Here is a 115,007-nt window from a genome sequence, read left to right on the forward strand (position 1 = left end):
CGGCCCGGAGAAATCGGTATTTTTCGCCTTGCCCATTCTCACGGTAATCGAGCTGTTCAGCACCGAACAGGCTACGGTTTGCACGCTTCCGCTACCTATGCGGTAGTCCATGATATTGGTTTCACCCACCACCAGTGCCTGAGTGATGGAGCCAATAGTAATAGGGCCTGAGCCGGTAACCGGGGCAATTTTTACCAGCTGTAGCCGGTAGTTGCCCCAGGTTCCGCCGCACAGACGCCACCAGGTGCCGGACCAGGTACAGGAAGTGTTGGAGATCTGACGCGGCAAAGGCCCGGTGCCGTAGCGCCAGGTCGTTGATCCCGCCCCGCTGGTCACCACGCGAAACGCCAGACCCGGCACCCCGGACTGATAAAGTGTCTGACCGTTATAGTTCACCGGCATAAATCCCCCGTTGCCCAGCGCCCAGCGGGTGACAAATCCTGGACTGTCGCACTGAATAAAGCTGTCGCGACTGCCGAGACGGGTATCAATGGCCGTCGCCACCACGCTGCCAACGGGCGCATCCCGCTGCACCACAACATGCCCGAAATCGAGCGTAACCGAATCATTGGCGCTGAAGCGGCCGTCCATAAAGGTGCAGCTTGCCTGGACGCTTTTTTCCGCCCCAAGCAGCAATACGCCGCCCCAGATAACTTTGCTGAATAATGTTTTCATATTTGCGGCCTGGCTCTACTGATATGTCAGCGTAAAAGTGGCGTTAGCGTTGGCTATTCCCGGCGTAACGGCGGGCTGCGTCTGGTAATAGCGAGCCTTGAGTGGAATAGCATAAGTGCCGTCTGCCGCCGTAGTGGCAACCGCAATTCTGCTGTTCAGAGCAAGGGGCGCGTTGTTATACATAACCTGCACGCCAACGCCGCTGGCGGTTTTCCCCGCGCCAGCATTGTCGATATTAAGAATGCCCTTAGCCGCATCCGCCGCGCCCGCATTGCCCGGCGCAAGGGTCAGGTTAATTTTGGTGGAGGCATCGCAGTTTAGATCGATGGAGAAGTCTGCCTCGCCGCTGGTACTACCGGGGGTGCCGAAGTCGGTGTTTTTCGCTTTGCCCATCGTCACGCTGATATTGCTGTTGCTTACCGAGCAGGCAACCGTCTGAATTACACCGCTGCCGATGGTGTAATCAATAACATTGGTGTCGCCCACCACCAGCGCCTGAACAATCGACCCCGCTGTCATCGGCCCGGACCCCGTTACCGGGGAAATTTTGACCAGTTGAAGGCTCATCCCGCCCCATGTGCCGCCGCACAGACGCCACCAGTTCCCGCCCGTCAAACAAGATACGTTCGTAATCTGCCGCGGCAGCGGGCCGGTACCGTAGCGCCCGGCAGTAGAGCCCGCTCCTGATGTCACAATACGAAATGCCAGCCCCGGTACGCCTGACTGGTACAGAGTTTGTCCACCATAAGCTACCGGTGCAAATCCTGGCCCTACTGCCCATTGGGTGGTAAAGCCGCTGGCGTTGCATTGCAGAAAATTATTACGCCCGCCGAGCGTAGAGTCACCGAGCCTTGCTACGACCGTGCCCACCGGCGTATCCCGCTGGACGACTATCGTGCCCCAGTCCAGCGCAACCGAGTCGTTAGGCCCGAAGCGGCCGTCCATAAACGTGCAGGTTGCCAGCGCGCCTTTTGAGGCAACCAGCAGCAGCGCGCAGGCGAGCAGGCGCGGGCGAAATGCTTTTTTAATTAATCTGTTCATCGTTATCTCTTATACGAAGCCGCGCTTAGCGACACTGTGCGTCAAGGGAGGCAATAGCCGCTGTCGCCTCGTCATGATTAAGGCTGTAGCTGACCCGGCACCGGCTATCTGCTCCTTTGCCCCACTGCACCAGCAGCGTGCCTTTAGGCTGTAAACCGGCGAGATAGACCTGGCCGCCGTCGCCGACAATACCGCTACCGCCGCTGCGCTCGGCTTCATTGGCGACCGTTGCGCCAAACGGGACGGCTTTGCCGTTCGCGCGAATCAGGGTCATCAACACGCGCAGGCCGACCTGGGCGCGGTAATCGGCGCGCACCACGGCTCCGCGAGTGGGGACTACGCTGCGGTTGGTTTGCTCAAGATCGACGTTTTCTTTCAGGCTTTCAGTACTCAGCGTGACGTCGTTATGGCGGTACGGCATTAAGTTCGGCACCAGGGCGTAGCCGCGATAGTCGGTTTTCACGCCGGTCTGGTTATTCACCGCCACGCCGGAAGCCCCCGGCACTTTGACCAGGCCAAATGTTTCGCCAAGCTGCTGCCCGGCAGTGACTCCGTCCGCATGTGCCACAATTGAACCCTGCACGCCGTAGTTCAGGTTGCGCTGCCCGCTGGCGTAGCTGTAGCCGCCGTTAACTTCCCCGTAGGTGCCGCGATAGTTAAGGCTGGTGTAGCCTGAATTTTCGCGCTCGCGCGAGGCATAGCCCTGGGTCACGTTCCAGTTAAGGTTATTACCTTCCAATGCGGTGCCGTTCAGGCCGACGGTATTCACCGTGCCGCGGGACTTGCTGCTGCTAATGCCGTAGCTGGCGTAGCTGTTGCTCAGCCAGCGGCCAAGCGGCAGGCTGATATTCAGCGAGACAACCTGGTCGCGATCGTAGGTTTTGCCGTACTCCGTCGCCGCTCCGGCCTGGGAGGTATTGCGATTCAGGGCGTAGTTGAGGCTATAGCTGACGCCGTTCCAGCTGTTGTTGTAGCCCACGCTCCAGGAGGAGGTTTTGCGTGCGCCATTCCAGTAATCCTCGCTAATCGCACCGACGGATAAATAGCCGCGTTCGTCACCGAGATCCTGGCTCAGCGTCAGTTCCGCCCGGTTACGTTTTCTGTCGTTTCTCAGGGTGTAGGGATTATCACGATAGGTTTCCAGCACGTCCGACAGAGAAGCAAAGCCCTCGGTGGAGTAACGATAACCGGCAATGGCGACGTGGGTTCCCGTCTCGGCGAGGCTTTTACTGTAGCGCACGCGCCACGACTGCCCCTGGCTGGCTTCCTGCTCCTTCGGCTGGCCCCAGGATTGCGTTACGTCGGCGGAAATAGCGCCGATAACGCCGAGGTTCTGCCCGACGCCTGCGGCAAACGAGCGGTAATGCTCAGCCAGCTGCGCGCCGCCGTATATCGTCATGCCTTTGCCGACGCCATAAATTGCGGTGCCCTGCCCAAACATGGTTTTTTCAACGCTGCTGTCGTAGGTGCGATACTGGCCGCCGGTCAGGCTAAAACGCAGCCGCCCTTCGCGCTGCAATACCGGCAAGGAGGCAAAAGGCACCACCATGCTCTGCTCGCTACCGTCCGCTTCTTTTACCGTGACGTACAGGTCGCCGCTGCCCCCGGTCGGGAACATATCGGTAATTTCGAACGGGCCTGCCGGCACCGTGGTCTGGTAAATGACATACCCGTTCTGGCGAATGATAACCTGCGCGCTGTTGCTCCGTGCGATGCCGCGCACCACCGGGGCATAACCGCGCTGGCTTTCCGGCAGCATTTCGTCATCGGAAGCCAGCTGTGCGCCGCGAAACGGCACGCTGTCGAATACGTCCGACGGCACGAGGCTTTCGCCCAGCGTAAGCTGGCTTTTGAACGGCACGATACTGCGCTGGGCATAGCTGTAAACCGTGCTCCATTTATCATTTTCGCCGTTGCTGCGTGACCAGGTTGAGTAGTTGCGCAGGCGCCACGGGCCAAGGTTAATACCCGGCCTCAGGTTCAGATACTGGCTACCGCCCGAACCGCCGCGCTGGCCTTCCAGCTCGCTCATGCCGCTAAAGCTGTAGTTCAGCAGGGCAGCATTAATCCCCTCATCCCACTGCGAAGGCGGGACATAACCGCGAATGCGCGGGCTAACTGCCGCCTGAGGAATAGAAAGGTCAAGGCGCTGGGCGCTGAAAACGAACTCGGCGCTGCCTTCGGGAATGGCCGCAAGCGAAGCGCAGTTTTCACCCGCCACTTGCAGTTCTGGATATAAATCCACGCGCACGCCGTACTGCGCCAGATCGGCCACGGTCAGGCACGGCTGCAGACCCTTATCTGCGGTCTGGAAAAACGTTACCGCCTTGCTGTCTACCTGCTCGCCGTTGAGGTAGATGTCCACCGGGTAGCTGCCCGGAAGCTGGCCGCCGTTTTCAAACGCCGAGAGATCGGGTGCGGTGCCGCCTTCGCCAGTGTGCTGAAGCAGCGCGGGATTAAAGTAATCCTTTGCCTCAGCCGCAAGCGAAGACATGAGCAGTGCGATAGTGGTAGCCAGTAAGGTTGGCCGCGTTTTTCCGGAGCAAGCAAAAAAGGGCATAATTTTATTCCAGCGGATTCGATTCTTTAAAGAGAGGCTTTGTGGAGTGCGCCAACGGCGCCGTAGTCGCTGATGACTTTCCATTCAACCTGGCTGCCGCGCGCGTCTGCCGGCAGTTCAATACGGGCCGAGGAGCGTGGCGCAACGTAAGTGGCCTTGTCGAGCTGACGGCCGCCGATGCTGACCGACTGGAAATTGATGTAATAAGGCGTCGGGTTGGTTACGGACAGGGCCTGGCCCTGGCGCGCCCATTTAAGCTGGCCGCTGGCGTTTTCCGGCGTTTCGCCCTTCAGCGCCGCCGGGCGATAAATCAGCTTGATGCGGGTATTAATTGCCAGCTGTAAGGTGTTTTCAGCCGCCGAAGCATCGGTCGCCGGAATAGACTTTATGTTCAGCCAGAACAGCGTTTCACGATCCGCTGGCAAACCGGCACCGGCCTGCATGATACGCAGGGTGTTCTTTTGTTTGGCGTCGAGGCGGAACAGCGGCGGCGTGACGATAAAGCTGCGCTTATCGCTATTGCCCGCTTCGTTTTCCACCCACGACTGAATCAGGTACGGAGAGGCGTCCGGGTTGTCGATACCGATTGCCGCTTCTTTTTTCTCACCGTCGTAAATAACTCGCGTGCCGCCAACGACAACGCCAGCGTGAGCAATACCGCTTCCTGCGAGTAAGCCTGCTAACAGCAGAGAAGAGAGTTTTGTCTTCACAATAGAGACTCCAGAGAGAGGGAAAAAAAGCCGACCCGCAGGCCGGCTGGAGTAATTGCTTAGAGCAATCAGTTGTAAACCACGCTGAACGTTGCGGTGGCGTTGGCCGGACCTGCGGTCACGGTTGCCGCTTTAGCCACATAGGCCGCGTTGAATTTCAGCGTGTTGGTGCCTGTCTGAGCCAGTGCGATGCTCTGGGAAGGCGTGAACAGCGGCAGCACGGAGTTGTCCGCATTGCGGATCTGAATGCCTACGCCGGTAGCTGCGCCCGGATCCTGGGTCAGCGCCAGCGCGGAGTTGTCGCCCTGATATGCTGTACCGTCGAACTTCACGGTTGCGCTGGTGACGGTCGCCGGGCAGCTGGTCACGTCAATCTGGAAGGCCGTTGCGCCAGCGGTGTCGCCCTGCGCGGCAAACGCTTTATCGCTTACCTGACCCAGAGTAACGGTCTGGCTGGCGCTTGCCGGAGAGACGGTGCAGGCTGCATCGATGATTTTACCGTTAAACTGAATGGTGCCGTCGGCTGCGTTAGCCGTTGAAACTGCCGCACCGCTGATAACGGAAAGTAATGCCAGAGCGTGTAATTGCTTTTTCATAAAACATGATTCCTGTGAATAAATGAAGTTCAACGCCGGACACCGTATTAACCTTCCTGCATAACCGTATTGGTTTATGAAAGATGCGCATTCAAAACTTTTCTTTAAAGAAAAGGCAGTGAGTTACCGGTCATTCCTGTAGTTAATTAGCAAAGCGGGTCACGCTGCGAACATCAATTAACACCAAGTAAGTATAAAAGGTTAATCAATCATTATTCCGCGCTACATGAACCAGTCGCAAATCCTTTGCGGTAAGTTTGGTAAATATACGCTCCGATATATTCCCGCCTTGTGGAACTCACTATACGCCCACCAAATAATTAAACATTCAGAATGGCGTCAGAGCATTGTCATCAAAGTCATCAATTTCTGTCAGCCCAGGACTACAAACACACCTTGCTGAGCCGCAACAGCCCCGCACCCAGCGCGAATGGCGGGCAGCATAACAATCGACAAAGGATGACAAGAAAAGTATGCATTATTTTATCAGTTGATATAAACGGCCATTTTATGTCAGCCTTTATAAAGAAAACAAACTCGAGGAAGAATAATGGCGACCCTGTTGATAATAGACGACCATCCGATGGCGCGTCTGGCTATTCGCATGCTGCTGGAAAAAGACGGTCATCAAATCCTTGCCGAATCCGGCGACGGCTCGGAGGCATTTAAATTAATTCAAAAATTAAACCCCGAAATTGTCGTCGTGGATTTAGATATTCCCGGATTGAGCGGCGTGGAATTAATAGAAAAATTAAGAAACCACGACTTCTCCGGCCGGTTATTAGTGCTAACCGGGCGCGATGATGAGCATTATTTAAGCCGCTGCATGAACAGCGGCGCGGATGGTTTTGTCGGCAAGGGTAATAATCTGGACGAATTACAGGATGCGGTACGTGCCGTAGAGCGCGGCTATGGTTACTTTCCGCTACGCCGCCAGGCCAGCGCGAAAAACACCCGACCTGCGAGCGAAGTTGAGGCCGTAAAAAGACTGTCCAACCGCGAGCTACAGGTGCTTTGTTACCTGAGCCGGGGAGTAAAAATCATGGATATCTCCGACAAAATGCACATCAGTAACAAAACGGTCAGCACCTATAAAACCCGCATCATGACCAAGCTTCAGGTCAGCAGCACCCTCGAGCTGATTGATTTTGCCCGCCGCCACAGCCTGGATTAAACAGATGTTCAATTTTTTTCTCCTGCTGCTTAGCTTGTTAATCCTCCCTCCGGCGCAGGCCGAACGCTCCGCAGAACCGGAGCGCCTGCATATCCTGAGCCGTGAAAGCTACCAGCCCAAAGCCTTTACCCTCGACGACAAGGACTGGCGCTGGCTGGGGAACAAGCGCGAGCTGCACGTTGCGGTCTGGCAGCCCGAAATCCCACCGCTTTACCTGTATACGGGAAACAGTCGCTATGAGGGGATGATAGCCGACTACATCCACCTGATAGCGCAATACCTGGGTCTGCGCGTCAACGTGCAGATGTTTGCCGACCGCGAGGCGGCGCTAAGCGCGCTGGCGCAGCACAAAGTAGATATGGTGGCCGACCCTTCGGGTAAAGTGCTGCCTCAGCATTCAAAGTTTGCCACATCCGGCAACTTTATTAGCGACCACCCGGTACTGGTTCACAGAAAAAGCAGCAATGTCGCGCCCTTCCGCTACCGGCCGGGCATGCGGCTGGCGATTGCCCGCTGGTACGTGGACGACAGCTGGATAGAGCAAAATTTTCCCGGCGTGACCATCCGCCATTTTTCTACCGACGAACAGGCCATGGCCTCGGTTGCCTTTGAGGAAAATGATTTTTACATCGGCAACCTGGTGACCACCTCCTATTTGCTCGAGCGTAATTACTCGCATTTCCTCGCTTTTCAGCGGGTCTATCCCGAGCGGGAAACCGGCAGTCATTTTGTATTGCGTAGCGAAGATCTGCCGCTGATGCGGGCGGTGAATCGTGCCCTCGAGTCCATTCCACGCATTCAGCATCAGGTGATCCTCCAGCAGTGGAGCGAGCGGGCTAACCTCTGGCGCGTCAGCAAGCAGGTTGAATTTTCCGGGGCGGAAAAGAAATGGCTGGCGCGGCACCCGACGGTAAAAGTGTCGGTAAACGCTTTCTATGCGCCCTTTACCATGATCGATGCCAACGGCAATTTTTATGGCGTGACGGATGATATTTTACGGCTGATTCGGCTGCGCACCGGCCTGCATTTTGAGCCGGTTTCGGCGGATTCCGTCAGCGCGATGGAGCACCAGCTTACGGATAAAAAGGCGATGTTTATCGGCGCGGTCAGCCACAGCGAAGAGCGGAACCAGAACCTGCTGTTTTCTCGTGCTTATTTCACATCGCCATTCGTGATGGTTCAGGCAAAGGAAAAAAACTACGCCTCCCCGCTTCCGGCAGGCACCCGCGTTGCCATCGTCAGCAAAAACAGCCTGATCCCGGAACTGCAACAGCTTAATCCCGGTATTCGCCTTATCGAAACCGCCAATGCCAGCATTGCTATGCAAATGGTCGATGACGGCAAGGCCGATATTGCCATTCACTCGCTGTTTGGCGCCAGCTACATGATTGACCGCTACTTCCGCGACAGACTGAAGATTGGCGGGCGCGTTGGCGGCCAGACGGCGGGGATCTCTTTCGCCGTCTCCCGCGATCAGCCGGAGCTGCTCAGCATTCTGAATAAATCGCTGGAGAATATCTCCCCCGCCGACATCAATAGCATCATCAACAAATGGCAAACCCGACCGGACGTTCGGCTGGATACGTGGGAGTTGTATAAAACCCAGTTCTGGCTGGTGCTTAGCGTAGCGGGCATCTTGATCCTGACTTCGCTTATTTGGGTCTATTACCTGCATCGCGAAGTTCGGGCGCGCCTGCTGGCGCAGCAGAAATTGCAGGCTCAGCTGGAGTACAACGAAACCCTGACCCTGGCGCTCTCGGAAGAGCGCGAGCGTGCCGAGCAGGCAAACCGGGCGAAGAGCACTTTTCTGGCGACCATGAGCCATGAAATCCGCACCCCGGTCAGCGCGATTATTGGCCTGCTGGAGCTGGCGGTAAAAGCCAACGGCAAGCTGCCGGAGGAAGAAGATCCGATTCACGTAGCCTGGGAGTCTGCCCGCACCCTGATGGGGCTAATCGGCGATATTCTCGATATGGCGAGGATTGAGTCAGGCCGCCTGGAACTGGCACCGGAGTGGGTAAGAACTACCGACCTGCTGCCGCCGGTAGTGCGCGTGTTCGAAGGGCTGGCGCGGCAAAAAAGCCTGCGGCTGCGCTGCATTTTATCCCCGCCTCTGCCTTACCAGGTGTATATCGATCCGCTGCGTTTTCGCCAGGTGCTTTCGAACCTGGTAAGCAACGCGATTAAATTCACCGACCGGGGCTGCGTTAACGTTGATATCGCGGCGCTGGAGAGCGGCCCGGCAGACAGAGTGCTGCTGAAGATAAGCGTAGTAGATAGCGGGAGAGGCATCACCGCCGAGGAGCAGGAAAATATTTTCTCCCCGTGGGTGCAGGCTAAGAACGGGCGCGGGCAAAGCGGCTCCGGGCTTGGGCTGGCGATTTGCGCCCAGCTGGTGCAGATGATGGGCGGCAATATTTCGATGAAAAGCCTCCACGGACACGGAACCGAAGTCAGTTTTACCGTACCCGTGGCGCAAAGCCAACGGCGGCCTGAGCAGACGCAGTCCGAGAGTCACCAGCAGGCGGTGCGCCATTATCCGCTGAGTATTCTGGCGGTCGACGACCACCCTGCTAACCGGCTGCTGCTACGCAGCCAACTGGCTCACCTCGGCCACCGGGTCACCGAGGCTCGCGACGGCGAAGAGGCCTGGGCGCTGTGGCAGGAAAATGCCTTCGACGTGGTGATAACCGATTGCAGCATGCCGGGGATGGACGGCCCGGCGCTGACCCGGCTTATTCGCCAGCACCAGGCCGCGCCGGTGATTATTCTCGGACTGACGGCCAACGCCTGGCCGGAGGAGCGCACCCGCTGCATGTTGGCGGGTATGGATGACTGCCTGTTTAAGCCGCTCCAGCTCCCGCAGCTGGAGGCGATTCTCGCCGGCGTGATGAACAGCAAACAGGAAGCACAGGCGGAGCCGGTAAGCCTTGAAAAACTGGTCAACATCGAAAAACTTCAGGCCATGAGCAGCCACGACGGCGGCATGCTGAAAGAGCTGCTGAGCCTGACGCTGCAAAGCAACGAGGAGGATTTGACCCTTGCCGAAGATCTGCTGAACCTACAGGACTGGCCCGAGCTGGCCTCCTGCGTGCATCGCATTTCCGGGGCGGTACAAATATGCGGGGCGGAACGGGCCGAAGCCGCCTGCCGTAAACTGGAGCTGGCCTGCCGCGAAGCCGTGGTAGATGAAGTAGAAATCGAAGATTTATGGCTACAGTGCGCCTGCGCCGTGGGGCAATTTAACCAGGCGATAAACGCCTGGTTAGCAAAGGAGCAGGCTAGTCGATGACCTTCTCTAAATCGAGCAGCTCTTCCAGCGTCAGCATATTGCTTTGCGCCACGGCCAGAGCGTCGTCCAGCCCTTTGTTATAGAGAGCCGGAGCCATTTTCTTCACCAGTTCATCGAGGAAAAATTCGGCCTCAAACTGCCCGAGCTGGAGGTCGTGTTTGTCCTCCAGCCAGTCGGTAATAAAGTCCCGCAATTTGCGGTAGTCGTCGGCGGGAAGCTCAATCTTTTTCATTATGCCTCCACGTTTGGCACAACCAGCGGCTCGCCGATAGCGTAAAAGTGGCCGCCCGCGATGTAGTGCAGGCTGCGGAACGCCGGGTCGGCGGTTTCAAATGACCAGCGGCCATTCTGGAATACGCGGTCGTCCGCCCATGCGCTAATAATTTCGCCGATAAACAGGTCGTGCGCCTGGTGGTTATGCGGTTCAGGGATCAGTTTGCAGACCATCCAGGCGGTGCAGCCCGCCACCAGCGGCGCGCTGTGCCCTGGAGCATGAAACAGCTCAACGCCCGCCTGTTGCAGTTTGTCGGGCATCTCTTTCAGGCTGTGGGTGCCGAGAAAGTGGGTCATGTTCAGTTGGGCAGCACACGGCACCTGAATCACAAAGGTGCCGCTGCTTTCAATTAACGTGCGAGTGACGGTGCTTTTATCCAGCACCACCATCAGTTTTGAAGGGGTAAAATCCAGCGCACAGGCCCAGGCTGCGGTCATTACGTCGTCCACGCCATTGTGATGGGCGGAGACCAGAACGGTTGGGCCGTGGTTGATCAGGCGGTAAGACTTTTCTAACGGCACTTCAATGATATGTGGGTTCATATACTGCATCCGGTATTCATCTGATTGCCTTCAGTTTGCCTGAACATTTAGCGCATTACTTTTCCTTTTTGTGGCGCAAATTATGCGGCAGGCAAATCAGTACCAGACCGAAGAAAATCGCCGCCACGCCGATTAGCTTTTCAGGGCTGAACGCCTCATTCAGCCACGGCAGATTGATGGCGGAAACCCACACCAGAACGTAGCTGAGGCTAAGCAGCGGATAAGCTTTGCTGAGCGGAATACGCCGCAGCGCCAGATACCAGCAGCCCATCGAGAACGCATAAGCCGCCAGCCCGCACAACAACGCAAACAGCGCGTAGCCGCCGGAAAGTACCGCCCAGGCAAAGTCGAGACTTAAAGAAGCGGCGGGAAACTGAATCATTGCCCACTTCATGGCGAGCTGCGCCCCGCTCACCAGCAGTACGCTCATTAACGCCCAGATATAACCCATCAGGCGTGTCCTCCGAGAGCGATGATGCCGAGCATAATCAGCACCACGCCTATCCAGTGGTGCGTCGAAACTTTTTCTTTCCAGATCCAGCGCGCCGCCAGGGTGACAAAGATAAAGTTCAGGCTCAGCATCGGGTAAGCGATGCTGACTTCAACATGTTGCAGGACCAACAGCCAGACCAGCATCCCCAGCCCGAGCAGCACAATGCTCAGCCCGAGCCAGGTCAGCAGGTGCCGACGCCCTTCACCCTGCGCGGCCTGCTTCTGGCACAGCTGGCCGCCGCAGCTAAGCAGGCTGGCCAGAATAATCAGCGCGATATTCATGGCTGCTCATCGTACTCGAGCAACACGAAGCGGCCGCTGTTTGCACGGTGGTCAGGCGTTGGCAATTTGAGGTCGCTCAGGTCGCTATTGTTAGACAGCAGCAATAGCAGTGAAACTTTGCCCTCTTTGCGGTGCTCGGCCAGCCAGTCGTTGAAATCTTCGTAGCTGACAAAACGCCCTTTGCCTTCCGGGTAGTCAAGGCCGTAGCTTACCTCGCCGCGCTGCCCGTAAAGGTTGATGTCGCTGCGCTTCATCTCCCAGGCAATACCCGCCCCGATGCCGACGTTGTTGGTAAAGATATAGCGGCTGTCTTCCAGCTGGGCGTGCATCTGGTGAATAAACGCCTGAGGCTGTTTAGAATTAACCACTTTAGAGGGAATAACCGCGCCCACCAGCAGCGCCAGGCCCAGCGGACAAAGGGCCGCCCAGAACCAACGTTGTGAGCTGTTGTTAAGGGTAAACAGGCCTACCCCTCCCCAAACCGCGAACGCCAGACAGCCGAGCACCACTTTCAGGGTTTCGTTGGCGGCAAACACGGGGTGTTTAGCCAGGCCCCACGGCGCAAGCACGAAGCCGACGATAATCACGCAGATCAGGCCGAACAGCATGTTGATCCAGCCGTTGATACGCAGCACCTTCGACCCCGTACGAGCCAGCTGCACGGCGTGGCGAGCCATCAGGATAGCCAGCGGCGCAAAACACGGCAGGATATAGGTCGGCAGCTTGCCTTTGGCGATGCTGAAGAACAGCAGCGGCATAATCACCCAGCCCAGCAGGTAGAACGCCCCGCTCTGCTCGTTTCGTTCCTGCCAGCCGCGCTTTAAAGCACCCGGCAGCAATGCAAGCCACGGCAGGCTTCCGGCAATCAGGAACGGAATGTAATACCAGAACGGCGCTTTGTGCTGGGCGTCTTTCTCGGCGAAACGCTGAATATGCTCCACCCAGAAGAAGTAGTTCCAGAAGTCCGGCTCGGCTTTGGCGATCGCCAGCGCCCACGGCAGCGTGATAAGTATCGCGCTCAGTACCGCCAGCGGCCCGAACAGCAGCACTTCTTTCCAGCGTTTTTGCGCAATGACCCAAGGCAGCACGCCGATCACCGGCACCGCAAGCGCCAGAAAACCTTTGGTCATCACGCCCATGCCGCAGGCCATGCCAAGCAGCACATAACCGCCAATTCTGCCGCCGGTGGTTTTCGCCGTACTCGCCAGCCAGAAGCTGCACATAGCCGCCGTCAGCCACAGGGTTATCATCGGGTCGAGCACCGAATAGGTGCCGATGCCGTAAACCAGCAGGCAGGTAAGGAAAATCACGCCGGAGAGTACGGCAACGGTTTTGTCACGCCACAGGCGGAACGCCAGCCAGACGGTCAGCAACGCGCTCAGGGTAACCGAGAAGACCGAGCCAAAACGCACCCCAAAATTGTTATGACCGAAGATCAGCTGGCTAATGTTATTGATCCAGTAGCCCGCAACCGGCTTTTCGAAATAACGCAGGTCGAGAAAATGTGGGACGATCCAGTTACCGGAGAACAACATTTCGCGGCTGATTTCCGCGTAACGCGTCTCATCCGGCTGCCACAGAGCACGAAACTCCAGCGGCACCAGGTAAAGTAAGGCAAAACAGACCAGCAGGGTCATTCCATATTTTGCTGATTTCATCGGTTCAAGACTCTATAAGTTGTTGGCAACCCAGCCAGCCTTCCCGGCCTGGGATTGTCCCGCGCACAATTTTGCCTTTCGGCAGCGTGGATAAATCGTCCGGCAGCAGCTCGCTTAGCGGGCAGAACTGCACCCCTTCGGCGGCGGCCATCGCCAGCAATTCACTAAAGGATTCTCGCATCACCATGCCCTCAACTTCAGCATGAATGGTGTAAACCGGTGTACCGCTATCCTGATGAATTTTATCCAGAATATAGCGATTAAAGTTTTCTTTATTAACCTCAGTCCCGATAACCTCGTCCCAGGTCGGCAGCGTGACGGGGATTTGCACCGCCGCCTGCTTGCCGTTTGCCAGCACCGGAATAAACGGCGCGGTACCGCGGCAGTCGCTGTTGTACTGGAACGGGAAAGCGGATTTGGCCTGCACTACGCGCTGGTCGGCACGCCAGCCTGCGACAGCCGAGCAGCTTACCGGCTGGCCGATGATTTTCTGCAACGCTTCAAGCCCGAGGCGGATCTGCTGTTCGAGCTTTTCACGCTCCCAGACGCCCGCCCAGGCCTGCCAGGCATGGTGGTCCCAGGCGTGAAGGCCAACTTCATGGTGGTCAGCCGCTGCGGCAATCACCGCGGCATTACCGGCGCCGATATTGCGCCCCGGCCATGCGGTGCCCGCCAGCAGAATGTCCCAGCCGTAGAGCGATGCCGCATTGGAGCGCAGCATCTTCCACAGGAACTTAGGCTTGATCAGGCGCCACAGGTGGCGCCCCATGTTGTCTGGCCCAACGCTGAAGAAAAAAGTTGCCTGAGTCGAGTGTAAACTTAGCGTCTCCAGAAGGTTTGGCACCCCTTCTCGGGTGCCTCGCCAGGTGTCGACATCAATGCGCAGGCCGACTTTTCTCATGAAGCAGGGTCCGTGAGTTCAACGGTTTTCAGGAAGAAGTCCAGCGTTTCGTCGATGGTTTTCTCCATATGAACTTCCGGAGTCCAGCTCAGCAGGCGCTGCGCGTTGCGGATGCTCGGCTTACGGTGCTCAACGTCCTGGTAGCCTTTGCCGTAATAGGCGCTACTTTCCACTTCGCGGAAACCGGCAAACGGCGGGAACTGGCTACGCAGCGGGTGGCGTTCGAAGCTTTCCAGCAGCATTTCTGCCAGCTGTTTGATGCTTGCTTCGTTGTCCGGGTTACCGATGTTGATAATCTGGCCGTCACAGTTGCTGTTTTTGTTCTCGATGATGCGGAACAGCGCTTCAATGCCGTCGCCGATATCGGTGAAGCAGCGCTTCTGCTTGCCGCCGTCGATAAGCTTGATAGGCGAACCTTCAACCAGGTTAAGGATCAGCTGAGTGATGGCGCGGGAGCTGCCGATACGCGCGGCGTTCAGGTTGTCCAGGCGCGGCCCCATCCAGTTGAACGGACGGAACAGCGTGAAGCGCAGCCCTTCTTTCTCGCCGTATGCCCAGATTACGCGGTCCAGCAGCTGTTTGGACACCGAGTAAATCCAGCGCTGTTTGTTGATTGGGCCAACGATCAGCGGGGAGTTATCTTCGTCAAACGAGGCATCGGTACACATGCCGTACACTTCGGAAGTTGACGGGAAGATAATGCGTTTTTTGTATTTCACGCAGTCGCGGATGATTTTCAGGTTCTCTTCGAAGTCCAGTTCGAATACGCGCAGCGGGTTGCGGGTGTATTCGATAGGCGTTGCGATAGCAACCAGCGGCAGAACCACGTCGCATTTCTTAATGTGGTATTCGATCCACTCGGAGTGAATGCTGATATCCCCTTCCACAAAGTGGAAGCGCTCGTTGCCGATAAAGCGGGAGATAGCGTCGGAACCGATGTCGAGGCCGAAGATTTCGAAGTTGTCATCACGCAGCAGGCGCTCGGTCAGGTGGTTACCGATAAAGCCGTTCACGCCGAGGATCAGCACGCGGGTGCGGCGTTTAATCGCCGATACCGGTTTGCTGCTGAGGATAGCGCCGTTCACCAGGCCCAGGGACTGAGCCAGCTGGGAGCCCTGCATGTAAACGCCGTTTTCGGCCTGGCCGGTCACGATTTCCAGCGCGCCGGTGCCGCAGGCAATAACCAGCGGGCTAACGGAGAGCACGGTCCCTGCTTTAGCGCCGTTATTGCTGTCCAGCACGCGGCTTTTCCAGACGATAAACTTGCTGCCGCCCACGTAGCTGAACGCGCCCGGCCACGGCTCGGTTACCGCACGGACCAGGTTGTTGGCTTCGGCAGCGCTGCCTTCCCAGCTGATAGCGCCGTCTTTTGGAGAACGGCCACCAAAATAGGTTGCCTGGCTGTCGTCCTGTGCGGTCTGCGGGAAGTGGCCGGTTTTGATAATCGGCAGCGCGCTGGCCAGCAGGGATTTTGCAGTTTCGCAAAGCTTGTGGTGCAGGGTCAGAGCGGTATCTTCTGCGGCAATCGCCACGCGTTCCTGAGCAACAATGTCACCTGCGTCAGCGCGTTTTACCATGCGGTGCAGGGTAACGCCGGTTTCGGTTTCACCTTTCACCAGCACCCAGTTCAGCGGCGCGCGGCCACGGAATTTAGGCAGCAGGGAGCCGTGCAGGTTGAATGCGCCTACGGATGCGCTGTTGATGATCTCTTCGCTCAGCAGATTGCGATAGTAGAAAGAGAAAATCACTTCCGGCTGGGCTTCTTTGATACGGTCAACCCAAAGCGGGTGGTTAACGTCTTCCGGCGCAAAAACCGGGATACCGAATTCTGCCGCAGTGCGGGCAACGGAACCAAAGAAGTTATTCTCAGCCGCGTTATCCGGGTGAGTATAAATTGCCGCGATGTCATAGCCAGCTTCAACAAGGGCACGAACGCCCACACAGCCCATATCGTGATAGGCAAAAACAACTGCTTTCATTATTGATTTTCCTCTGAAGATAATGCGGTTTCACTGCTAACTACGCGTTGAATAAAGTAACGAGGGCGCGCGCGCACGTCGTTATAGATACGGCCGATGTACTCACCCAGCAGCCCCATACCGATAAACTGAGCGCCAATGAAGGTGAACAGTACGGCGAAGAGCATAAACACCCCATCCGCAGCCCACTGCGGGCCAAGGGCAAGACGCAGCACCACCAGCAGCACCGCGAGGCCGAAACCGGACAGCGCGATAATGCTGCCCACTACGCTCAGCAAACGCAGCGGCGTGGTGGTCAGGCAGGTGATCAGGTCATACATCAGGTTGATAAGGCGCATAAAGCTGTACTTCGAGTCACCGAACTGGCGCTCGTCGTGGTGCACCGGGATTTCTATCGCCCGGCGGGCAAAGGTGTTCGCCAGGATAGGGATAAAGGTGCTGCGCTCGTGGCAGTGCAGCATCGCGTCGATAATGTGGCGGCGGTAGGCGCGCAACATACAGCCGTAGTCGCCCATCGCTTTGCCGGTGGTGCGCTGGATCAGGTGGTTGATCATTTTAGATGCGCGCTTGCGAAACCAGCTGTCCTGGCGGTTCTGGCGCACGGTGCCGACAACGTCATAGCCTTCGTCGGCCTTCTCAACCAGGCGAGGGATCTCTTCCGGCGGGTTTTGCAGGTCGGCGTCCAGCGTGACGATAAGGTCGCCGGTAACGTGGCTAAAGCCCGCCATAATCGCCGAATGCTGGCCGTAGTTACGGTTCAACAGTACTGCCACAATGTGGCTGTCCGGCGCTTCTGCCGCGCGGGTCAGCATCGCGGCGGAGTCGTCGCTGCTGCCGTCATCGACCAGCAGAATTTCATAATCACGGTTGAGCTTCTGGCAAGCCTCCGAGGTACGACGCAGCAGTTCAGGCAGGCTGTCCTGTTCGTTGTAGACCGGGATTACGATGGATACTTTCTTGATTGGAGCCGGGGTCATCATCTTAAAGTCCTGCTATTTCACGTAATGCGGCGATCACTCGCGTGGTGTCGTCATCAGTCATGGTCGGGAACAGCGGGATCGAACAGATCCTGTCGCTGTTCCACTCGCTGTTCGGCAGTTGAAGCTGCGGGTAGCGTTCGCGGTAATATTTTTGCGTATGGGCAGCGCGGAAATGCAGGCCGGTGCCGATGCCGCGCTGTTTCAGGGCGTCCATCAGGCCGCTGCGGGAAATACCGCAGGCCGCTTCATCAACGCGGATAATAAACAGATGCCAGGCGTGGCGATGCTGCCACTCAGGCACGGAAAGCGGCAGGAACGGCGTGTCGGCCAGCTCTTTGAGATAGCGCTGGGCAATCTCATGACGACGGGCATTCAGCTCTTTCAGCTTGCCTAACTGCACCAGCGCGATGGCCGCGTTGATGTCCGCCAGGTTGTATTTATAGCCTGGAGAGATAACTTCCGCCTGTGGCGCACGGCCATGAGTCTGGCGGTCGAACGCATCCACGCCCAGCCCGTGGAACTTCAGGCTGCGGATACGGTTGGCAAATTCGTCGTTGTCGGTAACGATCAGGCCGCCTTCCGCGCAGGTCATGTTTTTAATCGCATGGAACGAGAATATAGCGGTGCCCTGAGAGCCGACGTGTTTGCCTTTATATTCGGTACCAGCCGCGTGAGCAGCATCTTCGATAACCGGAATGCCGTGGCGTTCGCCAATCGCGCGGATAGCGTCGATATCGGCAGGCGCGCCCGCGTAGTGAACCGGGACGATGGCTTTAGTACGCGGCGTAATAGCGGCTTCGATTGCTTCCGGGGTGACCATTAACGTGTCTCTGTCCACGTCAATCATCACCGGCTCTGCGCCGAGTAACACAATCATATTCAGCGTGGAAACCCACGTCAGAGAAGGAGTGATAACCTCATCGCCAGGCTGGAGCCCCAGAGCCATCAGGGTGACGTGCATCCCGCCGGTCGCGGAGCTGACCGCAATCGCATGCTTATTGCCGGTTAGCTCACAAAATGCCTGTTCAAGCGCCTGGTTCTTTGGCCCGGTGGTTATCCAGCCGGAAAGCAAGACCTCAGATACCGCTGCAATTTCCTCCGCGCCTAACGCCGGACGTGAAAAAGGCAGAAAATCACTCATTACGTGGATTCCTTATTAAATCGCTGAACGCCAAAAGCTGACGGGATAATGAAGCAGGCTGTTTAAATAAAAGCACAACATTAGAAGAGTACGCCCTGTTTAGCTAAACGGGTAATCAATAGAAAGAATTTAACAAAGAAATCTTAGAACAGTATTAAGAAAATGAGATATAACGAAAAATCGTGAAGTTGAGCCTTGCACGACGCAAAGCGTCTAAATCCGCCGTGGATTGCCCGAAATTTAAGTTCTATTGAGCTATTGTTTAATTGGGTAATAATTTAGCCCGTCACTAAATATATTTAAATTAATGCAGATTGATTAAAAAAAAACCGCTCACGGAGAGCGGTTTGAAATATTCAGGTAATGATTAACGTTTTGCCTTGCCCGGCAGCGTTTTCATTAACTCATCCGGGCTGATGGAGGCGACTACGCTTCCCGGCAGCGGCATTTTCAGAATGTGGTTTTTCATCTTGCCAATGACGTGCATTTCGCACGGACGGCAGTCAAATTTCAGGGTCAGCACTTCGTCACCGTGCACCAGCTGCATCGGGGTTGCCTTCCAGCTCTTGATGTTCCCCTTCGCCTGTTTTGGGCACAGGTTAAAGGCGAAGCGCAGGCAGTGTTTGGTTATCATCACCGGGACTTCGCCCTTCTCTTCGTGCGCCTCGTAGGCGGCGTCAATCAGCTGCACGCCATAGCGGTGATAGAACTCACGCGCCTTATGATTATAGACGTTTGCCAGGAAGCTGAGGTGGCTGTCCGGGTAGACCGGCGGCGGAACGCTAACCGGTTTGCGGCTGCCGCGCTTATAGCTTTGCAGACGCGCTTCGGTTAGCTGCTCGATAGCATCGCGGCGCAGCTGGTTGAGCTGGGCGTTCGGCACAAACAGCGCTTCGGCCAGCATAATGTTCACCGCGCGGGAAGAATACATGGTCTGCCCAAGTTTGGTGAGGCCGTCACGCAGGCTGTCGAAGGCTTTCTGCGGATTATTGGCAACGTCAAACTGGCCGTCGAGGGTTTGCGTAACGCTGACGCCCTCTTCGCTGGTTACCTTCATCACCAGCTGCTGCTGGTGACCGCTCAGTTCAATATCCACCGCCACGCGACGTTCGCTGGAGGTTTTCAGCAGCGCCTGCTGCCAGTTATGGTCAAGGTTGCGGTTGAGCGGATGATTTGCACGCAGCTTTTTCAGCATATCCGGCATTTCATTTGGCCAGATGCGGTACTGATTTTTACCGGTTTTTTCCACCGTATTGGCGCGGAAACCGACAATTTCACGCTTGATAAGCACGTTCAGGCCGTCGCCGTTGGTTAACGTGTCGGTGGTGTTAACGTCGAGGTGATCTTTGCTGACCTTAAGCACTTCGCCCACCGGCAGGCCCACGAACTTCGGCGAGTCGAACGCGCCGATGTCGATTTTACGCTCGTTAACAAAGTAATCGGTGCTGCCGCGGTGGAAAGTCTTGTCCGGCGACGGAATAAAGTAGTGGGAGGTCACGCCCGCAGAGGCGCGGGTCAGGTCGCTGCGCCCTTCCATCAGCTCGTCGAGCAGTTGGCGATAATAAGCGGTGATGTTTTTCACGTAGCTCATATCTTTGTAGCGGCCTTCAATCTTGAAGGAGCGCACGCCCGCGTCCACCAGCGCCGCAAGGTTGGCGCTCTGGTCGTTGTCTTTCATCGACAGCAGGTGTTTTTCGTAAGCCACCACGCGGCCCTGGTCATCTTTCAGGGTGTACGGCAGGCGGCAGGCCTGAGAACAGTCGCCGCGGTTCGCGCTGCGCCCCGTCTGGGCATGGGAAATATTACACTGCCCGGAATACGCCACGCACAGCGCACCGTGGATAAAGAATTCAATCGTCGCGTCAACATCCTGGTGGATAGCGGCAATTTGTTGCAGGTTCAGCTCGCGCGCCAGCACGATTTGCGAGAAGCCCGCATCGGAGAGAAACTTCGCTTTTTCCACGCTGCGAATGTCACACTGGGTACTGGCGTGCAGCTCAATCGGCGGCAAGTCCATTTCCAGCACGCCCATATCCTGAACGATAAGCGCATCAATACCGGCCTCGTAGAGGTCAATAATCATCGAGCGCGCAGGCTCCAGCTCGTCGTCATGCAGAATGGTGTTCAGAGTGACAAAGATCTTCGCCCCATAACGGTGGGCAAACGGCACCAGTTCAGCCAGGTCTTGCAGGCTGTTCCCCGCGTTGTGGCGTGCGCCAAAGCCAGGCCCGCCGATATAAACCGCATCCGCGCCATGAAGAATGGCTTCGCGGGCGATGGCGGTATCACGGGCAGGGCTGAGTAATTCAAGTTGATTCGCGTGCAGGCGCATAGTTTGTCGTGTTCTGTAATAGTCGAAAGGCGGGTATTGTAGTCACTTCCCCGGCGCAAGAACACTGTCTCCAGGCCATAAATATCATCTATGCGGGATCGGCGACGGTTCTGTTCACGCAATATCCCGCTGCTTATGTAGCTCCGGCACCCGTGAACGTCTCAGGGGAGTCACCGTCACTCCCCCGAGACCCCGGACTCCCGGCGAGATAAATCGCCGCAAGCGGTAAACCTCCGTTTTATCTCCCAGCCCTGGGTCGGCTGAGATGCGTTCCCGACGCTCACAGCCTCCGCCCGCTCCCGGCGTCCGGACCCTGGTCAGTCGGAGAGAAAACGGAGGCGATTTAAGCCGGAATAAGTGCCAAACTTTAATCCCACAGCCATTCTGAAAGTCAGTGTTGCTTTAAGTCTCGCAGCGATGCCCTTGTTCCCGGCTCTCATCGTCCCCGGCTTTGACCCAACTCAGTCGGGGTGGAGCTGCCGGGAGCAGCGAAAGAGAGCGATCGTCGGGAACGGATCGCGAACGACCCCGAATGTTTGGGTGATAGCCGGGGGTTTACCGCTTCAGCGGCGATGAGCTCGCCGGGCGCCGGGGGTTGTCAGGGGGAATGGCGGAATTTCCCCTGACACGTTCACCGTTCGCGGAACGTGCAGGGAAAACAGATTCCCGGTGAACGGAACATAACTGTGCTCACAGAGATTATCTCTTCTGCTTACAACCGTTTATGCCAATCCGGAGATGATTCCGCTCATGCAAAATAGTGCAAAAAAGAGACGTTACGCCGTCGTCGCCGGATAGTGAATCAGCGAATGGAAATGTGCCTCATCGGCAGCGGGATTGCGGTATGCATGAGGTCGGTCACCGTGAAATTTAACCCCTTCTCCCACGCGTAAAAGCCGCCATTCACCGTCGATTTTCATCTCCAGCTCGCCAGTAATTACCACCACATGCTCCACCACGCCGTGGTCGTGTGCGGAGGACTCGCTAAGCGCCCCCGGTGCAAGCCGGATAGAGAAATGATCGAAACGTAGCTGCGGGTCATAAGGGAAAATGGGCACCACCACCATATTCTGCTGCTGCGGATCAAATACCGGGCGAGCGGGCGCGGCTTCCGCCTCAAGAAATACCGAGAACGGCACGTTAAAGCCTGTGGCTATCTTCCAGAGCGTCGCCACCGTCGGGCTGGATTCATTGCGTTCGATCTGCCCGAGCATCGCTTTCGAAACGCCGGTTTTCCCGGCGGCAAGAGTCAGGCTCCAGCCCCGCGCCTGGCGCAGGCCTTTTAGGGTATTAGCCAGATGTAATGCTATATCCATATCGCTCTCCTTTGGCGACGTAGTATAGCGCCTTGTGCGCTATAGCGCACAATGTTATATTCGCCGGACGTTATAACGCACAAGCGAGAACATCATGCGTCTTTCCTTTCCTCCGCTACCCACCGTGCTGGCCGGGTTTGTTGCCGTGCTGGTCGGCTACGCCAGTTCGGCCGCTATTATCTGGCAGGCCGCCGACGCCGCAGGGGCTAATGCCCACCAGATAGCCGGCTGGCTGACGATGCTGGGGATTGCAATGGGCGTCAGTACCCTGGCGCTTACGCTCTGGTATCGCGTGCCGGTTCTAACAGCATGGTCAACGCCCGGCGCGGCGCTGCTGGCTACCAGCCTGCCCGGCACCAGCCTTAACGAAGCCGTTGGCGTATTTATTTTTGCGTCTTTGCTTATCCTGATTTGCGGCGCGACAGGGCTATTCGCACGGCTGATGCGCGTTATTCCTCCTACGCTTTCGGCGGCAATGCTGGCCGGGGTGCTGCTGCGCTTCGGGCTTGATGCCTTCACTTCGTTACAGGGTCACTTTTTGTTGAGCGGCAGTATGTTTCTGGCCTGGCTGCTGGCTAAGGTATTTGCACCGCGTTATGCCGTAGTGGCGGCAATGCTTGCCGGGCTGGCAATTTGCCTTGTCGGCGGCGAGATTAATGCCAACGCGGTTCCGGTTTCCGTGGTTATCCCCGAATTCACCGCGCCCGCGTTCAGCCTTACCAGCCTGCTGGGCATCGGCGTTCCTTTCTTCCTGGTGACGATGGCTTCGCAAAATGCACCCGGCGTGGCGACGCTAAAGGCGTCCGGCTACAATATCCCCGTTTCACCGTTGATGGTGGTTACCGCCGCAATCGCTCTGCTGCTTGCGCCGTTTGGCGTGTTTTCCGTGTGTATCGCGGCCATTACCGCAGCCATCTGCCAGAGCGGTGAAGCGCATCCTGATAAAGACAAACGCTGGATGGCCGCCGCGGCCGCCGGGGTGTTTTATCTGATTGCGGGGATCTTTGGCGGTTCGATTTCAGCGCTGCTCACCGCGCTGCCGCTGGCTTGGATCCATACTCTTGCCGGACTGGCGTTGTTGGGCACCATCGCCGGGAGTTTGCATCAGGCGCTAAGCCACGAGCGCGAAAGGGATGCGGCAATCGTGACGTTTCTGGTCACCGCATCCGGCGTGAACCTGCTGGGCGTGAGTTCGGCATTCTGGGGGCTGGTTGCCGGGGGAGTTTGTTATACGGCGTTTTCGCTATTTAAGCGCGCGTAGCTGTGAAGGCGTTGCGCCGAATACGCTCCTGAAGCGGTTGCTGAAATGGCTTGGCGAGCTGAACCCGCAGGCCATGGCGATATCCGTCAGCGGCAACTGTCCGTGGCGTACCAGCTGCTCCGCCCTCGCCATTCTGCGCTGCATCACGTACTGGTGCGGCGCAAGGCCGGTGGACTGCTTAAACATGCGGGCAAAGTGATATTCACTCAGGCCTGCGAGCTGAGCAAGTTCGCCCAGCGTCAGCGATTCACTAATATTCTGCTCGATATAGGCCTGAGCGTTGCGTAACGCCGCAGGTGCCAGCCCGCCGCGAACCGTCGGCAGCTTCCACTGTACGCTGCTGTAGTGCTGCACAAGATGCGTCAGCAAGAGCGTTGAAGCGGTGCTTAACGTCAGATGATTGGCTCGTTGCTGCCAGTCGCTGCTCAGCAGAAAATGGCGATACAGCTGGGTTATTCGCGGATCGTCGGCAAACGTTTTTTCATCGAGATTAATCCCCGCCGGACTGCGCTCCCAAATCTGTTCGGCAATATCCCGCAGGTGTGCGTCCGTACAGTAGAGATGGACAAACGAGAACTCATCCCTCACGTCCCAGGTTGACTCGCTGTCTTCCGGCATGATGCAGAAACGATCCGGTCCTCCGCCGTTGCGCCAGCCGGAGGCCGTTTTCTGATAGGTTTCATACCCCTCAGTCACGTACAGGCTGAGCGTGTGGTGATCGCTGCGCTGGGTAATACAGTCGTCGCCGTTCGACCAGGCCGCAAGCTGAATACCGGAGCCAAGCTGAACGCTACCGTTCAGGCGGGCTTTGTGCTTTTGCAGCGTTTCGAAGGCGTGATAAGGCACGGTCATAGGGGAATTTGGCTTCTGGAACATGCCTGTTAGTTTAGGGATTGTGCATCTTAGCCGCCAGCATCACGATGAAAAAAAACCGCAAGAATATGCAAGTCCCGCAGGTGGGTGAAAGCGCTTTTAAGAGCAGCGGTTGATACTCATCCCCTGCTCTGGACTAATGAGAAATTCAATGAACGCTTTGCTTTATATTCTGGTGGTGGTGATTTGGGGAACCACCTGGATTGCTATTTATATGCAACAGGGAGTGGTGTCCGTACCTGTTTCCATTTTCTGGCGCTTTGCCGTAGCGGCCGCGGTGATGCTGGTTACGTTGCTGGCGCTGGGCCGCCTGAAGCGTATAGCGCTTAAAGATCATCTGTTTTGCGTGTTGCAGGGCGCGTGCGTGTTTGGCTTTAACTTCTTCTGCTTTTATCACGCTGCGGCCTATATCAGTTCCGGCCTGGAGTCGGTCATCTTCTCGATGGCGGTGCTGTTTAACGCCTTCAACAATATGCTGTTCTTCCGCAAAAAGCCGTCACCACGCGTTCTGCCTGCGGCAGCTCTGGGGATAGCGGGGATTATTGCCCTGTTCTGGCATGATCTGGTCGCTACCCAGCTTGCGCCTTCGCTATTAATTGGCATTGGCCTTAGCGCGCTCGGCACCTTCGGGTTCTCGCTCGGCAATATGATTAGCGCCCGCCATCAGAGCCGTGGCCTGGAAACGCTCTCCACCAACACCTACGCAATGTTTTACGGCACCGCCATTATGGGGTTAGTAGCGCTGGCAAGCGGAGAGTCATTTATGCCCGACTTTAGCGTGCGCTATATCGGCTCGCTGCTCTACCTGGCGATTTTCGGCTCGGTTATCGCCTTTGGTGCCTATTTCACGCTGGTAGGCCGCATCGGCGCGAGCCAGGCGGCCTACAGCACGCTGCTGTTCCCGCTGGTGGCGCTTTCGCTATCGACGGTTTACGAAGGTTACGTCTGGCACGTTAACGCTGTGCTCGGCCTGGTGATGATTCTGGTGGGTAACCTGGTGATGTTTGCCAAACCCGAGCAGTGGCTGCCGTGGCGCAGAAAGCTGGCGTAATAAAAAAACCGCAGCCATGAGCTGCGGTTTTTGTCTGAATTAAAGCGATTATTTATTCGGAACGTCAAACATTGTGGCATCCGTTGCCAGGCCATCAACAACCTGTTTCAGCGTATCGACGGTCACTTTGGCATTCTCATTATTGAGCGTTTTGCCCTCGCCTTTACGCACCACTCTCAGCACCGGTTTATTGGTTGCGGCGTCAATCAGCTCGCCTTCAAAGTAAAGATTGGTGTCCATGGTACGGTGGCCGGTAGCCATCTGCGTGCCCGCTACGACCATGGCAACAGGGATAACCTCATAGAACTGTAGCCCTTCCTTGCTGCTATCCACGCCGGTAATGGCCCCGCGGAAAATCAGGCTATGCGGGCCAGGCGTGGTGACCAGCGGCTTACGTTGCTGCGCCGCGGCTTTTAGTTTGGTGTTGGTATAAGCCAGCAAACCGTCCAGCGTTTTTTGGCCTATTTGCGTCGTTGGTTTTGGAACCGGGTAATAAACTACCGGGTTATAAACCAGGCTGTCGTAATTCGCCGGTTTGAAATTCGGGTCAACCCAGCGCATAACCGTTTTCCCGGTCGCGGATTTGGTTTCCTGCAGGCCGGAATAATCTTTTAAAAACCCAGAGTATTTTTCCGGCGCGGTGGTTTTTGAAGCACACCCCGCCAACGCTAACAATCCTGCCAGACAAGCAACTTTAAAACACGTTGTGGTACGCATCGTTTGATCCCTGTTAGTTGGTATAAGCCTTTCAGGTATAGCAAAAAACGACATTCCTCGTGTGGGTAATGCTGCTTTGATTTTAAAACTCAGAGCCACCGCTCGCTTCCGGCCCGGCGGCTACGCCGTCGCACAGTAAATCAATAATCAGCAGCGAGCCGTAGCGACCGTCGCCGGGTGATAGCAGAATATCTTTGGCATGCGCGATCGCGTCCGGATCGCTGGTGACCATAATCACTTCCGCCCCCTGCTTTCTGGCCTGCTGTACCGCAGCCAGCAACGCCCCGTCCGGCACCGAACTGGCAAGGACGATCATCGCCTGGCCGCTATTTAACATTGAGGCGGTAAAGCTCATCAGCGCCGGGTCAGAGCAGACGCTCGCCGGCAATCCCTGGGTTAACAACCGGTATTGCAGCAGGCTGGCGAAAGGCGTGTCCGCCGCTCCGGCGCTAAAGATATGGATTGCGTTGGCGCGTTTAAGCAGCGCTATCGCCCGGGTAACCGCTGGCTCCTGGAGCGTTTCCAGCTGCTGGTTCAGCGTTTGTTGAATGCCGTTTAGCCGCTGCTGCCAGCGTGATGACAGCCCGCTACCCGGCAGTGCCGTACTGGCCTGAGCCAGCTTCATGCGCAGGTCGCGTATATCGTCGCAGCCCGACGCCCGCGCAAAACGGGTAATCGTTGCAGGGCTAACGCCTGCGGCCTGGGCCAGTTGATCGATGGTTGCCGATGCGGCGAAACCGGGATCGTCAAGTATCGCCTGGGCAACCCTGGACTCTTGCTGGCTGAACTCCGCAAGCCGCTGGCGGATGCGCATGATGATGTCACCATCGCTATCCCGCCCGATGGAATGAGAAAAACGTTCCAGCACGTCCTTTGCCACGCCGCCACGGTTGGCGAGATATTGCAGAGTTTCGTGATCCACCCAGGCCGCGTCGCCCAGAACCTGAGACGGTGCAGTCAGCGCCTGCTGCACGCGGCTGTCGTCACGCTGGTGGCGAACCTGGCCTAGGAAGTCATTCATGTCGCTACAGCCGATGGTGCGGGCAAACTGTTGTAGCGTCGCCTGGCTTACGCCTGCCCTGGCAGCCAGCTGTTCCATGCTGGCGTCCGGTAACTGGAAGAAGTTTTCCAGGAAAAAGCGGGCCAGGCGAGTTTCCTGGGGAGATGAGTCGGCTAACCCGTGGACCAGGTGATAAACAATATCCATCGCGGTATGGGTTCCTTGCGTCTGCGTCACGGGTTGATAAGTCATCATAGTGCTTTGAAATTATTTTTCAATTGCCGTGGCGCGGTTACCGCAAGGCTTTTCCCACTTATACAGCATTCTTCTTCAAAGTGCTTTGCTATTCAGGAAATCAATAATCCAACGCAGATCACGGTCATGAAAATAATTTTCATACATGCTGAATAAACGCGCTGTTGTTTGAAACAGGTTTTCATTTTTGAGAGGAAAGGTAATGAAAAAGATCATGTTGTGTTGCGCCGCGGGAATGTCCACCAGCATGCTGGTGCAAAAAATGCGCACAGAGGCGTCGAAGCGCGCCCTGGATGTGCAGATTGATGCCGTGTCGGTCGCCGAGATTGAAAGCCACCTCTCCAGCGCGGACGTGGTGCTGCTTGGCCCGCAGGTGCAGTTCGAACTGGCTCGCCTGACCGAGCTTTCTGCCCCCCTTGGTAAGCCAGTCGCGGTTATCGACATGATGGATTACGGCACCATGCGCGGCGACCGCGTGCTGGATAAAGCCATCACCTTAATGGCCTGACCGGCCCGGGAGAGAGAGATGAAAATTACCGTTGTGGGCGGGGGCAGCAGCTACACCCCGGAACTGATTGAAGGCCTGATCCTGCGCCACGCCGCCCTGCCGATGACGGAGCTGGCGCTGGTGGACGTGGAAGCCGGGCGCGAAAAAGTAGAGATTATCGCCGCCCTTGCCCGCCGCATGTTCGCTAATAAGGGGCTGGAGCAGGTAAAAGTTTCGGTTCACTTCGATCCGGATACCGCAATTTCCGGCTCCAGCTTTGTGCTGACCCAGCTGCGCGTTGGCCAGTTGCCCGCGCGCGCCGCAGACGAGCGCCTCGGATTAAGCCACGAGCTGCTGGGCCAGGAAACCACCGGCGTCGGCGGTTTTGCCAAAGCGCTGCGCACTATTCCGGTGATGCTGGATATCGCTAAACGCGTGGAGCGCCTTGCGCCTGATGCCTGGATAATCAATTTCACCAATCCGGCGGGTATCGTGACCGAGGCGGTGTCCCGCTATAGCAACGCGAAGATCGTTGGCCTGTGTAACGTGCCGGTGACCATGCACCACACCATCGCCGACATGCTGAAACTGCCTTATGACAAAGTGACGCTGCGCTTTGCCGGGCTCAATCACATGGTTTGGGTGCACGAAGTCATTGCCGATGGGCGGGACGCCACCGCCGAAGTCATCGAAATGCTGTGCGACGGCGAGCAGCTGTCGATGAACAACATCAAAGCCATTCCGTGGCCTCCGGCGCTGCTGCGCGCCCTGAAGGCTATTCCCTGCCCTTATCACCGCTATTTCTGGCAAACCCGCACCATGCTCAAAGACGAGTTGGCCGATGCTGCCAGCGGTAAAGGCACCCGTGCCGAGCAGGTAATGAAGGTTGAAGCCGAGCTGTTTGAACTTTACGCCAGCCCGCAGCTCGACAAAAAGCCGGAGCAACTTAGCCAGCGTGGCGGTTCATTTTATTCCGAGGTGGCGCTGGAGCTTATCGACGCTCTGTACAACAACCTCGGCAGGCAAATGGTGGTCAACACCGCCAATAACGGTGCGATTCAGGGCCTGCCGGACGATGCGGTTATCGAAACCAACTGCGTGATAGACGCTCTCGGCGCTCATCCGCTGGCGTTTGGCAAGCTGCCGCCGCTGATGAACGGCCTGACGCAGCAGGTAAAAGACTTTGAGCGGCTGACGATTGAAGCGGCCGTCCACGGCGATAAGCAACAGGCGCTGCTGGCGCTGATTGCCAACCCGCTGGTGGCGGACGTCAACATCGCACAGGCGCTGCTTGAAGAAGTGCTGGAAAGTAATAAGGCATGGCTGCCGCAGTTTAACTAGCGCCGCTGCCCGGCTGGCGCGCTATGCAGGCTCGCCGGGAAACCAGACCAATAACAATAATACCCGGCCCCGTGCCGGGACAGGGGTAACCGTGTCTACAAAAAAATCGTTCCTTGAAAAATATGTGCTGCCGGTGGCGCTGAAGATCGCCGGGCAAAAACATGTGCTCTCCGTCCGCGACGGGATAATCCTGAACATGCCGTTTATGCTTATCGGCTCGTTCTTCCTGATTTTTGCCTACCTGCCGGTGCCCGGTTACCCGCAGTTGATGAGCGACCTGTTCGGTGCCAGCTGGCAGAGCAAGCTGCTTTACCCGGTAAAAGCGACCTACGATATTATGGCGATAATCTCCAGCTTTGGCATCGCCTATCGCCTGGCCGAAAAATACCGCACCATCGATCCGCTGACTTCAGGCGCGGTGTCGCTGGTGGCCTTTATTATGACAATTCCGCAGAACATTATGTTTACGCCACCTTCCGGCGGGCCTGCTGAGTTCGTAAAAGGCGTGCTGCCGATGGGGCAAATTGGTAGTCAGGGGCTGTTCGTGGCGATTCTGGTTGCCCTGCTTTCCACCGAAATCTACCGCTTTATCAGCAACCGCAATCTGGTTATCCGCATGCCGGAAGGCGTGCCGCCTGCGGTGGCAAAATCGTTCCTCGCGCTGGTGCCGGGCTTCTGCGTGCTGGCGGTCGTGCTGGCGCTGCGTCTGCTGGTTGAAGCCACACCGTTCGGCGATATTAACACCATGATTACCGACCTGGTTGGCATCCCGATGAGCCACATCGGCGGCTCTCTGCCGGGCATGATCGTTTCGGTTATTCTGATTGGTATTCTGTGGACCCTGGGCCTGCACGGAGACACCATCGTACTGGTGTTTATCCGCCCGGTGTGGCTGACCAACATGTCAGAAAACCTGGCAGCCTTCCAGAACGGCCTGCCGATCCCGCACATCATTACCCAGCAGTTCTATGACCTGTGGATTGCCCCGGGCGGCACGGGCGCGCTGTTAGGCCTGGTTATCTTTATGCTTATCCGCAGCCGCAGCGTGCAAATGAAGCAACTTGGGAAAATCGCCGCACCCGGCAGCCTGTTTAACATCAGCGAGCCGATGGTATTTGGTATTCCGCTGGTGATGAACCCGTACCTGGTGGTGCCGTTTATCCTGACGCCGGTAGTGCTGGTCATCGTTTCTTACACCGCGATGGCAACCGGCCTGGTCGCGCCGCCAGCCGGTATCGCCCTGCCGTTTACCACGCCGATTATCGTCAGCGGCTATCTTGCAACAGGCGGCCACATTTCCGGCTCGATTCTGCAAATTGTGAATCTGGCGATTTCGCTGGTGATGTATTACCCGTTCTTCCGGGTATGGGATAACCTGAAATTCCGCGAAGAACAGCAGGCTAATCAGACGGCGGCGGCTACGCCGGTAGAGGCGGTTAGCGAGCGTAGTCCAGGCTAACCGGAATCAGGGGGAATGGCATAATTCCCCCTGACACGTTTACCGTTCTCTGAACGTGCAGGGGAAAAAGCAGCCTGCCTGAGTTACTTCTTCACATCCACCTGATAAAAAATATGCTTCCCGAAAGGATCAACCTCATACCCGGTTACTTCTTTGCGTACCGGCTCAAAGATGGTTGAGTGGGCAATCATCACCGCCGGCATTTGGTCGTGCATCATCTGCTGCGCTTCTTTGTAAAGTTCCACGCGCTTGTCATGATTACCTTCGGCGCGGGCTTCAATAATCAGCTTATCAAACGGCTGGTAGCACCACTTCGATGAGTTGGAGCCGCCGTTGGCCGCGGTACAGGTAAACAGCGGGCCGAAGAAGTTATCCGGATCGCCGGTTGCCGTGGTCCAGCCCATCAGCGCGGCCTGATGTTCACCGCTTTTCACACGCTTGAGGTATTCGCCCCATTCGTAGGTGACAATTTTCGCCGTAACGCCAATTTTCGCCCAGTCGGCCTGAATCATCTCCGCCATGCGTTTAGCGTTCGGGTTATACGGGCGCTGAACCGGCATCGCCCACAGATCGATGCTCATGCCGTTGGCAAAGCCAGCCTCTTTCAGCAACGCTTTAGCTTTCTCCGGATCGTAATCGTAGTCTTTCAGCTTATCGTCCGCGCTCCACACGCCCGGCGGCAGCAGATTTTTTGCTTCAATGCCGGTTCCGTGAAAGACAGCTTCGATGATCGCCGGTTTGTTGATGGCCAGCGCCAGCGCCTGGCGAACCTTCACGTTATCCAGCGGCGGCTTTTGCGTATTGAAGGCGAGAAAACCGGTGTTCAGCCCCGCTTTCTGCATCAGGTTAATGTCTTTATTTTCCTTCATACGCGGCAAGTCAGCCGGGTTCGGGAACGGCATCACCTGGCACTCGTTTTTCTCCAGCTTGGCATAGCGCACCGAGGCGTCCGGCGTGATGGAAAATACCAGTCGATCCAGCTTCGACTTGCCCTGCCAGTAGTCCGGGAAAGCGGTAAACAGAATGCGGGAATCTTTTTGGTACTGCTTCAGCTCAAATGGCCCAGTGCCGATAGGATCGGAGTCCACGCGCTCGGGCGTGCCCGCTTTCAGCATAGAGTCTGCATATTCGGCGGAAAGTATCGACGCGAAATACCAGCCCAGATCGGCAACAAACGGCGCTTCCGGGTGAGCGAGCGTGAAGCGAACCGTATTGTCATCCACTTTATCGATGGCGGTAATTAACTTGCCGAACTCCAGGCTTTCAAAGTTGGAGTAGTTGCCGTTGGAAACGTTGTGGTACGGGTGTTTTGGGTCCATCTGGCGCATAAACGAGAAAATGACGTCATCGGCGGTAAAGTCGCGCGTGGGCTTGAAGTATTTGTTGCTCTGGAACTTTACCCCTTTGCGCAGGTGGAAGGTGTAAACCTTGCCGTCTTCACTCACGTCCCAGCTTTCCGCCAGGCTTGGCTGTAACTCGGTGGTGCCGACTTTGAAGTCCACCAGGCGGTTATAAACCGGCACCGCGCTGGCATCCACGCTGGTGCCGGAAGTATAAAGCTGCGGGTTAAAGTTTTCCGGCGAGCCTTCCGAGCAGTAAACCAGCGTGCTGGCGGCAACGCCGGTGCTTAAAGAGAGCGCCGCCACGGCGAGCGCAAGCGTTGTAATCTTTGTTCTCATCGCTATCTTCCTGTGGTGTTTGTCCTGACCCTGAATGAATAAAGCTTGTGCAAATCGCCTTAATAAATAACATTAAATTTACATTGCCAACAAACAACATCGAACAATAAGGAAACACTATGCCTTCGCCGCTCAGCGCCCAGCTTACCCAACGTTTCTTCCGTTACCTGGCGGTCACCAGCCAGAGCGACCCGCGCACCGGCACGCTGCCCAGCACGCAGGGGCAGCATGAGATGGCTCAGTTGCTGGCAGAAGAGCTGAGTCAGCTCGGCCTGGACGATATTGTTATTGACCAGCACGCCACGGTAACCGCCGTGAAAAAAGGCAACGTGAAGGGCGCACCTCGCATCGGATTTATCACCCATATCGACACCGTTGACGTTGGCCTCTCCCCGGATATCCATCCACAAATCCTGCGTTTCAGCGGCGAAGACCTGTGCCTTAATGCCGAAGAAAACATCTGGCTGCGCACCGCCGAACACCCGGAAATCAACGCTTATCCAGGGGAAGACATTATCTTTAGCGACGGCACCAGCGTGCTGGGCGCGGACAATAAAGCGGCGGTAACGGTGGTGATGACCCTGCTGGAAAACCTGACGGCGGAGCATAAGCACGGCGATATCGTGGTAGCTTTTGTGCCGGATGAAGAGATTGGCCTGTGCGGCGCGAAGGCGCTGGACCTGGCGCGTTTTGACGTGGATTTCGCCTGGACTATTGACTGCTGTGAGCTGGGTGAAGTGGTTTATGAGAACTTCAACGCCGCGCACGCCGAGCTAAAATTTACCGGCGTGACCAGCCACCCGATGTCTTCCAAAGGCGTGCTGGTAAACCCTCTGCTAATGGCGACGGATTACATCAGCCACTTTGACCGCCAGCAGACGCCGGAGCATACCGAAGGCCGCGAGGGTTATATCTGGTTTAACGGAATTCAGGCTTCACAGAGCGAAGCGGTGCTGAAGGCCAATATTCGGGACTTCGACCAGGCAAACTTTGAGCGCCGCAAACAGCAGATTGGCGAAGTGGCACAGAAAATTGCTGCTCAATACCCAACCGCGCGAGTGGAATACAGCATCAGCGATACCTACAGCAACATCAGCAATGCTATTACCGAAGATCGCCGGGCGATTGATTTGATCTTTGCCGCCCTCGAAGAGCTGGATATTGAGCCGAAAGTTATCCCTATGCGCGGCGGCACGGACGGCGCGGCGCTGTCGGCCAAAGGGCTGTTAACCCCGAACTTCTTTACCGGGGCGCATAACTTCCATTCCCGGTTTGAATTTTTGCCGCTGAGGGCTTTTGAGGCTTCTTACAATGTGGCGCTGAAACTGTGCCTGCTGGCGGCGAAGTAGTTTTCCCCTCACCCTAACCCTCTCCCCATGTACGTTCCGGGGACATAGTAGACAGATGTTCGGGGACATAGTGAACACCTTTTAACATCTTTTACCCATGATGATCGACCGGTTCTTCAGGTCGATCATTCCCACTTTCGTGCTGTACCACCACACCTCATAACAACCGTCCTCACCGCTTTCCTTCAGCCCCACTCGCTCTCCCCTGAACGCTTTGCCCGCTTTCAGGCTGATACCTCTGATGCTCAGGCTTCCACTGATATCCACTTTTCTTACCGCCACGCCGTCATCGTACTCCGGCCCGGGAGCATCGCTTCTGTACTGTCTGGCCGAAGGCTGATAGCGCGAACCCGGGACCGCCATATTCAGTCCCTCATGCGGGCGTTCAAAGTTATAGACCTCCCGCCAGTGGTCAAATACCCGCTGGAGCTGGTCGCTGTCCGTGAACCATTTCCCCTGCAGAACCTCCGCCTTCAGACTGCGGTGAAAACGCTCGAGCTTGCCCTGCGTCTGGGGATGATAAGGCCGCGAGTGCCCCACCCGGATACCCTGACGCATCAGCCACAGCTCCAGCGCGGTCCAGGTCCCGGTGGTGTCTCCCCAGGGCGCCCCGTTATCCATGGTCATCCTCTCCGGCAGGCCATAGCGCTCAAACACCTTTGTCAGATGTGACTGCACGGTCTCACGCCGCTCGTTGTCGCAGTGCGTCAGGCAGAGTGAAAACCGGGAGTGGTCGTCCAGCAGCGTGAGGGGATGGCTGCGCCCACCGGCGAAGGGAAAGTGTCCCTTAAAATCCATCTGCCAGAGGGCGTTCGGCCTGCCGTGTTCGAAGCGACCGGCAGAGGGGATACCCGGCGGTACACCGGGTAGCAGGCCGTGACGGTGCATCAGGTTGTGCACGGTACTGACGGCAGGAAGGTGGTGCCCCTGCGCTTCCAGCCAGGCCTTAATCTTGCGGGCTCCCCAGCGGGGATGGGCCAGGTGTGCCTGCTGTAACAGGTCAGCCACCTGAGCGGCGGTGGCGTTGGGAGAATGATGGGGAGCCCGTGAGCGGTCAGCGAGGCCGGGAAGTCCGGCCTCGAGAAAGCGGCAAAGCCACTTATATCCGGTGGCGGGCGCGATGCCGAAGTGGCGACAGAGCGCCCGGATGTTAGCCCCGTCCTGCGAGGCAAAGTGAACAAACTCGTGACGTAATGACATGGTATCTCTCGCATCCCAGGGCATAAGCGACTCCGGAAGAGGGTTCTTATGCCGTAGTTGTAAGTGTCTACCATGTCCCCGAACAAGTGTTCACCATGTCTCCGGTATGTACACCCCAAAGGGGCGAGGGGATCAGAACAAGAGCGAGGGAACTCAATCCCTCTCCCGGAGGCGCGGAGATCGGAGCAAGAGGGATTGAGGATTAACCTTTATCCCTTCCGCGCCAGCATAGTGGCAAAACGCAGCTTAATACGGTTACCGTTCTCATCGGTCTTATGTAACTGACCCACGTCCTCGTTGTACTTAACCAGCTCCCAGCCTTCGTAGTAATTACGCAGCTCGCCCTCTTTAAATGCAAACGGGAAGCCGACGGTACAAGGGAAGTCTTCGGTATCCATTGCCGCCACAATCAGGTTGTATCCGCCCGGCTTCGTGCAGCGCTGCATATTGGCGATCAGCCCCGGAATAGTAGAGCGCTCAAGGAACATCATCACCACGGTGGAGAGAATAAAGTCGTACTCGCCGTCAAAGGTCAGCTCATTGAGATTCACTTCCGCGGTAACAATGTTGCTCAGCCCTTCCGTCTCGATAATCCGGTTCAGGTTGGCGATACTCATCGGGTTTTTATCCCACGCGGTGACGTCGAACCCCTTCTGGTTCAGATACAGGCTGTTGCGCCCGCCGCCGCAGCCAAGATCCAGCGCTTTACCGGGCGGTACGATAGTCGCGGCATTAACAACATCGGAGTGTGTTGCGGTTAAACCATATTTTTCGCTGTAGTAGCTTTCAGACTTCACGGTCATAACAGATCCTTTTTCTCAGGCAGTGCGGAGCGCAAAATCAGCTTTCCCTGCATCAGCAGGATAAAGGTGCGCGCCAGCAGCAGGCCGATAATCACATTGGTAAAAATAAAAAGCGGAATAGCGATGATGCGGAACAGGCCGTCGGTGCTGCCGTGGCTCAGGTGCAGCGCGGTCGTTGCCAGCGCCGAGATGCCGAACGAGAAGCTCCAGAAGGACGCATTGAACGGCTGAGCCATATACCAGGGCATTAACCGCAGCATAAAGAGCAGTTGCAGCAAGCCGTAGCCGAAAAGCATTTTGGCGAAGAAGTCGGTGACGCCGCCGTTAACCGCAAGATAAGCGCTACAGGCCACCAGGGCCGGAGCCAGCTGAATACCGAGAGAAGTCCGAACCGGCGCAGGTAGCTCACCCGCGCTGCGCATGCGGTGCAAAATTGCTGGCTCCAGGCTAAGCCAGGAAAAGACGCCCGCGCCAAGAAACATAATGCCGAGGTCGTGGTAACCCAGCGCCCCGCTTGCCATCGCGCTGATAAAGTTATTGGCAACCGTGGGTAAATAAAGCCCCGGCGTGGTGGCGTCCTGGGGGTGAGAGCCACGCCATAACCCGGCGGACTGCCAGGCCGCATAACAAAGCTGCACCGCGGCACCGAAGCCAAACAGCGCCACGGCAAGTGGGCGAAAATACGGCGTAATGCCGATCGCCACCAGCATAGTGGTAGCAGGAAACAGGCTGACAAAACTGCTCATCAACGGGTGATAGATTTCTGCCTTTATGCTCTGAGGATGACGCACCAGGCGGGTGATAAATGCGGCAGCAAGAAGCAGCCAGATAACGCTGGCGAGAGCTACCAGCGCTTCGCCGATGGCCGATGGCACCGGCAAGATGGTGGCGGCATAACGCCAGGCAAAGCCCATCCCGATAATACCCAGCACCATGCCGAAGTAACCTGCGGGCAGATTGATAAAGCTGGCGGAAGAAGATTTATTCATTCTGTTTATTTTTTAAAATGTATTTTAAATGCATTTTATTCGATCCCCCGGCAGAACGCTACGCCGGTGATTTTCCTGCTACGTTTATCATCAGGCAACGGCGAGAAACTGCGATGAAAAAATACCGTCTTACCGAGGACTCACGGCTTCATGATTATCAGCCTGGGGGGGGAAAACCAGCAAGTCCGGCTCTGGCAAATCGAGGCGCTTCGCGACTTTGCCGATGTGCGTGCCGGGCAAAGCGGCGGCTGGGTGGAAAGTGAGGGAAATCTCAGCCAGGCGGGCGACTGCTGGCTGGAAGAGGATGTCAAAATCTGGGGCGGCGCAAGCGTTGAGGATAATGCCTTTGTTACGGGCGAGTCAGAGATTTGCCAGGGAGCGAGAATTAGCGGCAACGCGCGGATTGAGCACTCGCAAATCAGCGGCGAGTGCCACATTTTCGACCACGCCCGCGTGCAAAACCGCTGCCAGATTATTGCCGTGCTCGGGCTAACGCAAGACCCTGAGCTACGGCTACAGATCTACGGCCATGCCACGCTCAGCGCCTCTCGCGTGGTGCATCAGGCACAAATTTATGGCCATGCACGGGTCAATAACGCGTTTATTGAGCACCGGGCAGAGGTTTATGACCGCGCCATAATTGAAGGCAACGAGGAAAATAACGTCTGGATCTGCGACTGCGCCAAAGTGTTCGGCAGCGCCAAAATAGTTGCCGGTTTCGGCGACAGCCAAATTCCCACCGTGCGCTACTCCTCGCAGGTTTATGATAATGCGGTTATCGAAGGTGACTGCGTGCTGAAGCATCGTGTGCGCGTTTTTGGCGATGCGACACTGACTGGCGGCCCTATCCAACTGGATGACAATGTGCGCATTTATGGTGAGGCCCGATTAACGGGCAATGTGCTGATTGAGAACAACGTGCAGATTTATGACCGCGCCGCCGTGGAAGGCTGCGGCGACGAGCTTATCCATATCCGCGGCATTAAGGATATCAACGGCGAGCAGCTTATTACCCGCTCGCCTTTTTACGGCGTGTTCTGATTAGTCGACGATGCGTCCGTAAATATTCTGGTCGTGGAACTCGCCGTTCAGATATTCGGCCTGCCTCAGGCAGCCTTCAAGGGTGAATCCATTGCGCGTGGCGACGCTATTGCTGGCAATATTCGTGACGATGCATTTAATCACAAAGCGCCGCACCGTTCCCTCTGCGGAATATTTACCGATAACCGCTTCCAGCGCCGCAGAAACAATACCTTTCCCCTGCATATCTTCACTTAACCAATAACCGATGTAGGCCGTTTTGTCGGTCGGCACTATCTGGTTAAACGAAAATACGCCTACCAGCTCATCGCGATAGAGGATCATAAACATCTTCGCGTAACCGCGATGATGCAGCATAAGGTTGCTCTGAACGGTTTTGCGCGTATCTTCAGTGGTTGTGACAAACTGCGGCCAGTTCATCGCCTTTTGCAGCCAGTTTTTGTTACGTTGGATCAGTGAAAATAGCGGCTCAACGTACTTATCGCTAACCGAATGCAGCGCTATTTGACCGTCTACCTCGATGATTTCATCCCGCCATTCTTCATTATTTTCCACACTCAGGCTCCGGCGTTATTAAACAGGTGACGCTTATCTTATGTCACTTTTCCCGGAAATTGCATCCGCTGCGACAGCCTCACCAAACGATGATGCATAAAAATTCACTATGGATAATTCATCAATCAATAAGTGTCTTGAATAACCGCCCTCCTGCCCGGCCTGACTTTTATCAAAATCTGGAAAACATCGCGCAAAGTGACTTCAGAAATTGACGTCAAAACCCTGTATGATATGATGACATCATAATTTGAAGTCACGGAAGGATTCATGGGATATGGCAAGGACTACCTCAGAAAAAAACATCATCAGACGCTGATTCAAATTTTTGCCCGCCCGGTACCTTCAGGCATTAAATGGCAGGATATTGAAATGCTGGTTCTGGCATCAGGCGGTGAAGTAAGCCAGGGCAGCGGCTCCCGGGTGCGCTTTCTGCTCAACGGCAGCATCGCGCATTTTCACCGACCCCATCCCTCACCTGATACCGACAAGGGTGCGATTAATAACATAAAAGAATGGTTTGAGAGCATTGGAGTAACGCCATGACCACAGCACAAGCACTGCCTAACATTATGATTATCAACGGCCAGCCAGCGCTAATCGCCTGGATACCCGAAATCAATCTGTTCCGTGGCAAATTTCTCGGGCTGACGGGCTATTGCGACTTTGTGGCTGACAGCGCGCCGGGGCTACAGCGGGAAGGCGAAAAGTCGCTGCAGCTGTATATCGAGGACTGCCGGGAAAGCGGCATTGAACCTTTTGAGAAAGAGGAAAAAGTGAAAACCTTTACGCTTCGCTACCCTGAATCATTAGGCGAGCGCCTCGCGCTGGCTGCGGCAGAACAGCGTATGTCTCTTAACAGCTACATTATTGACGCCCTGGCAAAACAGCTAAAAGCTCGTTAAAAAAAGCCCCGCTGCTTTTACACGGCGGGGCTGGATGATTAACGCATTTCGCGGTCGTCGACGTATTTACGCTTGTCCGGCGGCGGCGGGAAATACTGATAAAGCCAGGTTTCACTGATGGCCTTGCCCTGGCAACGCAGGAACATGCGCATCTCAACCGGGTCGGTGGAGTCGTTGGTCGGATACCAGTCAAACAGAATGCGGTAACCGTCAAACGGCTCGACGTAGAGGATCTCAACCTGCTTCGCTTCGCCGTTGGAGAGCGTAATGACCGGCTCAATGCCCTTCGGCGCGGCGGCTTTCAGGTCACTGCCAACAAAGTCGATGGCAAAGCGGCGCGACCATTTTTCCGGGAAGTGCTCGCCCGGCGCCCAGCCTTCCGGGAAGCTGCCCATGCCGGTGCGGGTGGCGTAAACGCGCGCCAGCGGCGTAGTAACCGGCGGCAGACCGCTCCAGTAGAGGCGGTATTTGAAATCGAACTCATCCCCGGCTTTCACCGGCTTTTCCGGCTGCCAGAAGCAGACGATGTTATCCAGCGTTTCACCGGTGGTCGGGATTTCCATCAGGCCAACGGTGCCTTTGCCCCACTTGTTGCGCGGCTCCACCCACAGGCTCGGGCGCTTGTTGTACCAGCCCATGATGTCCTGGTAGCTGGCAAAATCGTGATCCAGCTGCAGCAGGCCGAAGCCCTTCGGGTTCTCATCCATAAACGCGTTGAATTGCAGCTTTTGCGGGTTATTCAGCGGGCGGCAAATCCACTCGCCGTTACCGCGCCACATGGCCAGGCGGTCGGAGTCATGAATTTGCGGATGAATGGTGTCGCAGGTGCGGCGTTCATTGGTTCCGCAGGCGAACATGCTGGTCATCGGCGCGATGCCCAACTGCTTGATGTCTTTGCGGGCAAACAGGTGGTTATCCACATCCATCACTACGCGCTCGGACTCGCAGCTGATGGTGAACTTATACGCGCCGGTGACGCTCGGGCTGTCCAGGAGGGCATAAACCACGAAAGTAGTGTCGGAAGCTTTAGGCGTTTCGAACCAGAACGAGGTGAAGTCCGGGAACTCTTCCGGCGTATCGGTAAAGGTATCAACGGCCAGGCCACGCGCGGAAAGGCCATACTGATATGTGCTGTCCACGGCGCGGAAGTAGCTGGCGCCGAGGAATGAAACGACGTCACGGCGGGCAAGTTCTGGCGCTTTAAACACTTTTAAGCCGGCAAAACCGAGATCGGTCTGGCCTTCAAGCTGCCTGGTATCGACGCCCGCGTCGTTGTAGTTAAACAGCTCCGGGCGGAAGTGGATTTCGCGAGCCTGGTGGGTTGCGGAGTCCAGGGAAAACATTCTGACACGGCGGCGGAATCCCATACCAACGTGGAAGAACTGCACGTCGAGCTGGCGATTGTCGATATTGTTCCACAGGGAATGATCGGCATCGTACTGGATGCTGTTGTAGGCCTGAGGCGTCAGGTTGGCAAGGGTATTTGGCAGCGGTCGGGGTGCGCCGCCCCAGGGTTTCTTCGACAGGTCATGGGCCATTCCCTGTAATACCGCAAAGTCGAACGCGGTGGAGTGGCCGTCCGCAATGCCGGACTCGGCTGCAAAGGCGCTTCGGGAGAACAGCGTGGCAAGGGTCGGCGTGCCGCAGGCAGCGGCGAGAGCCATAGAGGCCTGGATAAAACGTCTGCGATTCATGCCTGAGAAATCGTCCTTATGTGTCGATGTGTTTCGTCCCGCCCGGCGGGCAGAACAGCGGCAAGAGACTGCTACCTGTACGACCGCACACTCTAGACAAAATTCACAATGAATCCAATGGGCGGCGAAGCTTTCCGGGGATTGAACGAAGGTTTTTTTTATGGAAACCAGATATAGCCGAAAATTTTGCAATTCTCCGGCAAGAAAAGGCGGCACGCGAGGAGATATCGCCCCGGAGCTGCACGCTTATCGGGGCGATATCTGACGGGGTTATTTCACGCTAACGTCGATACCGGGGAAGAATTTCTGCGCCAGCTTCGTTACGGTGCCGTCGGCTTTAACTTTGTCGATGGCCGCATCCAGTTCTTTTTTAGTGACAGCGTCACCTTTACGCAAACCAAAACCGATCCCGCTCCCGAGAATGGTGTCGTCGCTCACCGGCTTGCCGATAAAGCCAAAGCCTTTGCCCTGCGGCGTACTCAGGAACCCGGCCTGACCGGCGGCGGACATCACCAGCGAGGCGTCGATACGGCCATTCAGCAGGTCGGCCCAGGCCATATTCTGGTCTTTGTACGACACGACGCTAACGCCCTGCTTTTCCCAGTGCTCTTTCGCGTAGGTTTCCTGAATCGAGCCTTGCAGAACGCCGATAGTTTTGCCTTTCAGCCCCTCCGCCGTGGCTTGCAGGCCACTGCCTTCTTTGCCCACCAGCTGGGAAGGAATCCGGTAGATTGGCTGGGTAAAATCAATGCTTTTCTGGCGCTGGGCGGTAATGTTCATCGCCGAGTTGATGGCGTCGAATTTCTTCGCCGCAAGCCCCGGGATCAGTGCGTCAAACGAGGTTTCAACCCAGGTGCATTTGAGGCTGGCTGCCTGGCAAATCGCTTTCCCCAGTTCAATATCAAAGCCTTCCAGCTCGCCCGCGCTGTTGCGGCTTTCAAACGGCGGATATTCGGCTTCGAGGCCATAACGCAGCTCGCCGGCCGCCAGCGCAGAAAACGAAGAGCACAGCCCAATAAGCAAACTAAGCGCATAAATTTTTTTCATCATGACCCCTTTCAGCGTGGCTTAACCCGGCACAGCGCCTGCGCGCCCGCCCGTAATGTGGCTTCATCTTTGGCAAATGACAGTCTGATAATTTTGTTATCGGTACCGTCGGTATAAAACGCAGAGAGCGGGATGGTTGCCACTCCGTATTCGGTAATCAAACGCTTCACCATTTCGCTGTCGGACTCGTCGCTGAAGTGGCCAAAACGAGCCAGCAGGAAGAAGGATCCGGCGCTCGGCAGCAGCTCGAATGGCGACTCCGCCAGCAGAGACTGCATTAAATCACGCTTGCGCTGGTAAAGGCTCGCCAGCGAGAGATAAGTTTGCGGATCGCTCATGTAATCAGCAAAAGCGTGCTGCATTGGCGTATCGGCTGAAAACATCAGGAACTGATGCACCTTGCAAATCTCATCCATCAACGCGGCGGGCGCCAGGCAGTACCCCACGCGCCAGCCGGTAACATGGAAGGTTTTGCCAAACGATGAAACGATAACGCTACGCTCGGCAAGCTGCGGGTGCGTGGCCATGCCGTGGTGCTTTTGTCCGTCAAACACGATGTGCTCGTACACTTCGTCAGACAGGACAACGATATCCGTATTACGGGTCAGCGCCGCCAGCATTTCGAGGTCATGAGCGCTGAACACCTGCCCGCTTGGGTTATGCGGCGTGTTGACAATAATCATGCGGGTACGCGGCGTTATGGCAGCGCGCACTTCATCCCAGTTGATGGTGAAGTCAGGCAGGCTGAGCTTAAGGGCAACCGGCGTTGCGCCCTGGAGCCGAACAATCGGCGCGTAGCTGTCAAAAGAGGGTTCGAAGTAGATAACTTCGTCGCCGGGGTGTACCAGTCCGCCGATAGCGGAATACAGCCCTTCGCTGGCGCTGGCGGTAACCAGCACTTCATCCGCCGGATCGTAGGTTGAGCCGTAAAGCGCCGCGACTTTTTCAGCAATAAGATTTTTCAGCGACGCAAGTCCGGTCATGGACGCGTACTGGTTATGCCCCTCCTGCATTGCCCTGGTGACTCCGGCAATAAGCTGCGGGTCGCAGGGGAAGTTGGGCGCGCCCTGAGAAAGGTTGATCGCCTTATGTTGGGCGGAAAGCTGACCGATAACCGTAAATATGGTGGTTCCTACATCCGGCAGTTTTGAACGATGTTGCACCGGGGTTTGCATGGCCATAGCCGCTCCTGAACAATATGCGATTTGCATAACTATTCAATCCGGATGCGATTGCCACGACAATCGAATTGTTGTCATAATAGCCATGCAAAAAATGCATAGCTCAACGGAGAGCATCATGACGCGGCGCAATTTTCCCCTGAATACTCTGGACGCTTTTCTCGTCACCGCCAGGCACCTGAACCTGACCAGGGCCGCGAAGGAACTTTGCCTCACCCAGGGCGCCGTCAGCCGCAAAATTGCCGCCCTCGAACAGTGGCTTGGCTTTGCGCTTTTTGAACGCCACGCGCGCGGGCTGCGCCTTACGCCACAGGGCAGCGCCCTGCTCCCGGAATTACAAAGCGCGTTCAATAATCTGCTGGACGTAGCCGACCGCGCCTGCCACAAGCCAGAAATTATTCGTCTTAAAGCGCCAACCTGCGCGATGCGCTGGCTGGTGCCAAAGCTGATTCAGCTTGAACAACGCATGCCGGAGCTACAGGTTGCGCTGACCACGACCGTTGAGCACGGCGTGAACTTCAAAAATGAGCCGTTTGACGCGGCAATTGTTTTTGGGCAGTCGGCGAAAACCGGCACGCTGTTGTTCGAGGAGGCGCTGACGCCGGTTGTAAGCCAGAGTCTGCTGCCAAAAGAAGATAGCGGCTGGGAGAGACTGACATTTTTGCATCCAACGCGGGACCGCACCGACTGGTCACTCTGGCAGACCGGGTTTTCTGCGCCCTGGCGGGCAATGAGTAAAAATCAGCATTTTGACACTATGGATCTTGCCATCAGCGCCGCTATTCAGGGGTTTGGGATCGCCATCGCCGATGAAACGCTGGTGGCAGAAGATATTCGTACCGGGCGGCTGGTCAGGCCGTTTGATCGCAGTGTAAAAACCGGTGCGGGCTACCGTCTGGCGGTTAAACCCGGCAGCGAGCACGCCGCCGGGCTTGAAGCATTTTGCCATGAGTTGCTCAGTCAAGGCTGACGTGATGCTTCATGACCCGCTTAAACAGCTGCATTCTCATGCGCATAAAGCGGTTTTCCACTTTGAACCGCGCCCGCGAGTGAACGCCTAACCGCATCGTTCGGTCCTTGCCGCGAACGCAGGCAGGCCAGCTTAGCGGGCCCGGTATCGCTTTACTGTGGGGACCGGCGCTGCGGGCAAAACGGGTCCAGTAGTCACAAATTTGCCCGGCAAACGTGAGATCGTTTTGGTTGACGTATTCACTTGCGGGTGGCGTCAGACTTAACGTGTCAAAAACATACGGCACTTCGTTGCCGTGCCAGGTGCCGTTGGCATAGGTTTTACGTTCCGCCTCCGCCACATAATCAAAATAGTAGCGCCAGCAGGGCTGATTGACCCGCTGCTGGGCCTGCATCACAACAAAACCCAGCGTGGTAAAAGCCATATCGCGGCACACCTGTCGCCCGAGTTCGGCGTCCCCTTTCACTCCGGGATACAGCAGTTTGATAAGCCCCAGTCCGAAACGCCGCTCCCGGCGCAGCAGTTCGACCTGCCCGGCAGGATCGATGCCGAAGTAGCTCAGCACGCTTGCCTCGTCGCTGTTGCTCCCGACCATCAAGGGCATGCGGTGCTGACGCCCGGCGAAGAATATATCCAGCATCGGCTCAGGCAGCACGACGTCGCCGGAGATTGGCGTTGGACCAATGTTAAGCGGCCCTTCAAGTGTCCACAACCCATCCGCAGGCAGAGCGCGGAGTTCGTCCGCTGTGGCATTTTGCAGCCCGTAATGACCGGCCAGCGCTACGCCACGTTTCAGGGCTTTCTTCCTGTCGACATCCGGCAACGTGTAGGCGCTTTGTATAATGCCTTTGTGGAAAAGGTTTTTCGCCAGCGGCGACGCCAGCAGCGAAAGCACGCTACGCGCCCCGGCAGACTCGCCAAACAGCGTGACATTCCCCGCGTCGCCGCCGAAAGCAGCGATATTTTCCTGCACCCATTTCAGGGCAGCAATTTGGTCTAAAAGCGCGAAATTATGAACCGGGCCGTCGGGATTTTCTTCATCCAGCGCCGGGTGGGCGAAAAAGCCGAGATGGCCAAGACGGTAATTCACCGTCACCAGGACTACATCCCGCGAGGCGAAGGCTGCTCCATCGTAGGGCGGCAGCGAGCCTGCGCCGATAGTGTAGCCCCCACCGTGCAGCCAGACCATAACCGGCAGCGGCTCAGCATCCCGCCGGACCGGGGTCCAGATATTGAGATACAGGCAGTCTTCAGAAAACTGGCCGGGATCGCCGCCGCCAACCGCTTTGCAGTATTCGAGGCTTTGCCAGCATGCAGGCGCAAATGTATCCGCCTGGCGGATACCCTGCCAGTGCGCCGGGGGACGAGGCGCCCGCCAGCGCAGTTCACCCACCGGCGGAGCGGCAAAGGGGATGCCGCGATAGACCGCAACTTTCCCCTGAAGAACGCCGCTCAGTCTCCCCTGAGCAACGCTAACAACTTGTTCCATCTGCTGTTCCTTGTTACTGACACTCCAGCAGGGTAGCGCGTTTACAGCAAACCGCAACGGCGTTTACTGCGATCCTCGGCCTGCTGATAGAGGGCGAACTCGTCTGCAACCTCTGCGCCAAGGGCCTGTTCAAACTCGCTGCGGCTGGAATGGCCGTGCTGCCGTTGACCGCCGTCGCTGCCGAGGTTTGACTGGAAAATACCCGCCGCGCTGACCGGGAGGAAATCTTCATAAATAACCGGCTGCGCCACCAGCCAGCCGCGTTCTATAAGCAGCTGCGGGTCGTCGCCTGGCTTGATTGACTGGCGGTGCATTTCGCCAACGGGCGTCAAACGATAGCGGAAATAGGCCAGCCCCTGGCGGCGCAGCAGCGCGTCGCTGTCCGGGAAACGGCTGAACACTTCGTGTAAATGCTGCTGGTGGCTGAGATTATCCGTGCCGTTGCCCGCCGCCAGCAGCAGTTCGTCGTACAGCGCCCGGCCTTTCGGCGTCAGCGCTACGCCGCGCTGTTCTATTTCGCCGAAACGGGCGGTATGCGTTCCGTGATGCTCACCGGCGAACAAAATAGGCTCTTCCAGCGCTTTAAAGCTGGTCTGGCGCAGTAAAATCGGGCGCTCGCGGCGCGGCGGCCCTTCGATAATGGCTTTTGGGGTAATTCCGCGCTCCGGCATCAGCGACTGCACGCGGTCGATATCGAGCGTGCGCGGGGTCAAATGGTTAATGTGGCAGCCACGGAAGCAGACTACATCGGCGATCAGCCGGTGCTCATCATGCAACGCGCGGTAGGTTTCGGCGTCAACCGTTGCGTGCTGATGCCAGCGGAATGTTTCCAGCGCCTCGGCCACAAACTCATCGGCCTGCGCTTCGCTAAAACCGCCTTGTTGCTCATAGAGATCCAACATTTCGCGACAGCGCGGGGTAAAAATATCCCGCTTCGCCAGAATGGCCGCGGCTCGGGTTCTGAGTTCGGGGTTATCAATCAACTCAAGGCGCAGCAGCGAGGTAAAAACGCGAAACGGGTTACGGGCCAGCGCCTGGTCATCCACCGGGCGAAACGCGGTTGAATGCACCGGCACGCCCGCCTGCGAGAGATCGTAATAGCCGACAGGGTGCATCCCCATCACCTGAAAAACTCGCCTGAGGATGGCCAGTTCTTCCGCTTTCCCCACCCGAATCGCGCCGTGGCGTTCCACGTTGAGCCTTGCCAGCTCGTCGGCATTTTCCAGCTGCTGATGCAGTTCCGGGTCGTTTTCCAGCACCGCGAGATTCACATCGGCCACAAGTTCTAACAAAGTGCCGTACTGCGGCACTTCTTGCTGGTACATCGCCGACATAGCTTGCGAAAATTTGTCCCGAATCTCATCGGCCGTGATGGTGTTCGCCATGATGTCATGCCTCCAGTGGATATTGCTGAAAGCGTAGAGCCTGGCGAGTCGGCCAGGTGGAAGAATTTCCGTTTTGTGATCTGCTTTGCAGCGCCTAAAAAGTAATTTGTTTCAGCGTATTACATAACATCGTGTTATGAGAAATCGCTGGCCCGCAGATTCTAAATTAACAATAAATTAACTAAAACAGGCGAGGCTAAATTCTGCTGGCGATGCCGCTTTTCGGCACTATCTGGTTATCCTGCTGAGCAAAAATTCTTCTGATATAAATCGCTTATGTTGCTATCCATAGCCAAATGTTAATGATATTTTGCAATCAGGTTATCAAAATCAAACAACGAAGCTTGTCAGCACAACCGGTCTGTTTTTAACATCGCCTATGGAAAAAAATGCTCTTTTCAGTCAGCGCATTCGCCTGCGCCATTTGCATACTTTCGTAGCCGTCGCCCAGCAGGGAACCCTGGGTCGCGCGGCTGAAACCCTTAACCTTAGCCAGCCAGCGCTCTCCAAAACCCTTAATGAACTGGAGCAGTTGACCGGCACCCGCCTGTTCGAACGTGGCCGCCTCGGCGCGCAATTAACCCTGACGGGCGAGCAGTTTTTGACCCATGCGGTTAAAGTTCTCGACGCCCTGAATCATGCCGGGCAGTCGTTTAACCGCAAAGACGAAAACGGCCCGGATGTGGTGAGAATTGGCGCTTTGCCAACCGCTGCCCTGGGCATTTTGCCGACGGTAATTGGCGAGTTTCATAAGCAACAAAGCGACGTGACGCTTCAGGTTGGCACCATGAATAACACCATGCTGCTGGCGGGGCTTAAGTCCGGTGAACTGGATTTGGGCATCGGGAGGATGTCTGACCCGGAGCTGATGACCGGGCTAAATTATGAGCTACTATTCCTTGAGTCGCTGAAGCTGGTGGTGCGCCCTAATCACCCTCTGCTGCATGAAAACATTACCCTGAGCCGGGTGATGGAGTGGCCCGCCGTCGTTTCGCCGCAGGGAACGGTGCCGCGTGATAACGCCGAATCGCTGCTGGCGGCCCAGGGCTGCAAGCTGCCTTCGACCTGCATCGAGACTCTTTCTGCCTCGCTTTCGCGTCAGCTTACCGTGGACTACAACTACGTCTGGTTTGTGCCGTCCGGCGCGGTGAAGGATGATTTGCGCCAGGGCACGCTGACCGCGCTGCCGGTCGCCATTCCGGGCGCAGGCGAGCCTATCGGCATTCTCACCCGGGTGGACAGGCCGCTTTCAACCGCCGCACAAATCTTGCTTTCTTCGATTCGGAAATCTATGCCGGGTTAAAAACAACGAAGCGCAGCCGTTTTTTCAGCGGCTGCGCTTGGCGTGTTTTTCCCAGGTTTCGAGCTTGGCCTGCTCGGACTTTTTCAGCGCCACATAGCAGGCACCGCTCCCGCCGTGGTGCGGCATCGCCACGCAAAAAGCCTGAACTTCGTCGAATTCCACCAGCCAGCGGGCGAGAAAACTGCGCACTACATTGGGGTGAGATTTATCTTCGCGCCCTTTGCCATGAACGATCAGCAGATTACGCAGGCCGTCCTGCTTCGCCTGCATAATGTAAGCGAACAGCAGTTGGCGGCAGCGTTCCACCGGCTGGCGCAGCAGGTTCAGGCTCGCCTGCTGGCTGTATTTTCCCTGGCGCAGCTTGTCCAGCACGCCGTTCTGCAGCCCTTCCCGTTTATACTCAAGCTGCGTACCCAGCGGCACGATTTCCAAAAAATCTGTAGTCAGGAAGTTATCCAGCTGGAGCAGGTCCGGCTTAGCGACGATGTGCTCTTTTTGAGGTTTGATCCACTGGCTGTCCGCGCAGTTTTTCAGCGGCTTGACATCCTCCATGGCGTCAAGAAAAAGCGATTTGTCGTCAAGGTTCACGGTCAATCCTCCTGCATTATCTGCGGCTACTATAACCTCGCATTTGCCCCGGCTCAACGGGTCTGCCGGGCGCAAAACCATCGGTTCGGCAGTTCATTATTTGGAAACCCAGATTCCGCAACCGCAAATAATCGCTTTGCCTGTTCGTTAACAAAACGTGAAATAAATAACAGACTCACGAATAAATAATAATTCCGCCATCAGGCCTGCCTGAGCAGCATTTTATTTATCTCATCTATGAATAAATCTACCCGCAGGCGAGCCCGGTTATTATGCTAATCCTTTTGGGGTCTGGTTGCCTTCCGGCAGCGCGTGCTATCTTTTGCTTCGGATAATTGGCCCGGGTATTCGCCCTCGCCTGCGTGAAACGGAGCAAGCTGTGCTGACGATTCTGGAAGATAAAATTGACACCCCGGTGGGTCCACTATGGATTTTATGCGACGAGCAATTCAATCTGCGAGCCGTGGAGTGGGAAGAGCATAGCTCCCGCATGGAGCAGTTGCTGAATATTCATTATGGCACCCGGGGATTTCAGCGTATTGGCAGCGTTAACCCCAACGGGCTGAGCGACAAGTTGCGTGACTATTTTGAAGGCGATTTGGCGGTAATAGACGCGCTGCCGACGGCAACCGCAGGCACCGATTTTCAGCGCCAGGTCTGGCAGGCGCTGCGCGATATTCCGTGCGGAAAAGTGATGCATTACGGAGAGCTTGCCGAACAGCTAGGCCGCGCCGGTGCTGCAAGAGCGGTTGGCGCCGCCAATGGCTCCAACCCGGTAAGTATCGTCGTGCCCTGCCATCGCGTTATCGGCCGCAACGGCACAATGACCGGGTATGCGGGCGGCGTTGCGCGTAAAGAATGGCTTTTGCGACATGAAGGTTATTTATTGCTGTAAGCAAATAGTGCCAAAAGTGCGGCTATTTTTTCCAGAATAAGGACGCCGTTCTTTAACGTTTCAACAAATTCAAAGAGATGGCGAGTTATTTTTTGCCGCCATCCTCTATTATCATCCGAATAGCGTTCTGCCAGACTTACTCTACCGGCAAAAAGATGTTAAAATTGACCAATATCAATTACGGTCAGAGCATATCTATGATCCCTGAAAAGCGTATTATTCGACGAATTCAGTCTGGCGGCTGCGCTATCCATTGCCAGGATTGCAGCATTAGCCAATTATGCATCCCCTTCACGCTTAATGAGCATGAACTCGATCAGCTCGATAATATCATCGAGCGTAAAAAACCGATTCAAAAGGGACAAACCCTGTTTAAAGCGGGTGATGAACTGAAATCGCTGTACGCTATTCGCTCAGGCACCATAAAAAGCTACACCATCACCGAACAGGGCGATGAGCAGATCACCGGCTTCCATCTGGCGGGCGACCTGGTCGGCTTTGACGCCATCGGCACCGGCCATCATCCGAGCTTTGCTCAGGCGCTGGAAACCTCAATGGTTTGTGAAATCCCGTTTGAGACGCTTGATGACCTGTCCGGCAAGATGCCGAGCCTGCGTCAGCAGATGATGCGCCTGATGAGCGGCGAGATCAAAGGCGACCAGGACATGATCCTGCTGTTGTCCAAGAAGAATGCTGAAGAGCGCCTGGCGGCGTTCATTTATAACCTGTCCCGTCGCTTCGCCCAGCGTGGTTTCTCTCCGCGTGAGTTCCGCCTGACCATGACGCGCGGTGACATCGGTAACTATCTCGGTCTGACGGTTGAAACCATCAGCCGCCTGCTGGGTCGCTTCCAGAAAAGCGGCATGCTGGCGGTGAAGGGCAAATACATCACCATCGAGAATATCGACCTGCTCTCTGATTTAGCGGGCCAGTCGCGCAGCGTCGCGTGATAACCGCCCTCCTTTGCCGGATCGCCTTTTCTCTGTTTTATTGATCCGGCAAGGGCTGCCCACCTGTTTCATTCCCTGCTTATGGGTTAATCTTACTTTACAGACTGTGGTTAAGCAGTTGTAAGGAGACCTGTATGGCAAACTACCAAAACATGCTAGTCGCGATTGACCCCAACCAGGACGATCAACCTGCCCTGCGGCGAGCTGTTTATTTGCATCAACGGATTGGCGGCAGAATCAAAGCCTTCCTGCCCATCTATGACTTTTCCTACGAAATGACCACGCTTCTGTCACCTGACGAACGTACGGCGATGCGCAAAGGCGTTATCAGCCAGCGCACGGCATGGATCAAACAGCAGGCCCAGTACTACATCGAAGCCGGTATTCCTATTGATATCAAAGTGGTGTGGCATAACCGCCCGTTTGAAGCCATCATCCAGGAAGTGATCGCCGGCGGCCACGACCTGATGCTAAAAATGGCGCACCAGCACGATAAGCTGGAAGCGGTTATCTTTACGCCAACCGACTGGCATTTGCTGCGCAAATGTCCTTGCCCAGTGTGGATGGTTAAAGATCAGCCCTGGCCGGAGGGCGGTAAGGCGCTGGTGGCGGTTAACCTCGCCAGCGAAGAGCTGTACCACAATGCGCTGAACGAAAAGCTGGTTAAAGAGACCCTCAAGCTTGCCGACGATGTTAACCACACCGAAGTGCATTTGATTGGCGCCTACCCGGTGACCCCAATCAATATCGCGATTGAACTCCCCGACTTTGATCCCAGCGTGTACAACGATGCGATACGCGGCCAGCACCTCGTTGCGATGAAGGCGCTGCGCCAGAAATACGCTATCGATGAAAAAATGACCCACGTCGAGAAAGGGCTGCCCGAGGAAGTGATTCCTGATATAGCGGAACATCTCCAGGCGGGGATTGTTGTTCTGGGCACGGTTGGGCGAACAGGCCTGTCGGCGGCATTTCTTGGCAACACCGCCGAGCAGGTTATCGACCATCTTCGCTGTGATCTACTGGTGATAAAACCGGACGATTACCAGACGCCGGTCGAGCTGGATGACCCCGAAGACGACTAGCTGAAGCCTCTGAAGTAATGCAGCCCGCCACCAATCTGGCGGGCTTTTTATTGGCCTTCGGGATAGCGCTCTGTTCCGTTCAGACAAAAAAAAGCCGCCCCTTTGGGCGGCCTCGTGAACAGCGTAGTGCAAACTCAGAGTGATTTGAGAATCGCCTCAACGCTTGCTTTAGCATCGCCAAACAGCATCTGCGTGTTCTCTTTAAAGAACAGCGGGTTCTGCACGCCAGCGTAGCCGGTGTTCATCGACCGTTTGAACACGATAACGTTCTGGGCCTTCCACACTTCCAGCACCGGCATACCGGCGATTGGGCTGCGTGGATCTTCCTGAGCAGCCGGGTTAACAGTATCGTTGGCCCCGATAACCAGCACGGTATCTGTGTCGGCAAAATCATCGTTGATCTCGTCCATCTCCAGTACCACGTCGTACGGCACGCGGGCTTCTGCCAGCAGCACGTTCATATGGCCCGGCAGGCGCCCCGCAACCGGGTGAATGCCGAAGCGCACTTTGATGCCGCGAGCGCGCAGTTTCTCTGTTATTTCAGCGACCGGGTACTGTGCCTGAGCAACAGCCATACCGTACCCCGGGGTGATGATGACCGAAGTGGAGTTTTTCAGCATTTCAGCGGTTTCTTCGGCGCTGACTTCACGGTGTTCGCCCGCTTCTTCCGTTTCACCGGTTGAGGAGCCATCCGTTCCGAAACCACCGGCAATCACGCTGACAAACGAGCGGTTCATCGCCTTACACATAATGTACGACAGGATGGCACCGGAAGAACCCACCAGCGCACCGGTGACGATCAGCAGGTCGTTGCTGAGCATAAAGCCCGCCGCCGCCGCCGCCCAGCCGGAGTAGGAGTTCAGCATAGAGACCACTACCGGCATATCCGCACCGCCGATGGAGGCAACCAGATGCCAGCCGAACGCCAGCGCAATAAGGGTCATCAGCAGCAGGGCTATTACCTGCAGGCCCACGCTTTCGGTACGCACAAACACGATCAGCAGCACAAAGGAAACCACCAGCGCAGCGAGATTCAGCTTATGACGGTTAGGCAGCGTCAGCGGTTTAGACGAAATCTTGCCGCACAACTTACCAAACGCCACGATAGACCCGGTAAAGGTCACCGCCCCGATGAAGATCCCAAGGAATACCTCCGTCAGGTGGATATTCTCCAGGATTGGCTCGAGGCCCGGCGCATGATCGAGGTAGCTGTTAAAACCAACCAGCACCGCGGCCAGACCGACAAAGCTGTGCAGCACCGCAACCAGCTCCGGCATCTCGGTCATTTCGACTTTCTTCGCCAGGCGAATACCGATTGCCCCGCCGATAACCATGGCGATGATGATCCACACCACGTTACCGGTTTCCGGGCCGAAAATCGTCGCCACCAGGGCAATTGCCATCCCCGCGATCCCAAACAAGTTGCCCTGTTTTGAGGTCTCGTGTTTGGATAAGCCCGCCAGGCTGAAAATAAACAGGATCGCGGCAACAATGTATGCAACTGTAACTAATCCCCCAGACATTTGTTACCCCTTAGTTCTTCCGGAACATTTTCAGCATGCGCTGAGTGACGGTGAATCCACCAAAAATATTGATACTGGCTATCAGCACTGCAATAAAGCTCAGCACGCTGACCCAGCCGCCGTGGCCAATTTGTAATAATGCGCCGACGACGATTATCCCGGAGATGGCGTTAGTGACCGACATCAAAGGAGTATGCAGCGCGTGCGAAACATTCCAGACCACGTAGTAGCCCACCACGCAGGCCAGTGCGAACACGGTAAAGTGGCCGAGGAATTCTTTTGGCGCCACGCTTGCGAACCAGCCAAACAGAATAATCGCCAGCGCGATCAGGCCGTATTTAAACCATGGTGAAGTTGGTTTTTTCTCTTCAACAGGCTCGATTTTTGCCTTTGCCGCCTGCGGCTGGGCAGAAACCTGAATCGGCGGAGCGGGCCAGGTGACTTCACCTTCGCGGATAACCGTCACGCCGCGTACCACAACGTCTTCGAAATCAACGGTAATATTGCCGTCTTTCTCTTTGCACAGCAGCTTCATCAGGTTAACGAGGTTAGTGCCGTACAGTTGGGAAGACTGAGTCGGTAGGCGCCCCGGCAAATCGGTATAGCCTATGACCTTCACGCCGTTAGGCGTAATGGTTACCTGATTCGCCACGGTGTATTCGCAGTTGCCGCCATTTTGCGCAGCAAGATCGACAATCACGCTGCCAGGTTGCATAGAGTCAACCATTTCGCGAGTGATAAGCTTCGGTGCAGGTTTACCCGGGATCAGGGCGGTGGTGACGATGATATCGACTTCTTTCGCCTGGGCCGCAAACAGCGCCATCTCTGCCTTAATAAAGGCTTCGGACATCACCTTCGCGTAGCCGTCACCGCTGCCCGCTTCTTCTTTGAAGTCCAGCTCGAGGAACTCCGCGCCCATACTCTGAACCTGCTCTTTAACCTCAGGGCGAGTATCAAACGCACGAACAATGGCACCAAGGCTATTCGCCGCCCCGATGGCCGCCAGGCCAGCAACACCCGCACCGATAACCATCACTTTGGCCGGAGGCACTTTACCGGCAGCGGTAATCTGGCCTGTAAAGAAGCGGCCAAACTCATGTGCGGCTTCAACAATTGCACGGTAGCCAGCAATGTTCGCCATAGAGCTAAGGGCATCCAGAGACTGGGCGCGCGAAATACGCGGCACGGAGTCCATCGCCATCACGGTAATATTGCGTGCGGCCAGTTTCTCAAGCAGCTCCGGGTTTTGCGCAGGCCAGATAAAACTCACCAGCGTAGAGCCTTCGCGCGCCAGTTCGATTTCGTTTTCCAGCGGCGCGTTCACTTTTAAAATTACGTCCGACTGCCAGACATCCGCGCTATCAGTGATGCCTGCGCCAACACGCTCATAAGCTTCGTCGTCAAAACTTGCAAGTTTTCCCGCATCACTCTCAATGGCGACCGTAAACCCCAGTTTTAGCAGTTGCTCAACCGTTTTCGGCGTGGCTGCTACTCGGGATTCATTGGTCAACCGCTCTTTTGGTACGCCAATACGCATAATATTCCCTTCCACCTGTTTTTGATGATGGTTTGCCAGACATTGCCGTGGCCAGACGCAAACATCCGCCCGCGCGCCGCCGGCAGATATCTTCTCCACGCTCACTTCAACAAAAATTAGATCTGTAACAAACTTTTTATAACCTACTGAAAATAACGACTGTGATCTACATCTGCATCCTGGTATTTGTATTTTTATCGCAAAAATTTAGTGCTGCGGCACCCAGGCAGTCGTTTTTACCGCTATTTAACCCTCAGAGCCTGATAATACGCTTAATAGAAGCCCGTCAACATGATTCTTACTCATAGCAAAACCAGCAATTAACAATAAATTAACCAAATAAGTCATAATCTTTAGCAGGCTTCAGGCTTCAAAGGCTATTTTTTCAACTTATCTTTTTTCTCCAGCAGCAATATAAACCTGGAGCGCCGCCGCATGCAGTCGAATCCCCTCATCAATCGCCTCAACGGACAGTGCTCGCAGTCCCGGTAACTGTAGTACACCATGCGAACCCGCAGCCATTCCTTGCACCATTCCCGATTACAGCCGGATTTACTTTTTGCTTTTGCTGGTGATAACCGCAATCAAACTACTGTGGGATGGCATCGCCGGTTATATAGGCTGAGAAACAGAAACTCCATGCCGGATTTAGACTTTAGCGGCACTTATCGCCAAGCAAACGGTTGTAGATTAGCCTTAATTTCAGTGCCATAATCGGCCGTTAACCTGTCATTATCAGAGAACGCAGTATCAGCACTCATTTTGCGCAAGGCGAAGGATTATTTTTATGAATCTCAAGAACACCCTTCTGGCGTCAGCTCTTATTTCTGTTACTTCGCTGTCCGCTCAGGCTGCGACAGAACTGACGCCTGAACAAGCATCTGCTCTTAAACCCTACGATCGTATCACCGTCACCGGGCGCTTTAACGCCATCGGCGATGCTGTATCTGCTGTTTCTCATCGTGCGGATGAAATTGGCGCGGCCTCTTTCTATGTACTGGACAGCAATTTCATCGGGGAAAGCGGCAATGCTCGTGTAATAGCGGATGTGTATAAAGCCGACGCACCAAAAGCAGATGCGATCAAAAACCGCGTAATTAACGGCATTGTGGAACTGCCGAAAGAGCAGGCCTTTAAGCTTGAGCCTTTCGATACCGTGACCGTTCAGGGTTTCTACCGCAGCCAGCCTGAAGTGAATGATGCGATAACGAAAGCCGCACGCAACAAAGGTGCCGCCTCATTCTTCATCGTGCGCCAGGTTGATGCTAACCAGGGCGGAAACCAGCGCGTTACCGCATTCATTTACAAAGCCGATGCTAAACAGCGTGTGGTTCAGAGCCCGGACCTGCTGCCGGCTAACTCTGAAGCAGGTAAAGCGGCATTAGCGGCCGGTGGCGCGGCGGCGAAACAGGTTGAAATCCCGGGTATCGCCTCTTCCGAAGCGCCGTCCAGCGACGTGGGCCGTTTCTTCGAGACTCAAAGCTCTAAAGGTGGTCGTTACACCGTAACTTTACCGGACGGGACTAAGATCGAAGAAGTGAATAAAATCACCGCAGCCCAAATGGTGCCGTTTGATAATATTCAGTTCACAGGGAACTACGGCAACATGACCGAGATCTCCTACCAGGTCGCCAAACGCGCGGCTAAAAAAGGTGCCAAGTTCTACCACATTACCCGCCAGTGGCAGGAGCGTGGTAATAACATCACCATTAGCGCAGACCTGTATAAATAAGGTGCGTTAAAAAACCTCAGGGCGGCGAAAGCTGCCCTTTTTTTTGCCATTCAGTTCATTTTATGGCTCAGCTCATTGCAAGCAGTGTTCACACTCCGTAGAATCCCGCGCCTTAGCGTGATCCTCCATTTATATGCGTAAAAGCATAATAATTATGCTGGATCCCTTAACTCTTTACAGGACCTCTATGGAAAAGAAACTCGGCCTCGCGGCGCTAACCGCTCTGGTATTAAGCTCTATGCTCGGCGCGGGAGTATTCAGCCTGCCGCAGAATATGGCCGCTGTCGCTAGCCCTGCGGCCCTGCTTATTGGCTGGGCAATCACCGGCGTAGGTATCCTGCTGCTGGCGCTGGCGATGCTGGTACTGACGCGCCTGCGCCCCGATCTCGATGGCGGCATATTTACTTATGCGCGCGAAGGGTTCGGCGAGCTCATTGGATTTTGCTCGGCCTGGGGCTACTGGCTGTGCGCCGTTATCGCCAACGTTTCCTACCTGGTTATCGTCTTTTCCGCTCTCAGTTTCTTTACCGACACGCCCGAAATTCGGCTGTTCGGCGACGGGAACACCTGGCAGTCTATCGTAGGCGCTTCGATACTATTGTGGATGGTGCACTGGCTGGTGCTACGCGGCGTACAGACCGCAGCCAGCATCAATCTTGTAGCCACGCTAGCAAAACTCTTGCCGCTGGGTATGTTTGTGGTTCTGGCCTTTATGGCGTTCAAACTCCCGACATTCACCCTCGATTTCACCGGCCTCAAGCTTGGCGTGCCCGTCTGGGAGCAGGTGAAAAATACTATGCTCATCACCCTGTGGGTATTTATCGGCGTTGAGGGCGCGGTGGTTGTTTCGGCTCGTGCGAGAAATAAAAAAGATGTTGGTCGCGCAACGCTGTTGGCCGTAGTCTCCGCTCTGGTCGTTTACCTGCTGGTCACTCTACTTTCGCTTGGCGTAGTGGCCCGCCCGGAGCTGGCGGCAATGCGCAATCCGTCGATGGCTGGCCTGATGGTTGAAATGATGGGGCCGTGGGGCGAGATTATTATTGCCGCCGGGCTTATTGTTTCCGTATGCGGCGCTTATCTGAGCTGGACAATCATGGCAGCGGAAGTCCCGCTGCTGGCGGCTACCCATAAAGCCTTTCCGAAGATGTTCGCCCGTCAGAATAAAAACAACGCTCCGTCGGCATCGCTGTGGCTAACTAATATTAGCGTGCAGGTCTGTCTGGTATTAATTTGGCTTACCGGCTCGGACTACAACACCCTGCTGACCATCGCCTCGGAAATGATTCTGGTGCCCTATTTCCTGGTAGGCGCATACCTGCTGAAAGTCGCCAGTCGCCCTCTGCACAAGGCAATTGGCGTGGGTGCCTGCGTTTATGGCCTGTGGTTGCTTTATGCATCAGGCCCGATGCATTTACTGCTTTCAGTGGTACTTTATGCTCCAGGGCTGCTGGTGTTTATGTATGCCCGCAGTACCCACATGCACGAAAAATCGCTTAACCTAAAAGAGCGAACCGTTATTTGCCTGATGCTGCTGGCAGCATTCCCGGCAACATGGATGCTGGTGGGCTAGAAGCATTACTCCCCCGGCAGATACATTCTAAGGGGAGAATTGCTATTAACCGTCCTATTCTGATAACCGGTGCCGGGAAACGTATTGGCCTGGCGCTGGCTCAACAGTTTATTGCAAAGGGGCAGCCGCTGATTATCAGCTATCGCACCCGGCACTCCTCAATCGACGCCCTCGAACATGCTGGCGTAACCTGCCTGCATGCAGATTTTTCTAGCACTGAAGGGATACTCCGATTTGCGGAGCAGGTGAAAGCGTTGACTCCTTCATTACGTGCAATAATCCACAATGCCAGCGAATGGCAGCCGGAAAGTCGCCACACGCCGCTAAGTGAAACGCTTAATGCGATGATGCAAATCCACGTTGCGACGCCCTATTTGCTCAACCACGAATTAGAAGCGTTGTTGCGCGGCCACGGCCAGGGCGGCAGCGATATTATTCACATCACCGATTATGTCGCAGAGCGTGGGAGCGACAAGCATATCGCTTATGCCGCCAGCAAAGCCGCACTTGAAAACATGACGCTCTCTTTCGCGCTCAAACTTGCGCCTGAGGTTAAGGTTAACGCCATCGCCCCTGCCCTGATTATGTTTAATGAAAGTGATGATGCGGAGTATCGCCAGCGCGCGTTAAATAAATCGTTGATGAAAATCGCGCCGGGTGAACAGGAGGTCGTTAACCTGGTGGAATATCTGTTAGCCAGCCGCTACGTTACCGGGCGCAGTCATGCGGTCGACGGCGGGCGCCACCTGCGCTAAAACTGTTTACCAACCATTAATGGTGTAATCTATTGCATCATTGTATGTTTATTTCTTTAACAGCCAACGCGGCAGGTTATGAGCAAAATTGTTTATGTGGAAGACGACCCGGAAGTAGGCGGCCTGATAGCGGCCTACCTCGGGAAACACGACATTGATGTTATCGTTGAAACCCGCGGCGATCGTGCCGAAGCGGTTATTCAACAACAGCAACCTGACCTGGTGCTGCTCGATATTATGCTTCCGGGTAAAGACGGGATGACATTGTGTCGGGATCTACGCCCGCAGTGGGACGGCCCGATTGTGCTGCTGACCTCGCTGGACAGCGACATGAACCACATCCTTTCGCTCGAGATGGGCGCTAATGATTATATTCTGAAAACCACGCCGCCTGCGGTGCTGCTGGCTCGCCTGCGGCTGCATCTGCGCCAGCGTGTGTCGGCCCAGCATACGGCGGATACAACGGCCAGTAACCTCAAGCCCCATAAAGCGATACGCTTTGGCACTCTGTGCATCGACCCGCTTAACCGCCAGGTCACGCTCGGGGCCGAAAATGTTGTGCTTTCTACCGCTGACTTTGACTTACTGTGGGAGCTGGCCACTCATGCAGGCCAGATAATGGACCGTGATGCGCTGCTGAAGAACCTGCGTGGCGTAACCTATGACGGTATGGATCGCAGCGTCGACGTAGCGATTTCTCGCCTGCGTAAGAAGCTGCTCGACAACGCCACAGAACCCTTTCGCATTAAAACCGTGCGCAACAAGGGCTATTTATTTGCCCCGCACGCCTGGGAAAGCGAAGCCTGATGAAACGCCTTCGGTTATTTACCGAAGGCGGACGTAAAAAAACCCGCAAAAGCGGGTTTAGACATGCCGGTAATCAATATTAACCGTTGGCTCTGATATCCAGATATGAGAGCAGATCTACGCCAGACGTCTCTCTGGCAGCATCATTTACAGCCGTCAGGAAGAAACCGTATGGTTCGTCTTGCGCATCGTGAACAACATAGACAAAATTATTTTTGCCATTGTTTGCAGCACAATTGATTGTCCATGCCTGTTCTTTGTCCTTCGTGCTCGAGCAATGTAGCGGCCCATAGCTGTATGAAAGATAAGATTCGAGCCTACCCTGTGCGCCAGAAACAAAATCAGGAGCGGTTGAAAAACTTAGTTGAGTTGCCAAAGCCACAACTAAAGTAACAGTGAGTGCAACAGCACCCAGAATCCATTTCCTTGTCATTTCTAAATCCGTTGTAATTTTACGCGCAGCTAATTTATCAGATTTATCTCAGTTAAAAACTACCAAAATTTTGTCTTGCGGGAAATTATTGCTGTGAAAAGCGCTAAAATCTCGCATAAGCATCTTCCAATTTATGGGCATAGATGGATGTTGTCGGCCGGGTTTAGCGTAAACCAGATGGAATTACATTCCTGATTCAGCACATCGGCAGATATAATGCATTGATAGTGCCTGACGCGCCTATGGCACCACGCCTAATCTATTAATTTCACGGTAATATTTGATGAAAAAGCTGTTTGTACAGTTTTATCTCCTGCTGTTTGTCTGCTTCCTGGTGATGACCATGCTGGTTGGCCTGGTGTATAAATTCACCGCAGAGCGCGCCGGGCGGCAGTCGCTTGATGACTTGATGAAAAGTTCGCTCTACCTGATGCGCAGCGAGCTGAGAGAAATTCCTCCGCGCGACTGGAATAAAACCATCAACGATCTCGACCTTAACCTCTCTTTTAAGCTCAACATTGAGCCAATGAGCAAGTTTAAGCTGGATGATATTGCCGCTCGTCACCTGCGCGAGGGCGAAATAGTCGCGCTCGACGAAGAATACACCTTTATCCAGCGCATTCCGCGCAGCCATTATGTGCTGGCCGTTGGGCCGATTCCCTACCTGTTTTACCTGCACCAAATGCGGCTGCTGGACATCGGGCTAATTGCCTTTATCGCTATCTCCCTCGCCTTCCCGGTTTTTATCTGGATGCGCCCGCACTGGCAGGACATGCTAAAGCTTGAGAGTGCCGCCCAGCGCTTTGGTCAAGGCCATCTCGATGAGCATATTCATTTTGATAATGCTTCGAGTTTTGAGCGGCTTGGCATCGCCTTTAACCAGATGGCAGATAACATCAACGCCCTGATCGCCAGTAAAAAACAGCTGATCGACGGCATTGCGCACGAGCTAAGAACGCCGCTGGTTCGCCTGCGCTACCGCCTTGAAATGAGTGATAACCTCAGTCCTGAGGAGTCGCAGGCGCTTAATCGCGACATCGGCCAGCTGGAGGCGCTGATTGACGAGCTGCTGACCTATGCCCGTCTCGACAGGCCTCAAACCGAACTTCATCTTGCTCACGTTAAATTCGCCAGCTGGATGGAAACCCACATTGCCGACGTGCAGCTCATTCACCGCCAGCGCCAGATAGCCCTCGCCACCGATACAGTAAACGCCATCGACTACGGCGCTATTGATTTGCGCCTGATGGAGCGAGTGACCGACAACCTGATAAACAACGCCCTGCGCTACAGCCAACAGCAGCTGCGCATCAGCCTGTGGCGCGAAGGCGACATCGCTAATTTACAGGTTGAAGATGACGGCCCGGGAATACCGGAAGAAGAACGCGCCCGGGTATTTGAGCCGTTTGTGCGCCTGGATCCAAGCCGCGACAGAGCCACCGGTGGCTGTGGCCTCGGGCTGGCCATCGTCCATTCTATCGCCGTTGCTATGGGCGGCCAGGTCACCATTGATAGCAGCCCTCTTGGCGGAGCCAGCTTCCGCTTCTCGTGGCCGGTAAACACCACTTACCTCTCCTGATAACAACTTGCCCGGCACCCCAGGCCGGGCATTTCCCTCCTGCTAAACAAAATCAAACACTATTGCCGATGTTATCGCCCCCTGCTACAGTTCATTAGTATGTTGTAACTAAAGTGAGTTTTTATGGCCCGTTACGATCTGATTGAACGCCTGACTTCCACCTTCCGCTCTCTGGAGCAGGCGTTGAACCTGCTCCGCGGGCAGCTTGGAGAGCTCAGGCTGCTTAGCGGCCGGGTCTTCACCCTGCCAGAAATTGAAAAGAGCAAGGAGCACGACCCGCTCTCGTCGATACAGGTCACGCAACGCGTGGGCCAGGATGCGCACGAAGCGGCGGCAGCCCACTTCACCCGGATGTTTATCCAGCAGCAGTCAGAAAAGGTCAGCAGCAAAGCCGCCGTACGCCTGCCGGGCGCAGTTTGCTATGCGGTAACCGAAGGCCAGTTTCGGGAAACCACGGCGCTTATCAAGCAGGTTAACCAGCTGAAACAGGCGCTGGAACAGATAATCAGCATTGAGTCCGGGCTGCCCTCTTCTCAGCGTTTTGAGTGGGTGCATCGCCATATTCCCGGGCTTATCACGCTCAACGCCTACCGCACCATCACGCAGCCTGAAACGCCGGATACCGTGCGTTTTGGCTGGGCCAACAAGCAGATAGTCAAAAACCTGAGCCGCCAGCAGGTGCTGGAAATGCTGGAGAAAAGCCTGAACGCCGGGCGGGCGGTTGCTCCGTGGAGCAAAGAACAGTGGGCAGAGCGCGTGACGCAGGAAATAAACGATGTGGCGAGCCTGCCGGAAAACGCACGACTGAAAATTAAAAGGCCGGTTAAAGTACAGCCCGTGGCCCGCGTCTGGTATCAGGCTCAGCAAAAGCAGGTGCAGCTCGCCTGCCCTTCGCCGCTGGTTGTGCTGTGCAGGCAGGACAATGGTGAAACGCCGCCGGACTTAGGAGAGTTGCTGAATTACGATGCGGAAAATATTCGCCATCGCTATAAACCGAAAGCGCAGCCGCTAAGATTAATTATCCCGCGGCTGCACCTGTATTGCGAAGAATAGATCTGCGAGTGAAAACTTACGGCTTCATGCTGCCGACCATATCTTCCGGCCGCACCCAGGCATCAAATTCTTCTTCGCTGAGATAGCCGAGCTTGAGCGCAGACGCCTTAAGGGTCAGCCCCTCTTTATGGGCCTTTTTGGCGATTTCCGCAGCCTTGTCGTAGCCGATGTGGGTATTCAACGCCGTCACCAGCATCAGCGACTCATTCAGAAGCTGGCTGATGCGGTCGCGGTTCGGCTCAATGCCCACCGCGCAGTGCTCGTTAAAGCTTTCCATGCCGTCCGCCAGCAGGCGCACCGATTGCAGGAAATTATGAATAACCATCGGGCGATAAACGTTCAGTTCAAAGTTGCCCGAAGCGCCCCCGATGTTCACCGCCACGTCGTTGCCCAGCACCTGGCAGCAGAGCATGGTCACCGCCTCGCACTGGGTTGGGTTCACTTTCCCCGGCATGATGGAACTGCCCGGCTCGTTTTCCGGGATAGACAGCTCGCCAATGCCGCAGCGCGGCCCGGAGGCCAGCCAGCGTACGTCGTTGGCAATCTTCATCAGAGAAGACGCCAGTCCCTTCAACGCGCCGTGGGAATGTACCAGCGCATCGCAGGTGGCCAGAGCTTCAAACTTGTTTGGCGCGGTCACAAACGGCTGCTTAGTAAAGTCAGCAAGTTCTTTCGCCACGCGCACCGCATATTCAGGATGAGTATTCAGCCCCGTCCCTACAGCCGTACCGCCAAGCGCCAGTTCCGCGAGGTGCGGCAGGCTATGCTCGATATGCTTCAGATTATGCTCCAGCATCGCCACCCAGCCAGAAATCTCCTGGCCGAGAGTCAGCGGCGTCGCATCCTGCAGGTGGGTTCGCCCAATTTTTACGATATCTTTAAACGCATCCGCTTTTTGCGCCAGCGTCTGCTTCAGCACTTTTAACTGCGGCAGCAAATGCTCGCGTACCGCAATAATTGCCGCAACGTGCATTGCGGTCGGGAATACGTCGTTTGAACTCTGACTTTTGTTAACGTCATCATTCGGATGCACCAGTCGCTCCATACCGCGCACGCCACCCAGAATTTCGCTGGCGCGGTTCGCCAGAACTTCATTCATGTTCATATTGCTCTGGGTGCCTGAGCCGGTCTGCCAGATGGCCAGCGGAAACTCATTGGGGTGTTTCCCCGCCAGCACTTCATCCGCGGCCGCGATAACCGCCGTACCCCGGTCGGCAGGCAGCAGGCCGAGGTCAACGTTGACCTTCGCTGCCGCACGTTTGGTCAGCGCCAGCGCCCGGATAAGCTCGGTTGGCATTTTCTCGGTAGAGATGCGGAAGTGTTCAAGTGACCGCTGGGTCTGCGCGCCCCACAGTTTATCTGCGGGTACATCGATTGCGCCCATTGAATCTTTTTCACTGCGACTGGATGCCATTTCTTTCTCCTTTGCGATAAAAAAGCCGCCACGGAGGGCGGCTCGGGTATTACTTAACGCATCGAGAGCACTGTGAAGCCTGAATCTTCTGGAAGAAGTCGTTACCTTTGTCATCCACCAGGATAAACGCCGGGAAGTCTTCCACTTCAATTTTCCAGATAGCTTCCATACCCAGTTCCGGGTACTCCACACATTCAAGGCTCTTGATGCTGTTTTGCGCCAGCACCGCCGCCGGACCACCGATACTGCCGAGGTAGAAACCGCCGTGTTTGTGGCAGGCGTCGGTCACCTGCTGGCTGCGGTTGCCTTTCGCCAGCATTATCATGCTGCCGCCGTTGGCCTGGAGTTGATCCACGTAGGAGTCCATACGGCCTGCGGTTGTCGGCCCCAGAGAGCCGGATGCATAACCGTCCGGCGTTTTCGCCGGGCCTGCGTAGTAAATCGGGTGATCTTTCACGTACTGCGGCAGTTCTTCGCCGTTATCAAGACGTTCTTTCAGCTTAGCGTGGGCGATATCACGCCCCACAATGATGGTGCCGGTCAGCGACAGACGGGTTGAAACCGGGAAGTCCGACAGCTGAGCGAGGATCTCTTTCATCGGGCGATTCAGGTTCACTTTTACCGCTTCGCCTTCACCGGCCTGGCGCAGCTCTTCCGGGATGTATTTCCCAGGGTTATGCTCCAGTTTTTCAAGCCAGATGCCATCTTTGTTGATTTTGGCTTTGATATTACGGTCCGCAGAGCAGGACACGCCCATACCGACCGGGCAGGACGCGCCGTGGCGCGGCAAGCGCACAACGCGGATGTCGTGAGCGAAGTATTTCCCGCCAAATTGTGCACCGAGGCCAAGATTTTGCGCCTCTTTCAGCAGTTCTTCTTCCAGCTGTACGTCGCGGAAAGCCTGGCCGTACTCGTTACCTTCCGTCGGCAGGCCGTCGTAGTATTTAGTCGAGGCCAGCTTCACGGTTTTCAGCGTAGCTTCTGCGGAAGTGCCGCCGATAACGAACGCAACGTGGTACGGTGGGCAGGCCGCGGTGCCGAGCGTACGCATCTTCTCAACCAGGTAATCTTTCAGCTTCGCCGGGGTGATAAGCGCCTTGGTTTCCTGGTAAAGGTAGGTTTTGTTGGCCGAGCCGCCGCCCTTCGCGATACACAGGAACTTATATTCATCCCCGTCCACGCTGTAGAGGTCAATCTGCGCAGGCAGGTTAGTCCCTGTGTTCACCTCTTTGTACATATCCAGCGCGGCGTTCTGGGAATAGCGCAGGTTATCCTCGATAAAGGTGTTGTACACCCCGCGAGACAGCGCTTCTTCATCCCCGCCGCCGGTCCAGACACGCTGGCCCTTCTTGCCCATGATAATCGCGGTGCCGGTATCCTGGCAGGTCGGCAGAATGCCCTTCGCGGCGATGTCCGAGTTGCGCAGGAATTGCAGCGCCACGTACTTATCGTTTTCGCTGGCTTCCGGGTCGGCAAGAATATCGGCCACCTGCTGCTGGTGAGCGGGGCGCAGCATAAAGGATGCGTCGTGGAAGGCATGCTGAGCCAGCAGCGTCAGGGCTTTAGGGTCAACTTTAAGGATTTGCTGGCCGTCAAACTCGGCAACGGAAACGTAGTCGGAGCTCAGCAGGTAGTATTCGGTTGAGTCTTTTTGGAGCGGGAACGGCTCCTGATAATGAAAGGGTTTATTCGACATATTTCTCTCACTTGCGACAACAGTAATGTTAATTTTTATTGTTCAGCACAGAATTTCGCGCTGTGTTCCAAAAACAAGTCATAACATCCTACACAATTTTTTAACAGAAACTGAGACTAATACGACTTTTTGTTGCCCTGGTTACTTCCCCGCGGATAATTGCTTTAATAACTGAAACTTCGACTAAATGATTACAGGGACCAGAAATGCAAAAATTGATCAATGCGGTACAAAATTATGCCTGGGGAAGTAAGACGGCGCTGACGGAACTGTACGGCGTAGCCAACCCGGAACATAAACCGATGGCCGAGCTGTGGATGGGCGCCCATCCAAAGAGTAGCTCAAAAGTCACCGCAGCCGACGGTAAACAGCACTCGCTGCGCGAAATAATTGATGCCGACCAGCCGACTTTACTCGGCAAAGCCGTGGCGGAGCGTTTTGGCGAGCTGCCGTTCCTGTTCAAAGTGCTGTGTGCCGCCCAGCCGCTCTCTATTCAGGTTCACCCGAACAAAAAAGCCTCTGAAATTGGTTTTGCGAAAGAAAACGCAGCGGGCATTCCGCTGGACGCAGCAGAGCGCAACTACAAAGATCCTAACCATAAACCGGAGCTGGTGTTTGCCTTAACGCCGTTCCTTGCGATGAACGCCTTCCGCGAATTCTCCGACATTGTTTCCCTGCTACAGCCGGTTGCCGGGGCGCACCCTTTAATTGCTCACTTCCTGCAACAGCCGGACGCCGATGGCCTGGCTAAGCTGTTTGCCGGTCTGCTGAATATGCAGGGTGAAGAAAAAGCGCTGGCTTTAGGCGTGTTAAAAGCGGCGCTGAACAGCCAACAGGGCGAGCCATGGGAAACCATCCGCGTGATTTCCGAATTCTACCCGGACGACAGCGGCCTGTTCTCCCCTCTGCTGCTCAACGTGGTGAAGCTTGAACCAGGCGAAGCCATGTTCCTGTTCGCCGAAACGCCGCACGCCTACCTGAACGGCGTGGCGCTGGAGGTTATGGCTAACTCCGACAACGTGCTGCGCGCGGGGTTAACGCCAAAATACATCGATATCCCTGAGCTTGTTGCCAACGTTAAATTTGAGCCAAAACCAGCCGACCAGCTGCTTACTCAGCCGCAGAAAAACGGCAGCGAACTGGACTTCCCGATCCCGGTGGACGACTTCGCTTTCTCCCTGCACGACCTGAGCGCTCAGGAATCGACGCTGGCCCAGCAGAGCGCGGCCATCCTGTTCTGCGTGGAAGGAGAAGCCGTCCTGAGTAAAGACCAGCAGCGCCTGGTGCTCAAGCCGGGCGAGTCGGCGTTTATCGGTGCCGACGAGTCGCCGGTAGCGGTCAGCGGCGTTGGCCGGGTAGCGCGAGTGTTTAACAAACTTTAACTTACTGATCTTTTTAGCGCAGATTGCTAAGCTAGAGCTTACATTGACGAAAACGCCTGCTCACAGGCGTTTTTCATTCGCCCGGTGGAGGACGGCTACCGGCTTCTTAACATGGACAATGATACGATGAAAAAATCTCTGGTTGCGGTTGGGATAATTGTGGCGCTGGGCGTAGTGTGGACCGGCGGAGCCTGGTTTACGGGCAAACAGCTCGAAGGCCGTATGGCCGAAATGATCGATAACGCCAACGCGGAGATCAAAAACTCGGCGCCGGAATCAGGGCTGGTTCTGAGCTATCAGAACTATAAACGCGGCCTGTTCCACAGCAGCGTGCAGCTGGTTGTTAAACAGGCTGCTGGTACCAAAAATGCGCTGCTGACCCCGGAGCAAAGCGTATTATTTAACGAAACCATCGATCACGGCCCGTTCCCGTTCGCTCAGCTGAAGAAATTCAACCTGATCCCGAGCATGGCGTCTATCCACACCGAGCTTGTGAACACCGACATTACCAAACAACTGTTCACCCTGACCAAAGACAAACAGCCTGTTGAAGTGGAAACCCGGGTGGGCTATAGCGGAGCAACCTCCTCTGACATCACGCTGGCGGCCATCGACGCCACCGAAGGCGAAAACAAGTTCAGCTTCAGCGGAGCTAAACTGAACGCCGACGTTGACGGCTCCGGCAATGAAATTACGCTTTCCGGTTCTGCCGATAGCGGGCTTATCAATACCGTTAACGAATACGGCCAGCGCGTTCAGCTTTCATTCAACGGCATCAAAACCGACGGTGACAGCAAGCGCAGCCTGTTCGACCAACGCGTTGGCTCACAAAAAGCCACTGTAGAGAAGCTCTCGATGGTGGTGGATGGCAAAGAAATTGCCGTGGTGGAAGGGTTTAACCTCAACGCCAAAACCGACGTTCAGGACGATAAAAAACACTTCACCGGCCAGTTCGACTACAGTCTGGACGCGCTTAAAGTGCAAAGCCAGAATATGGGCAGCGGCAAGCTGACGCTGAAAGTGGGCAATATCGACGCCGCCGCGCTGCGTGAATTCACCCAGAAATATAACGCTGGCGTGCAGCAATTAATGACCGACCCGGCGTTGCAGCAAAATCCTGAGCTGTATCAGCAGAAGTCCGTTGAATTGCTTGGCGCTAACCTGCCGCTGCTGCTGAAAGGCAACCCGACAATTACCGTCGCGCCGCTGAGCTGGAAGAACGCAAAAGGCGAGTCCAGCTTCAACCTGTCGTTGTTTATGAAAGATCCGCAGGGCGTAACCGGCCCGGCCAACACGCCGGAAGAACAGCTGGACCGCTATGTGAAGTCTCTTGACGCGAAGCTGGTTATTCCGATGCCGATGGCAACCGAAATGATGACCCAGATTGCTCAACTGGAAGGCTACAACCAGGATGAAGCGGGTAAACTGGCAAGCCAGCAGATCAAAGGCCTCGCGGCAATGGGCCAGATGTTCCGCGTCACTAAAGTTGACGGCGACAACATCACCACCAGCCTGCAATACGGCACGGGAAAAGCCTCCCTGAACGGCGAGCAAATGTCTCTGGGCGAACTGTTTAGCATGTTTGCCCTGCCGGCAGGCCTCGGCGGCCCGGCGGGACAGGATAACGACAGCGATGCCGTTCCTCAGCCTCAGGATGTCGCTCCGGCTCCTCAGCAGTAAGCTTAAAAATAGCCAGTCGAATGACTGGCTATTTTTTTAGTCCCTCGCGGCCATCCGGCTGATTCTTTCATGGCGCACAATCCCTTCCAGCGTTCCGGGGAAGATCAGTTTTTGATGGTTATCAGGCGGGCGGGCATTATCTGATTGCTAAAGGCAACTTCGCTCTCCTGGCCGCGCTGGAGAATACGCTGTGCCGCGCTGCGTCCAATTTCTCTGGCCGGAGTCGTTACCCACGTCATCGGGACATCATCCAGGTCGTCTTCGCCCACTTCGGCAAAAGCTGCAAGGGCGATATGCCTGTCATAATAGCTGTCCACGCTGCCGCCGCCCATCTGCCAGCCAGCACGTGTCAGGCCAAACCACGCGCCCATCGCCACCGTACTGTTGTGGCAGACCACCGCGCTGATGGTCGGAAAATTGTGCAACAATTCAGTTATCGCGTCCGCCGCCTGCTTCTGGCTCGGCTCGCATTCGAGGATCCAGTCGCTGTGGAACGGTAAGCCGTGCTGCATCAGGGTGGCGCAAAAGCCGCCCAGCCGCTCGGCCCGCGTCAGGGATGAACTGCGCCCGCCAAGCCAGGCTATACGCTGGTGCCCGCGCTTAATCAGATGTTCGGTCACCATTTGCGCTGCCTGCATATTGTCCGGCCGGATAATATCCACTTCATCGAGATAGCTGGCGCGGGAGGCAAAAACCAGCGGCAGTTTATTCTGCGCCGCCATTTCACGCAGGTCTGCCCCCTGCCCAGCCGCCCCGGCGATAATAATGCCGTCCACGCCCTGCGACACTAAGGTGTCGAAGCAGCGCTGCATATGCTGCCCTTTGCTGCCGCTTTGGGTGAGAAACAGCAACTGCCCCTGCTGCTCCAGCGCCTCGGTCAGCCCGGCGGTTAACTCGGCATAAAACGGGTTACACAAATCACGCACGATCAGGCCAATTACGCCGCTCTGCCCGCCGCGCAGCGACGCCGCCTGGCGGTTACGCACAAACCCTAACTTTTCGATGGCTTCATTGACCCGCTGGCCGGTGGCGGTGGAGATCCTCCCCTTGCCGCTAAGGACCAGCGATACCGTGGTCACCGATACGCCTGCGGCTTCGGCAACCTCGTTAATAGTGATTCTTTTGGTCAGCGTCGACATCGTTAAGTCAGATCCTCCGTGAATCGGTAAATATAAAGATAAAACGTTTTACTTATGCTGGCATATTAAGCTTCATTATGCGCGGTAATTCTGCGATCGTCCTCACGATAAAGTTTGGTAAAACGTTTTATCATCGCCAAACTTTCGTTACTCAACATCTCATTTTAACCGGGTCAAGGAGTCGTGATGGCGGCTAATACACCACAAAAAAAATCGCTTTGGGAATTTTTCCAGAACCTCGGCAAAACCTTTATGTTACCCGTGGCGCTGCTGTCGTTCTGCGGCATCATGCTGGGCATCGGCAGCTCGTTAAGCAGCCACGACGTCATTACAGAAATTCCGGCGCTGGGCAACCCTGTCCTGCAGCTGATTTTCACCTGGATGAGCAAAATGGGCTCATTCGCCTTCAGCTTCCTGCCGGTGATGTTCTGTATTGCCATCCCGCTTGGCCTGGCGCGTGAAAACAAGGGGGTTGCCGCATTTGCTGGCTTCGTCGGCTATATGGTGATGAACCTGGCGGTTAACTTCTGGCTCACCGCCAAGGGTATTCTGCCTACTACCGACGCCGCAATTCTGAAAGCCAACAACATTCAAAGCGTGCTTGGCGTTCAGTCCATCGATACCGGTATTCTCGGGGCGGTGATTGCCGGGATTATCGTTTACCTGCTGCATGAACGTTTCCATAACATCCGCCTGCCGGATGCGCTGGCCTTCTTCGGCGGCACACGTTTCGTCCCGATTATCACCACCGTAGTGATGGGCCTTGTTGGCCTGGTTATTCCGCTTATCTGGCCGGTATTTGCCGCCGGGATCAACGCTCTGGGCTATATGATCCACAGCGCTGGCGTGTTCGGACCGATGATCTTCGGCACCGGCGAACGTCTGCTGCTGCCGTTCGGCCTGCAACACATCCTGGTTGCCCTGATTCGCTTCACCGAAGCGGGCGGCACGATGGACGTCTGCGGCCACACCGTAAGCGGCGCGCTGACCATCTTCCAGGCTCAGTTAAGCTGCCCGACCACCCACGGTTTCTCTGAAAGCGCTACCCAGTTCCTTTCTCAGGGTAAAATGCCTGCCTTCCTTGGCGGCCTGCCCGGCGCCGCGCTGGCGATGTACCACTGCGCTCGCCCTGAAAACCGCCACAAGATTAAAGGCCTGCTGATTTCCGGCGTTATCGCCTGCGTAGTCGGGGGCACCACCGAGCCAATCGAGTTCCTGTTCCTCTTCGTCGCGCCGGTGCTGTACCTCATCCACGCCGTGCTGACGGGTATCGGCTTCACCTTAATGTCCGTGCTGGGCGTCACCATCGGCAACACCGACGGCAACATTATCGACTTCTTCGTCTTCGGCGTGCTGCACGGCCTGTCCACCAAGTGGTACATGGTGCCGGTAGTGGCGGCGGTCTGGTTTGCTGGCTACTACGCCATCTTCCGCTTCGCCATCACCCGCTTTAATATCAAAACGCCGGGTCGTGATATCGAAACCACCACCGCTGAAAAACCGGTTATCGGCCAGCCTGGCAAGTCCGGCTATAATGTTCCGGCGATTCTGGCGGCGCTGGGCGGCAGCGATAACATCACCACGCTTGATAACTGCATCACCCGCCTGCGCCTGTCGGTAAAAGATATGACGCTGGTTGATACCGCAGCCCTGAAGGCTAACCGCGCTATCGGCGTGGTACAGCTCAACGACCATAACCTCCAGGTCGTTATCGGGCCGCAGGTTCAGTCGGTAAAAGATGAGATGGTCGGCCTGATGCGAACCGTCGAGGCTTAATCTATAAATGGGCGCTCAGGCGCCCTTTTTAGCTGTGAGGCTTTATGTTTGATTTTTCTGTTCCTGTAGACCGCCACGGCACCTGGTGCACCCAGTGGGACTACGTTGCCGACCGCTTCGGTGCGGCAGACCTGCTCCCCTTCACCATTTCCGATATGGACTTTCCTACCGCTCCCTGCATTCTTGAAGCCCTGCAAAAACGCCTGGCCCACGGCGTGCTCGGCTACAGCCGCTGGAAAAACGAAGATTTCCTCGGAGCCATTTCCCACTGGTATCAGCGCCGTTTTAATTCCACCATCGACGCGGAAAGCGTGGTTTATGGCCCATCGGTGATTTATATGGTTTCGCAGCTGGTACGCCAGTGGTCTCAGCCCGGCGACGGCGTGCTGACCCATACCCCGGCTTACGACGCATTCTATAAAGCGATTGAAGGGAACCAGCGCCAGGTCCTGAGCGCCCCGCTGCAAAATACGGCGAACGGCTGGCAGTGTGACATGGCCGCGCTGGAAGCCCTGCTCGCCCGCCCCGAGTGCAAAATTATGCTGCTGTGCAGCCCGCACAACCCGACCGGAAAAGTGTGGACACGTGCAGAACTTGAGCTGATGGCAGATCTGTGCGAACGCCACGGCGTGCGGGTGATTAGCGATGAAATTCACATGGATATGGTCTGGGGCGAGAACCGGCATATTCCATGGTGCGAAGTCGGCCGCGGCGGCTGGGCGCTGTTCACTTCAGGCTCTAAAAGCTTCAACATTCCGGCGCTGACCGGCGCTTACGGCCTGATCAATCATGAAGAAGACCGCCAGCATTATCTGAACGTGCTGAAAGGCCAGGACGGTCTTTCATCCCCTGCGGTGCTGGCGATTGTCGCCCACATCGCGGCCTATCAGGAAGGCGAGCCGTGGCTCGAAGCCCTGCGTGCTTACCTGCAAAGCAATTTGCAGTTTGTAGCCGATAGCCTCAACCGGGCTTTCCCGGAGCTTAACTGGCAGCCGCCGCAGTCCACTTATCTGGCCTGGGTCGATTTGCGCCCGCTGGGGCTGGATGACCGTGAACTGCAAAAAGTGCTTATCGAGCAGCAGAAAGTCGCCATTATGCCGGGCTACACCTACGGCGTGGAAGGGAACGGTTTTATTCGCCTTAACGCCGGTTGCCCGCGCATCAAGCTCGAGGCAGGCGTTGAGCGGCTTATCGCCGGGATACGCTCTCTGCAATAGTTTTAGAGGGGGAGTAATACACAAACTCCCCCCTATTCACCTAGCCAATTCATCTCTCCGTCATCTTTCCGACACCCAACCGACACACTATCTTCACCCTCTCCCCTTATGCTCTTGCCCATTAAAAACAGGAGCAAATCATGCACGTTTTTTCCGGTGAAATTCCCTTCGGCCACGTTGTTCACTCCTTTGCGGTAGCAGAAAATACCCCGGCAATCAGCCTGACGGGCACCACGCTGCGCACGGGTCATCTTTACTGTTACCTCTACGACAGCCGCCAGCAATTGCGGGCTTCGGTTATGCTGCAAAAACCAGAAAAAGTGCTGGCGGTTTGCTCTGATTGGGCCTCCGTTGGCGCGCTGGCCGGAGACCTGCCTGCGGGAGAGTGGCAGCTGCACGTTTATAACGCCATCGGCGAAAGCCGTTCGCCGCAGCCGATGAGCTACCGGCTTGATATCAGCTTTGACGTGCTCGCCGCCCCGGTAGACTTTGAAAAACTGGACGTCCTGTGCGCCGATCATCAGGTCATTTTTGATTACCAGCGCACACTCAGCGACCGCCCCGGCTGGTATCGCGGCGATCTGCACGGCCATACCACCTTGTCTGACGGTAATAACACGCTGCCCCAGGCGCTGGATATTATGGCCGAACAGGGGCTGGACTTCTTTTTCCTGACCGAACACAACCTGTCTCACGCCTGCCTGCCGCGCCACGACAGCGTGCTACTGCTACCGAGCATTGAAGTCACGGCAGATAAAGGCCACCTGAACGTTCATGGCCCTGCCGCTACGCTGAATATGCACAACGCCGACTACAGCAGCCGCGGCCTGATTACTCAGGGCATAGCGCTTAAACGCCCGGACAGCGTGCTGAGCGTGAACCACGCTATGTTGCACCCGTGGAGCTGGCTGTACGACGATATGCCGCTGGCCGAAATCGACGTGCTGGAAGTGCTGAACGATCCGACGTGGAAAACCGCCGCGACCTGCAACGAACAGGTTGTAGAGATATTGACGACCCTGTGGAATGCCGGGCATCGCATTTATGCCGTGGGCGGCAGCGACTGCCATATGCAACCTCACGAACGCTATCCGCAGGCGACAGAACCCTCGATTTACGGCGACCCGAGCACCTATGTTTATGCCTCAGCGCTCAGCGGAGAAGCCATTCTTGCCGCCATTAAAAAAGGCCATAGCTACTTTGAACGCCGCTGCGGTTTGAACTTCAGCCTGAACGATGGTGACCTGCTGCCGGGCCAGGCTGCCGACGGCAAAACAGCGATCCTGACCGTAGCCGTGCGTGACGAAGAGCAGAGCTACAAGCTTCAGGTAGTCTCTGACAAAGGCATTCTGGCGGAATACCCGCTAAGAATCGCTCCGCAGGATATTCGCTGCGATATGGCGCAGCACGCTTGGGTTCGCTGGGACATTCGCCGCAGCAACGGCACGCTGGAGGGCATGATCAACCCGATTTATTGTGCGGATCATCCGCTGTTTAAAGCGCCAGTGGGCAAAACCTGGGGTGATGTCACCGCTCATCTGTCCTTCCCCCGCGGCGCAGACGATGAGTAGTTTTTTCTGCGCCAGCGCTCAGAAAAGCAGCAGCCCGTTGCTGACCGAATCGCCTTTTGTAAAATTTTGAAATTATTTAATATGAATATTTAGTCGATCTCTTTTGCATAAAAAGACTAAATGCGACGAAAATGCTCTCTCATCATAGTCATAGAAATAAGACCCGGTGACGCCTTTGCCTCCCGGGTCTTTGTGTTGTTCAGAGAGATACCAGTATGAGTTTATCTTCCGGCCACGCCTCGCAGCAGGCGATCCCTCCCGGCTCCGGCGCATTGTTCTTCATCCAGATGTTCGCCACGCTCGGCTTTGCGGTTTTGTACTCCACCCTGGTCCTGTACGTGACTAAACGCCTCGGCTTCAGCGACGGCCAGGCCGACGCCATGATGGGTATCTTCGGGGCCTTTAACTACGGGCTGCACCTGTTTGGCGGCTGCCTCGGCGGGCGTTACCTGAGCAACCGCAACCTGTTTATCCTCGGCATGCTGCTACAGGTGGCAGGCTGTTATCTGATAGCGGATGCGGGCCTGACCGGCCTCTGGTGGGGCCTGGCGATGTTCCTGAGCGGCAGCGGGCTGAACGTCACCTGCCTGAATATGATGCTGACCCAGCGCTTTGCCCCGGATGACGACCGCCGGGAAGCAGCCTTCCTGTGGAACTACGCCGGGATGAACCTGGGCTTCTTTATCGGCTTTACCGTGGCGGGCTACTACCAGCTGACCGAAAGCTACCGGGCGCTGTTCCTGTTTGCCACCCTCGGCAACGTTGCCGCCGTGGTGATAACCCTGCTCCGCTGGCCGGTTCTGGCCGACATCAGCACCCCGCTCCAGCACGTTAAGGGACGGAATTTTTACCTGCGCATGGCGTTTGGCCTGCTGATCCTCGCCCTGCTTGTGCCGGTGCTGCGCCTGCTGTTGGGGCACCCTGAATTTAGCAGCAGCTTCGTGCTGGTGCTGGGCGCTTTGGTGTTCCTGATGCTGTGCATAATGACGGCCCGCCACTCACGTAAACAAGAACGCCGCCGCATGGTTGCCTACCTGCTGCTGGCGGCAGGCTCGCTGGTCTTCTGGTCGCTGTACCAGCTCGCACCGATGGGTCTGACGCTGTTTGCCGAACATAACGTTACCCTGAACGCCTTTGGCTGGCAGGTTTCGCCGCAGTGGCTGCAAAACATCAACACGATTGTGATTGTGATTGGCGGGCCGCTGATGGCCTGGCTGTTCAAACGCCTGCGCGATCGCGGTGTACGGATTGATATCCCCGCACAATTTGCCTCCTCCCTGTTCTGCATGGGGCTTGGCATGCTGGTACTGCCGCTGGGTATTTCTATGGCGGGCGCGGACGGCATGGTTGCTCTGAAATGGATTGTTATCAGCTATATTCTGCAAAGTATCGGCGAGCTGCTGATTTCCCCGGTGGGCTACTCGATGATAGGCAAACTGGCTCCGGCCAATCTCCAGGGCCTGATGATGGGCTGCTGGATGATGGTGACCGGCGTGGCCTCGGTGCTTGCAGGCTATGTCTCCGGCCGCATGCCGCAAAATAGCGGCACCACACCGGCATTAACCGATCCGGGCTACAGCACGGTCTTCAATCAGCTGGGCTGGGGCTCGCTCCTGACAGGCGCCGTGCTGCTGTTGCTTATCCCGCTGCTGCGCCGCCTGATTGATGATAAACGCGCCGTACAGGCTTAAATATTCGGGCGCGGGCTTAGCTCGCGCCTCCCCACCGATAATTATATTGACCCGCTAATACGCTGCGTCTAAATTAAAAACCTCATCCAGAACTCCCCAGAGGCTTGCAACGAAATGAACAACTAATGCGAAACCACGCTAATTCTATGCCAGTGTGAATACGCATCATTGTTTATTATTGCAATTTCAGCCGTGGAGTCTCCGCCCCGCGTTTTATTGCTAACACCTGTATTCCCCTGGCTCTGTTTTTCAATTTAAAAGGAAAATAAGATGCCTGATACTTATACAAAACATGCCGATTTGCTCGAACATAATCGTACCGCCTGGGACACGCTTGCCCGGCAGCAGGCCGAATGGTCGCAGCCCGTTAGCCAGGAAATTATTGCCCGCGCCCGCCGTGGCGAATGGCAAATCCATCTTACGCCGGGCAAGCTACCTGCCGACTGGCTCCCGGACGTGCTGGGGAAACGTATTCTCTGCCTCGCTTCTGCGGGCGGCCAGCAGGCACCGGTCCTGGCGGCAGCGGGCGCAGAAGTGACGGTTTTTGACCTGTCCAGAGGCCAGCTTGAAAAAGACCGATACGTCGCCGAAAGAGACGGCTTAACGCTTACTCTGATTGAAGGTGATATGTGCGACCTGTCTACCTTCGGGGCCGAAAGCTTCGACTATATAATTCACCCGATATCCAACCAATACGTGCCGGACATACGCCCCGTATGGCAGGGCTGCTACCGAATATTAGCCAGTGGAGGGAAGTTATTATCCAGCTTCTTCAATCCGGTCGTTTTTATCGGCGACCGGGCGGCGGAATACGCTGAGCAAGGGATCATTCGCCCCCGCTTTAGCCTGCCTTATTCCGACATAAAAGATCTCCAGGCGGATGAATTAGCCGCAAAGCAAAAACGCGGAGAAGCGCTGATCTTTGGTCATTCGCTAAATCAGCAAATTGGAGGCCAGCTCGCGGCAGGTTTCAGGTTATGCGGATTTTATGAAGACCAGCAGCCCAACCCAAGGTTTTTAATAGAGCGCTATATGCCAACCTTTATAGCAACCTGCGCAATTAAATAAAAAATCTCCCCGCAGAATTAGACTCTGCAATATTTCTCCGGGGAGCATTTAGCTAAACCAGCCTGGATGAGCTTTAGTTTTCATCGAGATACCTCTACAAATAAACACATTTGAGAACAAACATTAACCAATTCCCAAGGCGGGCTATGGTAATATTCGCAGGCTTAGATATTTCCCCTCTCCCCGCCGACGGAAGCCATTTAATGACAGAGATAATATTTCGCAAAGCACAGCTTGCCGATGTTTCCGCCATCATCACCCTTCTGGCCGACGACGTGCTGGGCCGCCTGAGAGAAGATCCCAGTACACCTACGGACCCGCGTTACCTTGAAGCCTTCCATGCCATCAATGCCGATCCGAATCAGCTGCTCGCCGTGGCCGTATCCGGGGATGAAATCATCGGAACATTGCAGCTAACTTTCATACAGGGGTTAGCGCGTAAAGGCGCATGGCGCGCCCAAATTGAAGCCGTGCGTATCGCCCGCTCGCAAAGAGGCACCGGTTTTGGCAAAAAAATGTTTGCCTGGGCCATCGAGCAATGCAAAGAAAAAGGCTGTCACCTCGTCCAGTTGACGACGGATAAAACACGAACCGATGCGCATCGCTTTTATGAAAAGCTGGGTTTCGAAGCCAGCCATCTTGGTTACAAGCTTTCGCTGAAGTAGTTTTTATCTTCTGAACCGCAACAGGGACGTTTGCGCAACAAAGTTCTCACAACCATAGCAATTGCCCCCGGTTTCTTTTTATAATACGCCGCACTTTATAACACGATTCAAAAATCTCTTTCAAAATCAGCAAATAGTCATCATTTCAATCAGATACAGCTAATAATTAGCTGACATTTCTATGCCCCTATTCATGCCCCTTTCTCAGTATATGTCCCCATCTTTTCCCCTAAAATCCCTCTTGTAAAACATCACCCCAGCAGAGCCGCCTCTCACCTTCACCGGTTTTGAGTTGTTTTGCGCTAATTTTTTGTCCCATGTATGCACCATCATCTCGATCTGAGGTCATAGCGTGTTAAACTTGCAAAAGTTTTCAGAACCATTATTTTACGGGATTAGAATGAAAGATAAGCTACTTCACATTGAAGGTGTTAGAGGCGTTGCATGCCTGATGGTTGTATTGTCTCACCTTGCTCTGGTTTTCTATCCAGGCGTTCATGAAAAGGAGCTAATCACTAACCAAGTGGAATCATTTATATTCAACAGTCCATTGCCTTTTTTCTATTCAGGAACAGCAGCTGTATTCATCTTCTTTGTTTTGAGTGGGTACGTTCTGACCTACGGCGTTATGAAGAATAGTGATATTCTACTTGCTGTTTCAACAATGACCATAAGAAGATATTTTAGACTGGCTATCCCGGTAGTTGCTTCATGTGTGCTTTCTTTCCTCGTTATCAAATACTCTACGGTTGACACATCAAAGCTATCTGCATGGATTTCAAGCTATGGTAAATTCGATGCATCACTTTCTGGTTCAATATATTCTGGTTTGTTAGAAACGTTCTTTCGTGGTGGGTCTGCATACAATCCTGTTTTATGGACTATGAAAATAGAGTTCGTTGGATCGCTAATTATATTTTTTTACTGCGCAGTAGCGAGCAAAATTGAGAGAAAAAATCAGATTGCCCTTGCATTTTCGTTTGTGATTTTCATGCTTCCCATTTCTCAAACAGAGAAATATAGCTACATCTGCTTCATGGCAGGAACAATACTGCACAATACAAGATTTAAAATAAACACACCATTTTCAATCATCATGGTGTTAATTGGGATTTATTTTGGCGGGGTTCATTACGGGTCTTCTGCATATGCATACGCAATCAGTCTTATCTCTTATCCAGTATTTGGTGAAATGACTAATGCATACTACCTTTTCTGCGCTTTCTCCGGTATCCTCCTGGTCACTGCCATCATCAAAAATGATATGCTATCCAATTTATTTAGCATTAAACCTTTCGTTTATCTAGGCCGAGTGTCTTTTTCTGTATACTTAATTCACTTGCCAATTATGTACCTTGCCGCTCCGTATATATTTAATGCCACATCGGTATTTTTTGGATATTTTGAAGCATCATTAGTCGCATCGTTAATTACTACTACGCTGATATACTTAGCGTCAAACATTTTCTATAAAGCATTTGACGCTAAGGCTATAAAGTTATCTAAGCTAGCTCTGCAACTTGCAAAACCAGCTTACTAATCACAGCGCTTTGAAATGTGCTCCATTTTCTGTTTGGGGGGCGTCAAGACGAGTCCCCACAGTAGTTACATAGCAATTGTCCCCATCAATAAACCCAACGTGAAGATTGGTAAGTGCTCCATCAACAACCAGATTCCCCGCATTAAAAATCACGGATAGTCTTTTAGCAAAATCACTTGATATTGAAAAGACGTTTATACTTACAGGAGGGTTCTTTTGAGCGATAACCCCCATATACGAATAAATAACCATACTCCCGCTATAAATGGCTAAGTCAGCTATGGCTATTATTATTTGCGCATCCATAGCGCCTTCTGATGCACATGAATTCAAGATTATATTATGAGGATTATAAAATGTATAAGCTGGCGATGTTGTCTCACTCGCCCCTGTCATTGGAAATATTCCATCAGCCGTACAGCACGGCATTGTCGTGTACTGCTGTGATGCTGTAAGAAACCCAAGCTGATAATTTGCAACCTGAACTAAATTAATTATATTGCTAGTCCCTGATAAGGGATATATACCATTCCTGTATTTACTCAAGCTGAAACCACAGCATTGCCCAACAGAAAAACCTAAAAACTGAACTGATTCAAAAATGTTTGACCAGCAATCCTCCCCTCAAAAACCGAAGTTGCCGCATTCAAACCGTGCATCTTTGACTAATGATGCAGCTATTTTTTGGCACCAAAAGCCTTACGCTGGAGCATTTTCGCGTCCAGATACTCCTCCTCGTCGAAGTGACAGGCCGGAAAGCGTAGCAAAAATACAATATGATGATTCACTGGTACCATCAGGATCATATGCATCTGGAATGGCTAACGCCAGAGCATCAAATTCAGCTCCTGATGATATCTTGAATTGGGTATTAGTAATTTTTTCAAAAATACTTTTTTGTTTACCAAGGCCAATGCATCCACTTCGAGAATACACAGGTATACTTTTACTAAACTGAATAACCCCTGCGCGAACTTTAAGTGTTACGCTCTTGTTTTTTCCATAAGCTGCTGCCTTTTCTATCTCTGCCTGATCATCAATGCCACTGTTCGGCCGCACACCAAACCAAGTCAAACATGGGGAGCCACGATCTACTCAAGCAAACCACTTGAGGGCACAATGGTGACACCACCATCATCAACGAGCGATTGTTTCCTTACTGCCTGAAAATGGCCGCCACCATAATGAATATCTTCAATTGATGTACTTGCCGCTGAGACAACATAAACCACGTCGCCAACACTTAGCCACTTCCCAGCCCCAATACCTCCAGTAGATTCAGGTGTTGAGTTTGCAGGAACCACCTTAGCTCCTGCGGAAAATGAACCTGTCCACTTGTAATATTCATTATTTGCTTCGTTAAAAAGCACTTCGTTGGGGTTTGAAACTGTTGCGCCGGTTGTGAAAGATACACCCGTCAGCGTTGTATAGCCGAATGCATTCATCACCTGCTGAGCAAGATAGTTGATCCCCTCAATAGTGTAGTGCTTGTCACCAAAGCGATCGGTATAAGTCCAACCATGAGATGTAACGAACTCGTCGTTTTTACAGGCATTAAACTTCAGGTCGCGCGGGGATTCGCTTGGTACTGCGTTATTAGTTGGTTGGGTAGCCATAATTTTTCCAATAAAAAACCCGGCTCAGTGGCCGGGTTGTGCTGTGAAATTGGGAGGTTTACTCGTGGATTTTATCGCTGTACTCAGCAAGAGTTAATGCGGTACCACCCTTTCCATCTGGTTGTTTGGCGGTGACTGTCATTGCCCCGCAACCAGCTCCTCTGAAGTAGCAATTGCATAACGTGAAGGTATCGACGGTCGTTATTGATGGGCTCCGTTATCAACGAAAAGCGCCCTCACCTGAATAAAACTGGGCGCGCGCCCGCGACGGTAAACGAGCAAATTCGTGTGCTTTGCGCAATGCTGCGTTTCGCCAAAGTCAGCCAGCTAATCACCCACAGTCCATTCGAAAATATCGTATCTCTCCGGCTGTCAAAAAAGGCACCGGACCCTCTTAGCCAGGATGAATTTTCATTACTGATGGCCAGGCTACCCAAATCGGTCGTGAACCTGTGGAAGGTAGCCATATACACTGGCATGCGCCACGGCGAGCTTTGTGCCCTTTCTTGGGATGATGTTGACCTGGAGGCCGGGAAAATTCACGTCCGCAGGAACCTGAACAATTACGATCAGTTCGGGCCACCGAAGACCAGTGCGGGCGAACGAACGATAACGCTTCTCCAGCCAGCAATAGACGCGCTGACCGCGCAGCGTGAGTTAACCTTTAGAGATCAGGCTACGGAGATAACTTTCCATCACAGAGAGTTTTCCAATACTGAGCAACAGGTCATTAAGTTTGTGTTCAGACCGATGCAGCGTTCGGCAGACCCTAACCCCTATTACTCAAAGAACGCCTTACGGTACAGCTGGCAAACCGGATTGAAGAAAGCCGGCGTTCGTTCACGAGTTCCCTACCAGTCCAGGCATACATATGCGTGTTGGTCGCTGTCCGCCGGGGCAATACCTTCTTTCATAGCCAGCCAGATGGGCCACACGGACGCGTCGATGGTGTATCGCGTGTACTCGAAATGGATGAGCGATAAGGACGTGGATCAGATAAAGATGCTGAACGAGAAGTTAGGCTAAATGTCACCTGGATGCCCCTTTCTCCTTTTAAGTTCATATATTTATCAATGATTTTAACAGCTTACTGACCTATGTTATAATACGCCGCACTTTAATCAAAAAAAGAGTGCGACCATGATTGATACCACCCTGCCGTTAACCGATTTGCACCGCCACCTCGATGGCAATATTCGTGCGCAAACCATCCTCGATCTCGGCCGCCAGTTTAACTTATCTTTACCTGCCAATACCCTCGAAGCCCTGCGTCCACACGTTCAGGTAGTTGAAACCGCACCGGATCTGGTGAGCTTCCTGCAAAAACTGGACTGGGGCGTGAAAGTGCTTGGCGACCTGGACGCCTGCCGCCGCGTTGCCTGGGAAAACATTGAAGATGCCGCCCGCAACGGCCTGCATTACGTCGAGCTGCGTTTCTCGCCGGGCTATATGGCGATGAGCCATAACCTGCCGGTAGCGGGCGTTGTAGAAGCGGTTATCGAAGGCGTTCGCCAGGGCTGCCGTGATTTCGGGGTTGAAGCCCGCCTGATCGGTATTATGAGCCGCACCTTCGGCGAAGCCGCGTGCGAAGCCGAGCTGAATGCCCTGCTCGCCCACCGCGACAGCATTACCGCCCTGGACCTGGCGGGTGACGAACTGGGGTTCCCGGGAAGCCTGTTCCTGAATCACTTTAACCGTGCGCGTGACGCAGGATGGCGCATTACCGTTCACGCGGGCGAAGCCGCAGGCCCGGAAAGCATCTGGCAGGCGATTCGCGAGCTGGGCGCAGAGCGCATCGGCCACGGCGTCAAAGCGGTTGAAGATCCGGCGCTGATGGACTTCCTCGCCGAGCATAAAATCGGCATCGAATCCTGCCTGACCTCCAATATTCAGACCAGCACCGTTGCAACGCTGGAGAAGCACCCGCTGATAACTTTCCTCGATCACGGCGTGCTGGCGACCCTGAATACCGACGATCCGGCGGTTCAGGGTATCGATATTATTCATGAATATACCGTGGCGGCTCCGCAGGCTGGCCTAAGCGCGGCGCATATTCGCACCGCGCAGGAGAATGGCCTGAAGATTGCCTTCCTCAGCGAAGCTGAAAAGCAGGCGCTAACCGCTAAGGTTCGCGCCGCTTAACGCTATGCGGCGGCTGGCGTCAGGACGCTGATTCCAGCTGCCGTTTTTCTGCGGCAGTTTTACGCGCATAGCGCTGGGCCAGCACCGCGCAGATCATCAGCTGTACCTGGTGGAAGATCATCAGCGGCAGCACCATCATCCCCACCGCGCTTGCGGGAAACAGGACGTTTGCCATCGGCACGCCGTTTGCCAGGCTCTTCTTCGAGCCGCAGAAAACGATGGTGATTTCATCCGCAGTATTAAAGCCGAGCAGCCGCGCCGCCAGGGTATTTACCACCAGCACAATCGCCAGCAATACCAGAGAGCAGATAAGAACCATCAGCAGCGAGAAGCCGTTTACCTGATGCCAGATACCTTCAACTACCGCCTCGCTAAAGGCGACATAAACCACCAGCAGGATGGACGACCGGTCGGTCAGGCCGATAAGTTTCTTATGGCGATCCACCCATTTACCGATAAGCGGACGAGAAAGGTGGCCGATAACAAACGGCACCATCAGCTGCATGATGATTTTACCGATGGCATGCAGCGTATCGGTGGAGCCTTCCTGAGTTTGCATTAACGCGCCGACCAGGACCGGCGAAAGGAAGATGCCGAGAATGCTGGAGGCAGAGGCGCTGCAAACCGCTGCAGCTACATTCCCGCCCGCAACGGAAGTAAAGGCGATTGCCGACTGAACCGTCGCCGGGAGCGCACAGAGATAAAGGAAGCCCATATACAGCGGCTGGCTAAGAATGGCCGGAGAGAGAAAGCCCATTGCCAGCCCCAGCAGAGGGAACAGCGCAAATGTGCTGAGAAACACGACTAAATGCAGTTTCCAGTGCCCCATTCCCGCCATAATCGCCTCACGGGAGAGCTTGGCGCCGTGCATGAAGAACAGAAGCGCAATCGCAAAAGTCGTCAGATACTCAAACCCGGTTTTCACTATCCCCTCGCAGGGAAACAGCGAAGCAACCACAACTACAGCAATCATTATCAGCAAAAAATTATCAATTTTTAGTTTTTGCAACCAACCCATTGTTGTTCCTTTCCTTACCAAAACGAACCAGTCCGTTACTTTGCAACAATTTTGCCGCGCTGGCGAGTTAACAATTTCATAACCATCGAAAAATTATTTACCTTCTCGTTCTATTTTTACTGAAAAACGAAACGCTAAGTTTTTAGCACAACTACAACTAAAGTATGAATGCAGTAGCGCTTAATTTAAAACCACTCTAATAACGCACATTAGATTAAATCAAGGTGATTTAAATAAATAAATTTTGACCTCATGGTAAAAAATCAAACAATTGATAACATTGAGAATTAATACATTATCTTTACCCAGACCAATAAATAAAGAAGATATAGCTCTCATTTAGAAATTTAAATTCATATTAAATTGCCTACCGTGTGGCGATGCGTGAAATAAGCCATACACTTATTATTACGCCGTCCGGCGTGCTAATAGTGGAGTATTGCTATGCGCTCAAATAACATTGGCCGCCTCAGCGCTATTGCGATGGCGGTACTGCTTGCATTCTCCCTGTCCGCCTGTAGCGGCGGGGGCGGAAGTTCGCACAATACGGCGAAAACGGCCGGGGCGACCGGCACCAACGCCGGCGGGACAGATACCGCAAATAACGGCGGGGGTGGCTCTGGTTCAGGCGGAGACGGATCGGGTTCAGGCGGAACAGGAACCGGCGGTGGAGGCTCAGGGGGCGGAACCGGTGGTGGAACAGGTGGCGGCGGCTCTGGCGGAGGCACCGGAGGAGGTACTGGCGGCGGTGGAACAGGCGGTGGCGGTACAACCGTTGCCAACAGCGCCGGAAATAACGTGATTAAAGATGTCGGCGGGGCAACCGGCGGCGTGGGCAGCACGCTTACCGGAGTAGCCTCTCAACTTCCGGTTAATAATCCGGTGACCTCAACCGTAGCGGTTGCCGTCGGCGGAACCGGCAGCGCGGTTTCAACCGTCAGCAACGGGCTGGTTACCGGGCTGGGTAACGCCAATAACCCGAACGGTCTCGGCACAACTCTGTCCGGTTCAACTAACGCGGTTTCAGGGCTGGGAACTACCGTTTCGGCTATCGGCACTAACCTTGCCAGTAGCACGGCGAATACTCCAGCCGGTGGTTTAACCGGCGCAGCGGGCGGCCTGGTGGATACCACGGGCAAAGTGGTTACCGGCGCGGGTAATGCATTGACGCAAACCGTACAAAGCCCGGGCGTCGCCAATCTGACAACCGGCGCTACCGGTCTTGTTAACACTACGCTCGCCGACACTCAAAAAGCCACTCAGGCCGTAGGCGGCGCAACCGGGCTCGGCACGCCGGTTAACAATATCCTGACGTCGGCAGGTGGCGCAGTGAGCGGCATTGGCTCAAATATCAGCGGCAGCAACCCTTCACTTAGCGGCGTTGGGCAAGTCGTTCAGAACACCGGGCAGGCCGTTACGGACAGCGGCGCGCTGGTAAAACCGGTGCAAACCGGCAGTAGCGGCAGCGGTTCAGGTTCGGTATCGGCGGGCGCTTCCGGCTCGCTCGGCATCGGCGGTAACGGGTTGGTCACCAACCTCGGCACTACCGTCACCGGCCTGACCTCGTCGCTAACCACTAACGTCAACGCCAGCGCAGGCACAACCAATAACGGAACAGGCCAGCAAACCGGGCTTACCGGAGCGGTCGGCGGTCTTCTGAAAAGTAAATAGTGCTTAATATGGCACATGTGCTCCCGTGGTAACGGCGGGAGCACTTTTTTCACAGCATTTGATTCGCTGCGCAGTTAAGGGAGCTCACTATGGACAATCGTCTGGGTATTCTGCTGCTGTACGGAGCAACGCTGAGCATCAGCTTTGCTGACATGTCCCCCACGCTTATCGACCCCAATAACCCCGCCAAAGCGGCGCGCCCCGTTGCGCTTCCCCCGGTCGGGCAAAAAACGCCTCAGGTCAGTGTTGCCCCTCCGGCCCCACAGCTGACGCCGCAAACGCCGGTGACGGTAAAGCATTTGCAGTTTATCGGCGGTACCCGCTACCCGCTGGACTCGCTGGTTGAACCCTTTCGCCCTTTGGTAGGCAAAACCGTTCCGCTCTCGCAGTTGCTGGCGCTGACAAACGGCATCACTCAGCGCTATCAGCAGGATGGCCTCCCGCTCTCGTATGCTTATTTACCGAGCGATAATTTTCATGACGGCACGGTGCGCATTGTGCTGGTTGAGGGCTATATCGCCCACAGCAATATCAACAGCGACAATACCAGCACCAGCGAGCGTTTAAGCCGCCTTTCGGCGCTGATGATGGAGGAGAAGCCGCTCAGCCAGGCCACCTTCGACCGCTACAGCCTGCTGATGCAGCGTACTCCGGCCACTAAAGTTGAGGCTAATGCCGCCCTACCGAATAATATTTACGGCGCGGCAGATATGAAAATCGATGCCACGCAGCCGCATATATGGGATCTCTCTTCCACCATCGATACGCGCAAAGGATCTAACCTGGCGCTGGTGAACGGCACTCTGAGCAATCTCACCAGCTACGGCGATCAGCTGGGGCTGGCAACGCTTATCCCGCTGGATAACGGCACCCGCAAAACCTATTTCGGCGCAAACTATCAGCAATACCTCACCGATAACGGCCTGCTGATGCAGCTCAAGGGCAGTTTCTACCGCGAAGACCCGCGCGACTTTACGCCGCTGCTGTATCTGCCGCAGGACATTGCCATTGAAGCACGGGAAAAAACCACGCAGTACACCGGCGGGATTGCCTTCAGCTATCCGCTGCTGCTGGAGCGTAAAAAACAATTTTCCGTCAGCGGCGGGCTGGATTATATAGATAAGCGCGACGATTACGCCCTGCGGGCCAGCAGGTTCGAAAATAGTATCGACTTACCTTCCGTCAGCCAGCGGACGCGCTACCCGGCAGCCGAGTTTTCGGCCTGGGGCTACCGGGAATATGAGAAAACAAACTGGAGCACACGCCTGACGCTGCGCAAAGGCATCGACGGATTCGGCGCAAGCACCACACCGGGCTCAGGCACTAATCTCAATTTCACCCGCTGGAAAGCCAACGGCGATGCTGCCTGGATGGTGGCCGAGCGCTGGAAGTTAAGCACTTCGCTGGAGGGTGACTGGTCGAACAATAATTTACCGGAAGCAGAGCGCGTGAGCTTTGGCGCCCAGCGCTACGGGCGAGGCTACCCGGACGGCGAGGCAAGCGGTGACTACGGCTACGGCGGGCAGGTTGAACTGCGCTATCTGCATAATCTGGAGAAAGGCGTATGGCTTAACACGGTGCAGCCTTACGTGGTGGCGGATACCGCCCAAACCTGGTTTAACCAGCAGGGGTTCCGGCACCAGCGTCTGGCCTCGGTGGCTACCGGCGTCACGGTCGGCGACAGCCGCCATTATTCTGTTTCCGTTGAAGCAGCAAGGCCGCTGGCCGATTTGCCCAGCGACAGCAGCCGTCGCGACTGGCGATTCAGCCTGACGTTTACCTACAACTTTAATAATCTGCATTGAGGAGATCCCTCACCGCTGCGGTGAGGGATTTTACTCAGGAAAGGTTCAGCGTGGCGCGTTTCTTCGCCGACTCCATGCCCAGTTCAATCAACTCCATCACCTGAATTGCCTGCGCGGCCGGAACAGGGTTTTCCCCTTTGCCGGTCAGCGCATCGCGAATGCCTGCATAGTAAGCCGGGTAGTTACCGGGGACAGTCAACAAGGTTTGCTCGGCCATCAGCTCGCCCTGAGCCAGAGTCAGCACGCCGTCTCGCATATCATAGCCCCAGTCTTCCTGCGGCAGACGCTCACCGGCCTTGAGGCGGTCTTCCTGAGGGTCGAGCCCATATTTGATATAACTCCCGCGCGTACCATGAACGATGTAGCGAGCCGTTTCCGCCGCCGCCAGCAGGGTTCCGTGCAGCACCACGCGGCGCTGAGGGTAAGCCAGCACGGCGTGGAAGTAATCGGTAGCCTGAGCGCCCGCCCGCAACTGCGCGAGATCGACCGTCATGCTGACCGGGAGGCCAAACAGATTCAGCGCCTGGTCAAGCAAGTGCGGCCCCAAATCGTACCAGATACCGCTCCCGACGCCCGCCTGCTCGCGCCAGCGGTTGCGAACCTGGGGGCGGTAACGATCAAAATGAGATTCAAAATAGGCCACTTCGCCCAGCGTGCCGTCGGCGAGCAGATTTTTCACCGTCAGGAAGTCGCTGTCCCAGCGGCGGTTATGGAATACCGAAAGCAGCAGGCCGAGATTTTTCGCCAGCGCATCCAGCTCGCGAGCCTGCGACAACGTTACGGTGAACGGTTTGTCGACAACGACATGTTTTCCCGCTTCCAGCGCCGCTTTTGCCAGCGGGAAGTGGGTATCATTCGGGGTGGGAACCACAATGAGGTCAATATTGGGGTCGTTAAACAGATGCTGAGGGTCTGAAACAACCTTCATTCCCGGCCAGTCAGCGTGAACCTTATCGGCATCGCTACTGGATACCGCAGCGAGGCTCATTCCAGGCGTACCGGAGATAAGCGGCGCGTGAAAAGTTTTGCTGGCATAACCGTAACCGATCAGCCCGACACGAATGGTATCACTCATTTGTTTTCCTCTCGTCAATGGACTCCGTCATTTCACCTTATCCCCCGACTTGCCACAACAGCAAGTTACCGCGTTGCGTAATTACCGGCCGGTTGAGAGCCATTATTGCTAATTAACCTGATATTAGCTGTGGTCTTAATATCAATGTCTAATAAGATCTACAGTCTGTCAGATTAAATTAAATGAATAAGATAATTAGCCTCCTGCGTCACTATCTTCCTGGCTCCGGCAGAGAAAACTCCTAATTGTTCAGTTGCTTAATAATAGCGCTAAGTTTCTGTCCCCTTTTGCGATTATTATCCCTCATTCCCGTTAACTGATAATTATAATCTTACTCTACTTATGGAAAATGCTACCGCCCTGAGCACCCTCGATTACCTGATGAAGTTTCGTAAAATCAACACATCCGACAGTCTGGAAAAGTTGTTCGACCACCTCAATTACACGCTAACCGACAGCGGCGAAATCATTAGTATGTACCGCGCGGCCGATCATCGCCGGGCAGAACTCGCTTCCGGCGGCCGCCTTTTTGACCTTGGCTGTGTCCCCAAAACCGTCTGGCGTTACGTTCAGTAAACGCCTGCCGGTAGCAATGGCGGCAAAATCCCTTATAATCCCCCCGCTTTATTCATCATATTGGTAAATCGGGAGGAAATATGACAACGACCCAACCGCCTCGTATTGCAGGCTGGCTGCTTGCGCCCCTGGCGTGGCTATTAATGTCGTTACTCAGCAGCTCCATAGCGCTGGCGAGCTTCCTGATGCTGCTTCTTTCCCCTGAGGCCCGCCAGGCCCTCGGCAATGCGGATGCCAAAACGACCCTGCTGTTTGCCCTTTCCGTCGGCTGCGCGCTGGCGATGTGGGGCTACACGCTGTGGTTAACTATCGCTTTCTTTAAACGCCGCCAGAACGTGGTCCGCCATTATGTTCTTTGGCTACTGTTTACCGTACTGCTGGCGATTAAATCTTTTGCATTCTCGCCGGTAAGCGACAAGGTGGCGGTACAGTTGCTGCTCCCTTCCCTGATGGCTGCGGCATTACTGGTGCCCTATTTGAAGCGTTCCAGGCGCGTAAAGCAGACCTTCATTAACCCGTAATAACCCTATAGATAGCCCGTTGTCGCCGCCCTTCGATTAGTCGATAATAGGCGGCTTTTTTTGTTTCAGGTCGAATAATGTCAGATTACTTGCTGCTCTTTGTTGGTACTGTGCTGGTCAATAACTTCGTGTTGGTGAAGTTCCTTGGCCTGTGTCCGTTTATGGGGGTTTCCAAAAAACTGGAAAGCGCCATCGGCATGGGTCTGGCAACCACCTTCGTGATGACGCTCGCCTCAATTTTTGCCTGGATAATTGATGAATTTATCCTGGTGCCGCTGGACCTGATTTACCTGCGCACGCTGGCCTTTATTCTGGTTATCGCGGTGGTGGTGCAGTTCACCGAAATGGTGGTGCGTAAAACCAGCCCTGCGCTTTACCGTCTGCTGGGTATCTTCCTGCCGCTTATCACCACCAACTGCGCGGTGCTCGGCGTGGCGCTACTCAACATTAACCTCGGGCACGACTTCCTGCAGTCGGCCGTTTACGGCTTCTCCGCCGCGTTGGGTTTCTCGCTGGTGATGGTGCTATTTGCCGCCATCCGCGAACGCATGGTCGTTGCCGACATCCCCGCGCCTTTCCGTGGCAACGCCATTGCGCTGGTTACCGCCGGACTGATGGCGCTTGCATTTATGGGCTTTAGCGGTCTGGTGAAGTTCTGATGACTACGCTGTGGATGGCTATTATTTCGGTCACGCTGATGGGCCTGCTGTTTGGCGTGATCCTCGGGTATGCCTCGCGCCGCTTCCAGGTTGAAGAAGATCCGATTGTTGACCGCATTGACGAACTGCTGCCGCAGAGCCAGTGCGGCCAGTGCGGCTACCCCGGCTGCCGCCCTTATGCTGAAGCTGTAGGAAACCAGGGCGCGAAGATAAACCTCTGTGCGCCCGGCGGTGAAGCCGTGATGCTCAAGATTGCCGCTACGCTAAACGTTGACCCGCAGCCCATTGACGGCGATGCCGCCGATGCGGAGCCGGTGCGCATGCTGGCGATTATCGACGAAGCTAACTGCATCGGCTGCACCAAATGTATTCAGGCCTGCCCGGTAGACGCCATTGTCGGGGCAACCCGCGCGATGCATACCGTGGTGAGCGACCTGTGTACCGGCTGTAATCTCTGCGTTGACCCCTGCCCGACCCGCTGCATTGAACTGCGTCCGGTCAGCCCCACTACCGAAAGCTGGAAATGGGATTTGCAGACCATCCCGGTGCGTATGATCCCGGCGGATAATCATGCTTAATTTTTTCAATCGCTTTAAAAAAGACAGGATCTGGGATTTCGACGGCGGCATTCATCCCCCGGAGATGAAAACCCAGTCCAACGGCACGCCGCTGCGCCAGGTTCCTCTGCCCTCTCAGCTGGTTATTCCGCTTAAACAGCACATCGGCCCTGAAGGCGAGCTTTGCGTGAAGCCGGGTGATTACGTGCTGCGCGGCCAGCCGCTGACCCGCGGGCGCGGCAGAATGCTGCCAGTACATGCCCCAACCTCCGGTACGATAAAAGCCATTGCCCCACACTCAACGGCACACCCTTCCGCACTCGAGGAGTTAAGCGTCATCCTCGATGCCGACGGTGAAGACCTCTGGATTGAGCGTGACGGCTGGAGCGACTACCGCTGCCAGAGCCGCGAGGCGCTTATTGAACGCATTCATCAGTTCGGCGTTGCCGGGCTGGGCGGCGCGGGTTTTCCTACCGGCAATAAGCTGCTGGGCGGCGGCGATAAGATCGACACGCTCATCATTAACGCCGCTGAGTGCGAACCCTATATCACCGCCGATGACCGGCTAATGCAGGATTGCGCGGCGCAAATCGTCGAAGGCGTGCGCATTCTCGCCCATATATTGCAGCCGCAGCGCATTCTAATTGGCATCGAAGATAATAAGCCGCAGGCGATTTCGATGATGCGTGCGGTGCTGGCAAATAGCCATGACATGCAGTTACGCGTGATCCCAACGAAATATCCGTCCGGCGGCGCCAAACAGCTGACTCAGATCCTGACCGGCAAGCAGGTTCCACACGGCGGCCGTTCGTCGGATATCGGCATTCTGATGCAAAACGTCGGGACGGCTTATGCGGTAAAACGCGCGGTTATTGACGGCGAGCCGCTTACCGAACGCGTGGTCACTTTAACCGGGGAGTCCATCTCTCAGCCGGGTAACGTATGGGCGCGCCTGGGCACGCCGGTTAATCATCTGCTGGAGTTTGCGGGCTTCAGGCCGGTACAAGAGCAGAAGGTGATAATGGGCGGGCCGCTGATGGGCTTCACCCTGCCGTGGCTTGACGTGCCGGTGGTAAAAATCACCAACTGCCTGCTTGCCCCTTCGGCAAGCGAAATGGGCGAAGAGCAGGAAGAGCAAGGCTGTATTCGCTGTAGCGCCTGCGCGGACTCCTGCCCGGCCGATCTGCTGCCGCAGCAGCTTTATTGGTTCAGCAAAGGCCAGCAGCACGACAAGGCAACCGCGCATAACCTCTCGGACTGCATCGAATGCGGCGCCTGCGCCTATGTTTGCCCGAGTAATATTCCGCTGGTGCAATACTTCCGCCAGGAAAAAGCCGAGATCCGCGAGATTGAGCTTGAGGCTAAGCGCACCGTTGAAGCGAAAGCGCGCTTTGAAGCCCGTCAGGCAAGGCTTGAGCGCGAGAAGGCCGCCCGCCTTGAGCGCCATAAAAGCGCCGCAGTTCAGCCAACGGCGAAGGACAACGATGCTATTCAGGCTGCACTTGCCCGCGTGAAAAGCAAAAAAGCGCAGGCCAGCGAAGAGCCCATTATCGTTAAAGCTGGAAGCGTGCCGGACAATAGCGAAGTCATAGCCGCTCGCGAAGCACGTAAAGCCGAAGCGCGCGCGCGCCAGGCGGAGAAAGCTCAGCAGACGGAAGCTCCTGCCAACGCGGAGGCAGATCCGCGTAAAGCCGCCGTTGAAGCCGCTATCGCCCGAGCTAAAGCACGTAAAGCGGCTCAGGCAGCCGCGCCAGTTGAGCAAGAAGCGGTCGTTCAGGCTACTCCGGTAGACCCGCGTAAAGCTGCCGTTGAGGCCGCAATTGCCCGCGCTAAAGCACGTAAAGCGGCTCAGAAAGCCGAGTCGGAGCAGTCTGAACCGGCTGAAAAAGAACAAGATCCACGCAAAGCCGCGGTGGCTGCGGCGATCGCCCGAGTACAGGCACGCAAAGCCGCTCAGATGTCTCCAGAGGAATAAATGGTTTTTAAAATCGCAAGCTCCCCGTTTACCCATAACCAGCGCAGCACGGCGCGGATTATGATGCTGGTTTCCCTCGCCGCCCTGCCCGGCATCGCGATGCAGTGGTACTGGTTTGGCTGGGGAACGCTGGTTCAGGTCGCGCTCGGGATAGCCAGCGCCATGGCCGCAGAAGCATTGGTGCTTCGCCTGCGCAAAAAATCGCTGCAAAGCCATCTCGGGGATAACTCCGCCCTGCTCACCGGGCTGCTGTTGGGCATCAGTATTCCTCCCCTTGCGCCGTGGTGGATGGTGGTGCTGGGCATGGTATTTGCGATTATTATCGCCAAACAGCTGTACGGCGGCCTGGGCAATAACCCTTTCAACCCGGCGATGATTGGCTATGTTGTGCTGCTGATAGCCTTCCCGGTACAGATGACCTCCTGGCTGCCTCCGCAGTCGATTGCCGCTACGGTGCCGGGTTTCGTTGACAGCCTGCAGGTGATTTTCCACGGTGCTACCGCCGCCGGCGACACCATGGACAAGCTGCGTATGGGCGTGGACGGCATTAGCCAGGCTACGCCGCTCGATACCTTTAAAACCGGCCTGCACGCAGGGCATTCCGCCGAACAGCTGCTGCAAGCTCCGATTTTTGGCGGCGTGCTCGCGGGCCTGGGCTGGCAGTGGGTTAACCTTGCTTATCTGGCGGGCGGCCTGTTCCTGCTGTGGCGCGGAACGATTCGCTGGCATATTCCTGCGGGCTTCTTGATTGCTCTGCTGGTTTGCTCCACGCTGGGCTGGCTCATCGCTCCTGAGAAATGCGTTTCTCCGCTGGTACACCTGTTCTCCGGCGCAACCATGCTGGGCGCATTCTTTATTCTTACCGACCCGGTTACCGCCTCAACAACTAACCGTGGCCGCCTGATTTTTGGCGCGCTGGTTGGCCTGCTGGTGTGGCTTATCCGCACTTACGGCGGCTACCCGGACGGCGTGGCGTTTGCGGTGCTGCTTGGCAATATTACCGTGCCGCTTATCGACTACTACACGCGCCCTCGCGCCTACGGCCACCGTTAAGGAGACGCTATGTTTAAAACAATGCAAAAGCATGGCGTAGCGCTGGCGCTGTTTGCCGCCCTATTTACCGGCCTCACCGCGCTGGTGAATGAACTGACAAAGCCGACCATCGCACAGCAGTCTGCGCTTCAGCAAAAAATGCTGTTCGACCAGGTTATCCCGGATGATGTTTACGATAACAATATTCAGAATAGCTGCCTGCTGGTAAAGGACTCCCCGCTCGGGAAAGGGGCTCGCCATATTTATGTCGCCCGTAAAGGCGATACGCCGGTTGCCGTTGTAATGGAAGCCACCGCCCCGGACGGCTATTCTGGTGCGATACAAATTCTGGTTGGCGCCGATTTTAAAGGCACCATTCTCGGCACTCGCGTAACCGAACACCACGAAACGCCGGGCCTTGGCGACAAAATTGAACTGCGCCTGAGCGACTGGATAACCCACTTTACCAATAAACGTATTCAGGGCAGCGATGACGCTAGCTGGGCGGTGCAAAAGGACGGCGGCCAGTTCACCCAGTTTACCGGAGCCACCATTACACCGCGCGCCGTTGTCAACGCGGTTAAACGTGCAGGGTTGTTTGCCGAAACGCTGCCTCAGCAGCTTGGTGAACTGCCCGCCTGTGGAGACAAACAATGAGTGAAACTAAACGCGTCCTGGTTAACGGGCTGTGGAAGAATAACTCGGCGCTGGTTCAGCTGCTGGGGCTCTGCCCGCTGCTGGCCGTAACGTCCACCGCGACTAACGCGCTGGGCCTTGGCCTTGCCACAACGCTTGTGCTGACGCTGACTAACGGAACCATCTCTGCCCTGCGCCGCTGGGTGCCGTCTGAGATCCGTATCCCGGTCTACGTGCTGATAATCGCCTCGGTGGTGAGCATCGTGCAAATGCTTATCAACGCCTACGCCTTTGGTCTTTATCAATCGCTGGGGATTTTTATCCCGCTTATCGTCACCAACTGTATCGTGGTAGGCCGCGCTGAAGCCTATGCGGCAAAAGCCAGCGTGCCTTACGCCGCCCTGGACGGCTTTGCAACCGGCCTCGGCGCAACCAGTGCGATGTTTGTGCTGGGCTCAATTCGCGAAATCATCGGTAACGGCACCCTGTTCGACGGCGCGGACGGCCTGCTGGGAAGCTGGGCTAAGGTGTTACGCATCGAAGTGTTCCATACCGATACGCCTTTCCTGCTGGCGATGCTGCCGCCGGGCGCATTTATTGGCCTCGGCATGCTGCTGGCGCTAAAATACCTCATTGATGAAAAAATGAAGGCGCGCCGCGCGCGTGAAGCCGCAGCCGTCGTTGAAGGGAATGCAGAGAAGGCTTCATGAACAACAGCAAACGGATTGAGATCCTCACCCGTTTAAGGGACAACAACCCGCACCCCACTACCGAGCTTAACTTCAGCAGCCCGTTTGAGCTGCTGATTGCGGTACTGCTTTCCGCTCAGGCCACCGACGTGAGCGTGAACAAAGCCACCGCGAAGCTCTATCCTGTAGCCAATACGCCTGCCGCGATGCTGGCCCTGGGGGTTGACGGCGTAAAGGAATACATCAAAACCATCGGCCTGTTTAACAGCAAGGCGGAAAACGTGATTAAAACCTGCCGTATGCTGCTGGAGCTGCATCACGGCGAAGTACCGGAAGACAGAGCCGCGCTTGAAGCGCTGCCGGGCGTAGGGCGTAAAACAGCAAACGTGGTGCTTAACACCGCCTTCGGCTGGCCGACCATCGCCGTGGATACCCATATTTTCCGCGTCTGCAATCGCACCCAGTTTGCCGCAGGCAAAAACGTTGAGCAGGTAGAGGAAAAACTGCTGAAGGTGGTTCCGGCAGAATTTAAGGTTGATTGCCACCACTGGCTTATCCTTCACGGCCGCTATACCTGCATCGCCCGCAAACCGCGCTGTGGCTCCTGTATCATCGAAGATCTCTGCGAGTTTAAAGAGAAGGTCGAAGTCTGATTCCCCCGGCTCACGCTCGTGAGCCTGTAGCTCTTTCCCCTGGCCTGCTGGCGATTGCCGCCATTTCATTCGTTTACGCCATTAAAACCGGCCGATGATTTTATTTTGTTCGACGCATTACCTGCCCACCAGGTTAATCATTTTTTTGCGATAAGAAATTTCTATAAATTTGTGATCTGCATCACTTTGATAACTTCAGGTTAAAAAATAGTGATAAATCGGGCTCTAACGGCTTGCTATCGTTACTATTAATGGATCAATAGCAATACAATAGGCCAGGTATATTAAATAACATGGTCTATATCACTGCCTTTAAGGCTTGAAAGCAGAATATATAACTAAATAGTTAAAATTGTGCTGTAAAAAAGACAAAAAATCGATAAAGCCTGGAATAGTAAAATTTAACGCTGAATAACAAATCAGGTTAAGGCTTATTATCCGCCCAGGGTTATATGTAACAGAATATTGCAAACCCCTTGCCTGAGGCACCCGGATAGTGAACATTACCAGCCGTTTTTCCTTCCTTATAACTAGAAAGTGCATGCCGCCTCGGTATTGCAACAGCAAGCCCCTTATTAAAGCGGGATGTAAAAAAAGAGGTATATGTGTCGACTGCAAACAAAAAACCAGCGGAAAGCGTGAGTCTTAACGCCTTCAAGCAACCTAAATCGTTCTATCTGATTTTCTCTATTGAGCTCTGGGAGCGCTTTGGCTATTACGGCCTGCAAGGCATCATGGCCGTTTATCTGGTCAAAATGCTGGGCATGTCCGAAGCGGACTCCATTACGCTGTTCTCCTCCTTTAGCGCCCTGGTCTATGGCCTGGTAGCGATTGGCGGCTGGCTGGGCGATAAAGTGCTCGGCACCAAGCGCGTTATCATGCTCGGGACTATCGTGCTGGCCATCGGCTATGCGCTGGTAGCCTACTCCGGGCATGACGTCAGCGTGGTCTATATCGGTATGGCGACCATTGCGGTAGGTAACGGCCTGTTCAAGGCAAACCCTTCCTCCCTGCTGTCCACCTGCTACGATAAAGACGACCCGCGTCTGGACGGTGCATTCACCATGTACTACATGTCCATTAACATCGGCTCCTTCTTCTCTATGCTGGCTACGCCGTGGCTTGCCGCGCAGTACGGCTGGAGCACCGCGTTCTCTCTGAGCTTCGTCGGGATGCTGATTACCCTGGTCAACTTCATCTTCTGCAAGAAGTGGGTTAAAAACTACGGTTCTAAACCTGACTTCGCGCCGGTTCACTTCGGTAAGCTGCTGACCACCATCGTTGGTGTGGTTGTGCTTATCGCCGTTGCAACCTGGCTGCTGCACAACCAGGGCATTGCTCGCGCCGTACTGGGCCTCGTCGCTCTGGGCATCGTGTTTATCTTCGGTAAAGAAGCTTTTGCCATGAAAGGTGCCGCACGCCGTAAAATGATTGTGGCCTTCATCCTGATGGTTGAAGCTATCGTCTTCTTCGTGCTGTACAGCCAGATGCCAACCTCCCTGAACTTCTTCGCGATTCGTAACGTGGGCCATGAAATCATGGGCATCACCTTCGAAGCCGAGCAGTTCCAGGCGCTGAACCCGTTCTGGATAATGATTGGTAGCCCGATTCTGGCCGCTATCTATAACAAGATGGGCGACCGCCTGCCGATGCCGCACAAGTTTGCTATTGGTATGGTGCTGTGCTCCCTGGCCTTCCTGGTTCTGCCGGTCGGGACTAAATTCGCTAACGAAGCGGGTATCGTTTCCGTTAACTGGCTTATCCTGAGCTACGCGCTGCAAAGCATCGGCGAGCTGATGATCTCCGGCCTGGGCCTGGCAATGGTTGCGCAGCTGGTTCCACAGCGTCTGATGGGCTTCATCATGGGCAGTTGGTTCCTGACTACCGCAGGTGCGGCAATCATTGCCGGTAAAGTTGCAGGCCTGATGGCGGTGCCGGAAAACGTGACCGACCCGCTGCTGTCCCTGGAAGTTTATGGCCGCGTATTTATGCAGATTGGTATCGTCACCGCAGTGATTGCCGTGCTGATGCTGCTGACCGCGCCTAAGCTGAACCGCATGACGCTGAGCGAAGACAAAGCTGAGAAAGCTTCAGAAACCGCGACCGCGTAACATTCCGGGAAAAAAATCGGTCTGTAAGCCGCCAGCTTTAACGCTGGCGGCTTTTTTTTTACCTGAAGCCGCACTAACATGGATTAACTTAGTGCCCTAACGGAGTTCGTGATGAAACTGTATTTCAAGCCCGGTGCCTGTTCCCTTTCCCCACACATTATCCTGCGCGAATCTGGGCTGGACTTCTCTCTGGTCAAAGTAGACCTGGCGAGCAAACGTACCGAAAATGGTGACGATTTCCTGGCGATTAACCCTAAAGGCCAGGTTCCCGCCCTGCTGCTGGATGATGGTTCGCTGCTGACCGAAGGCGTGGCTATCGTGCAGTACCTTGCCGATAAAGTACCGGACCGCCAGCTGCTGGCTCCCACCGGCAGCATGACGCGTTACCACACTCTGGAGTGGCTCAACTACGTTGCCACCGAGCTGCACAAAGGCTTCTCTCCGCTGTTCAACCCGGCGACCCCGGAAGAATTTAAGGCTGTGGTACGCAAGCAGCTGGAGAAAAAATTCCACTACGTGAATGAAGAGCTGAAAGACAAACAGTGGCTGATGGGCTCCCGCTTTACCGTGGTGGATGCCTACCTGTTTACCGTGCTGCGCTGGGCCTATGCTCTGAAGCTGGAGCTGGCTGGTCTGAGCAATATTGAAGCCTATCTGGAACACATGAAGGCGCGGCCTGCGGTTGCCGCGGCGCTGGCTGCCGAAGGCCTCTAAACGCCCGCCGGAGCCGTTATAGCAAAACGCCCTCAAATGAGGGCGTTTTTTATTTTACAGCTTCACCGCGGTGAAGTAGTGCTCAGGTTTGGCTATACCGTCCTGAGCCGCCACCAGCTGTAGCTCGTACTCTTCCATACGTTTGGTGACCACCATAATGTCGTACACCGCCGCCGTGACGTGCTCCAGCGCTTCGCGCAGCGTTGCGCCCTGTAGCAGCTTGACCAGCAGCAGACCGCTGGTCACGTCGCCCACGCCAACCGGCTGGCGCTCGCCAAAATCCACCAGCGGGCGATGGATATGCCACGCTTCATCGGCGGTGACCAGCAGCATTTCAAAACGATCCTGCTGGTAGCCCGCGCGCGCAAGATGTTTCACCAGCACGATTTGCGGACCCTGAGCAATCAGCTCGCGGGCGGTAGCCACGGCTTCCTCAACGTTGTTCACGCCGTGGCCGCTGAGGATTTCCAGCTCAATCAGGTTTGGGGCAATGATATCGCTGGCGGGCATGGCATAGCGGGTGTGGAATTCGGCCACGCCCGGCGCAACGATGCAGCCTTTTTCAGGATGGCCCATCACCGGATCGCAGAAATATTTGGCGTTCGGGTTAGCGGCTTTCACCTGACGGACGATAGAAAGAATATGCTCCCCCTGCTCCGCAGATCCCAGATAGCCGCTCAGCACCGCGTCGCAGCGCTGCAGCTGACCGATATCGGCAATGCCCTGCACAATTTCACTCAGGTGGCTGGCTGGCATCACGCTGCCGGTCCACTTTCCGTATTGAGTATGGTTGGAGAACTGCACCGTGTTCAGCGGCCAGACGTTAGCGCCCAGCCGGCGCATCGGAAATTCGGCCGCGCTGTTACCGGCGTGGCCAAATACCACATGAGACTGAATGGCAAGGATGTTTTTCATTTTTTCTACTCGGGTGAAACGCCTGGCGTTGTGCTTGAAGAGTAAAAATAAAGGGCGTGGTTTTCGCCACGCCCTTCGGGTCTGACTAGCTTATTTCCAGCAAACGAGGCAGTAGTTCTTCTTACCGCGACGCAGCAGGGTGTAACGGTTAAACAGAATGTCGCCGTCGGTAAAGGTGTATTCCGGGTCAGACTGTTTTTCGCCGTTAATGGTAATGGCGTTCTGGGCAATGGTTTTACGGGCCTGGCCACGGGATGGCTGTAGCTCGGAGTCAACCAGCGCCTGTTGCAGGTCCGCGCCGCGCTCGATTTCAACCATCGGCACGCCGTCCTGGGCAAGCTGTTCAAAGTCCGCTTCGCTCAGGTCGCTGAGGTTGCCGTTAAACAGGCTGGCGGTAATACGCTTCGCCGCGGTCAGGCCTTCTTCGCCGTGAACCAGGCGGGTAACCTGCTCGGCCAGCACATACTGGGCACGAGGCGCCGCGCCGCTGTTTTTGTCTTCTTCTTCCAGAGCGTTGATCTCTGCGATATCCATAAAGGTGAAGAACTTCAGGAAGCGATAGACGTCAGCATCGGCGGTGTTGATCCAGAACTGGTAGAACTTGTACGGGCTGGTTTTCTTCGGATCCAGCCATACCGCGCCGCCTTCGGTTTTACCGAATTTGGTGCCGTCTGATTTGGTGATAAGCGGCACGGTCAGGCCGAAGGCCTGCTGCTGGTGCAGGCGGCGGGTCAGGTCGATACCGGATGTGATGTTGCCCCACTGGTCAGAACCACCGATTTGCAGCACGACGCCGTGCAGCTTATTCAGGCAGGCAAAGTCATAGCCCTGCAGCAGGTTGTAGGAAAACTCGGTGAACGAGATACCCACATCGTCACGGTTCAGACGCTGCTTCACGGCTTCTTTGTTAATCATCTGGTTAACGGAGAAGTGCTTGCCGATATCACGCAGGAAGGTCAACACGTTCATGTTGCCGAACCAGTCATAGTTGTTCGCGGCTACCGCGGAGTTGTCGCCGCAGTCAAAGTCGAGGAACGGTGCAACCTGGCGGCGGATTTTTTCCACCCACTCCTGCACGGTGTCTTCGGTATTCAGCTTACGCTCAACCGCTTTAAAACTTGGGTCGCCGATAAGGCCCGTTGCACCACCCACCAGCGCAACCGGTTTATGGCCTGCTTCCTGAAAACGTTTCAGGCACAGCAGCGGAACCAGATGGCCCAAATGCAAGCTGTCGGCGGTAGGATCGAAGCCGCAATAGAGTGCAATTGGCCCTTGCGCCAGTCGCTCTGCTAACGCTTCCTCATCCGTCACCTGGGCAACTAAGCCCCGCTCTTGCAATTGTTTTATCAAATTGATGTTCGCCATCAAATTCTCCATCTCTATACGACTGCACCTTGGCCGGTACACGGCTTTTCGCCCACTGGCGAAAGTAATACTTTTTGGGGCGTATAGAATAAAGCGCCGGCACGCGTAGTACCAGCGCTTAACATGAAAATCCTGACCTTACGGGGCGAGACGGTCTATTTTCCAGGCAGTTCCTTCGCGTTGATAAAGGAAACGGTCGTGCAGACGGTGTTCGCCGCCCTGCCAAAATTCCATTTGCTCAATACTTACGCGATATCCGCCCCAGAAGCTCGGGAGCGGCACTTCGCCCTGCTGGAATTTTTGCTTCAGTTCGAGGAATTTGCTTTCAAGCACGCCGCGCGCCGAAATACGGCTCGACTGCTTCGACACCCAGGCGCCTATCTGGCTGTCCTTCGGGCGGCTGTGGAAGTATTTCATCACTTCCAGCGTAGAAAGACGTTCGGCGGTGCCCTGTACCATCACCTGCCGGTCCAGCATATGCCAGGGGAAGTGCAGGCTTATACGCGGGTTGGTTTCGAGATGGTGAGCCTTGCGCGAGCCGAGGTTGGTATAAAACACCAGCCCTCTCTCATCGAAATGCTTCAGCAACACGATGCGCTGATATGGCTGGCCGTTTTCATCAACCGTGGCGACGACCATCGCGGTAGGATCGGCGAGTTTTGCCTCGCAGGCCTGCGCCAGCCAGCGTTCAAACAGCGGCAGCGGCGTGTCGGTAAGGTCACGACGGCGCAGGCCGCCCTGGGTATATTCGCGGCGCAGATGGGCAATTTGTTGCAAAGAATCGTTATCAGACATGGCGTTACGTCAGGCTATCCTCGGGTGGAGCTATTGTGCTCTCCACCCTGATAAATCTCAACGTTTGGCGGTCTGTATATGGCAATTATTCAGCACGATATTGTCTTTGCGGTAGACGGTCGCGTCATCGCCCTTAGACCAGAACACATACACGCCGTCGGTATAACGCGCCCCGGAGGCGGAAAGCCCCTGAGTCAAGGTCAGCAGCTGATTGTCATAGACGAAGCTTACCTGCTGTTTGTCGTTATTGAGCTTCACGGTCAGCGGCTTTTCGTCGCACTGGTAGGCCAGCGTGTCGGTATGCATTTTTTCAAGGAAGGCGTTGTAGTAGCTACAGCCGGCGAGCAGCAGCGGAAGCGTGGCAACAAGCAGTTTTTTCATCTTTTTATCCTGAAGGCGTTCTTATCCCTGGAGGGCATGCGCCCTCCTCAACGTCTTCAGTTTAGAAGCTTTTCCCGCGGGATAATTTCAGTTAACTCTGATTATGCGACGGGTTTGCCGGATAGATAGCGCCGAGCACCGTCGCCCTGGACGCGCCGGTGACCGACGGCAGGTTGCCCGGCAGGCCGGACATAGTACGGTAGGCAAGCCAGGCGAAGGCCAGAGCTTCCATATCGTCGCCGCTGATGCCCGCTTCGTCGGTTGTGGTGACTTCAATCCCCGGCAACAGAGCCGCCAGCCGCGCCATCAGCAGTGGATTACGGCTGCCGCCGCCGCAAACCATCACCCGCTCGCAGCCGCCGCTCAGCAGCACCTGTTCGGCAATCGTCGTGGCCGTCAGTTCGGTTAGCGTAGCCTGCACGTCCTCTCCGGCCAGCGCCGGGAACATGGCCAGCTGGCGCTCAAGCCAGCCATAGTTGAAATATTCACGCCCGGTACTCTTCGGCGCGGGAGCGGAGAAATAAGGGTCGCTCAGCATTTGCTGTAACAGGGGGATGATAACTTTGCCGCTGTTCGCCCACTGCGCGTCTTTATCGTAGCCTTTGCCTTTTTGACGCCAGATCCACGCGTCCATCAGCATATTGCCCGGCCCGGTATCATAGCCCCTGACCGGCTGGCCGGGGATCAGCAAAGAAAGATTGGCGATACCGCCGATGTTCAGCACCATGCGTCTTTCCACCGGATGCGCCAGCAGCGCCTGATGGAATGCAGGCACCAGAGGCGCGCCCTGCCCACCGAGCGCCATATCGCGACGGCGGAAGTCGCCTACTACGGTAACGCCGGTCAGCGCGGCGATTTGATTGTTATCGCCAATTTGCATGGTGTGGGCGGCCTCGCCCTGCGGTTCGTGCCACACAGTTTGCCCGTGGCAGCCAATGGCGGTGACGTCTTCGGGCCGCAGCCCTTCACGCTCCATCAGAATTTGCACCGCCTCGGCGAACAATTTTCCTAAGCGATTGTCCAATTGACCCAGTTGAGAAAGCGTAAGCTGCTGCCCCTGGCAAACGGCAAGAACGGCGTTTTTGATGGCCAGCGGCATCGGGTGGCTGTAACTCGCCTGCTGGGCAACCAGATGCTCATCGATAGCGGCAAGCACCACATCGATGCCGTCCAGGCTGGTTCCTGACATTACGCCAATATAGCGACCTGACTTCATCCAACACTCCTTATTGTTACCGGGGACTGTAACTTGACGTCGATAAACTAGCACGCAATGCTATGATTTATTAATATATTTTATTAATAATCTGTGTAACGAAGCGCAACAAAAACGGGGTGACTTAATGCAAATTCACTTCAATACAGCGGTTTAGCCATTGTTAAAGGCGGCTGGTTTACTATTTTTACAAGATTGTTGTCGAACAAATATGAACTGTGGCGAGGAATTGCCATATAATTTAGCCATAACGGATGCTCACTGAGCGTTGATGGGTACACAGGAGAGGTATAAATGATTTCACGTATTCTGGCTATTTCACTGGTAAGTCTGACGCTGGCTGGCTGCGCCAATGAATCGCTGTCCGGCGATGTTTATAATGCATCCGAAGCTAAACAGGTAAGAACCGTGACCTACGGTACCATTACCCACGTTCGCGCGGTCACCATTAAAGGCAGCGAAGGCAGCAGCACCATCGGCGCTATCGGCGGCGCGGTACTCGGCGGCCTGCTGGGTAACACCGTTGGCGGCGGTACCGGACGTACTCTGGCAACCGCAGGCGGCGCAGTAGCCGGTGGCCTGGCGGGTGATGCCGTTGGCGGCGCAATGAGCAACAGTAAAGGTGTTGAGCTGGAAATCCGTAAAGATGACGGCCAGACCATTATTGCCGTGCAGAAACAAGGCGACACCCGCTACTCCGTGGGCCAGCGCGTAGCTATCTCCGGCAGCGGCAACAACATCACCGTTGCCCCTCGCTAAATAAAAATGGCCCGTTCATCGGGCCATTTTTTTAGTACGTTATGCCGGGCGGGTTGACCTCCGATTCGGCCACTGCCTCGCCCTGCTCCCCCCATCTCGCCAGCACCTGCTGATATTCGCCCCGTTTAATTGCCCCATCCAGCGCCGCCTGTAGCGCAAACACTAAGCCGTTGCCCTTTTTCGTCGTGGTCGCGACGTAGGCCTTTTTCGGCCCAAGCCCCACAACCCGCGTGGTGCCGTTAAGCGCCGCTTTATAAGAGGCAACGGACTGCGGGCCAAAGAAGACGTCTGCCCGGCCGGACTGAATATAGAGATTGCCCGAAGCATCGTCGGTGAGATACACCGGCTGCGCAGGCTCGCGGCCCGCCTTTTCGTTTTCAGCATTCCAGCCCAGTAAAATACGCTCCTGGTTGGTGCCGGAGCCTACTATCACCCTGCGCCCGGCGAGATCTTCCGCCTTGCTGACGGCCTTTATCGGGCTGCCGGACTTCACCGAGAACGCCAGCGAATCCACGCGATAAGTGGCAAAATCGAACTTTTCTTTACGCTGTTCGGTCACCGCAATATTCACCAGCGCCACGTCATAACGCCCGGAGCTGATGCCCAGCGGCCAGTCTTCCCATGCCGTGGGGACCAGCTTTAGCTTCAGCCCAAGGCTGCCCGCCAGCAGGCGAGCGATATCCGGGTCACTGCCGATACGCGTCCGGTTATCGCTTACCAGCAACGCAAGCGGCGGCGAATTGAGCGCCGAGATAGCCACCGTCAGCGTGCCCGGCTCAATGAATTTATAGCCGGTGGGGATTTTGCTTATCGCCTGCTCGTCCCGCGTTGTCGGGAGCGGTTTTTCATTTGCTGCCAGGTCAAGACCGCCCTGCGCCGTGGAGGTCGAGGCATAAATCATCAAAGCCAGTAATCCATATTTCATTTCACAGCACCTTCGATAAAAACTGCCGGGTACGCGGATGCTGCGGATAATTGAGAACCTCATCGCTGCTTCCCTGCTCGACAATTTTGCCATCCACCATAAAGACCACCTGGTCTGCCACTTCACGGGCAAAGCCGATTTCGTGCGTCACAACCACCAGCGTGGTGCCCGAACGCGCCAGTTTCTTAATCACGTCCAGCACTTCGCCTACCAGTTCCGGGTCCAGGGCAGAAGTGGGTTCATCGAACAGCATCACGCGCGGGCTGAGCGCCAGAGCACGGGCAATAGCGATACGCTGCTGCTGCCCGCCCGACAAATGCCGCGACCAGGCGTCGGCCTTATTGCGCAGGCCGACCACATCCAGCAGGTCATATGCCCGCTCAACCGCTTCTTTACGGCTGAGCTGCTTATGGGCGATGGGTGCCTCAATCAGGTTTTCCAGCACCGTGAGATGCGGGAACAGGTTGAAATTCTGGAACACATAGCCGACGTTCACCCGCTGGCGCAGGATCTCTTTCTCTTTCAGCTCATACAGCTTGTCGCCCTTCAGGCGGTAGCCAATGTAGTCCCCGTCAATTTGAATAAAGCCTTCATCCACGCGTTCAAGGTGGTTAATTGCCCGCAGCAACGTGGACTTGCCGGAGCCGGACGGCCCGAGAATAACCGTCACCGTACCGGGCGGGATCTCCAGCGAGACTTCGTCCAGAGCTTTATGGCGGCCAAAGTATTTGCTGACCCCGGTAATCGAGATATGGCCGCTATGAGAGGTTGGCATGAATCGGCTCCTGGGTTGTGGCTGGCGGGGTAACGGCGACGTTGCGGGTTGAGGAACGAGCCTGATTAATCGCGGAGCGGCGTTCGCTGCGCGCCAGAGAGCGTTCGACCAGGTGCTGGATAATCGACAGCACGCTGGTAATGACCAGATACCAGACCGCCCCGACCATCAGCAGCGGGATCACCTGCTGGGTGCGGTTGTAGATCATCTGGATGGTATAAAACAGCTCCGGCATCGCCAGGACATATACCATCGCCGTGCCTTTCGCGAGGCTGATGATTTCATTAAAACCCGCCGGAAGAATGGTTCTCAGCGCCTGGGGAAGAATGATGCGCACGGTGCGCCGCCAGGCGGGTAGCCCCAGAGCGGCGGCAGCTTCATACTGCCCGTGATCCACGCCGAGAAAACCTCCGCGCACAATCTCCGCCGTGTAGGCGCTCTGCACCAGCGTCAGGCCCACGACGGCGGTGGAAAACTGCCCCAGCACGTTGATAGTTTCGTAGCTTGCCCAGGTGATGCCGGTAAAAGGCACGCCGAGCGAGAGCGTGTCGTACAGGTAAGAAAAGTTATATAGAACGATAAGCACGACTATCAGCGGCAGCGAGCGGAACAGCCAGATGTAGCCCCAGGCCAGGCTACTGAGCAGCCAGGAAGACGAGAGCCTCGCCAGCGCCAGCAGGCCGCCAATGACCACGCTCAGGGCCGTTCCCAGCAGGGTAAGCAACAAGGTCTGCCCCAGCCCCTCGAGAATAACGGGGTCAAAGAACCAGCGGGCGAATACCGACCACTCCCAGCGCGGATTAAACGCCACGGACTGCACCACCACCGCCAGCACAAACAGAGCAATCACCGCGCCGACGGCACGCAGGGGGTAGCGCGCGGGCACCACCTTAATGGTTTCAGAAGTTTTCATCGTTTCTCCTCAGGCCGTCTTACTCAGGCTTTGCAGTGACAATATTTTGGTGAAACGCAGCCGCCCGTCGTAAGGAGGCTGGCTGAACTCTTCCGGGTCGCGTTGCAGGTCAAATTGCGCTTCATATCCTTCGCTGAGATAGAGCCTGACGGCCTCGGGCTGGCGGAAGCCAGTCGTCAGATAGATACGGCTATAGCCCGCAAGCAGAGCCAGCCGCTCTAGCTCGCGCACGACTCGCCCCGCCAGCCCCTGCTTGCGCAGCGTGCCTTTGGTCCAGATGCGCTTAATTTCCGCCGTCTGTTCGTCATAGGGTTTATAGGCTCCGGTAGCGATGATTTCTCCATCACGCTCAAGGACGACAAATATCCCCTGCGGCGGCAGATACCACTCGGTTAGCTCCACCTCCGCATCGCGCGAAAAGTAATCCCCATAGCGGGCGGCGTACTCCCCGAACAGGCCGCTGATTATCGGCTGGAGCTCCGGCGCCTCCGGCGATAAAACACGAAAATGTTCGCTCATCGTGACCTCCTCAGTCGCCTAAACCGGCTGGGTTAATTTCCGAAGCGGGAATACGTTCCACGCCCTCGCCCCAGCGATTAAGCACTTTGTCGTAATCGCCGTTTTTAATTGCGCCGTTGAGCGACGTCTGCACCGCTTCCACCAGGCCGCCGCCTTTTTTCAGGGTCACGGCGATATGCGCGGCTTTCGGCCAGCCGCCGTCCACACTGCCCACCAGCTTCGTTTTCCCCGTCAACGCCGCTTTCCACGCTCCGGTGACATTCGGCCCAAACCAGGCGTCCGCGCGCCCGGACTGGAGCGCAAGGGTCAGCGCCGCATCGTCTTTGGTGTAGACCGGCGTAAACGGTTTCAGGCCTTTCTTTTTGTTCTCTTCATTCCAGGCCAGCAAAATCGCCTCCTGGTTGGTGCCGGAGCCGACGATAATGCGCAGCCCGGCAATTTCTTGCGCGTTGGTAATTGACTTAATCGGGCTGTTGGTCTTCACGTAGAAGCCCAGCGAGTCCTTACGGTAGGTGGCAAAATCGAATTTCTCTTTGCGCTCTTTGGTGACGGTAATATTGCTGATCGCGGCATCATATTTCCCGGAAGCCACGCCCAGCGGCCAGTCCTCCCACGAAGTCGGCACCACGTTAAGCTCAAGGCCAAGGCTGTCCGCAACCAGGCGGGCAATATCCACCTCGCTGCCGAGCAGGGTTTTATTGTCGTCGGAGAACACCGTCAGCGGCGGGGAATTCAGCGCCGCCACCGCCACGGTAAATTTACCCGGCACGGCAAAGCGGTAATTTTGAGGAAGCTGGGCAATAGCCTGCGGGTTCTTAGCGGTATGGACTGGCGCTTTGTTAGCTTCCACGCTCACGCCGGTGCCGTTAATCGTAACGTCGTTTGCCCACGTAAGCGGAGCCCAGGCCAGAGCAATAGCCAGTAATAGCGATGATTTCTGCATAGCGGTTTCTCTTTTTTATTTGCCGTAGCGATTTTTAGGTTGTGTAAGACCAAAGCTCTCCCGCAGCGTGCTGCCGGGGTAGTCCGTGCGGAACAGTCCGCGCTTTTGCAGAACGGGTACGACCTGCTCTACAAAACGTGGGAAGGTGTCTGGCGTGCCGCCCTGGATAATAAAACCGTCCGCAGCCTGTTCTTCAAACCACTGTTGCAGGCCGTCGGCCACCTGTTCCGGCGTGCCGAAAAAGCGCGGGCGCGGGCTGGCAGCTTCAAGGGCAACCTGCCGCAGCGTAAGCCCCCGTTCGCGGGCGTTGCGTTTGATTTCATCGGTTGTGCTGCGGAAGCTGTTTTGCCCCAGGTCGCCGATGTCCGGGAAGGGTTCATCCAGCGGATACTGGCTAAAATCATGGTGCTCGAAATAGCGCCCGAGATAGTTCAGCGCGTCGTTTACGGAAACCAGCGCCGCCGTAGTTTGATACTGCCGCTCAACGTCATCGGCGTCCTGGCCGACAATAACGCTGACGCCCTGGAAAATATGCAGCGAATCAGGCTCGCGCCCCTGTCCTTCCAGCTGATTTTTCACATCCCGATAGAAGACTTTTGCCTCCGCGAGGCTTTCATGGTGAGTGAAGATTGCATCGGCGTGTCGCGCCGCCAGTTTTTTACCGTCATCGGAGGCTCCAGCCTGGAAGATAATCGGCCTGGCCTGCGGAGTGCGGCCGATATTTAGCGGGCCTGCAACCTGGAAAAAGTCTCCCCGGTGGTTCAGGGCATGAAGTTTTTCGGCGTCAAAAAACTGGCCGCTCTCTTTGTTGCGAACAAAGGCATCTTCTTCCCAGGAGTCCCACAGGCCTTTCACCACGTCGAGATATTCATCAGCAATTCGGTAGCGCAGAGCGTGTTCCGGGTGCTTCTCCCGGGAAAAATTCTTTGCCGAGCCTTCAAGCGGCGAGGTCACAACGTTCCAGCCAGCGCGCCCGTTACTCAGGTGGTCCAGGCTGGCAAACTGCCTGGCCGTGGTAAAAGGATCGCTGTAGGAGGTCGATAACGTTCCCACCAGCCCAAGATTTTGGGTCAGGCTTGCCAGCGCGGATAATACGGTGAGCGGCTCGAAGCGATTTAAAAAATGCGGGATGGATTTTTCATTAATATATAAGCCGTCGGCGACAAATAAAAAGTCCAGCTTTCCCTCTTCGGCTTTTAACGCGGTTTGTTTGACGAATTCAAAATTAATACTGGCATCCGCCGTTGCTGCCGGATGACGCCACGCGGACATATTTCCCGATGCGCCATGTAATATAGTGCCAAGACGTAATTGCCGTTTTGCAGACATGCCCGATCCTTATGCGAGCCGCCCCGGCCCGCAATAATGAGTATTTAATTAAAGTTGTTTTAATGCAGCCTGCGCTAAATGTGAGAAATAGCGGGCTGCCGGTTCAATTAGTTTTTCGTCGGGATCAAAGCCCGGGTGATGCAGGCCATAACGGCTCTCGCTCCCGATGCTGACAAAAGCGCCGGGAATATGCTGGAGGTATACCGCAAAATCCTCGCCGCCCATATGCAGATCGGCGGGGCGGGTTTCGTACCCCTCGGCTGCCGCAATTTCATCGGCGAAGGCCGCCCAGCGCTCATCGTTGATCAGCGCGTCCGGGCCGGGATGCCACTCAACTTCTATTTGCGATCCAAAGGCGGCGGCGAGCCCTGCGGCAATTTCTCCGACCCGCACTTTTACGGCTTCCCGCACGGCGGCGCGATGCGTGCGCAAGGTGCCTTCAAGCTCGACGCTTTCCGGCAGAACGTTCCAGGTGTTGCCCCCGGCGATACGCGTTACGCTGAGTACCGCGGAATCAAGCGTATTCACCTCGCGGCTGGTAATGTTCTGAAGCAGGCTAACCAGCTGGCTGGAAAGCAGAATGGCGTCCTTACCCTCGTGGGGACGAGCGGCATGAGCGCCTTTGCCGGTCACCCGGATAATAAAGCGGTCCACGTTAGCGTAGAACGCTCCGCCGCGGGTGGCGAAAGCGCCAACCGGCAGGCCGGGTTCATTGTGCATGCCGAAAATAGCCGATACGCCCTGCAGGACTCCGGCGTTAATCAGCAGCTGCGCGCCGCCAAAACGTTCTTCTGCTGGCTGAAACAGGATGCGTACTCGCCCATCCAGCTCCGCTTCATGCTGTTTAAGCAATAAGGCCGCGCCCAGCATCACGCTGCTGTGGACGTCGTGGCCGCAGGCGTGCATAACGCCAGGATGCTGCGAGCTAAACGCCACGCCGCTGGTTTCCTCGATGGGCAAAGCATCAATGTCCGCCCGAAGCGCCACAACGCGCTCCCCGCTGCCAATCTCGGCCACTACGCCGGTTTTCAGTTCGTAAGGAAGCAGGCGAATATCCGCGCTTTGCAGCCAGTCGCGGATGCGGGCCGTAGTCGCCACTTCCTGAAGGGAAAGCTCGGGGAACTGGTGAAGTTCACGCCGCCAGGCAATAAGCTGTTGGCCAAAACTCATAACACCACCTCCGTCGTCGCGTGGGCTTCGGCCAGCAGCCGCAGGGAAGCAATGCGCGCCGGGCCTTCCGCCAGCGGGGTATCGATAATAAATTCATTAATGCCGTAGATCTGGTGCAGCGCTTCCAGCCCCTCACGAACTGTTTCCGGGGTGCCTTTCAGCAGGGAGGGTTCACGCCGGACCAGGCTGCGCAACGGGCTTCCCGACTGGCGGGCAAAGCTGCGGCCCTGCTCCTCGCTGGCAACGCTGACGCGCTGGCCGTTTTCCAGTTCGACGCCCCAGACTTCAACCTGTTGCGCCAGGCGTTCGGCTTCGGCAACGTCCTGGGCAACAACGGCCTGAACCGCCACCAGCACGTCGCGGCGGCTGTTAGCCCGCCAGTAGCTCAGCACCTCGTGCAGCAGCGCTTTGTCGCCGTTCAAATGGGCGGCGAAAACAAAATTCCAGTCGAGGCTGGCGGCAAGTCTTGCGCTTTGCAGGCTGGCTCCCAGCAGGAAACCCTCCGGGCGCTGGGCAGGTAGCGGCGTGGCGCGAACGCCGTCCTCTTCCGCCGGATCGGTCAGCGAAAGCCAGTTATCGAGCTGGGCGAGCTGGTCGTCGAACGTGCCTTTGGCCTCGGGCGAGCTTCCCAGTTGTAAAACCTGGGTTGAGCGCGGCAAACCACCGGGTGCTTTTCCCACGCCAAGATCGACTCGCCCCGGGGCAAGCGATGCCAGCAGATTAAAGTTTTCAGCAACTTTGTATGGGCTGTAATGTTGCAGCATCACGCCGCCGGAGCCGATGCGAATACGTTTCGTCTGCCCGGCAAGCCACGCAATCACCACTTCCGGCGAAGGGCTGGCCAGCTGCGCGGTATTATGATGTTCGGCAATCCAGAAGCGGTGATAGCCCCATTCTTCTGCCCTTTGGGCCAGATACAGAGTACGCGCCAGCGCATCCGTCGCGCTTTCGCCGTTTGCAATCGGGCTTTTATCCAGAATACTGATGCGATAAGACATAATGCAGGCTCGTTTTTATTAACATGCCTTCATTATTAAAAGCGCGGCGCGCCGGAGAGAAACAATTAAATAACATTAACACTTCTGAAATATAGATAAACAAATCGTGATAGCAGAGATTTATTATCTGTCCAGCTATCAGGCATAAAAAAAGCCCCACCCGACGGTGAGGCTTTACCTGATGAGCGAAATTAACCGCGGCTTTGCAGCTCGATAATGTTCTGCTCGAGGCGGCTTATCAGGTTAATTAATAGCGCCTGCTCTTCGCGAGAAATTCCGGTAAGAATTTCACCGCGCGTTTCGTTTATCACGCTCTCCATCTGTTCGATAATCGGTGCCGCTTGCTCGGTCAATTTAATGCGCTTTGCCCGACGGTCGTTAGCACAGGTTTTACGGGAAATTAATCCCTTCTCTTCGAGCTGATCCAAAGTACGAACCAGTGATGGCTGCTCGATCCCGATCGCTTTTGCCAACTGAATCTGCGACTGATCTGGCGGCAGCTGATGAATATTATGCAGCGTTACCCAGTGTGTCTGTGTCAATTCCAGAGGTTTGAGACGATGGTCGATCAGAGCACGCCAAATGCGTACCAGGCGGGCCAGATCCGATCCTAATGGCGATGGCGATTCCAATTTCATCTCCTTATAATTAGCTTGCTAACTTATTATACTGATTTTAGACTATTGTGCAGGCATTAATTGTTAAAAACAAATCCCTTACTTTCGCTGAAGTTATGCAACCAGCTATACTTTTATTCTACATCTAAGTGAGGGGAAACGGCAGCCATCCCCGTTTTTTAAAGGATTATCGTACGTGAGTCTCACTTTTAGCCCGTCCGGCTTCCCGCTTCAGGATCTTGTGGTCGGGGCCTCCGTTTACTTCCCCCCGCTGTTCAAAGCGGTCTTTCTCGGCTTTTTTATCTGGCTGGTGGTGCATCGCCTGCTGCGCGACTGGATCTACTCCGGTGAAATATGGCACCCCACGCTGATGGACTTATCCCTCTTCTCGCTCTCCGTAAGCGGCGCGATGGCCCTTTTAGTTTTCTGGTAACGAAATGAATTTAAAAACAATAAAATACTTTTCTACCCTGCTTGTTCTTGCCGCCGCGCTGCTGGCAGGCTGGCTGCTGTGGAACTACTACATGCAATCGCCGTGGACGCGGGACGGTAAAGTTCGCGCCGAACAGGTGAGCATTACGCCGCAGGTTTCCGGCACCATTGTTACCCTGAACGTGAAGGACAATCAGTTCGTCAGCAAAGGCGCGCCGCTGTTTACCCTGGACGCAACGCCTTACCATATCGCGGTGCTTAATGCCGAAGCCCAACTGGCAAAGGCCCAGTCCGATCTGGCAAAGGCCAGTAACGAAGCGAATCGCCGCCATAATCTGCCGCGCAACTATATCTCCGCCGAAGATATGGATACCGCGAATATCAACGTTAAAGCGATGCAGGCGGCGGTAAAAGTAGCCCAGGCCACGCTGGAGCAGGCGCAGTGGCAGCTGTCGCAAACCACGGTCACCGCCCCGGTTGACGGCTGGGTCACTAATCTTTCCTCGCGTCCCGGCAACTACGCGACCGAAGGCAAACCCGTATTCGCCCTGGTCGACAGCCACTCGTTCTACGTCGTCGGCTATTTTGAAGAGACCAAGCTGCGCCATATTCAGCCGGGCAACGCGGTGCAAATCGTCCTGTATAACGGTAACCAGAAGCTGAGCGGCAAAGTTGAAAGCATCGGCCGCGCCATATACGACCAAAGTATTGAAAGTGACAGTGATTTGGTGCCGGACATCAAACCAAATGTGCCGTGGGTTCGCCTGGCGCAGCGCGTGCCGGTACGCATTAGCCTGGACGCCGTGCCTCAGGGCGTGACGCTGGTATCGGGCACTACCTGCACCGTTAGCGTTCAGCCCTGAGCCGCCCGATGAACCTGAGTTTCCTCGAATGGCGTAACACTCCGTGGGGTAAAGCGACCGGCGGCCAATGGCGCTATGCGCTACGCAACGCTATTGCAATGGGCATGGCGCTCACCATCGCCTATGCGCTCGATCTGGACGAACCTTACTGGGCAATGACTTCCGCGGCGGTGGTCAGCTTCCCTACCGTTGGCGGCGTCATCAGCAAAAGCCTCGGGCGTATTGCCGGGAGCTTTATCGGCGCGGCCGCCTCGCTGATTATCGCCGGTAATGCACTTAACGATCCCTGGCTGTTTACCTTCGCCATGGCCAGCTGGCTGGCGCTGTGTACTTGGGCTTCCAGCCATTTTCAGAATAACGTCGCCTATGCGTTTATGCTGGCAGGCTACACCGCGGCGATTATCGCCTTCCCGATGGTGAATACCCTCGAGTCAACCCAGCTTTGGGATATCGCCCAGGCGCGAGTTTGCGAGGTGGTTGTCGGGATTTTGTGCAGCGGTTTTATGATGATGGTGCTGCCGAGCACTTCTGACGGCAGCGCTCTGGTCAGCGCGTTGAAAAATATGCACGCCCGCCTGCTGGAGCACGCCAGCCTGCTGTGGCAGCCGGAAACCACCGATGCCATACGCACCGCGCATGAAGGGATTATCGGCCAGATCCTGACCATGAATCTGCTGCGCATTCAGGCGTTCTGGAGCCACTACCGCTTCCGGCGGCAAAACAATTTACTGAATTATCTCCTGCACCAGCAGCTGCGGCTGACCAGCGTTATCTCCAGCCAGCGCCGCATGTTGCTGAACTGGCCGGAAGCTCCGGCGAATATCTGGTCGGTGCTGGACAGCCTGCTGCGCGAGCTGGCAAAGCCGGATGCCAGCAAATACGCGGTTGCAAAGCTGCTGCAACAAATTGCGCCTGGCTCTGCGGATGATTATCGCCACCAGGCGTTCTGGCACCGCCTGCGCTATTTTTGCTGGCTCTATCTCAACAGCAGCCGCTGGCTGAGGGAGCTGGAAAACGCTACCCCGGTTTCAATTATTACGCCGCCCGAGGCTCCGCCTCTCGCCCGCCATACCGACAACGCCGAAGCGCTGTGGAGCGCGCTGCGCACCTTCTGCGTTATCACCCTTACCGGAGCCTGGTGCATCGGCACCCAGTGGGAGTCCGGGAGCGGCGCGCTGTCGCTTGCCGCGATTAGCTGCGTGCTTTATTCCTCGGTTGCTTCACCGCTTGGGTCGCTGACGCTGCTGATGCGCACCCTGCTCTGGCTGTCGCTGTTTAGCTTCCTGGTCAAATTTGGCCTGATGATCCAGATAACCC

General features: G+C 55.5%; 103 protein-coding genes and 1 pseudogene (2 of these 104 cut by a window edge). 50 read left to right on the forward strand and 54 right to left on the reverse strand.

The genetic code is table 11. The features are described from left to right. The 5 genes from ACG1VR_RS12865 to ACG1VR_RS12885 all read right to left on the reverse strand — a co-directional run. Positions 1-675: the 5' portion of a fimbrial protein gene (locus ACG1VR_RS12865; protein WP_016536223.1), read on the reverse strand. It extends 342 nt beyond the left edge of the window; the window shows 675 of its 1,017 coding nt (coding positions 1-675); its start codon is at positions 673-675; its stop codon lies off the left edge, out of view. 15 nt (positions 676-690) lie between these two features. Continuing rightward, on the reverse strand, positions 691-1,716 hold the full coding sequence (locus ACG1VR_RS12870; RefSeq protein ID WP_395488987.1) for a fimbrial protein: 1,026 nt from the start codon (positions 1,714-1,716) through the stop codon (positions 691-693). A 25-nt stretch (positions 1,717-1,741) separates the two neighbouring features. After that, positions 1,742-4,276: a fimbria/pilus outer membrane usher protein gene (locus tag ACG1VR_RS12875; RefSeq protein WP_395488988.1), complete on the reverse strand. Its 2,535-nt coding sequence runs from the start codon at positions 4,274-4,276 to the stop codon at positions 1,742-1,744. Positions 4,277-4,302: 26 nt separating this feature from the next. Then, complete coding sequence (locus ACG1VR_RS12880; protein ID WP_395488989.1) at positions 4,303-4,986, reverse strand: fimbria/pilus periplasmic chaperone; 684 nt, start codon at positions 4,984-4,986, stop codon at positions 4,303-4,305. Positions 4,987-5,054: 68 nt separating this feature from the next. Further along, positions 5,055-5,582: a fimbrial protein gene (locus ACG1VR_RS12885; protein WP_395488990.1), complete on the reverse strand. Its 528-nt coding sequence runs from the start codon at positions 5,580-5,582 to the stop codon at positions 5,055-5,057. 550 nt (positions 5,583-6,132) lie between these two features. On the opposite strand from ACG1VR_RS12885, the gene ACG1VR_RS12890 reads away from it, so the two are divergent. Together ACG1VR_RS12890 and ACG1VR_RS12895 are read left to right on the forward strand one after the other, a co-directional pair. Further along, a complete protein-coding gene (locus tag ACG1VR_RS12890) occupies positions 6,133-6,756 on the forward strand; it encodes a response regulator (RefSeq protein WP_172570117.1) in 624 nt (207 codons plus the stop codon). Between the two features lie 4 nt (positions 6,757-6,760). Next, positions 6,761-10,048: a response regulator gene (locus ACG1VR_RS12895; RefSeq protein WP_395488991.1), complete on the forward strand. Its 3,288-nt coding sequence runs from the start codon at positions 6,761-6,763 to the stop codon at positions 10,046-10,048. Here ACG1VR_RS12895 and ACG1VR_RS12900 read toward each other — a convergent pair. From ACG1VR_RS12900 to ACG1VR_RS12950, 11 genes are all read right to left on the reverse strand, one after another. After that, positions 10,038-10,280: a DUF2164 domain-containing protein gene (locus ACG1VR_RS12900; RefSeq protein ID WP_016536215.1), complete on the reverse strand. Its 243-nt coding sequence runs from the start codon at positions 10,278-10,280 to the stop codon at positions 10,038-10,040. The two genes, ACG1VR_RS12895 and ACG1VR_RS12900, sit on opposite strands and share 11 nt — an antisense overlap. Then, positions 10,280-10,864, reverse strand: a complete 585-nt coding sequence (locus ACG1VR_RS12905) for a flavin reductase family protein (RefSeq protein WP_395488992.1) — start codon at positions 10,862-10,864, stop codon at positions 10,280-10,282. Before ACG1VR_RS12905 ends, ACG1VR_RS12900 begins: the two co-directional genes overlap by 1 nt. A 55-nt stretch (positions 10,865-10,919) precedes the next feature. Then, positions 10,920-11,315 (reverse strand): 4-amino-4-deoxy-L-arabinose-phosphoundecaprenol flippase subunit ArnF, encoded by a 396-nt coding sequence (arnF, locus tag ACG1VR_RS12910; protein WP_016536213.1) that lies wholly within the window; start codon positions 11,313-11,315, stop codon positions 10,920-10,922. Further along, a complete protein-coding gene (arnE, locus tag ACG1VR_RS12915; protein ID WP_016536212.1) occupies positions 11,315-11,638 on the reverse strand; it encodes a 4-amino-4-deoxy-L-arabinose-phosphoundecaprenol flippase subunit ArnE in 324 nt (107 codons plus the stop codon). The genes arnF and arnE overlap by 1 nt, the downstream gene beginning before the upstream one ends. Then, positions 11,635-13,296: a lipid IV(A) 4-amino-4-deoxy-L-arabinosyltransferase gene (arnT, locus tag ACG1VR_RS12920; RefSeq protein ID WP_395488993.1), complete on the reverse strand. Its 1,662-nt coding sequence runs from the start codon at positions 13,294-13,296 to the stop codon at positions 11,635-11,637. The genes arnE and arnT overlap by 4 nt, the downstream gene beginning before the upstream one ends. Positions 13,297-13,300: 4 nt before the next feature. After that, entirely contained in the window at positions 13,301-14,197 is an 897-nt protein-coding gene (arnD, locus tag ACG1VR_RS12925; RefSeq protein ID WP_016536210.1) for a 4-deoxy-4-formamido-L-arabinose-phosphoundecaprenol deformylase, read from the reverse strand. Continuing rightward, positions 14,194-16,176: a bifunctional UDP-4-amino-4-deoxy-L-arabinose formyltransferase/UDP-glucuronic acid oxidase ArnA gene (gene arnA, locus ACG1VR_RS12930; RefSeq protein WP_395488994.1), complete on the reverse strand. Its 1,983-nt coding sequence runs from the start codon at positions 16,174-16,176 to the stop codon at positions 14,194-14,196. Before arnA ends, arnD begins: the two co-directional genes overlap by 4 nt. Next, a complete protein-coding gene (gene arnC / locus ACG1VR_RS12935; RefSeq protein WP_016536208.1) occupies positions 16,176-17,156 on the reverse strand; it encodes an undecaprenyl-phosphate 4-deoxy-4-formamido-L-arabinose transferase in 981 nt (326 codons plus the stop codon). Before arnC ends, arnA begins: the two co-directional genes overlap by 1 nt. Before the next feature lies 1 nt (position 17,157). Beyond that, complete coding sequence (arnB, locus tag ACG1VR_RS12940) at positions 17,158-18,297, reverse strand: UDP-4-amino-4-deoxy-L-arabinose aminotransferase (protein ID WP_016536207.1); 1,140 nt, start codon at positions 18,295-18,297, stop codon at positions 17,158-17,160. Between the two features lie 367 nt (positions 18,298-18,664). Further along, positions 18,665-20,629 carry a U32 family peptidase gene (locus tag ACG1VR_RS12945; protein WP_016536206.1) on the reverse strand — a complete coding sequence of 655 codons (1,965 nt, stop codon included), beginning with the start codon at positions 20,627-20,629 and terminating at the stop codon, positions 18,665-18,667. A gap of 776 nt (positions 20,630-21,405) precedes the next feature. After that, positions 21,406-21,945, reverse strand: a complete 540-nt coding sequence (locus ACG1VR_RS12950) for a helix-turn-helix domain-containing protein (protein ID WP_395488995.1) — start codon at positions 21,943-21,945, stop codon at positions 21,406-21,408. A gap of 94 nt (positions 21,946-22,039) precedes the next feature. Between ACG1VR_RS12950 and ACG1VR_RS12955 the strand changes: the two genes are divergently transcribed. Next, complete coding sequence (locus tag ACG1VR_RS12955) at positions 22,040-23,206, forward strand: benzoate/H(+) symporter BenE family transporter (protein ID WP_395488996.1); 1,167 nt, start codon at positions 22,040-22,042, stop codon at positions 23,204-23,206. Here the strand turns inward: ACG1VR_RS12955 and ACG1VR_RS12960 are convergent. After that, positions 23,189-24,058 carry a helix-turn-helix domain-containing protein gene (locus tag ACG1VR_RS12960; protein WP_395488997.1) on the reverse strand — a complete coding sequence of 290 codons (870 nt, stop codon included), beginning with the start codon at positions 24,056-24,058 and terminating at the stop codon, positions 23,189-23,191. The two genes, ACG1VR_RS12955 and ACG1VR_RS12960, sit on opposite strands and share 18 nt — an antisense overlap. Positions 24,059-24,230: 172 nt before the next feature. Here ACG1VR_RS12960 and ACG1VR_RS12965 point away from each other — a divergent pair, with 172 nt between their 5' ends. Continuing rightward, a complete protein-coding gene (locus ACG1VR_RS12965) occupies positions 24,231-25,130 on the forward strand; it encodes a DMT family transporter (RefSeq protein WP_395488998.1) in 900 nt (299 codons plus the stop codon). A gap of 48 nt (positions 25,131-25,178) precedes the next feature. Here the strand turns inward: ACG1VR_RS12965 and ACG1VR_RS12970 are convergent, their stop codons facing one another. Together ACG1VR_RS12970 and ACG1VR_RS12975 are read right to left on the reverse strand one after the other, a co-directional pair. After that, positions 25,179-25,847: a DUF3313 domain-containing protein gene (locus tag ACG1VR_RS12970; protein WP_039898172.1), complete on the reverse strand. Its 669-nt coding sequence runs from the start codon at positions 25,845-25,847 to the stop codon at positions 25,179-25,181. A gap of 82 nt (positions 25,848-25,929) precedes the next feature. Beyond that, positions 25,930-27,054 (reverse strand): MurR/RpiR family transcriptional regulator, encoded by a 1,125-nt coding sequence (locus ACG1VR_RS12975; protein WP_395488999.1) that lies wholly within the window; start codon positions 27,052-27,054, stop codon positions 25,930-25,932. Between the two features lie 250 nt (positions 27,055-27,304). Between ACG1VR_RS12975 and ACG1VR_RS12980 the strand changes: the two genes are divergently transcribed. The 3 genes from ACG1VR_RS12980 (at position 27,305) to celB (ending at position 30,389) form a co-directional block, all read left to right on the forward strand. Further along, entirely contained in the window at positions 27,305-27,610 is a 306-nt protein-coding gene (locus ACG1VR_RS12980) for a PTS sugar transporter subunit IIB (protein WP_395489000.1), read from the forward strand. An 18-nt stretch (positions 27,611-27,628) separates the two neighbouring features. Further along, on the forward strand, positions 27,629-28,930 hold the full coding sequence (locus ACG1VR_RS12985; protein ID WP_395489001.1) for a 6-phospho-beta-glucosidase: 1,302 nt from the start codon (positions 27,629-27,631) through the stop codon (positions 28,928-28,930). A gap of 91 nt (positions 28,931-29,021) precedes the next feature. Then, entirely contained in the window at positions 29,022-30,389 is a 1,368-nt protein-coding gene (gene celB, locus ACG1VR_RS12990; protein WP_016536194.1) for a PTS cellobiose transporter subunit IIC, read from the forward strand. Between the two features lie 83 nt (positions 30,390-30,472). Here the strand turns inward: celB and ACG1VR_RS12995 are convergent, their stop codons facing one another. Continuing rightward, positions 30,473-32,068, reverse strand: coding sequence for an ABC transporter substrate-binding protein (locus tag ACG1VR_RS12995; protein ID WP_016536193.1), 1,596 nt, complete (start codon positions 32,066-32,068; stop codon positions 30,473-30,475). A 119-nt stretch (positions 32,069-32,187) separates the two neighbouring features. Here ACG1VR_RS12995 and pepT point away from each other — a divergent pair, with 119 nt between their 5' ends. Next, entirely contained in the window at positions 32,188-33,417 is a 1,230-nt protein-coding gene (gene pepT, locus ACG1VR_RS13000) for a peptidase T (protein WP_395489003.1), read from the forward strand. Positions 33,418-33,498: 81 nt separating this feature from the next. On the opposite strand, the gene ACG1VR_RS13005 is transcribed toward pepT, so the two are convergent. The 3 genes from ACG1VR_RS13005 to tehA all read right to left on the reverse strand — a co-directional run bounded on the left by ACG1VR_RS13005 (position 33,499) and on the right by tehA (position 36,409). Further along, positions 33,499-34,641 (reverse strand): IS481 family transposase, encoded by a 1,143-nt coding sequence (locus tag ACG1VR_RS13005; RefSeq protein ID WP_395488908.1) that lies wholly within the window; start codon positions 34,639-34,641, stop codon positions 33,499-33,501. 185 nt (positions 34,642-34,826) lie between these two features. Beyond that, positions 34,827-35,420, reverse strand: coding sequence for a tellurite resistance methyltransferase TehB (gene tehB / locus ACG1VR_RS13010; RefSeq protein ID WP_227317567.1), 594 nt, complete (start codon positions 35,418-35,420; stop codon positions 34,827-34,829). Continuing rightward, a complete protein-coding gene (gene tehA / locus ACG1VR_RS13015; protein WP_395489004.1) occupies positions 35,417-36,409 on the reverse strand; it encodes a dicarboxylate transporter/tellurite-resistance protein TehA in 993 nt (330 codons plus the stop codon). The genes tehB and tehA overlap by 4 nt, the downstream gene beginning before the upstream one ends. A gap of 150 nt (positions 36,410-36,559) precedes the next feature. Here tehA and ydcK point away from each other — a divergent pair, with 150 nt between their 5' ends. After that, positions 36,560-37,450: a YdcK family protein gene (ydcK, locus tag ACG1VR_RS13020; RefSeq protein ID WP_395489005.1), complete on the forward strand. Its 891-nt coding sequence runs from the start codon at positions 36,560-36,562 to the stop codon at positions 37,448-37,450. Here ydcK and rimL read toward each other — a convergent pair whose 3' ends face one another. Then, positions 37,451-38,005 carry a 50S ribosomal protein L7/L12-serine acetyltransferase gene (gene rimL / locus ACG1VR_RS13025; protein ID WP_016536188.1) on the reverse strand — a complete coding sequence of 185 codons (555 nt, stop codon included), beginning with the start codon at positions 38,003-38,005 and terminating at the stop codon, positions 37,451-37,453. It abuts the gene before it with no gap. Positions 38,006-38,275: 270 nt separating this feature from the next. On the opposite strand from rimL, the gene ACG1VR_RS13030 reads away from it, so the two are divergent. Together ACG1VR_RS13030 and ACG1VR_RS13035 are read left to right on the forward strand one after the other, a co-directional pair. After that, positions 38,276-38,551: a type II toxin-antitoxin system HicA family toxin gene (locus ACG1VR_RS13030; protein WP_172570134.1), complete on the forward strand. Its 276-nt coding sequence runs from the start codon at positions 38,276-38,278 to the stop codon at positions 38,549-38,551. Then, positions 38,548-38,910 (forward strand): type II toxin-antitoxin system HicB family antitoxin, encoded by a 363-nt coding sequence (locus ACG1VR_RS13035; protein WP_016536185.1) that lies wholly within the window; start codon positions 38,548-38,550, stop codon positions 38,908-38,910. The genes ACG1VR_RS13030 and ACG1VR_RS13035 overlap by 4 nt, the downstream gene beginning before the upstream one ends. 38 nt (positions 38,911-38,948) lie before the next feature. On the opposite strand, the gene ACG1VR_RS13040 is transcribed toward ACG1VR_RS13035, so the two are convergent. The 3 genes from ACG1VR_RS13040 to ACG1VR_RS13050 form a co-directional block, all read right to left on the reverse strand. Beyond that, a complete protein-coding gene (locus tag ACG1VR_RS13040) occupies positions 38,949-40,604 on the reverse strand; it encodes a glucan biosynthesis protein D (RefSeq protein WP_395489006.1) in 1,656 nt (551 codons plus the stop codon). A gap of 270 nt (positions 40,605-40,874) precedes the next feature. Then, positions 40,875-41,651: a transporter substrate-binding domain-containing protein gene (locus ACG1VR_RS13045; protein ID WP_395491108.1), complete on the reverse strand. Its 777-nt coding sequence runs from the start codon at positions 41,649-41,651 to the stop codon at positions 40,875-40,877. A gap of 11 nt (positions 41,652-41,662) precedes the next feature. Then, the gene (locus ACG1VR_RS13050) at positions 41,663-42,832 is read right to left on the reverse strand and encodes a pyridoxal phosphate-dependent aminotransferase (protein ID WP_039898166.1); all 1,170 of its coding nucleotides are present in this window, start codon (positions 42,830-42,832) and stop codon (positions 41,663-41,665) included. A 118-nt stretch (positions 42,833-42,950) separates the two neighbouring features. Here ACG1VR_RS13050 and ACG1VR_RS13055 point away from each other — a divergent pair, with 118 nt between their 5' ends. Further along, positions 42,951-43,802: a LysR family transcriptional regulator gene (locus ACG1VR_RS13055; protein WP_395489007.1), complete on the forward strand. Its 852-nt coding sequence runs from the start codon at positions 42,951-42,953 to the stop codon at positions 43,800-43,802. On the opposite strand, the gene ACG1VR_RS13060 is transcribed toward ACG1VR_RS13055, so the two are convergent. Both ACG1VR_RS13060 and ACG1VR_RS13065 read right to left on the reverse strand, forming a co-directional pair. Further along, positions 43,789-45,291: a carboxylesterase/lipase family protein gene (locus tag ACG1VR_RS13060; RefSeq protein ID WP_395489008.1), complete on the reverse strand. Its 1,503-nt coding sequence runs from the start codon at positions 45,289-45,291 to the stop codon at positions 43,789-43,791. The genes ACG1VR_RS13055 and ACG1VR_RS13060 overlap by 14 nt on opposite strands. A 41-nt stretch (positions 45,292-45,332) precedes the next feature. Next, positions 45,333-46,676, reverse strand: coding sequence for a VOC family protein (locus ACG1VR_RS13065; RefSeq protein WP_395489009.1), 1,344 nt, complete (start codon positions 46,674-46,676; stop codon positions 45,333-45,335). 379 nt (positions 46,677-47,055) lie between these two features. Here ACG1VR_RS13065 and ACG1VR_RS13070 point away from each other — a divergent pair, with 379 nt between their 5' ends. Beyond that, a complete protein-coding gene (locus tag ACG1VR_RS13070) occupies positions 47,056-47,979 on the forward strand; it encodes a LysR substrate-binding domain-containing protein (protein WP_016536178.1) in 924 nt (307 codons plus the stop codon). Between the two features lie 24 nt (positions 47,980-48,003). On the opposite strand, the gene smrA is transcribed toward ACG1VR_RS13070, so the two are convergent. Beyond that, positions 48,004-48,567: a DNA endonuclease SmrA gene (gene smrA, locus ACG1VR_RS13075; RefSeq protein ID WP_039898163.1), complete on the reverse strand. Its 564-nt coding sequence runs from the start codon at positions 48,565-48,567 to the stop codon at positions 48,004-48,006. 379 nt (positions 48,568-48,946) lie between these two features. Between smrA and ogt the strand changes: the two genes are divergently transcribed. The 3 genes from ogt to uspE all read left to right on the forward strand — a co-directional run bounded on the left by ogt (position 48,947) and on the right by uspE (position 51,497). Then, positions 48,947-49,462 (forward strand): methylated-DNA--[protein]-cysteine S-methyltransferase, encoded by a 516-nt coding sequence (gene ogt, locus ACG1VR_RS13080; protein ID WP_039898162.1) that lies wholly within the window; start codon positions 48,947-48,949, stop codon positions 49,460-49,462. A 197-nt stretch (positions 49,463-49,659) separates the two neighbouring features. Next, positions 49,660-50,412 carry a fumarate/nitrate reduction transcriptional regulator Fnr gene (gene fnr / locus ACG1VR_RS13085; RefSeq protein ID WP_147293938.1) on the forward strand — a complete coding sequence of 251 codons (753 nt, stop codon included), beginning with the start codon at positions 49,660-49,662 and terminating at the stop codon, positions 50,410-50,412. Positions 50,413-50,546: 134 nt separating this feature from the next. Continuing rightward, positions 50,547-51,497, forward strand: a complete 951-nt coding sequence (uspE, locus tag ACG1VR_RS13090) for a universal stress protein UspE (protein ID WP_395489010.1) — start codon at positions 50,547-50,549, stop codon at positions 51,495-51,497. A gap of 134 nt (positions 51,498-51,631) precedes the next feature. Here the strand turns inward: uspE and pntB are convergent, their stop codons facing one another. Continuing rightward, a complete protein-coding gene (gene pntB / locus ACG1VR_RS13095) occupies positions 51,632-53,020 on the reverse strand; it encodes a Re/Si-specific NAD(P)(+) transhydrogenase subunit beta (RefSeq protein ID WP_395489011.1) in 1,389 nt (462 codons plus the stop codon). 10 nt (positions 53,021-53,030) lie between these two features. Next, positions 53,031-54,557, reverse strand: coding sequence for a Re/Si-specific NAD(P)(+) transhydrogenase subunit alpha (gene pntA / locus ACG1VR_RS13100; RefSeq protein WP_395491109.1), 1,527 nt, complete (start codon positions 54,555-54,557; stop codon positions 53,031-53,033). A 787-nt stretch (positions 54,558-55,344) separates the two neighbouring features. On the opposite strand from pntA, the gene ydgH reads away from it, so the two are divergent. The 4 genes from ydgH (at position 55,345) to rstA (ending at position 59,421) form a co-directional block, all read left to right on the forward strand. Beyond that, on the forward strand, positions 55,345-56,289 hold the full coding sequence (gene ydgH, locus ACG1VR_RS13105; protein WP_016536167.1) for a DUF1471 family protein YdgH: 945 nt from the start codon (positions 55,345-55,347) through the stop codon (positions 56,287-56,289). A gap of 187 nt (positions 56,290-56,476) precedes the next feature. After that, positions 56,477-57,859, forward strand: a complete 1,383-nt coding sequence (locus tag ACG1VR_RS13110; protein WP_039898155.1) for an amino acid permease — start codon at positions 56,477-56,479, stop codon at positions 57,857-57,859. Then, positions 57,841-58,614, forward strand: coding sequence for a dihydromonapterin reductase (gene folM / locus ACG1VR_RS13115; protein WP_016536165.1), 774 nt, complete (start codon positions 57,841-57,843; stop codon positions 58,612-58,614). Before ACG1VR_RS13110 ends, folM begins: the two co-directional genes overlap by 19 nt. A 78-nt stretch (positions 58,615-58,692) precedes the next feature. Then, on the forward strand, positions 58,693-59,421 hold the full coding sequence (gene rstA, locus ACG1VR_RS13120) for a two-component system response regulator RstA (protein WP_016536164.1): 729 nt from the start codon (positions 58,693-58,695) through the stop codon (positions 59,419-59,421). A 79-nt stretch (positions 59,422-59,500) separates the two neighbouring features. Here the strand turns inward: rstA and ACG1VR_RS13125 are convergent, their stop codons facing one another. Then, positions 59,501-59,854, reverse strand: a complete 354-nt coding sequence (locus tag ACG1VR_RS13125; RefSeq protein ID WP_395489012.1) for a hypothetical protein — start codon at positions 59,852-59,854, stop codon at positions 59,501-59,503. Between the two features lie 283 nt (positions 59,855-60,137). On the opposite strand from ACG1VR_RS13125, the gene rstB reads away from it, so the two are divergent. Then, a complete protein-coding gene (rstB, locus tag ACG1VR_RS13130) occupies positions 60,138-61,433 on the forward strand; it encodes a two-component system sensor histidine kinase RstB (protein ID WP_016536162.1) in 1,296 nt (431 codons plus the stop codon). A gap of 123 nt (positions 61,434-61,556) precedes the next feature. After that, entirely contained in the window at positions 61,557-62,486 is a 930-nt protein-coding gene (tus, locus tag ACG1VR_RS13135) for a DNA replication terminus site-binding protein (RefSeq protein WP_395489013.1), read from the forward strand. A gap of 16 nt (positions 62,487-62,502) precedes the next feature. On the opposite strand, the gene fumC is transcribed toward tus, so the two are convergent. Then, complete coding sequence (fumC, locus tag ACG1VR_RS13140) at positions 62,503-63,900, reverse strand: class II fumarate hydratase (RefSeq protein WP_395489014.1); 1,398 nt, start codon at positions 63,898-63,900, stop codon at positions 62,503-62,505. Between the two features lie 49 nt (positions 63,901-63,949). Further along, positions 63,950-65,596, reverse strand: coding sequence for a class I fumarate hydratase FumA (gene fumA, locus ACG1VR_RS13145; protein ID WP_395489015.1), 1,647 nt, complete (start codon positions 65,594-65,596; stop codon positions 63,950-63,952). Between the two features lie 206 nt (positions 65,597-65,802). On the opposite strand from fumA, the gene manA reads away from it, so the two are divergent. Both manA and ACG1VR_RS13155 read left to right on the forward strand, forming a co-directional pair. Then, entirely contained in the window at positions 65,803-66,978 is a 1,176-nt protein-coding gene (gene manA / locus ACG1VR_RS13150) for a mannose-6-phosphate isomerase (RefSeq protein WP_395489016.1), read from the forward strand. A gap of 126 nt (positions 66,979-67,104) precedes the next feature. Then, positions 67,105-68,658 (forward strand): YdgA family protein, encoded by a 1,554-nt coding sequence (locus ACG1VR_RS13155; protein ID WP_395489017.1) that lies wholly within the window; start codon positions 67,105-67,107, stop codon positions 68,656-68,658. Between the two features lie 104 nt (positions 68,659-68,762). Here ACG1VR_RS13155 and ACG1VR_RS13160 read toward each other — a convergent pair whose 3' ends face one another. After that, complete coding sequence (locus tag ACG1VR_RS13160; RefSeq protein WP_016536156.1) at positions 68,763-69,797, reverse strand: Mal regulon transcriptional regulator MalI; 1,035 nt, start codon at positions 69,795-69,797, stop codon at positions 68,763-68,765. A 186-nt stretch (positions 69,798-69,983) separates the two neighbouring features. Between ACG1VR_RS13160 and malX the strand changes: the two genes are divergently transcribed. The 7 genes from malX (at position 69,984) to ACG1VR_RS13195 (ending at position 79,325) form a co-directional block, all read left to right on the forward strand. Further along, positions 69,984-71,573: a maltose/glucose-specific PTS transporter subunit IIBC gene (malX, locus tag ACG1VR_RS13165; protein ID WP_016536155.1), complete on the forward strand. Its 1,590-nt coding sequence runs from the start codon at positions 69,984-69,986 to the stop codon at positions 71,571-71,573. A gap of 44 nt (positions 71,574-71,617) precedes the next feature. Beyond that, positions 71,618-72,790: a MalY/PatB family protein gene (locus tag ACG1VR_RS13170; RefSeq protein ID WP_395489018.1), complete on the forward strand. Its 1,173-nt coding sequence runs from the start codon at positions 71,618-71,620 to the stop codon at positions 72,788-72,790. Positions 72,791-72,930: 140 nt separating this feature from the next. After that, complete coding sequence (locus ACG1VR_RS13175; RefSeq protein WP_395489019.1) at positions 72,931-74,361, forward strand: CehA/McbA family metallohydrolase; 1,431 nt, start codon at positions 72,931-72,933, stop codon at positions 74,359-74,361. Positions 74,362-74,576: 215 nt separating this feature from the next. Then, positions 74,577-76,052, forward strand: a complete 1,476-nt coding sequence (locus ACG1VR_RS13180; protein ID WP_395489020.1) for a peptide MFS transporter — start codon at positions 74,577-74,579, stop codon at positions 76,050-76,052. Between the two features lie 270 nt (positions 76,053-76,322). Then, complete coding sequence (locus ACG1VR_RS13185) at positions 76,323-77,120, forward strand: class I SAM-dependent methyltransferase (protein WP_395489021.1); 798 nt, start codon at positions 76,323-76,325, stop codon at positions 77,118-77,120. A 203-nt stretch (positions 77,121-77,323) separates the two neighbouring features. Then, the gene (locus ACG1VR_RS13190; protein WP_395489022.1) at positions 77,324-77,785 is read left to right on the forward strand and encodes a GNAT family N-acetyltransferase; all 462 of its coding nucleotides are present in this window, start codon (positions 77,324-77,326) and stop codon (positions 77,783-77,785) included. A gap of 400 nt (positions 77,786-78,185) precedes the next feature. Further along, positions 78,186-79,325 (forward strand): acyltransferase family protein, encoded by a 1,140-nt coding sequence (locus ACG1VR_RS13195; RefSeq protein WP_395489023.1) that lies wholly within the window; start codon positions 78,186-78,188, stop codon positions 79,323-79,325. On the opposite strand, the gene ACG1VR_RS13200 is transcribed toward ACG1VR_RS13195, so the two are convergent. The 3 genes from ACG1VR_RS13200 to ACG1VR_RS13210 all read right to left on the reverse strand — a co-directional run bounded on the left by ACG1VR_RS13200 (position 79,326) and on the right by ACG1VR_RS13210 (position 80,941). Further along, entirely contained in the window at positions 79,326-79,631 is a 306-nt protein-coding gene (locus ACG1VR_RS13200; protein ID WP_395489024.1) for a hypothetical protein, read from the reverse strand. Between the two features lie 393 nt (positions 79,632-80,024). Next, positions 80,025-80,399: a hypothetical protein gene (locus tag ACG1VR_RS13205; protein WP_395489025.1), complete on the reverse strand. Its 375-nt coding sequence runs from the start codon at positions 80,397-80,399 to the stop codon at positions 80,025-80,027. A gap of 17 nt (positions 80,400-80,416) precedes the next feature. Further along, positions 80,417-80,941 carry a hypothetical protein gene (locus ACG1VR_RS13210; protein ID WP_395489026.1) on the reverse strand — a complete coding sequence of 175 codons (525 nt, stop codon included), beginning with the start codon at positions 80,939-80,941 and terminating at the stop codon, positions 80,417-80,419. A 207-nt stretch (positions 80,942-81,148) separates the two neighbouring features. On the opposite strand from ACG1VR_RS13210, the gene ACG1VR_RS13215 reads away from it, so the two are divergent. Together ACG1VR_RS13215 and add are read left to right on the forward strand one after the other, a co-directional pair. Beyond that, positions 81,149-81,967: a tyrosine-type recombinase/integrase gene (locus ACG1VR_RS13215; protein WP_395489027.1), complete on the forward strand. Its 819-nt coding sequence runs from the start codon at positions 81,149-81,151 to the stop codon at positions 81,965-81,967. 114 nt (positions 81,968-82,081) lie between these two features. Then, positions 82,082-83,083, forward strand: a complete 1,002-nt coding sequence (gene add / locus ACG1VR_RS13220; protein WP_395489028.1) for an adenosine deaminase — start codon at positions 82,082-82,084, stop codon at positions 83,081-83,083. Between the two features lie 19 nt (positions 83,084-83,102). On the opposite strand, the gene ACG1VR_RS13225 is transcribed toward add, so the two are convergent. Continuing rightward, entirely contained in the window at positions 83,103-84,101 is a 999-nt protein-coding gene (locus ACG1VR_RS13225) for a bile acid:sodium symporter family protein (protein WP_016536142.1), read from the reverse strand. A gap of 444 nt (positions 84,102-84,545) precedes the next feature. Here ACG1VR_RS13225 and ACG1VR_RS13230 point away from each other — a divergent pair, with 444 nt between their 5' ends. Further along, positions 84,546-85,772, forward strand: coding sequence for a collagen-like triple helix repeat-containing protein (locus ACG1VR_RS13230; RefSeq protein WP_395489029.1), 1,227 nt, complete (start codon positions 84,546-84,548; stop codon positions 85,770-85,772). Between the two features lie 89 nt (positions 85,773-85,861). Continuing rightward, positions 85,862-87,577, forward strand: coding sequence for a ShlB/FhaC/HecB family hemolysin secretion/activation protein (locus ACG1VR_RS13235; protein WP_395489030.1), 1,716 nt, complete (start codon positions 85,862-85,864; stop codon positions 87,575-87,577). 34 nt (positions 87,578-87,611) lie between these two features. Here the strand turns inward: ACG1VR_RS13235 and ACG1VR_RS13240 are convergent, their stop codons facing one another. Continuing rightward, positions 87,612-88,652: an oxidoreductase gene (locus ACG1VR_RS13240; RefSeq protein ID WP_016536135.1), complete on the reverse strand. Its 1,041-nt coding sequence runs from the start codon at positions 88,650-88,652 to the stop codon at positions 87,612-87,614. A 360-nt stretch (positions 88,653-89,012) separates the two neighbouring features. Between ACG1VR_RS13240 and ydgT the strand changes: the two genes are divergently transcribed. The 11 genes from ydgT (at position 89,013) to gstA (ending at position 98,775) form a co-directional block, all read left to right on the forward strand. Continuing rightward, positions 89,013-89,228: a transcription modulator YdgT gene (ydgT, locus tag ACG1VR_RS13245; RefSeq protein WP_039899250.1), complete on the forward strand. Its 216-nt coding sequence runs from the start codon at positions 89,013-89,015 to the stop codon at positions 89,226-89,228. Positions 89,229-89,308: 80 nt separating this feature from the next. Next, on the forward strand, positions 89,309-89,749 hold the full coding sequence (locus tag ACG1VR_RS13250) for a DUF2569 domain-containing protein (protein ID WP_395489031.1): 441 nt from the start codon (positions 89,309-89,311) through the stop codon (positions 89,747-89,749). 77 nt (positions 89,750-89,826) lie between these two features. Then, positions 89,827-90,408, forward strand: coding sequence for an electron transport complex subunit RsxA (gene rsxA, locus ACG1VR_RS13255; RefSeq protein WP_016536132.1), 582 nt, complete (start codon positions 89,827-89,829; stop codon positions 90,406-90,408). Continuing rightward, a complete protein-coding gene (gene rsxB, locus ACG1VR_RS13260) occupies positions 90,408-90,986 on the forward strand; it encodes an electron transport complex subunit RsxB (protein WP_016536131.1) in 579 nt (192 codons plus the stop codon). Before rsxA ends, rsxB begins: the two co-directional genes overlap by 1 nt. Further along, a complete protein-coding gene (gene rsxC / locus ACG1VR_RS13265; RefSeq protein ID WP_395489032.1) occupies positions 90,979-92,940 on the forward strand; it encodes an electron transport complex subunit RsxC in 1,962 nt (653 codons plus the stop codon). Before rsxB ends, rsxC begins: the two co-directional genes overlap by 8 nt. Further along, positions 92,941-93,993, forward strand: coding sequence for an electron transport complex subunit RsxD (gene rsxD, locus ACG1VR_RS13270; RefSeq protein ID WP_016536129.1), 1,053 nt, complete (start codon positions 92,941-92,943; stop codon positions 93,991-93,993). A gap of 9 nt (positions 93,994-94,002) precedes the next feature. Beyond that, positions 94,003-94,629, forward strand: a complete 627-nt coding sequence (gene rsxG / locus ACG1VR_RS13275; protein WP_016536128.1) for an electron transport complex subunit RsxG — start codon at positions 94,003-94,005, stop codon at positions 94,627-94,629. Continuing rightward, on the forward strand, positions 94,626-95,318 hold the full coding sequence (locus ACG1VR_RS13280; protein ID WP_016536127.1) for an electron transport complex subunit E: 693 nt from the start codon (positions 94,626-94,628) through the stop codon (positions 95,316-95,318). Before rsxG ends, ACG1VR_RS13280 begins: the two co-directional genes overlap by 4 nt. Further along, positions 95,315-95,950 (forward strand): endonuclease III, encoded by a 636-nt coding sequence (nth, locus tag ACG1VR_RS13285; RefSeq protein ID WP_016536126.1) that lies wholly within the window; start codon positions 95,315-95,317, stop codon positions 95,948-95,950. Before ACG1VR_RS13280 ends, nth begins: the two co-directional genes overlap by 4 nt. 605 nt (positions 95,951-96,555) lie before the next feature. Further along, positions 96,556-98,061, forward strand: a complete 1,506-nt coding sequence (dtpA, locus tag ACG1VR_RS13290) for a dipeptide/tripeptide permease DtpA (RefSeq protein ID WP_172570162.1) — start codon at positions 96,556-96,558, stop codon at positions 98,059-98,061. A 111-nt stretch (positions 98,062-98,172) separates the two neighbouring features. Continuing rightward, entirely contained in the window at positions 98,173-98,775 is a 603-nt protein-coding gene (gene gstA / locus ACG1VR_RS13295; protein ID WP_172570163.1) for a glutathione transferase GstA, read from the forward strand. Between the two features lie 54 nt (positions 98,776-98,829). Here the strand turns inward: gstA and pdxY are convergent, their stop codons facing one another. From pdxY to anmK, 5 genes are all read right to left on the reverse strand, one after another. Next, positions 98,830-99,690, reverse strand: coding sequence for a pyridoxal kinase PdxY (gene pdxY, locus ACG1VR_RS13300; protein ID WP_016536121.1), 861 nt, complete (start codon positions 99,688-99,690; stop codon positions 98,830-98,832). 90 nt (positions 99,691-99,780) lie between these two features. Next, positions 99,781-101,055: a tyrosine--tRNA ligase gene (gene tyrS, locus ACG1VR_RS13305; protein WP_227317596.1), complete on the reverse strand. Its 1,275-nt coding sequence runs from the start codon at positions 101,053-101,055 to the stop codon at positions 99,781-99,783. 138 nt (positions 101,056-101,193) lie between these two features. Continuing rightward, positions 101,194-101,850, reverse strand: a complete 657-nt coding sequence (gene pdxH / locus ACG1VR_RS13310) for a pyridoxamine 5'-phosphate oxidase (protein WP_016536119.1) — start codon at positions 101,848-101,850, stop codon at positions 101,194-101,196. Between the two features lie 57 nt (positions 101,851-101,907). Then, positions 101,908-102,231 (reverse strand): C-type lysozyme inhibitor, encoded by a 324-nt coding sequence (gene mliC, locus ACG1VR_RS13315; protein ID WP_172570164.1) that lies wholly within the window; start codon positions 102,229-102,231, stop codon positions 101,908-101,910. 91 nt (positions 102,232-102,322) lie between these two features. After that, on the reverse strand, positions 102,323-103,447 hold the full coding sequence (anmK, locus tag ACG1VR_RS13320; protein WP_395489033.1) for an anhydro-N-acetylmuramic acid kinase: 1,125 nt from the start codon (positions 103,445-103,447) through the stop codon (positions 102,323-102,325). A 294-nt stretch (positions 103,448-103,741) separates the two neighbouring features. On the opposite strand from anmK, the gene ACG1VR_RS13325 reads away from it, so the two are divergent. Continuing rightward, positions 103,742-104,206 carry a glycine zipper 2TM domain-containing protein gene (locus tag ACG1VR_RS13325; RefSeq protein ID WP_016536115.1) on the forward strand — a complete coding sequence of 155 codons (465 nt, stop codon included), beginning with the start codon at positions 103,742-103,744 and terminating at the stop codon, positions 104,204-104,206. Between the two features lie 31 nt (positions 104,207-104,237). Here the strand turns inward: ACG1VR_RS13325 and ACG1VR_RS13330 are convergent, their stop codons facing one another. The 8 genes and pseudogenes from ACG1VR_RS13330 to slyA all read right to left on the reverse strand — a co-directional run bounded on the left by ACG1VR_RS13330 (position 104,238) and on the right by slyA (position 112,416). Continuing rightward, positions 104,238-105,131, reverse strand: a complete 894-nt coding sequence (locus ACG1VR_RS13330) for an ABC transporter substrate-binding protein (protein ID WP_395489034.1) — start codon at positions 105,129-105,131, stop codon at positions 104,238-104,240. Between the two features lies 1 nt (position 105,132). Continuing rightward, on the reverse strand, positions 105,133-105,906 hold the full coding sequence (locus ACG1VR_RS13335) for an amino acid ABC transporter ATP-binding protein (protein ID WP_016536113.1): 774 nt from the start codon (positions 105,904-105,906) through the stop codon (positions 105,133-105,135). Continuing rightward, positions 105,890-106,819 carry an amino acid ABC transporter permease gene (locus ACG1VR_RS13340; protein ID WP_395489035.1) on the reverse strand — a complete coding sequence of 310 codons (930 nt, stop codon included), beginning with the start codon at positions 106,817-106,819 and terminating at the stop codon, positions 105,890-105,892. Before ACG1VR_RS13340 ends, ACG1VR_RS13335 begins: the two co-directional genes overlap by 17 nt. Before the next feature lie 9 nt (positions 106,820-106,828). Further along, a complete protein-coding gene (locus tag ACG1VR_RS13345) occupies positions 106,829-107,338 on the reverse strand; it encodes a GNAT family N-acetyltransferase (RefSeq protein ID WP_016536111.1) in 510 nt (169 codons plus the stop codon). A gap of 10 nt (positions 107,339-107,348) precedes the next feature. Beyond that, a pseudogene (locus ACG1VR_RS13350) lies at positions 107,349-109,610 on the reverse strand (NtaA/DmoA family FMN-dependent monooxygenase). 48 nt (positions 109,611-109,658) lie between these two features. Then, entirely contained in the window at positions 109,659-110,780 is a 1,122-nt protein-coding gene (locus tag ACG1VR_RS13355) for an amidohydrolase (RefSeq protein ID WP_395489036.1), read from the reverse strand. Next, a complete protein-coding gene (locus ACG1VR_RS13360; RefSeq protein ID WP_395489037.1) occupies positions 110,777-111,778 on the reverse strand; it encodes an MsnO8 family LLM class oxidoreductase in 1,002 nt (333 codons plus the stop codon). Before ACG1VR_RS13360 ends, ACG1VR_RS13355 begins: the two co-directional genes overlap by 4 nt. A gap of 191 nt (positions 111,779-111,969) precedes the next feature. Further along, positions 111,970-112,416 carry a transcriptional regulator SlyA gene (slyA, locus tag ACG1VR_RS13365; RefSeq protein ID WP_016536105.1) on the reverse strand — a complete coding sequence of 149 codons (447 nt, stop codon included), beginning with the start codon at positions 112,414-112,416 and terminating at the stop codon, positions 111,970-111,972. A gap of 175 nt (positions 112,417-112,591) precedes the next feature. On the opposite strand from slyA, the gene ACG1VR_RS13370 reads away from it, so the two are divergent. The 3 genes in view from ACG1VR_RS13370 to ACG1VR_RS13380 are tightly spaced (at most 8 nt apart) and all read left to right on the forward strand, a layout consistent with a single transcriptional unit that may run on beyond the window. Next, complete coding sequence (locus tag ACG1VR_RS13370) at positions 112,592-112,828, forward strand: DUF1656 domain-containing protein (RefSeq protein ID WP_016536104.1); 237 nt, start codon at positions 112,592-112,594, stop codon at positions 112,826-112,828. Positions 112,829-112,832: 4 nt separating this feature from the next. Beyond that, complete coding sequence (locus ACG1VR_RS13375) at positions 112,833-113,690, forward strand: HlyD family secretion protein (RefSeq protein ID WP_016536103.1); 858 nt, start codon at positions 112,833-112,835, stop codon at positions 113,688-113,690. 8 nt (positions 113,691-113,698) lie between these two features. Continuing rightward, a protein-coding gene (locus tag ACG1VR_RS13380) for an FUSC family protein (RefSeq protein ID WP_395489038.1) crosses the window boundary here: on the forward strand, positions 113,699-115,007 show its 5' portion. The gene runs 713 nt beyond the window's last position; only the first 1,309 of its 2,022 coding nucleotides appear in the window; its start codon is at positions 113,699-113,701; the stop codon falls past the right edge of the window.

This window comes from Cedecea davisae, assembly GCF_044095835.1.
In the GTDB taxonomy this organism is placed as follows: Bacteria; Pseudomonadota; Gammaproteobacteria; order Enterobacterales; family Enterobacteriaceae; genus Cedecea; species Cedecea davisae.

Excerpts from the sequence above, each read along its gene's own strand:
- ACG1VR_RS12870 (WP_395488987.1), bottom strand. The coding sequence starts at position 1,716 with ATGAACAGATTAATTAAAAAAGCATTTCGCCCGCGCCTGCTCGCCTGC.
- ACG1VR_RS12875 (WP_395488988.1), bottom strand. The coding sequence starts at position 4,276 with ATGCCCTTTTTTGCTTGCTCCGGAAAAACGCGGCCAACCTTACTGGCT.
- ACG1VR_RS12885 (WP_395488990.1), bottom strand. The coding sequence starts at position 5,582 with ATGAAAAAGCAATTACACGCTCTGGCATTACTTTCCGTTATCAGCGGT.
- ACG1VR_RS12890 (WP_172570117.1), top strand. The coding sequence starts at position 6,133 with ATGGCGACCCTGTTGATAATAGACGACCATCCGATGGCGCGTCTGGCT.
- ACG1VR_RS12895 (WP_395488991.1), top strand. The coding sequence starts at position 6,761 with ATGTTCAATTTTTTTCTCCTGCTGCTTAGCTTGTTAATCCTCCCTCCG.
- ACG1VR_RS12900 (WP_016536215.1), bottom strand. The coding sequence starts at position 10,280 with ATGAAAAAGATTGAGCTTCCCGCCGACGACTACCGCAAATTGCGGGAC.
- ACG1VR_RS12905 (WP_395488992.1), bottom strand. The coding sequence starts at position 10,864 with ATGAACCCACATATCATTGAAGTGCCGTTAGAAAAGTCTTACCGCCTG.
- arnF (WP_016536213.1), bottom strand. The coding sequence starts at position 11,315 with ATGGGTTATATCTGGGCGTTAATGAGCGTACTGCTGGTGAGCGGGGCG.
- arnE (WP_016536212.1), bottom strand. The coding sequence starts at position 11,638 with ATGAATATCGCGCTGATTATTCTGGCCAGCCTGCTTAGCTGCGGCGGC.
- arnT (WP_395488993.1), bottom strand. The coding sequence starts at position 13,296 with ATGAAATCAGCAAAATATGGAATGACCCTGCTGGTCTGTTTTGCCTTA.
- arnD (WP_016536210.1), bottom strand. The coding sequence starts at position 14,197 with ATGAGAAAAGTCGGCCTGCGCATTGATGTCGACACCTGGCGAGGCACC.
- arnA (WP_395488994.1), bottom strand. The coding sequence starts at position 16,176 with ATGAAAGCAGTTGTTTTTGCCTATCACGATATGGGCTGTGTGGGCGTT.
- arnC (WP_016536208.1), bottom strand. The coding sequence starts at position 17,156 with ATGATGACCCCGGCTCCAATCAAGAAAGTATCCATCGTAATCCCGGTC.
- arnB (WP_016536207.1), bottom strand. The coding sequence starts at position 18,297 with ATGAGTGATTTTCTGCCTTTTTCACGTCCGGCGTTAGGCGCGGAGGAA.
- ACG1VR_RS12945 (WP_016536206.1), bottom strand. The coding sequence starts at position 20,629 with ATGCGCCTGCACGCGAATCAACTTGAATTACTCAGCCCTGCCCGTGAT.
- ACG1VR_RS12950 (WP_395488995.1), bottom strand. The coding sequence starts at position 21,945 with ATGGATATAGCATTACATCTGGCTAATACCCTAAAAGGCCTGCGCCAG.
- ACG1VR_RS12955 (WP_395488996.1), top strand. The coding sequence starts at position 22,040 with ATGCGTCTTTCCTTTCCTCCGCTACCCACCGTGCTGGCCGGGTTTGTT.
- ACG1VR_RS12960 (WP_395488997.1), bottom strand. The coding sequence starts at position 24,058 with ATGACCGTGCCTTATCACGCCTTCGAAACGCTGCAAAAGCACAAAGCC.
- ACG1VR_RS12965 (WP_395488998.1), top strand. The coding sequence starts at position 24,231 with ATGAACGCTTTGCTTTATATTCTGGTGGTGGTGATTTGGGGAACCACC.
- ACG1VR_RS12970 (WP_039898172.1), bottom strand. The coding sequence starts at position 25,847 with ATGCGTACCACAACGTGTTTTAAAGTTGCTTGTCTGGCAGGATTGTTA.
- ACG1VR_RS12975 (WP_395488999.1), bottom strand. The coding sequence starts at position 27,054 with ATGGATATTGTTTATCACCTGGTCCACGGGTTAGCCGACTCATCTCCC.
- ACG1VR_RS12980 (WP_395489000.1), top strand. The coding sequence starts at position 27,305 with ATGAAAAAGATCATGTTGTGTTGCGCCGCGGGAATGTCCACCAGCATG.
- ACG1VR_RS12985 (WP_395489001.1), top strand. The coding sequence starts at position 27,629 with ATGAAAATTACCGTTGTGGGCGGGGGCAGCAGCTACACCCCGGAACTG.
- ACG1VR_RS12995 (WP_016536193.1), bottom strand. The coding sequence starts at position 32,068 with ATGAGAACAAAGATTACAACGCTTGCGCTCGCCGTGGCGGCGCTCTCT.
- pepT (WP_395489003.1), top strand. The coding sequence starts at position 32,188 with ATGCCTTCGCCGCTCAGCGCCCAGCTTACCCAACGTTTCTTCCGTTAC.
- ACG1VR_RS13005 (WP_395488908.1), bottom strand. The coding sequence starts at position 34,641 with ATGCCCTGGGATGCGAGAGATACCATGTCATTACGTCACGAGTTTGTT.
- tehB (WP_227317567.1), bottom strand. The coding sequence starts at position 35,420 with ATGACCGTGAAGTCTGAAAGCTACTACAGCGAAAAATATGGTTTAACC.
- tehA (WP_395489004.1), bottom strand. The coding sequence starts at position 36,409 with ATGAATAAATCTTCTTCCGCCAGCTTTATCAATCTGCCCGCAGGTTAC.
- ydcK (WP_395489005.1), top strand. The coding sequence starts at position 36,560 with ATGATTATCAGCCTGGGGGGGGAAAACCAGCAAGTCCGGCTCTGGCAA.
- ACG1VR_RS13030 (WP_172570134.1), top strand. The coding sequence starts at position 38,276 with ATGGGATATGGCAAGGACTACCTCAGAAAAAAACATCATCAGACGCTG.
- ACG1VR_RS13035 (WP_016536185.1), top strand. The coding sequence starts at position 38,548 with ATGACCACAGCACAAGCACTGCCTAACATTATGATTATCAACGGCCAG.
- ACG1VR_RS13040 (WP_395489006.1), bottom strand. The coding sequence starts at position 40,604 with ATGAATCGCAGACGTTTTATCCAGGCCTCTATGGCTCTCGCCGCTGCC.
- ACG1VR_RS13045 (WP_395491108.1), bottom strand. The coding sequence starts at position 41,651 with ATGAAAAAAATTTATGCGCTTAGTTTGCTTATTGGGCTGTGCTCTTCG.
- ACG1VR_RS13050 (WP_039898166.1), bottom strand. The coding sequence starts at position 42,832 with ATGGCCATGCAAACCCCGGTGCAACATCGTTCAAAACTGCCGGATGTA.
- ACG1VR_RS13055 (WP_395489007.1), top strand. The coding sequence starts at position 42,951 with ATGACGCGGCGCAATTTTCCCCTGAATACTCTGGACGCTTTTCTCGTC.
- ACG1VR_RS13060 (WP_395489008.1), bottom strand. The coding sequence starts at position 45,291 with ATGGAACAAGTTGTTAGCGTTGCTCAGGGGAGACTGAGCGGCGTTCTT.
- ACG1VR_RS13065 (WP_395489009.1), bottom strand. The coding sequence starts at position 46,676 with ATGGCGAACACCATCACGGCCGATGAGATTCGGGACAAATTTTCGCAA.
- ACG1VR_RS13070 (WP_016536178.1), top strand. The coding sequence starts at position 47,056 with ATGGAAAAAAATGCTCTTTTCAGTCAGCGCATTCGCCTGCGCCATTTG.
- fnr (WP_147293938.1), top strand. The coding sequence starts at position 49,660 with ATGATCCCTGAAAAGCGTATTATTCGACGAATTCAGTCTGGCGGCTGC.
- uspE (WP_395489010.1), top strand. The coding sequence starts at position 50,547 with ATGGCAAACTACCAAAACATGCTAGTCGCGATTGACCCCAACCAGGAC.
- pntB (WP_395489011.1), bottom strand. The coding sequence starts at position 53,020 with ATGTCTGGGGGATTAGTTACAGTTGCATACATTGTTGCCGCGATCCTG.
- pntA (WP_395491109.1), bottom strand. The coding sequence starts at position 54,557 with ATGCGTATTGGCGTACCAAAAGAGCGGTTGACCAATGAATCCCGAGTA.
- ydgH (WP_016536167.1), top strand. The coding sequence starts at position 55,345 with ATGAATCTCAAGAACACCCTTCTGGCGTCAGCTCTTATTTCTGTTACT.
- ACG1VR_RS13110 (WP_039898155.1), top strand. The coding sequence starts at position 56,477 with ATGGAAAAGAAACTCGGCCTCGCGGCGCTAACCGCTCTGGTATTAAGC.
- folM (WP_016536165.1), top strand. The coding sequence starts at position 57,841 with ATGGATGCTGGTGGGCTAGAAGCATTACTCCCCCGGCAGATACATTCT.
- rstA (WP_016536164.1), top strand. The coding sequence starts at position 58,693 with ATGAGCAAAATTGTTTATGTGGAAGACGACCCGGAAGTAGGCGGCCTG.
- ACG1VR_RS13125 (WP_395489012.1), bottom strand. The coding sequence starts at position 59,854 with ATGACAAGGAAATGGATTCTGGGTGCTGTTGCACTCACTGTTACTTTA.
- rstB (WP_016536162.1), top strand. The coding sequence starts at position 60,138 with ATGAAAAAGCTGTTTGTACAGTTTTATCTCCTGCTGTTTGTCTGCTTC.
- tus (WP_395489013.1), top strand. The coding sequence starts at position 61,557 with ATGGCCCGTTACGATCTGATTGAACGCCTGACTTCCACCTTCCGCTCT.
- fumC (WP_395489014.1), bottom strand. The coding sequence starts at position 63,900 with ATGGCATCCAGTCGCAGTGAAAAAGATTCAATGGGCGCAATCGATGTA.
- fumA (WP_395489015.1), bottom strand. The coding sequence starts at position 65,596 with ATGTCGAATAAACCCTTTCATTATCAGGAGCCGTTCCCGCTCCAAAAA.
- manA (WP_395489016.1), top strand. The coding sequence starts at position 65,803 with ATGCAAAAATTGATCAATGCGGTACAAAATTATGCCTGGGGAAGTAAG.
- ACG1VR_RS13155 (WP_395489017.1), top strand. The coding sequence starts at position 67,105 with ATGAAAAAATCTCTGGTTGCGGTTGGGATAATTGTGGCGCTGGGCGTA.
- ACG1VR_RS13160 (WP_016536156.1), bottom strand. The coding sequence starts at position 69,797 with ATGTCGACGCTGACCAAAAGAATCACTATTAACGAGGTTGCCGAAGCC.
- malX (WP_016536155.1), top strand. The coding sequence starts at position 69,984 with ATGGCGGCTAATACACCACAAAAAAAATCGCTTTGGGAATTTTTCCAG.
- ACG1VR_RS13170 (WP_395489018.1), top strand. The coding sequence starts at position 71,618 with ATGTTTGATTTTTCTGTTCCTGTAGACCGCCACGGCACCTGGTGCACC.
- ACG1VR_RS13175 (WP_395489019.1), top strand. The coding sequence starts at position 72,931 with ATGCACGTTTTTTCCGGTGAAATTCCCTTCGGCCACGTTGTTCACTCC.
- ACG1VR_RS13180 (WP_395489020.1), top strand. The coding sequence starts at position 74,577 with ATGAGTTTATCTTCCGGCCACGCCTCGCAGCAGGCGATCCCTCCCGGC.
- ACG1VR_RS13185 (WP_395489021.1), top strand. The coding sequence starts at position 76,323 with ATGCCTGATACTTATACAAAACATGCCGATTTGCTCGAACATAATCGT.
- ACG1VR_RS13190 (WP_395489022.1), top strand. The coding sequence starts at position 77,324 with ATGACAGAGATAATATTTCGCAAAGCACAGCTTGCCGATGTTTCCGCC.
- ACG1VR_RS13195 (WP_395489023.1), top strand. The coding sequence starts at position 78,186 with ATGAAAGATAAGCTACTTCACATTGAAGGTGTTAGAGGCGTTGCATGC.
- ACG1VR_RS13200 (WP_395489024.1), bottom strand. The coding sequence starts at position 79,631 with ATGGATGCGCAAATAATAATAGCCATAGCTGACTTAGCCATTTATAGC.
- ACG1VR_RS13210 (WP_395489026.1), bottom strand. The coding sequence starts at position 80,941 with ATGGCTACCCAACCAACTAATAACGCAGTACCAAGCGAATCCCCGCGC.
- ACG1VR_RS13215 (WP_395489027.1), top strand. The coding sequence starts at position 81,149 with ATGGGCTCCGTTATCAACGAAAAGCGCCCTCACCTGAATAAAACTGGG.
- add (WP_395489028.1), top strand. The coding sequence starts at position 82,082 with ATGATTGATACCACCCTGCCGTTAACCGATTTGCACCGCCACCTCGAT.
- ACG1VR_RS13225 (WP_016536142.1), bottom strand. The coding sequence starts at position 84,101 with ATGGGTTGGTTGCAAAAACTAAAAATTGATAATTTTTTGCTGATAATG.
- ACG1VR_RS13230 (WP_395489029.1), top strand. The coding sequence starts at position 84,546 with ATGCGCTCAAATAACATTGGCCGCCTCAGCGCTATTGCGATGGCGGTA.
- ACG1VR_RS13235 (WP_395489030.1), top strand. The coding sequence starts at position 85,862 with ATGGACAATCGTCTGGGTATTCTGCTGCTGTACGGAGCAACGCTGAGC.
- ACG1VR_RS13240 (WP_016536135.1), bottom strand. The coding sequence starts at position 88,652 with ATGAGTGATACCATTCGTGTCGGGCTGATCGGTTACGGTTATGCCAGC.
- ACG1VR_RS13250 (WP_395489031.1), top strand. The coding sequence starts at position 89,309 with ATGACAACGACCCAACCGCCTCGTATTGCAGGCTGGCTGCTTGCGCCC.
- rsxA (WP_016536132.1), top strand. The coding sequence starts at position 89,827 with ATGTCAGATTACTTGCTGCTCTTTGTTGGTACTGTGCTGGTCAATAAC.
- rsxB (WP_016536131.1), top strand. The coding sequence starts at position 90,408 with ATGACTACGCTGTGGATGGCTATTATTTCGGTCACGCTGATGGGCCTG.
- rsxC (WP_395489032.1), top strand. The coding sequence starts at position 90,979 with ATGCTTAATTTTTTCAATCGCTTTAAAAAAGACAGGATCTGGGATTTC.
- rsxD (WP_016536129.1), top strand. The coding sequence starts at position 92,941 with ATGGTTTTTAAAATCGCAAGCTCCCCGTTTACCCATAACCAGCGCAGC.
- rsxG (WP_016536128.1), top strand. The coding sequence starts at position 94,003 with ATGTTTAAAACAATGCAAAAGCATGGCGTAGCGCTGGCGCTGTTTGCC.
- ACG1VR_RS13280 (WP_016536127.1), top strand. The coding sequence starts at position 94,626 with ATGAGTGAAACTAAACGCGTCCTGGTTAACGGGCTGTGGAAGAATAAC.
- nth (WP_016536126.1), top strand. The coding sequence starts at position 95,315 with ATGAACAACAGCAAACGGATTGAGATCCTCACCCGTTTAAGGGACAAC.
- gstA (WP_172570163.1), top strand. The coding sequence starts at position 98,173 with ATGAAACTGTATTTCAAGCCCGGTGCCTGTTCCCTTTCCCCACACATT.
- pdxY (WP_016536121.1), bottom strand. The coding sequence starts at position 99,690 with ATGAAAAACATCCTTGCCATTCAGTCTCATGTGGTATTTGGCCACGCC.
- tyrS (WP_227317596.1), bottom strand. The coding sequence starts at position 101,055 with ATGGCGAACATCAATTTGATAAAACAATTGCAAGAGCGGGGCTTAGTT.
- pdxH (WP_016536119.1), bottom strand. The coding sequence starts at position 101,850 with ATGTCTGATAACGATTCTTTGCAACAAATTGCCCATCTGCGCCGCGAA.
- mliC (WP_172570164.1), bottom strand. The coding sequence starts at position 102,231 with ATGAAAAAACTGCTTGTTGCCACGCTTCCGCTGCTGCTCGCCGGCTGT.
- anmK (WP_395489033.1), bottom strand. The coding sequence starts at position 103,447 with ATGAAGTCAGGTCGCTATATTGGCGTAATGTCAGGAACCAGCCTGGAC.
- ACG1VR_RS13325 (WP_016536115.1), top strand. The coding sequence starts at position 103,742 with ATGATTTCACGTATTCTGGCTATTTCACTGGTAAGTCTGACGCTGGCT.
- ACG1VR_RS13330 (WP_395489034.1), bottom strand. The coding sequence starts at position 105,131 with ATGAAATATGGATTACTGGCTTTGATGATTTATGCCTCGACCTCCACG.
- ACG1VR_RS13335 (WP_016536113.1), bottom strand. The coding sequence starts at position 105,906 with ATGCCAACCTCTCATAGCGGCCATATCTCGATTACCGGGGTCAGCAAA.
- ACG1VR_RS13340 (WP_395489035.1), bottom strand. The coding sequence starts at position 106,819 with ATGAAAACTTCTGAAACCATTAAGGTGGTGCCCGCGCGCTACCCCCTG.
- ACG1VR_RS13345 (WP_016536111.1), bottom strand. The coding sequence starts at position 107,338 with ATGAGCGAACATTTTCGTGTTTTATCGCCGGAGGCGCCGGAGCTCCAG.
- ACG1VR_RS13355 (WP_395489036.1), bottom strand. The coding sequence starts at position 110,780 with ATGAGTTTTGGCCAACAGCTTATTGCCTGGCGGCGTGAACTTCACCAG.
- ACG1VR_RS13360 (WP_395489037.1), bottom strand. The coding sequence starts at position 111,778 with ATGTCTTATCGCATCAGTATTCTGGATAAAAGCCCGATTGCAAACGGC.
- slyA (WP_016536105.1), bottom strand. The coding sequence starts at position 112,416 with ATGAAATTGGAATCGCCATCGCCATTAGGATCGGATCTGGCCCGCCTG.
- ACG1VR_RS13375 (WP_016536103.1), top strand. The coding sequence starts at position 112,833 with ATGAATTTAAAAACAATAAAATACTTTTCTACCCTGCTTGTTCTTGCC.